The sequence below is a fragment of the Pedobacter sp. MC2016-15 genome (assembly GCF_026239695.1).
Lineage (GTDB): Bacteria > Bacteroidota > Bacteroidia > Sphingobacteriales > Sphingobacteriaceae > Pedobacter.
The window spans coordinates 346,029-461,371 of the sequence record NZ_JAPIVS010000003.1 but is presented as its reverse complement, the minus strand read 5'-3'; the positions used below and the strand labels follow the sequence as shown (position 1 = coordinate 461,371).

Sequence of the window (115,343 nt, the reverse complement as noted above, 5' to 3'; positions counted from 1 at the left end):
TGCATAGAGAAAAATCGAATCCAGCGTAAGCTGCTTTCTTGAGCCAGCTGTTGGAACCCCGGTTGTAGTCACCGGCGTGGTTGTCAGATCTTCGTGACTACTCTTTTTGCAGGACGCCATGATGCCCATCAAAACAATAAATACAAAGAAAATACTAAATCGATTTTTAGTAAAAAGGTCTTTCATAGGGTTGCAATATATACTTCTGGTAATTACGCAATTAAGTTACAGAAAGATTGTCTACAGAAACAAACCTCAAAGTGTTAAAATATGCTAAATCGGCACCTGCTTTCGTACCGCCTACAATGAGTATTTCATCACTATCCAGCTCATTCTCTATACAGATCCTATCAATTGCTCCTTCGTATCCGTTTTCCATTTCGTTAAGAAAATAGACCTTTAAATACCTTTCAAGACCGTTCCATTCCATTTGCCTGATTTTATTGAGCTGTTCTTCAGGCTTTCCATCCAGCAGTAAGAAGATCGGTTTACCTGCTTCCTGTACAGCTTTAAGGAAATCAAGTACTTGTGCAAAAAGCAATAGTTTTAATGGCAGCCGCGCATTTTGCTGCAGCAAATCAAAATTAATATGATATTTCTCTGGCAAATTAAATCGTGCAGCAGTTTTTTCAAAGATGCCTGCCCGACCTTCCTCGCGGTAAGTTTCTTCCATAAAATGAATGATTCCGGAGGCCTCAACCTGTTCGCCGTATTCTATGAACTGTGCAAACAGATAATAAACCTGCAACCAGTAATCCTTGGCCGGATAAAGTACGTCATCCAGTTCAAAAACAAAGCCCTTGTTCTCCTTTATATAATTCTCAGCAACCATTATGAAATTGTAAATAGGGTATATTTTAGACCTTCAGGTGTTTCTTCAATATAGAATACGCCGTTCAATTCTCCGGCATGATCATGTGCGATGGCAGGCGCTGAAGTATAAATCAGTTCACCCCTATCGTATACCGCCCAGTTCTGCATATTAGCAGCGCCTGTTAACGGATACTTCCCGAAGGTAAGCAGGTCCGGCAAAAGCACATGAATATTAAATTCTTCAAAAAGGACCGCCGATTTTACTACCGCCTCCAGCTCAAAAGCATGAAGTGGCAAAAGACGCTCTGCATTCTGATCCAGGCATGCGCTGAGCAAATTGTGGGCTGTGATTTCTTCATTTCTTTCACCAAGACTTACAAACTGGTATTGCGCGGATGAGAATGAAGGCGCTTCGCCGTAATCGGCCAGCAGAACCTGATCTCCGCTGAATGCTTTTAATAATTTTAGTGCCTGGGAAGATTTCCCCCCGGTGATTAGTGTCTTCAAATTTTATACGATTAGACCATCTTTCATGGTAACTACCCTGTCGCTGATTTCGGCAAGGTCTTCATTATGGGTAACGATTACAAAAGTCTGCTTAAAATTATCCCGCAGTGTGATAAAAAACTGGTGCAACGATTGTGCGTTCGCAGAATCGAGGTTACCAGAGGGCTCATCTGCCAGAATAATAGAGGGTTCATTGATGAGTGCCCTTGCCACGGCAATACGCTGCTGTTCCCCTCCGGAAAGTTCATTGGGCTTATGTGACGAACGGTCTTTTAAACCGAGCAGATCCATCAGTTCGAGTGCACGTGTCTCTGCATGTTTTTTGCTTTTTTTAGCAATAAAAGCTGGTATGCAAATATTTTCCAGGGCTGTAAACTCGGGAAGAAGGTGATGAAACTGAAATACAAAACCGATATTTTCATTTCTGAAAATACTCAGCAGTCCGCCTGACAACTTATTTACTTTGGTGCCGTTCAATTCCACAGTACCCTCATCAGGCTTATCCAGCGTGCCCAGGATATGCAATAGCGTACTCTTGCCGGCACCGGAAGCGCCTATGATACTTACAATCTCTCCCTTACTGACCTCAAAATCTACACCTTTGAGGATGGGAAGATTCCCGTAAGCTTTTTTAATACCTGTGGCTTTTAGCATCTAGCAAACTTACAAAAAGTTGAGATTAAATGTAGATAACGTTAATATTACACCTTTTAATGCGGGATAAAAGCCAGAATAAGTTTTTAAAACCAATCTGAAATTGTAGATTTGGATCAAATTTTTCAGCTAATGAATATACACGAATATCAAGGTAAAGAAATACTTAAAAGTTTTGGTGTTGCCGTACAAGAGGGCATAGTAGCCGAAACTGTTGAGCAGGCTGTTGAAGCTGCTAAAAAGATGAAAGCAGACTATAACTCTGACTGGGTAGTGATTAAAGCACAAATCCATGCCGGTGGCCGGGGAAAAGGTGGTGGTGTTAAATTAGCCAAAAACCTGGACGAGGTTAAACAAAGAGCTACCGACATTTTAGGTATGCAACTGGTTACTCCTCAAACCGGAGCTGAAGGTAAAAAAGTAAATAAAATTCTGGTAGCCCAGGATGTTTACTATCCAGGTGCTTCTGAAACAAAAGAATTCTATGTGAGCGTTTTATTAAACCGCGCTGCAGGAAGAAACATCATTATGTATTCTACTGAAGGCGGTATGGATATCGAAGAAGTAGCTGAGCATACTCCTCATTTGATTTTTAAAGAAGAAGTTGACCCTAAAGTTGGTCTTCAAGGTTTCCAGGCGCGTAAAATCGCTTTCAACCTTGGTTTAAGCGGCGCTGCATTCAAAGAAATGGTGAAATTTGTTACCGCTTTATACAAAGCTTATGACAACACTGATTCTGCCATGTTTGAAATCAACCCTGTTTTGAAAACTTCAGACGATAAAATCATTGCTGTTGATGCTAAAGTTGATTTAGATGAAAATGCTTTATTCCGTCATGCTGATTATGCAGCAATGCGTGATAAACTGGAAGAAGATCCTACAGATGTTGAAGCAAGTGAATCTAACCTTAACTATGTAAAGCTTGACGGAAACGTTGGCTGTATGGTTAATGGTGCTGGTTTAGCAATGGCTACAATGGATATCATTAAAATTGCCGGTGGTGAGCCTGCTAACTTCCTTGATGTAGGTGGTACTGCAAATGCACAAACGGTTAAAGCTGGTTTTAACATTATCCTTAAAGATCCGAATGTTAAAGCTATCCTGATTAACATTTTTGGTGGTATCGTTCGTTGTGACCGTGTTGCACAAGGTGTAATTGATGCTTACAATGAAATTGGTGATATCCCTGTTCCAATTATCTGCCGTTTACAAGGTACAAATGCTGAAGAAGCTAAAAAATTAATTGATGAATCAGGACTTAAAGTATACTCTGCAATCGCATTGAAAGATGCAGCTGCCCTGGTTACTGAAGTTTTAGCTTAGTTCCTGACTAAGGCATAATACCTATTATATTATACAATGCCAGTTGTTCATTCAATTGGCATTTTTTTTTGCCATTACATTTTGTAAAAATTCCCTGTAAACAAAAAAATCCTCCAACTTTTCAGTCGGAGGATTTTTTAAACCAAATATAAATTAAACGAGCAATACAAACATACGACTTTTCTAAACAAATGCAACATATATTTTGTTTTTTTCATCATAAAAATCAAAATACAACAACAAAACATCTATTTATATAGATAAATAACACATATCAATAGTTTTATCTAATTAAAATCACCAAAATGTTCCATATAAATTAGCAAAACAACCATAAAAGCTGCGTTAATTATAAAAATAATACCGAATTATCATTAATAAAACGACAAACACCTGCAATTTTTAAAAAAATCTTCTATAATTCATTCCAATTACCAATTTTAACTAAATAATACAGACATGAAACTTCCCCGCGATCTCAGTATAATTTCTAAATGGAAATCCTTATTTTTGAGCGCTCCACAAGAAAATCATGATTAAAAGAGAAAAAGTAAAAAGCCTGTTAGAAACAACGGATTTTAACAGAGATGTAACCGTAATGGGTTGGGTAAGAACCTTCCGCAACAATCAGTTTATTGCCATCAATGATGGATCATGTATGGGTAATATCCAGATCGTGGTGGATTTTGCAAATACTGCAGAAGATTTATTAAAAAGAATTACTACCGGAGCTGCAATCGCTGTTACAGGCACACTTATTGAATCTCTGGGTAAAGGACAAAAAGTAGAGGTGAAAGCCACCACGATAGAAATCCTTGGCGATAGTGATCCGGAAAAATTCCCTTTACAACCAAAGAAACACAGCCTGGAATTCCTCAGGGAGATTGCACACCTGCGTTTCCGCACCAATACCTTTAATGCCGTTTTTAAAGTGCGCCATGCGCTTTCATTTGCTATACACCAATTTTACAATGAAAGAGGTTTTGTATACATGCACACTCCAGTGATTACAGCTTCTGATGCTGAAGGCGCCGGCGAGATGTTTAAGGTAACGACACTGGATTTCGATAACACGCCAAGAACTGAAGATGGGAAGATAGACTTCTCTGAAGACTTTTTTGGTCGTGCTACAAACCTCACTGTTTCAGGACAGCTGGAAGGTGAACTCGCAGCAATGGCATTCGGACAGATTTACACCTTCGGTCCTACCTTCCGTGCAGAGAACTCCAACACTACGCGTCACCTTGCAGAATTCTGGATGATTGAACCTGAGGTTGCTTTTGCAGACCTGGAGGACAATATGCAACTGGCTGAGGACATGATGAAATATGTAATCAGCTATGCCCTGGAGAACTGTAAAGAAGAGATAGAATTTTTAAACAGCCGCCTGCTGGAAGATGAAAAAACAAAACCTCAGAACGAACGTTCAGAGCTTTCATTAATAGAAAAGTTGAATTTCTGCCTTAACAATGAATTCCAGCGTCTTACTTATACTGAAGCGATCGCGATATTAAGGTCATCAAAACCAAATCAGAAAAAGCAATTCAAATACCTCATTAATGAATGGGGAGCGGATCTGCAATCTGAGCATGAGCGTTTCCTGGTAGAGAAGCATTTTAAGAAACCGGTAATCTTAACGGATTATCCCGCAGATATCAAATCTTTCTACATGCGCCAGAATGAACCTGATGCTGAAGGAAGGAAAACCGTTGCTGCCATGGACATCCTTTTCCCTGGTATAGGTGAAATGATCGGTGGTTCTCAGCGTGAGGAACGTCTGGATAAACTGACGCAGCGTATGCAAGAGCTGAACATCCCGCAGGAAGAACTGTGGTGGTACCTTGATACCAGGAAATTCGGTTCTGCGCCACATGCGGGCTTCGGACTGGGTTTCGAGCGACTGGTGCTTTTCGTAACTGGTATGACCAATATCAGAGATGTAATCGCATTTCCGCGCTACCCTAAAAATGCTGAATTCTAAAATACAGAATATAAAAAAAGCTCCCTCTCCGGGGAGCTTTTTTTATGTCTTGCCATCCCGGAAGAATACACGATAGTTTTTTAGTAAATTTGCACATGCTTATCAAAATATATCCGGAGAATCCTAATCCCAAGGCCATCGAACAGGTAGTCGAGGTACTTAAAAAAGGAGGAATTATCATTTATCCTACAGATACCGTTTACGGATTAGGATGCGATATTACCAATCAAAGGGCTATAGAAAAGATTTGCCAGATCAGGGGAATCAAACCTGAAAAAGCAAATTTCTCTTTTATCTGTTCAGACCTGAGCCATATTTCAGATTTTGTAAAACCGATCGATACCACTGTGTTCCGCCTCTTGAAAAAGGCATTACCCGGGCCATTTACCTTTATCTTTAACGCAAACAACAACGTTCCGAAGCTGCTCAGCTCCAACAAGAAAACCGTCGGCATCAGGGTACCCGATAATGACATTGCACGCGAAATTGTAAAAGCTTTGGGAAATCCGATCTTGTCTACCTCCATCAAGGATGATGACGAACTGATAGAATATTCAACAGATCCGGAGCTGATCCATGAGAAATACGAAGATCTTGTAGACCTTGTAATTGACGGCGGTTATGGAGGAAACGAGCCTTCAACCGTAGTAGACTGCACCATGGGCGACTTTGAGATTATCCGTGAAGGAAAGGGTATACTGGAGAATTACCTCTAGAAAAAATGAAAATAGCCTGATAACGGCTTGACGTTCTTTTGCGTAGCAAACTAATGCAGCCGTTATCAGGCTATTTAATTTTTCCCATCAATTATCTGAAGTTTTTCATAAACCCATCAATGCTCTCCTTAAGATTGCCCTCAGCAATCGCCTTTACAAAGGCAGTACCGATGATTCCTCCATTGGCATATTTACAGGCCTTATCAAAAGTTTCCTTACTGCTGATCCCAAAACCGATCATCGTAGGATTACTCAGCTCCATAGCGGCAATCCTGGAAAAATAGGTTGTCGTAGCATCCGAAACATCCAAGTTTTTACCCGTAGTAGCCGAAGAGGAAAGCAGGTAAATGAATCCATTGCTCAGGGCATCTATTTTCCTGATACGCTCTTCAGAAGTTTGTGGCGTCACGAGAAATATATTACAAAGATCGTTATCCAAAAACACATCTTTATATAACTCTTCATACTCGTACATTGGCAGATCTGGTACAATACAGCCGTCAACGCCTACTTCCACACATGCTTTACAGAAATTTTCAACTCCATACTGCAATACAGGATTTACATATCCCATCAGTAAGACAGGAATACTTACCTTCTTACGCAGGTCCTTCAGCTGTTCGAATAAAAGATTGAGGTCCATCCCGCTGTCAAGCGACTGCTTACTGCTGGCCTGAATGACAGGACCATCAGCAACAGGGTCTGAGTAAGGGAAACCTATTTCCAGCATATCTGCACCTGCTTCCTGCAAAGCTTCGGCAATGGCAATGGTATCCCCTAAACCAGGATAACCTGCAGTATAGTAGATGGAAAGTATATTATTTTTTTTCTCTTTAAATAACTGGTTAATTCTGTTCATTTGATGTTAGTATAATAAAGTTGCCCCTCTTAAAGTCCGAAATGGTTCATGTATGTTTCCATATCCTTATCTCCCCTTCCCGACAGGCAAACTACTACATTCTCGTTTCCTGTAAATTTCATTTTCTCCAGATGTGCGAGTGCATGAGCACTCTCAATGGCAGGAATGATGCCTTCAAGTTTGGTAAGCAACAGGCCCGCGTCCAGAGATTCTTCATCTGTGATCGAAACATATTCCGCTCTGGTCGTTTTGAACAAATGTGCATGCTGTGGGCCAATACCAGGGTAATCCAGTCCGGCAGAAACCGAATGAGGTTCTACCACCTGACCATCCGCGGTCTGCATCAGGATACTTCTGCTTCCGTGTAAAACACCTTCCTTGCCCAGGTATGTTGTTGCAGCAGAAAAACCACTGCTCACCCCTTTACCTGCGGCTTCAATGGCTATCAGCTTCACCTTTTCATCTTCGATAAAGTGATAAAACATCCCCATTGCATTACTACCACCGCCAACGCAGGCCAGTACGTAATCAGGCTGATCGCTGCCGGTTTGTTCCAGCAGCTGCTTTTTTGTTTCTTCGGAGATTACCGACTGAAAAATAGCAACCATATCAGGGTATGGATGTGGACCAACCACTGAACCAATGATATAATGTGTATCTACCGGATTGTTGATCCAGTCGCGCATGGCCTCATTTGTCGCATCCTTCAGCGTCTTGCTTCCAGAGACCGCAGAAATCACCGTGGCACCCAGCATTTTCATCCTTGCAACATTTGGTGCCTGGCGTTTGATATCCACCTCTCCCATATAAATTACACACTCCAGTCCGCGCAGTGCACATACTGTAGCTGTAGCCACACCATGTTGCCCCGCACCCGTTTCTGCGATAATTCTCTTCTTGCCCAATTTCTCAGCCAGCAAAATCTGTCCGATAGTATTATTGATCTTATGGGCACCGGTATGGTTAAGGTCTTCCCTTTTCAGGAAGATATTGGCATTATATTTTTTTGATAAGCGCTTTGCAAGGTAAAGCGGTGAAGGGCGGCCGACATAATCTTTCAGCAGGGCACGAAATTCCTTTTGAAAATCTGCATCATTGATAATGTTGAGATAGTTTTGTCTCAGTTCTTCAACATTCGGATAAAGCATTTCAGGGATGTAAGCGCCCCCAAAATCTCCGTAGTAGCCTTTTTCGTTTACAAAATAGTTCATAATGATATCATTTAATCCGCTGCCATAGCTATGAGCAACTTAATAATTTTTTAAATTCGGTAAGCATTTCAATGTTCTTCATCGCCGGGGCTGTCTCAAACCTGCTGTTGACGTCAATTGCATAAAAACGGTCGTCGCTGATCTCCTGCAATTGCGGAACATTCTCTAAACCAATTCCACCGCTCAGAAAATAAGGCTTCTGCAATTGATAGCCTTCAAGCAGCTTCCAGTTAAAGCCCTTGCCGGAACCACCGTGTTCCGGGGTTTGTGTATCAAACAAAAAATAATCCACAACGTTTTCATAAGCTTTAAGAACACTGAAATCAAATGTCTCACTGATCCCAAAAGCCTTGATCACTTCGGCTTTCCCCCGCAGTTCGGTACAATATCCCGGGCTTTCATTTCCATGTAACTGTACCGCTTTCAGCTGATACTTTTCAATTGCCAGCAATACGTCTTCAAGTGTCGCATCCACAAAGACGCCTGTTGTTTTGATGTTCCCGGAAAGCCCTGTAACGATCGCCGGTTCCAGATCTCCTATGAATCTCTTTGATCCCGGATACATCAGAAAACCCATGTAATCTGGCTGCAAAGCAGCAACTGCCAGGATATTGTCAGGATCGCGCATGCCGCAGATCTTTAATTTTGCTCTCATCCGATCAAACTTTTAAAGCTTTTCAGTGCGGCACCACCAACCAGAGAACTTTCTGCTTCGTAGTAACAGTCCGCAAAAGACTGCTCCGGTTTAATCGTCCGGATGGCCATTGCGGCATTACACAACACCACATTATTCTGAGAATCCGTCCCGGTACCTTCGAGCACATGCATAAATATATCAGCTGAAGACTCCACTGTGTCGCCCCCGGCAATTTCGCTGACATCGATAGCTTCAAAACCGAGATCACTGACTGTAAGCAATGCTTCTCCGTTTTTACTGAACGTTTTCACATCACAGGTAAGAGAAATCTCATCAAAGCCATCCACAGCATGGATAATCGTATAGTTCTTATCTGTTTCCTGGTATAAATACGCATATAGCCTGGCCAGTTCAAGACTAAAAACACCTACAATCTGATTTTTAGGCTCTGCAGGATTCGCCATCGGACCCAGCATATTGAAAAACGTTTTAACACCAAGGTCCTTCCTGATCGGCGCCACTATTTTCATTGCCGGATTAAACAGCGGAGCATGGATGAAACAGATACCAGCTCTGTCAAGACTCCTTTTGAGTTCATCCTGATCAGCTGTAAACTTGTAGCCCAGGTATTCCATTACATTGGAAGAGCCACAACCGGAAGATACACCATAGTTACCATGTTTGGCCACATGATATCCCGCACCAGCGACTACAAATGAAGCCAGGGTAGAAATGTTAAAAGTATCCTTTCCATCACCTCCGGTTCCGCAAAGGTCGATCAGTTCATAGTCAGAGAGGTTCACCTTGATACAAAGGTCCAGCATCGCATCGCGGAAGCCCTGCAGTTCGGCAACAGTAATATTGCGCATTCCTACAGCAGTGATAAAAGCTGCAATCTGCGAAGTATTAAATTCACCATTGGCGATGGAGGTCAGTATTCTCTGGGATTCAGACCTGGTAAAAGATTTGTTTTCAAATAAGTGGTTCAGTATTTTCTTCATGGTTTTAAAACAAAAAAGGTTGCTATACAGCAACCCTCTTAAATATTTTTATATGGAAATAAAACGTACAGAATGGGGTTACACACGCTAAGCGCTGTGCCACCACCAGTTATTATGTCCGTTTGTTAGTATCATTGAAACAAATATGTAATTGTTTTTTAATATTTGCAAGCCATTTCTAAACATTTTGGAGCTTAATCCCATAATTTAAATGGATATCACAATTTAATGATAATTGTGCTTCGTAAGGGGATAAAAATGTGCAAAGTATTATGTGCATGCCAGGAATTCAAGAATAAAATCGTACAGCCTGTTGGTTCCGAATACCATCTGCGCTATCATGCCTACATGTTTCTTTCCTTTGATCACCTGTATTTCTGAAGGGATTTTTTCTGCGGTAAGCATCTCATGGAGCCGGGCCGACTGAATCTGTATGGCCGGATAAGTCTTTGCACCATAAAATATCAGATGCGGGTTCCTTATATTTTGCACATAAAGCAAGGGCGATGCTTCTGCCCAGGTTACCGGGTCGGTAGTAAACGTTCTGAGGAAATCTTCATAACTTTTATCTTTTTCTGCAGTGCTCATGTATTCCTTCATATCCAGGCCAAAAGGATCATCAAGGATCAGCCCCTTCACGGGATTTTTTATCCCTGCCTTTTTGAAATACTGAGGGTCAGCATTGATCAGTTCTGCAAGGTGACCACCGGCAGAATGCCCCATCAGGAAAATCCTTGAGGGATCACCACCATAATCTCCAATATGGCTTTGTACCCATTTGACTGCCTCTGCGCAGTCGTTGCCCATCTGCATGTACTTATTTTCAGGGGCAAGTCCATAATTGATCGTTACCGTTACTACGCCCTTTCTTGCCAGATTGCGCCCCAGCCACCAGTAAATATCCTTTTTACCGCTGCTCCAGGAGCCTCCATGGATAAAGATGATTACATCTTTTGGCTTTGACAGGTCTTTCTGGTAATACACATTCAGCTGCCTGCGTTCATCATTCTGACTGGTATAGTTTATATTTTTCTCCACTTTCACCTTTGCAGTTAAGACAGTGATCTGGGAGAGAAGGGCAAAGAGCATCAGCAGGCATTTTGAATTGATCATTATTATTCTTTGAGGGTACCTTCTTTTACATAGTGTTTGTACACCAGTTTATCAGTCAGTGAAGGAAACAGCTTATTCATCCATACTGCCAGTTTTCCCTGTCCGGTCATAATCAGGTCGCGCTTACGGCCGGCAATGCCATTTACAATCCTTTCAGCAACCTCCTCAGAAGACATCATCTTACCCTCTTCCATATTTGTGTCGCCATGCATATTGCCATCTTTGTCCAAAGCTGTTGCACGTATATTGGATGAAGTAAATCCCGGAGAAGCTACCATCACCAGCACATCTTTATGCAGCAATTCCGTCCTTAGAGACTCCATAAAGCCATTTAAAGCAAATTTCGAGGCCGTATAAGCCGTCCTTCCCGGTAATCCGCGGTATCCCGCAGCTGAGGAAACCCCAACGATAACACCCTTGCTTTTTAAGATTTCAGGCAAAGCGAATTTTGTGCAGTAGGCCGTGCCATAAAAGTTAACTTCCATTACCTTTCTGATAACCGACATATCCAGATCATTAAACAACGCACGCATGGAAATACCCGCACTGTTGATCAGCATATCCACTTTTCCAAAGGTAAGCACCGCCTGCGTGATCAGATGGCGGCAATCTTCTTCCATCGACACATCAGTCTGCACAGCAAGAGCTTTGATCCCGAATCTTTTTTCAAGATCAGCAGTAATCTCACACAGGGTAACAAACTGCCTTGCTGCAAGAACCACGGTCGCACCTCTTTTTGCAAACTCCTCAGCACATGCTTTACCTATTCCGGAAGAAGCACCGGTGATCACAACTACTTTATTCTTAAAATCCATACTACATTTTTATTGAACTGACATAAGGCACACGGGTGACGATAGAGCGACCCAATGTAATTTCATCTGCATATTCCAACTCACCACCAAAAGCGATCCCGCGGGCAATCGTGGTAATGGGCACCTGGAAATCTTTAAGTCTCTTGTAGAGATAGAAAAGCGTGGTGTCCCCTTCCATAGTTGCGCTCAGGGCCAGGATAATTTCCTTTACCGGAGTTGTGGCAACGCGTTGTACAAGAGAGTCTATAAAAAGATCTGAAGGACCAATACCATCCATTGGAGAGATGAGTCCGCCGAGCACGTGGTATGCTCCAAAATACTGAGACGTATTTTCTATCGCCATCACATCGCGGGTATCCTCTACCACGCAGATCACCTCCTTATCTCTTTTTGTAGAAGAGCAGATGCTGCAAACCGGTAAATCCGAGATATTATGACAGACTTGACAATGTTTGATATCCCTTTTCAACCTGATGATAGAATTGCCAAAAGTGTCAACTTCTTCCTGTTCCTTGCCAAGCAGGTGCAATACCAACCGCAATGCAGTTTTTTGTCCTACCCCTGGTAATTTAGAAAATTCATTGACAGCATCTTCGAGCAGCTTGGAAGAAAAGTTCATTTTACAAATTTAGATTTATCTTCTGTTATTTTGGTCTTTAAAATATGATTTTCTTACATTCGCTTTCAGCCCAAACGAACCATGACCCCTACTATACTCTTATCTTTCCTCTTAGGATACTTTGCGCTTTTAGTCGGTGTAGCCTATGTTACGTCAAGAAACTCCTCCGATAACGCTTCCTTTTTTATTGCAAACAGAAACTCAAAATGGTATCTGGTAGCTTTCGGAATGATCGGCACAGCGCTGTCCGGAGTCACTTTTATTTCTGTTCCCGGTGCGGTAGGGAAAAGTGAGTTTGGCTACTTCCAGTTTGTGCTGGGCAATGCCGTAGGCTTTATCATCATCGCAACGGTGCTGTTGCCACTGTATTACAGAATGAACCTGATCTCCATCTACACGTACCTGGAAAGGCGCCTGGGGCCACACAGTTATAAAACCGGGGCAGTGATTTTTCTGCTGTCCAGGACCATCGGCTCTTCGTTACGTCTGTTCCTCGTGGCGATCGTGTTGCAGCGCTTTATCTTTGACGCCTGGAATGTACCCTTCTGGCTAACCATTGTACTTTGCCTGGTGCTCATCTGGCTGTATACGCATAAAGGCGGATTAAAAACCATCATCATTACTGATACTTTGCAAACTGTATTTCTACTGCTTTCAGTGGTTTTATCAATCATATTTATCTCCAGGTCCTTAGACCTCGATGTTGCAGGAACCTTTGAGGCCGTTAAAAATAGCAGCTACTCCAAAATGTTCTTCTGGGAAGATTTTATGGGTACCAAATCCCACTTCCTGAAGCAATTCCTGGGTGGGATCTTCGTGACGATTGCCATGACAGGGCTTGATCAGGATCTGATGCAGAAAAACCTGAGTATGAAGACAATTGGCGAAGCGCAGAAGAACATGTTTACCTTCACCGGTGTATTTGTGGTGATGAATATCTTTTTCCTGAGCGTAGGTGCATTGCTCTACATCTTTGCCGAAAGAAACGGGATCGATGTTGCTGCTCTTAAAACACCAGATAACCTCTATCCTGAAATTGCCCTCAACCACCTGAATGTGATTCCCGGAATTATCTTTATGCTGGGTTTAACAGCAGCCACCTTTGCTACCACAGATTCAGCATTAACAGCATTAACAACGTCATTTTGTGTGGATTTCCTCCATTTTGACAAGAAGGCAGATCAGAATACTCCTGAGCTGGTACGAAAAAGGCATATGGTGCATATCGGCTTTTCCGTACTGATGGTGATTGTGATTCTGATATTTAAAGTGATCAATGATGATTCCGTTGTCAATTCCATGTTCATTGCAGCAACCTATACTTACGGCCCCCTGCTGGGACTATTTACCTTCGGGATGTTTACCAACCGGGCGGTAACAGACCAATTGGTGCCATATATCTGTGTAGCGTCACCTTTGCTGTCATTTTTTATCAAAAGCAACAGTCTGTTATGGTTTGGTTATGAAATAGGCTTTGAATTGATTATCTTGAATGCCCTCATTACATTTATCTTACTTTGGATAACAGGAAAGACTTCTGTTACCCAAACCAAATTCTAAAACCAAAAAATGACGACGATGAGCATGACGAGTGAAGAGAAAATAAGAAGCGCTTTTGAAAATAAAAACTGGCAGGAGATTAAAGTTACCGACTCCTGGCAGATCTTTAAAATAATGGCCGAGTTTGTAGACGGCTTTGAGAAGCTGGCTAAAATTGGCCCCTGCGTATCCATATTTGGTTCAGCCAGAACGGCAGAGACTAACAAGTATTATGAAATTGCCGTGGAATGCGGCAGACTATTAACTGAGCGGGGTTACGGTGTAATCACTGGCGGTGGTCCGGGAATTATGGAAGCCGGAAATAAAGGAGCACACATGAACGGAGGTAAATCTGTCGGACTCAATATCGACTTGCCTTTTGAACAATTCCATAACAAATATATCGACCACAATAAGCTCCTGGAATTTGATTATTTCTTTATCAGGAAAGTCATGTTTATGAAATACTCACAGGGTTTCATCGTCCTTCCCGGAGGAATGGGAACGATGGATGAGCTATTCGAGGCGATTACACTGATCCAGACCGGCAAGATTGCACGTTTCCCTATCGTACTGGTAGGCAAAGATTACTGGGGAGGACTCGTAGACTGGATCAAAAATACGATGCTCGAAAAAGAACACAACATTCATGCAGAAGACCTGAACCTGTTCAGAGTTGTAGATACTGCTGAAGAAGCTGCAGAACATATCTTCAGGTTCTACGACAAGTATGTACTGAAACCAAATTTCTAGAATTACAGTATCGGTGGGGTGATATGACTAACACCTCCCGATACTACCAATTTCATAGCATCGGCAGCACTGATATTCAACTCCTTAACCTTCTCTCTGTTCACTACACACACCTGCCCTGCAAAAGAATAGGAGAAAGGAAAATACACTACGCACTCCCCCGGCAAACCTATCATTGCCAGATCATTTTGTGTTAAAAATCCGATCCTTTTGATATCACTGGTCATTTCTACCAGTACAGGATGGTTAAATTTCTTTTCGTCACCAACAAACGCTTCGGTAAGGTCTTTGATTGAAGAGTAGATAAAGTTGAGCCCGGGCAGCCTGTTCATCCAGCGTGAAAACCAGTTGTACATCGGCTCTGTGACAAAGTTGGTCACGAAAATTCCGGCTACCAGGATCAGTGTTATTACCAGTGCAAGTCCCAGGCCCGGGATATTTCTGCTGGCTCCTGTTCTGGGATCAACTCCAAGAATATTGTTGACATTCAGCCAGCTATCTACTGTAGTAACCGCCCAGATGACGATATAAATACTGAGTGCGATCGGCAAAACAATCAATAGCCCCTTGATCAAATAATTTAATAATGCCCCTCCGATCTTGTTCATAGCACAAAATTACTCATAAAAATACACTCGTTTAACCCTTTGAGAAATATTTGTTAAAATCTCATAAGGGATTGTCCCAATCTGCTCAGCTAAATCTGCAATGGTCAGCTCATTGTTAAAAACGATGACCTCGTCTCCCGTTTTAGCATCTATACCTGTAATGTCCAGCATACACATATCCATGGCAATTGCTCCTATGGTAGGTGCCGGTTTTCCATTAACCAGCATCTTTCCAACTCCATTTCCAAAAGAACGACGGTAGCCATCAGCATAACCAATTTTTACAGTAGCAGTAGTACCTCCTTCAGGAAGGATACCCCTGCGGCCATAACCCACGGTTTCCAGCGGGCCTACATGTTTAATCTGTGTAATCGTAGTTTTCAGCACAGCCACGGTCTGAAGCCCTGATTTCCCATTGAGCCCGCTATCAAAACCATAAAGACCGATACCGATCCTGACCATATCCAGTTGTGCTTCCGGATGCCTTGTGATGGCTGAGGTGTTTGAAATGTGGCGGATAAAGTCGTAACCCAGTTCTGGTCTGATCTTTTCAGTCATCGCCAGCAGGCGTTCAATCTGGTAAGCAGTAAAATCATCATGTTTCTCATCTTCACTGGCGGCAAGATGAGAGAAAACAGAGATCACTCTGATCTTTTCTTCAAGCCTTAGTATTGGCAGCAGATCCGGGAGATCAAGCTCCTCAAATCCCAGCCGGTGCATTCCTGTATCAATCTTGAGGTGTACAGGATAAGAAAACTGCGTATCCGGAAGAAAATCTATGAAGGCCGTCAGAATATCCATGTTATACAGTTCGGGCTCCAGTTTGTATTTCACAATGGCTTCAAACGCAGAAGGCTCAGGGCTCATCACCATAACCGGCATCGTGATCCCTGCTTTACGCAGCGCAATACCTTCATCAGCGTAGGCTACCGCCAGGTAATCTACTTTTTGGTACTGCAGAAGATTGGCAATTTCGAAACTGCCACTGCCGTAGGAAAAAGCTTTCACCATTGCCATCACCTTAACGCCAGGTTTAACTTTTGATTTATAGAATCTCAGGTTATTTGCCAGCGCATTGAGATCAATTTCCATCACGGTATCATGGATCTTCTGTGTCAGCAGTTTGCTGATGCGTTCAAATTCAAATAGCCGCGCGCCCTTTACCAGGATAGTTTCATTGTTAAAATGTATCGCAGGGAAATCCTGAATAAAAGCCTGCGTATTTGGGTAGAAGGAACTCTCCAACTCAAATAAACCGGCATAGGCAGAGATATGTTCGCCAATCCCAATTAACCGGCTCACCTGCTTTTGTTTCAGCAGGGCCGCGATTTCTGTATACAAGTCCTTATCAGATTTACCTGTTTCGTAGAGGTCTGACAAAATCAGCGTCTTCATGACATGCTGATTCTGCAATCTCAGAAAATCAAGCGCTATGGCGAGTGAAGATATATCTGCGCTGTAGGAATCATCAATTACAGAGCATTGATTGATCCCATTTTTAAGCGTTAAGCGCATGTTCACTGCCGTGAGTTTTTCCAGTCGCAGATCAGCCTCTTCAGGGGTATATCCCATCGCGAGCAGCGTTGCCCAGCAGATGATACCATTCTCCACTGATGCCCCGTCACTGAAAGGGATCAGGCATTCTATTTCTTCATTTTTATAACGCGCACGAATATAGTTTCTGCCTTTGATAGGCTCTACAAAGAGGATTTCCAGATCAGCCTTCATCGTGGTACTCCAGGAAAACCTGCGCTCCCCTGGCAGTTCTCTTGTGGCTATGCCCGCCGTATAATCCGGAGAGTAAATAAATAATTTTACATCTTTGAACAACTTCAGTTTCTCCAGCAGCTTTTCTTTTGGAGATGAAAAACCCTCGGCATGTGCCTCCCTGATATTGGTTAAAATTCCTGTTCCGGGTTGAATAATTGCTGCCAGACCTGCCATCTCCTCTTTCTTTGAGATCCCGGCCTCAAAAATACCCAGAGTATGTTCTGTGCTGATCTGCCACACAGATAAGGGTACACCCAGTTGGGAATTAAAACTTTTGGGACTGCGAACGATATTATAATCTGCCGCCAGCAGCTGGTACAGCCATTCTTTAACGACCGTTTTTCCGTTACTTCCGGTAATAGCAATCACATCAAGGTTAAATTTGCTCCTGTGAATAGCAGCCAGTTGCTGCAGGGCGGCTTGCACATTGGGTACCAGCAGGAAGTTGGCATCGCTGTAAAGCGCAGCGTATGCGTTGTCACTGATGACAAAACTCCTGATCCCGTTTGCATAGGCATCTGCGATAAATTCGTGGCCGTTTCGCTGTGCGTTAATTGCAAAAAACAAAGAACTTTCCGGGCTCACCACACTCCTGCTATCGATCAGCAGCGTACTGATAAAAGTATCATAATTTACTTGAAAAGATTCGATGTTCAATTGCTCAGCGATCTGCTGAATGGTATAATTGCGCTCAGTCATTTATCATGAAAACTAGGTTGCTGGTAAAGTTAGTAAGTAAATGCAGATATTTGCTTACAGAAAGTATAAGCATTGGAAAAATCAAAACCTGTTTACGATAAAAAAGCGGCGCATGCCAAAGCAGAAAGCTATTGCGCTTACCAGGAGCGTTCCCAGCAGGAAGTACGTGATAAATTGTACGACTGGGGGCTCCACCACGACGAGGTGGAGGAGGTCATTACAGAACTCATTCTCACCAATTTCCTGAATGAAGAGCGTTTTGCCATGGCTTATGTATCCGGGAAGTTTAACATCAAACGCTGGGGAAAGATAAAGATCAAACAGGGCTTAAAACTGAAGAAGGTTCCTGAGAAAATGATCATCAAGGCTTTAAATTCGATAGATTACGACGATTATCTGGCGGTAATTCTGGCCGCAGCAGAAAAAAAAGCTCCCTTTATTTCTGAAAAAGATCCTTATAAAAAGAAATACAAACTGGTAAGCTACCTGATGGGAAAAGGTTTTGAAAGTAATTTGATTTCTGAGGTACTGAAGGCCAATAACTTAAGCTAGAACCCGGATTTATTATGAAAAATAACTTGACAGTAATATAAAAGTATTTATATTTGCATTCCCAAACGGAAAGAAGGTAAACAATTATTTACATCTGCCTAGAGGGTAAACATCGGATGATGTGAATAAAACCAATGCGAAAGTAGCTCAGTTGGTAGAGCACGACCTTGCCAAGGTCGGGGTCGCGAGTTCGAATCTCGTCTTTCGCTCTAAATGTTTTCCTTACCAGGAAGCGTTTAATTAAAAGGTTAACACCTGCTCAGATGGTGGAACTGGTAGACACGCAGGACTTAAAATCCTGTGACCTTAAAAGTCGTGCGGGTTCGATTCCCGCTCTGAGTACATTAATACCTGTATCGTTAAGATACAACACTAACATACCAATGCGAAAGTAGCTCAGTTGGTAGAGCACGACCTTGCCAAGGTCGGGGTCGCGAGTTCGAATCTCGTCTTTCGCTCTAAAGCCTTCTTTATTGAAGGCTTTTATTTTTAATAAGGTTTTACACCTGCTCAGATGGTGGAACTGGTAGACACGCAGGACTTAAAATCCTGTGACCTTAAAAGTCGTGCGGGTTCGATTCCCGCTCTGAGTACAGAAAAAGAAAGGCCTCTAATTATCTTAGAGGCCTTTCTTTTTTATGCTGGTTTATCTGAGTGACCCAGACTCTTATCAGGACTGACCACATCGCGAACCAGCTGTTTCAGCTCTTTAATCTCCGGGAAGCGCCCTTTCTCTTTTCTGTCGAATACAATTTCTCCATCAATACGGATGATATATGAACCGCCGAACTCACTTGGTTGCAGCAATACGCCATTTATTTCATCTGTAAAAGTCGAAAGTAGCTCCTGCGCCATATAGGCTGCTCTGAGCATCCATCCGCATTTCGGGCAATATTCAATACTAATCGTTGGTTTTAACGCTGACATCGGTTTAATTTTATTGTATTTTGAATGAGTAGATCAATCCCTTATTACCTGCAAGCAGTATCAGTCTGCCTTTCTTGGCTTTGCTGATGGCATTAAAGCTTTCATCAGAGATATGATACCAGTTTTGTCCTCCATTTCTGGAAACATCGGTTCCCGAAGTACCCGTGGCAAAACAGTTTTTTGCATCATACCAGATCACCCCCGAGCGGTAGCCAAAGACTGGCCTGGAGGGTTTGTCCCATGATTTCCCTCCATCTGTGGTTAGCAATACATTATTGGAATTTTCTTTGTCTTTCTGATAATCCCCTCCTACTACAATCCCCAGATTGGCATCATGGAAGTCCATGGAAAAAACACCTGTACTGTTCTTACCCTGCAGGATCGGCACTTCGTATCTACGCCAGTTCTGGCCATAATCATCAGAAGTGTAAATATTGGATTTTGTACCTCCTGTAGCAATCCATACTTTACCACCAGCCAAAGTTTTGATCGTGCTGCCACTTGCGGCAAAACCCGCTTCGCCATCGGCCATTTGAAATTTCAGGGACTCACTGGCGTCTTTCCAGGTAAGCCCACCGTCATTGGTGGCCAGGAGTTGCAACCGGCTTTTAATGGGATCACCAAAGATAATTCCCCTTTTTTCATCCCAGAAATCCATGCCGTCCAGAAATATTGCCGAATCAGCATTTTTATAGTGCTCTGTCCAGCTTTTACCACCATCCTCCGTACGCAGGATATAAGCCGGCGACCCTGCATTGACAATGATTGCCCGGTTTTCATCAAAAGCTTCGATATCGCGGAAGTCGAGTTTCTCATAACCCTTGGGTTTTGTCCACTTCCATCTTTTGCCCCCGTCAGTAGTGAGCCCAATAGTACCATTACTTCCGCTTACCCAGGCGACGCTGTCAGAAATCACAGAAATGCCACGTATGCTGGTATTGGCTGCTGTTGTCAGTGATCCCAGTTCATAAGTTTGTCCAAACCCGGAGAGGGGAATCAGCAGTAAAAATAAAAGGTATATCCTCATTATTTAACCCTTTTCCAAACTTCAGTTCTTCCAAGTAATGAAACACCGATATATCCTCTCATATTTAAATCTCCATTTTCTTTAATATTCATATTACAACTATAGGTCTTGCCCGATTTAGGGTCATATATTTTACCATCGGTCCATTTGCCATCATCATACACAAAATCCCTCAGCATTTCCATTCCTAAAATAGGCCTGCTGCGCAAAGCGGGATCAGGGTTCTTCAAATCCGTCTTCACAATCCCTTTTTCATCTTTCTGTGTCTTCAGCCATACAATTTTACCATTGTACTTGTCAGCCTTCTTAAAAATCTCTACATGTGCTTCGCCGGTAGAGTTAATCCATTTTCCCAGAATAGCATCTTTATTCTGTCCAAACCCTGTAAAGGAAATCGCTGTAAACAGCAATAACATCGAAATGTATTTCATAGATTTATATTTAGTTCAGGCTAATTTAAGAATAAAAATCTACCTTTTTAAGGCTGTAAGCTACTTCCTTTTTAGAACGGGCATTACCCTTAAATATTACAGGCAGTATGTAGAGGTACAAACTGCCTGTAAAAAATGACTTCTGGTTTAGTAGAACTCTGGCAATGGAACCAGCGTGGTATCCTGCCTTTGATGCCAGTATGGATACACCGGATCTGTAACACTTGCAGCATCCAGTTTTTTCACCTGATCTGTCGTCAGGTTCCAGCCTACGGCTTCCAGATTTTGCTTTAGCTGCTCTTCATTTCTTGCACCGATGATGATATTCGAGATGGTTGGCCGCTGTAATAACCAGTTGATGGATACCTGTGCAACAGATTTACCAGTTTCCTCTGCCACCTCATCCAGTGCATCAATGATGTTATATAAACGTTCTTCGTTCAGGTCGGGACCATGATGGCCGCCTTTCTGATCGCGGCTGTCTGCCGGACGTGGCTGGTTTCTCCTGTACTTACCAGACAATCTTCCCGAAGCCAGCGGGCTCCATACGATGGTGCCAATATGCTGATCAATACCCAGTGGCATCAGCTCCCATTCAAATTCCCTGTCCAGCAAGGAGTAGTAAGCCTGATGGGCGATGTATTTCGACCATCCATATTTTTCAGAGGTGGAGAGCGATTTCATCAGGTGCCATCCAGAGAAGTTTGAACAGGCAATATATCTTACCTTACCACTCTGGATCAGATTGTCCAGGGATTTCAAAGTTTCTTCTACAGGTGTATTCCCGTCGAAACCATGCATATGGTAGATATCAATATGATCGGTTTTTAATCTTTTCAGACTGTCTTCACATTGTTTGATCAGTTGCAAACGTGAAGAGCCATAATCATTGGGTCCATCGCCCATTTTGAACGTCGCTTTAGTGGAGATCAGCACCTGGTTTCGGATGCCTTCCAGCGCCTGGCCCAGGATCTCTTCTGATACCCCACGTGAGTACACGTTGGCTGTATCAAACAAAGTCACCCCTGCATCCAGACAAAGATTGATCAAATGTTTGGCTTCATCGAGCTGGGTTTCTCCCCAGGCTTTAAAAAATTCATTACCGCCACCAAAGGTCGCAGTACCAAAACTCAATACTGGTACTTTAAGACCCGATGCGCCTAATTGTCTGTATTCCATTCTATATAAATTTAGTAAGTTTTAATTTAGGGTTTAGTCCAGTACTGGTACATTTACTTTCTTCACCACGTCTGCAAACAGCTCGTAAGAGTGTAGCCGGGCCTGATGGTCGTAGATGTGAGATGTAACCATGAGCTCATCCACTTTCGTCTGGTCCATGAAAGACTGCAGATCTTCCCTTATCGTATCCGGACTGCCGATAAATGAACAGCCAAGCATCTGCCCAACGGCTTCTGCTTCCTGGGCAGTCCATATGTCTTCCATGCTGTCTACCGGAGGTTGTAATAACCGGCGTTTACCCGTAACCACTCCCATAAAGAATTGAAGTAATGAAGTAACCAGCCTGTTTGCCTCAGCATCCGTATCCGCAGCTACAACATTCACACAGGAGATCACGTAAGGTTTGTCCAGAAATTCTGAAGGCTTAAAATTCTGACGATAGATATTGATAGCGGTTAAGAACTGTGCCGGAGCAAAATGACTCGCGAAAGCATAGGGAAGACCTTTTGCTGCTGCCAGCCTTGCACTGTCTGTGCTCGATCCCAAAATCCAGATCGGGATATCAAGTCCCTCACCCGGGATTGCCCGTACCTGGCTGCTCACATTGTCGTCAGAGAAGTAAGTCTGCAGTTGCGCCACATCTTCAGGGAAATCATGAGCAGCATTAAAGCGGCTACCTCTGATTGCCATTGCCGTTACCTGGTCGGTACCCGGTGCCCTGCCCAATCCCAGATCTATCCTTCCGGGATAAAGTGATTCAAGTGTCCCAAACTGTTCCGCGATCACCAGGGGTGAGTGATTGGGCAGCATAATGCCCCCGGATCCAACCCTGATAGTTTTGGTTCCTCCTGCGATATATCCGATCAGTACAGAAGTTGCAGAACTTGCTACACTGATCATATTGTGATGTTCTGCGAGCCAAAATCTTTTATAACCCAGTGCTTCTGCATGTTGGGCAAGCTCCAGACTGAGGCGAAAGGTATCTACAGGGGTTTTACCAGCAACCACTGTAGCTAAATCTAATACTGAATAAGTAATTCCTGCCATTTTTTGATATTGATTTTATGTGATAACCAACAGCTCAAACCTGCGGTTTTTATAAAATTAGAGAATATCCAGGTGAAAGGATCACAGGAATCAAAGATTTGACTTTACATACAGAAGTATAGTAAAATCGGTTAAAGCTGATAGAAAGTAGAGAATTATCTACTTTAACTAATGACTGCTTTGCAACGACTATCATCTTTATTATTAACTAATAATATGTGTGATATTAATTTGTATGTACATTTGTTTTTATTGTACTTTACAAAAATGCACCACCAACCTGGATCGCTACTACGAAGAATAGTTCATATTATGCTGATTTTGTGATGGAAGTGATAATATTTAATTATAAATCAGAGAAATAACACTTATGAAAAAACAAATCTTAATCTTACTAATCTTAACCTTCTCAATTGTAGCCTGCAGCAAGAATTCAGAAAAAGCAACTCCAGAATTCTCAATAGTTGGAAGAGAATATGCGGCCCGATGGATAATTGATGCCGATAATCGACAACAATACATACATTTCGTATTCACTTCACCATCAGAAGTTACTCTTTCTACTAGTATCCAGAATGCTGCAAAGTATGGTGAGGAAAAACTGACCTATAAAAAGATTGGAGATAGTTACGTTGTAAACGGAACAATTAAGCAAGATTACTATCTGCCTAGTGGAACAAATGTTGATTTTACTATTACACCAACTAAGGAACCATCATACGAGGGCAGCACCATTAAATCAACGTTTGATCTTTTCGGCTTAAATTTTATCGATATAAGCCAGTAATCCGCAAGGCTTCTTTCCACCTCAATCAGCAGGGAATATAAGCGCTTACCGACACCGAAAAACAAAAAACCGTCTAACATATTGATTGTTAGACGGTTTAACGCAAATAACGTGCCCGAAGAGAGACTCGAACTCTCAAGGATCTTACTCCAACGGCTTCTGAGACCGCAACGTTTACCAATTTCGCCATCCGGGCATTGACAAACACTAAGAGCATCCTGTCGTGGCGACAAATGTAGCATTATTTATTAGATCGTGTAATCTTTTTTAGAAAAAAAAGCAATTCTTTTTCAGAACCTAAAAGACAGATTCCCGATGAACTGTGCAGGTGTAAACGGAGCCCCATTCATATCCCAGGCGCTTTTATTGGTCAGGTTATTAACTTTACAGGTCAGGCTCCATCTCGGTAAATCATAGAACAAGCTGGCATCCAGCATGGTATAATCAGGGAGGACAAATGTGTTCGCAGCATCAAAGAAAGATTTGCTCACGTAGTTCGCTCCAAAACCCACACCCAAACCGTTCGCGGACCCTTTGGATATTTTATAGCTGATCCATCCATTGGCAATATCCCGGGGACTTGCAGCAATATATTTCCCTGCATTCTGCGTCGCTCTGAGTATTTTATTCTCGTTGTGGCCATATCCAAGAACCAGATTCAATCCTGGAAGAGGATTAGCGATCACTTCAGCTTCATATCCCCTGCTGCGCAATTTACCATCCTGGAAACTATATGTGCCAGCCACCCCGTTCAGCACTGCCGGCGCTGTTCTGATGAAATTGAATACGTCAATGTGATAAAAGCTGAACGTTGTATGGAGTCTGTTTCTGAGCAATTCCAGTTTTGTGCCACCCTCCCATTGGTTGGCCTGCTGGGGTTCAAAGGAAGCTGGAGATCCATCCGGCTGTACTACTGGTGCCACATTCTGAAAGCCGTTCATATAATTGGCAAAAAGAGCGATCCGATCTTTAAGCGGCTGATAGACCAGTCCCAGTTTAGGCGACCACGAAGTCTGACTGTACCTGTCAGCAGCCGCAGCTCCATTAATTGTCGTCCCGCGGTTATTGAAGATATCTGCCCTTAAGCTGAGCATGGCAAGCAGTTGCTCAGTCAGGTTCAGCACATCTGAGATATATGAGGCATACTGCCCTTGTACTGCCCTGGCTGAGATACCGGGCGGCACAGATGTAATTCTGTTATAGACGCTCGTGAGCGACAAGGGAGGAGTACTGCTTTTCACATTTATTGTATCATAATTGAGCGCGTTATAGGCCTGGAATGAAGTAGCAAAAAGATAAACATCCAGTCCGGCTACCATCCTGTGTCTGATTTTTCCGGTCTTAAAGTCCCCTGTAAAGTTTTGCTGAATATTAATGGAGCTGAAATTTCTCGGGCGCTGCAGGTTTACAGATCTGCGTATGGTGGAGTCATTTAGCCAAAAGCCATTTACCGCACTGTAATTATCCCAGCGTCCGTTGCTGTAGGCCAGTTGTGTTACCGACTTCCATTTGTCTGTGATCCTGTAATCAGCTTTTGTAAAGATATTTGTGCTATTCTGACTGATCATCGTTTCATCTGTTGTTAAGGATTGATGGTAGTCGAGCTTCAGGTCTTTGAAATTTTTTATGCTCATCGATGGCGAAAAGACAGGGTATAGCGGTGTTACCCTGCGTACATTGTAGTATTCCGCATCAATCAAAAACGTAAGACGACTATTGACCCTGTACATGATTGAGGGAGTTATAGCTTCACTGCGTTCAAATCCATAGTCCTGAAAACTGTGTTCCTGGCTGGCAGCAGCATTTACCCTCAACAAAACAGATTTGTCTGTGCTGACCGGAGCATTCACATCTGAGGTGATACGGCTGAGCCCAAAATTGCCTGTCGCATAGCTGATCTCCGTTTTTGCATCCGCATATGGTTCTTTTGTTACCCTGTTCACCAATCCGCCAAAGCTGATCAGGCTTGATCCGAATAAGGTACCCGAAGGACCTTTGATGACTTCGATTCGCTCAATATTGATAGGGTCCAACCCCAGGTACTGCTGGGCGGCCATGCCATTACGCAAATAGCTTCCGGCATAGAATCCACGCAGCCTGATGTAGTTGCCTCCATTAGGGGCAGTAGTAGCAATCACTCCGGGAACATTTTTGAACGCATTTTTATAGCTGGTAACTACCTGTTCTTTCAATAACTCTTTGGAAATAACAGTAAAGGCTTGTGGGTTTTCGAGATCTTTGAGCGGTAAACGGGCTACGGATGTTGTATCCTTTTTTGCAAACCTGTTTGATTTACTGGCAACTACCTCGATTTCCTGTAATTGCTGTGTTTTACTGCGGTTTTGGGCCAAAATATCTGCAGATAAGAAACAGAACAGTAGTACTATCGCTAACGATATGTTCATATTGTTTATAAATGGTTAGACAGGAAATCTAAATAATAAATTTCAGTCCAAACCATCATGATTACAATAGTCGTTTAGCGAAGATAATATCTACAGCATTGTAGACAGTATGCTTATCCGGGCTAACTTTCGGTAATTGATCCCTGCTGAGCTTTCATTTTTCCCTGCAGTCCTTTTACAAACACCTTCGGAATCTCCCTCAACGTAAATGGTATATTGACAGCAAAGGCCCTGATCAGGAGTTTCAGCGAATGTTTTACGTTTAGTTCGCGGATCAGGTTATGTTTTGCAAATTCTACAAGCCCGGCCATATATCTTTCTTCAAGGATTTTTTTCTCTTTCGGCGTAAGCAGGTCCTTGAATTTGATGATTTTAGCTTTTGCATCAGCGATATATAAAAATTCTACCACCTCACTCCACTTGCGTCCGTCGTAGATATTGATCTCATCAATTCTTTTATGCCATAACTTATTGAGTGTAAATGACACTTTGCAGGGCTTAGTCAGGATGGCTTGCAGATACATGCACCAGTCGTCACCAATATTCATTTCCTCATCCCAGCCCTCAACAATCGATGTTCTCCTTATGACCAGAGACGAAGATGGTGAGGGGCATGAACGGATATAGAGTTCTCTAACTTCTTTCGAATTCAGGTCGATCCAGCCATTTTTTTCTTTACTCATAAAAGGCTTCAGGAAGGGATCATTATTGAGGAAGTCCCAGGTTTTACCACCCTTGCTATCCTGATCCCAGTTGGCAAACACGAAATCCAGTTCTTCCGTATCAAGCTTCTCCACACAATTCTTTAAAAAATCGGGATACCAGACATCATCAGAGTCCAATGACGCGATAAAGGTACCTTTGGCATGTTTAAGTCCTTCATTCCGTGCAGAAGCCTGACCGCCATTTTTCTTATAGTAATATTCTACCCGGGGATATTTTTTTACCAGATCAGCTGTACGGTCAATAGAACCATCATCGACAACGATCACTTGTATATTTTGATAAGTCTGATTTAAAGCACTTTCTATTGCATCTGGAAGTTTCATCTCTCTGTTAAAAGTTGGAATTATAATCGTAACTAATTTTTGAACGTCCATTAATTCTTTTTTTGATTGCAAGAGAACAGTACTGACTGCTTTCTTAAATTATACATATAAATATAGGTGGTTAAACTTGTATCCAAAAGTTCCTTGGTAAAATATCCTCTATTGTCCATAATTGTTACCCAGCTTCCGGAATATTTTTGTAAAAACAGCTGCTGTATAAACAACATAATCATAGAATGCCCTCCAGAGTATATACGGAAATAATAAAATATGGATGACCAGTGGGATCAGATTAAGACTGTTAAGGGATAAAGAGAAAAGTAATAAAGATATTGGAAATAACATTTGATAGTAATCTGCCATCAGAATCTGGAATGGTCTTTCATCTTTCTTCATCACGAGAATGACCTCACTTTTGTATCTTCTGTAGCGAATAAATACCAGAATAAAATATAAAAACAAAGCAATAAGAGTAATCGGAAGGCTGAGGATGTACAAAATAACAGCAAATGCCATGCCCTCCACAGCAAAGATCAAACGCACCTGCGGTTTGAAATGCTCAGGGTTGATTTTACTGGCGAAGGTATTAAGGTTTACCTTAATATCATTCTCGCGATCTGCAAACTGATGCCAGAGTATGCCCCTCAGCCCATAACACAATGCCCAGATACCAACTGCGCCGAACCATACCCAGTTCATGGATTGATGTGTTGAATACGTTACACTGGACACTATCAGCAAACTGGGAAAAACATGCGCCCCGCAACCATCAGCAAAGACACCGAGTATGCCCCTGTTTTTTAAGCGCACCGGTTTGATAGAATAGAGACTAAAAACGATCCATGAACAAAGATATAACAGACATGATAAAAGATCCGGATAGAGAAAATAGCCAAAAACAAAGCCAAGTAAGACGCAGACAGCCGGTATTAACCATCTGAACCTGGCAGGAACCTGTTGGATTCTGTTGCTCTTTCCGCTCGCGAGATCTTCATCCAGGTCGGTGATATCATTGATTACACTCACATACGTTGCCCCAACTACTAACGCAGCCAACAGAAACATCAGCCATAGGATCACTGTATACATAGGCACTTCAGCAACGATCGCAGTGGCATAACCTATGGCGAGCAAAGGCGAGAGCTTATAGGCCCACCATTCCTGCGCCCTGAGGATGTTTGCTATATTCATACCTGATCCGTATTAATATCTTGTTCAATTCTCACAACCTCTTTCTCATAAAGTGCCAGCGCTTCCAGGCAAAAGCCTGTGGTAATTTCTTCTGAGCCGTAACATAGCAGCTTTTTCGGACCACCATAATAGAGTGGGAATCTGGCCCATTCACCGTATTCACCCTGTTGAGTTGTCAGGTAATGGATAGCGTTTGCCAACACAGCAGATCGATAATCAAGTTTGATTAAAGATATGATCCCCAAAGCTGTATCAAGGACACTTCCTCCGATCGCACCATCGGCTTTAACTGTCATCAATATCCGTTCAACTATTGGCTTTCTGATCGGTTCCAGAGCAGTTTTACCGGAATGGAGATTACGGGAAAAAAAGTAGTAAATGGTAAAAGGATTTCTATACCAGTTGTCACAGTCATCCTCGCGGTTCTCAGCAATAATATCCAGCATAAAATTAATAATGGGCAGCGTTTCATCCCTCAAGCCGAGATAAAACAGAACATTAGCATTTACAGCACCATCCACATCATATTTACCAGCTTCAGTTTGTGTCCAGAAGAGAAATGTACTCATCGGATGTTTAAATCCTCTTAATAGCAGGCGCCAATAATCTTTATTGCCTTTAAAACTGTGTCTGACTGTAAACCAGGTATAAAACAGTTGATTTTTATTACGGTTATACAGCAATATTTTTTCGTTGTTCTGATAGTTCCTGTTGATCGCTTTCATCACAATGGAAGCACAAGCAGTATTGTCTACATCAGCTGGGCAAATTTTAAAATATGGGTGCGCCATCGTAAAATTATTCCATGCACCTCCATGCATTGATTGATACTCCAGGAAGTTTCCTGTAAGCTGTAACATTTCCTGCACTTTGGGATGGTCAGTTAGATTAAGAAGCGCATAACTTATTAATGATGTAGGAAACAGATTTGCCTCAGGAATAGGATGTTTCATACTGTCATCGTAGGCAATATAACAACAATATTCTCCGTTAGGAAATTGATTCTGGTGAAGGTAATTGATGCCTTTCAGAATTGAATTTTCTATTGTGCTCTTCAGAATATTCATATTCGTTATTTATTGACCACTGTTAATACCAGATTGGCGAAATCTGTTTCAGGTGATTTTGGGACATTATTTGCCACGAATGTGGCCGCGTTTTTCCCAATTTCTTCCCATTCAGACCTGCGTTGCCATGCCCTTTCCATTGCATCATCAAAAGAATCTTCATTGGCATATCCTATAAATCCTGTGTGTCCTTCTTCCACCAGTTCGGCATTACCCCCTGCATTGGAGATGATCACAGGCCTGCCGGCAGACATCGCCTCTACCATTGACAGTGGTAGTCCTTCACTTCTGGAGGGCAGCACCAGGGCATGATAGTCTTTCCACATGTTCTCAATATCATCTATCTGGCCAATAAACTCTACATTGGTCACATTCAGCAACGCAACCATATCCTTTAACGCGGCCTCATCTGTACCTTTTCCTACAAAAGAAACCATCAACGGGCGGTTGCGCCATTTCTGTGCAGACATAATCCTGATCAAAATGTCCTGACCTTTATCCAACAAAAACAACCTTCCTAGACAGGCAATTTTATATATCTCAGTAGATTTTGGGTAAGGAACAATTTTTCCTGACAGCTTCACTGGATTAAAAACCACCTGGCTATTCGGCAATCTCCGGCCAAACTGCTCTTCCGTAAGTCTTAAGTTATGATGAGATACGAAACAGTTTTGCTTTGCATTCAGCAAAGTTTCGAGCATAAAAGCACGGTCATCTTTGTATGGCCAGTAAAAGTCTACAGCTTTTTGCGCAATGATCAGATACGGAATTTTAAGTAAAAGACACTGATGGGCTATCTTAAGGCCATCGAAATTTATTCCCTGAGAAATAATCACTAGCTCAGGATTTTCATCCTTCATAATTTTTATAAAACTACTATAGTCTTCGACCTTTGGCTGCCCAAGATTTAGCACCATTGCTGCCTTTTTCACAATCTTTCCCACATTGCTTATAATCTTTGATGGGATTGAGCGCTTGGGAAAGATTTCAATCAAATCTACTTTCCGGTCTGCCAACTTTAAAAACTCCGGGTGCTGCTTATTGATCCAATATTTCACAACAGATATATCAAATCCAGCCTCCTGCAAGTTGGGAATACTCCTGCACCACAACTCCTCACTTCCGCCCCAATCATCTGCGCAAAAACTTACAATAACTATCTTTCGCATGAATTATTTTGTTGTTGCATTTTTATTGAATAAATTATAGTACACCCCTTTAAGCTGTATCAGCTCTTCATGAGTGCCTGATTCAGCTATCCTGCCTTCGGACAGGACATATATATAATCCGCATGTTTTACTGCTGACTGCCTATGGCTGATAATTAAGGCCGCCCGGTTACCAATTCTTTCTCTGAAAGAATCAAACAGTTCTTCTTCAGCAGTAGCATCCAAAGCGCTAGTGGCTTCATCAAGCACAACAAAACGCGATGTGCTGAAAAACGCTCTTGCTAAAGCTAACTTTTGCCACTGTCCGATACTTACTTCATGTCCATCCTCAAAGATCCGGCCCATAATGGTATCATATCCGGCAGGAAACCTATCAATAAATAAATTTGCTCCCGAATTATTAGCGGCTTCAACCACATCGCGATGAGATCGTTCATGGTGTATGTCACCAAATCTGATATTATCGGCTACACTGATATTATATTTACCAAAATCCTGAAAGACCGCACATATTTGTTGCTGATACTCGAAACTGCTGAAGTCCCTGATGTCTGATCCATTAAGCGTGATTTGTCCGGATGTTGGATCATATAACCTGCAAAGCAATTTAATCAAGGTAGATTTTCCTGCTCCATTGCTACCCACTACTGCAATTATCTTACCGGCAGGCATCTTAATATTAATATCTGTAAGCGTATTTTCCTCTGCATGCGGATAGATAAAGCTCACATTTTTCAATTCCAGGTCAATTTGAGAATCTTGAGGAATTGACCGGGGGGAAGGATTTTCTTTCAGGCTGCTTTCAAGGTCAAACAATTCGAATACGCTTTTCACAAAGATGTTGTTTTGATACAAAGTGGAAATTCCCGAAGATAAACTTTGCATTACATTGAATGACTGCGGCAGTGCAACCAGGAAAAGTGTAATATCACCAACGCTTGTCTTACCATGAAGACTGCCAATTGCAATGTAGGCGATACACGAAAAGAAACCCAGCGTAGCAATCATTGAAGTTAATAATTCTTTATGAGTACGTTCTTTGCTTAACTTGAGCCTGGCATTTAAAAGGTCGAGCCTGATCTTAACGTAGATTTTTCTGATATGGTGCCCCAGTCCAAAACTCCTGATTTCCTTGGCATGGATATCTGAAGTTAATAGGGAACTTAAATAAGTAGATCTTCTCTCGAGGCCAGTTTGTATAAGCCTCAGCGTATTCTGACTATCTGCAAAGCTGATTCGCACCCACATGGTAGGAATGACGAACAAAGCAAGAATAGGAAACAACCGCCAGTCAATTGCAATGAGCATCGAACCAATGAGTATCAAGCTCAATAAATTTTTAGCTATATCTACCATGGTGGAAACAATCAGATTGGGTTTATCATTCCCCATGTCTTTTGCCCGTTTTAAAATATCAAAATATTCCGGACTTTCGTAAAAAGAGAGATCAAGTCCTATGGCACTTCTGTGTATCTTATCATCCACATATTCTGAAACCTTGCCCGCTTGTTTTTCTGTGATGTAGACAGAGATCGCTTTTATGGCAGAATAAAAAATAGCAGATAATGTGGCATATATAACGGCTCTTATCACCTCCGGTTCATTCTTGATGTCAGTGACACCGTGTTTGGATAGCGTATCAAAGAGGGCTTTTAGAAGGTATAGTGATGAAAAAAACAGGCCGCTTTCAAGAATAATGAAGAATATCGATATACTTGTCCATTCTTTTGTGGCATCCCAAATTAACCTGATGATCCTTGAAATATTTAGATTGGTACTTACTTTCTGTAGTTTATGGGCAAACGATTTGATCATAGGATAGATTGTACTTGCTACTCATTATTGCTTCTAAGAGCAGCATTATAACAAAAGTAACATTTTGCTGCTGTATAAAAGTGCTAACTGGTTAAATAGCAGGATTTAGTTTTTTACTATGAAATAATCCTCCCAGTCGGTATCGGGTCAAATTTGCGAAAATAGATATAGGTTATTTCAGTACGATACTAATCAGAGAAGTTATAATAATATTGATCATAAAAACCAAAAACAACAGCACATCTGGTTGAATTTTGTTTCAAAAAAAACTATAGCAACAAAAGGAGTAAAGATCAAAGATTCAATGGATCAGCCAATTTTCCCTGCGACACGATAAATAAAAAACCTAATGATATATTAACGGGTAAGGATAGATAAATGTCTGGAAAATTTTACGACATATATCATCGTAATTTCTTACCTGATCGAGCTAATTTACCAGAAGATTACGTAGTAAATAATTCCCATCACTTATGAAAAATCAAGAATATACTGTAAAGAACAATGAAGCGGCCCTGCAGTTCGAAATCAACCTGGAAGGTGAAAAGGCATATCTGACTTATCGTTTTTACAAAAAAAACATCGCTTTCATGCATACAACCGTGCCAGAAGTTTTCGCTGGAAAGGGTGTAGCATCAGCTCTGGCTGTGTATGCTTTTGAATATGCAAAAACTCAAAAAAAGCTGGTGATGGTCTATTGTCCGTTTGTCGCAAAGTTCATTAAAAAACACACTGAATATCTCTCTCAGATAGATCAGACCTACCTTGGCAGATGACCATTACTGATCATTTGAGTTCAGGGATGTTCTCACACTGTGAATTCCGGATTCGACTGAGCGTTTCCTTCTGAATACCAATAAATGAGGCGAGGATGTGAGAGGGAAAACGCCTGAATAACAATGGATAACGTTCTTCAAAAGCTATATACCGTTCCTCTGCACTTAGACAATTATACGCTTTAAGCATAAATTGAGCAGAAATTGCATTTCGTTCTTCCATAATGCGTAAGGTTTGAGCGAAAGCAGGCGACGCAAGGATGAGTCTGTCTGCCTCCGCCCTGGTAATAATATTTAACTCTGTATTTTCCCGTGCCTCGATGTTATAGACTGATGGCTTCTGGGATGAAAAACTGCCCAGGTCACCTACCCAATAATTTTCGATTGCCAGCTTAACCACATGTTCTGCACCTTTTTCGCATACGGTGTACGTACGCAATGAACCATTAACAACAAATCCACAATACCGGCTGACTTCCCCGGCACGCAAAAAAAGTTGTTTTTTCCTGATTTTTTTTACCCGGAAAGACGATCTGATCAATTCAACCTCCATGGGGCTCATGACCGCCCCCGAATATTCCTCTATATAATTTAACAATACATCAAACATGAGCTAAAGTTCCATGATAAAACTCATATCAAAGATGACATATGCCGGCAATAAACGTAGACTTTTGTCTACCTTCTTTTTAGACATAGATTATCTTAAGATACTGGTGCGATGTTGAAATTTGTGATAAGGTTGCAGCAAATAGCAGCGACCAGTATTATCTAAAAAAATGTGAGTCTCTATGATGGTTACAAATTACAGTTGCCCCAACTGGTTGAACGCTTCAATAACGAAGGTTTCCAATCAGCCAAATTATCATTTTCAGATCCATTCTTCGCTGCAGATTGATGTGAATAAAGATTTTGTTCTCTCGCCGGCGCTTAACTCCCGCTTGGGTGATTTTTCAAACCTGATAGCTGTTTATCTCAAAAAGGGACAATATAAAAAGGAGCGCCTCAGATCTTATCAATCAGAACGTAAATACCTCGAGTTGAAGAGCTGCGATATATCCACGCAAGTGATATGCAAGATCAAGCTGATCTCTAATCCTGATGTCTTTGACCGGCGCTGTGAGCAAGCCATGGGGCTGACATTGGGAATCATATCAAGGGTACAAAAGAACGGATTTTTCAAAATGAATATCATTAGCGAACGATATTACGATGAATTTAAAACGAAATTTGAATCCTATGAAAGTTACGAGCTTGTACATCTGATCACCATGAAAAGTGCTAAGCCGGAAAAACCCTGAGCTTATCGCTGTAGGAGCTGCCGTTTGATACGGCTCAATGTATCTTGTGCCATACCGAGGTAGGAAGCAATGATATGCTGGGGAAATCTCCTGATAAGTTCAGGATAAGAGGCAACAAAATCGCGATACCGCTCTTCTGCAGTAAAGCTGATTGATGAGGTGATCCGTTTTTGGTTAGCAGCATTATTTTTATCATTCAGACGATGAACCATTTCTGAAAAAGCCCTCACTTTCATGAGTTCAAGATTTTCAGACCTGCTCATGATCAGCATCTCGGTATCTTGCCATGCTTCAATGTGATAGATGCTCGGAGTAGACATGACAAAACTTTCACGGTCACACACCCACCAGTTCTCAATACAAAGGCCTGCAGTATGCTCAACACCACTATCATCCACAGTATACTGCCTCGTTGCACCTTTGATAATGAAGCCAAGATTTTTGCAGTGATTGCCAGCCTGCACAAAATGTTGTCTTTTTCTTAATTTAAATGGCGAAAAGGACTTTAGGATTAAAGCCTTTTCCTCTTCTGAAAGTGGAACAGAACTATTCTTTTTTAAATAGTCAAAAAATAACTCGTGCATAACTCCTCCCTCTGTGACATGAATAACAAAATTATACTATATCTCGCTAAATAAAAAAAGGACTGCTCTTTTAGGAGCAATCCTTTCTGATTTAAATGAAGTACCCGAGAGCAGATTCGAACTGCCACGCCGTTGCCAGCACCAGCCCCTCAAGCTGGCGCGTCTACCAATTTCGCCACCCGGGTATATTTCTGTGCTGCAAATATATATTTATTCACCATAGATTTAACACCTATTTTAAAAAAACTATAACTCAATTTTTAATCCGTCATATGCCAGCCTGATATTTGGAGGCAATATCGCCTCGATATCAGCATGTTTACCCAGATTATGGCTCATATGCGTAAAATACGTCATCTCTGCCCCTATCAGCGCAGCAAATTCCAGCGCCTCATCCAGGGTGAAGTGAGAAATATGATATTCCTTTTGTAAAGCATTAACCACAAGCACTTTCGTACCCCTGATCTTTTCTATAGACGCAGCAGAGATCGTTTTGGCATCAGTGATATACGTAAAATTGTTAATCCTGTAGCCCAGTATCGGCAGCTTATAGTGCATGATATCCAGAGGGATAAACTCAGTTTTACCGATAAAGAAATTCTCACCTGTTACCGTATGCATATTGATCTGCGGCACACCCGGATAAACCTTGTCAGCAAAAATGTAGGAAAACTCCCTTTTCAAAGCATCCTGAACACGATCTGTGGCATAAACATCAATATTTTTCTGCAGCAGATAATTGAAAGGCCTGATGTCATCAAGACCTGCAATATGGTCTTTATGCTCATGTGTGTAGACAATTGCGTCCAGGTCCTTCACCTTTGCCCGCAGCATCTGGTACCTGAAATCAGGACCACTGTCTATGGCAATAGTTTTATCTTCAGTCTCTATCAGAACAGAAACCCGCAAACGTTTGTCCCTCGCATCTTCTGACCGGCAGACTTCACATTCGCAGGTGATCACAGGAATCCCCTGTGAAGTACCAGTACCCAGAAATGTAATCTTCAAAATGCGAAAGTTAAAGTCATATTTTCAAAATTAACAAAAAAAGAATAGATTATCGTAAGTCTACCACTTCAACACCGGGGTACTTTTTCGCATCGAAGCCAAAAGTACCGGCAGGAACTTTTACGTTGGGCACAAAAGTTTTTACGACATACGTATACCTGTTCCCGTTTTTGTCAAAGATCACCACATTGGCAATCTGGTGGGCCGACTTATCGATCCCCAGCCTGATTTTGAAATATGATTTCTTCGTATCTAATGGCGACAAATCTATCATTTGATAGGTCTTGCTTCCCTCTTTCTTTTCACCCGTATACAGGTACTTGAAACCCTGTTCATATAACGTGAATATTCCTGCAGGATTCAAAGCATCCCCACTGTTGTCAACCGCAGACACCTGCACCTCCTTATCCTTTTTCAGGTAAGTCCACTGGCTCTTGCCGTCACTGATCATATCCTGATCAGTCATCACCACCTTATATTTGTTGGCAGCAGATTGCACGATCAGTGTCCCCTGCTGTGTATCCTTCTGCTTATTTTGCGGGTTCTCCAGTGTAAAGGTAAAGGTAGCCTTCACTACATCGTAAGTTTTATATTTTTTACTGGCTTCAGCTAATATAGTTTTTGCTTTTGCATCAGTCTGGCTATATCCGGAAATATACATTCCAGACAATAGCAGCAATGATAAGATCTTCTTCATTTGGTCTGTTATTTCTTCAGATCATTCAAGAACTGTTCCAAAGCATAATCATCAGGCAGCAACACTTCCCTCGCTTTACTACCTTCAAATGGCCCTACAACCCCTGCTGCTTCCAGCTGATCAATGATCCTTCCGGCACGGTTATAACCCAGTTTCAGCTTACGCTGGATCAGTGAAGTAGATCCCTGCTGGTGCATAACAATCAGTCGTGCAGCATCTTCGAACATCGAATCCCTGTCGTCAGGATCAAAATCCAGCTTAGCGGATTCTGCAGCCTCATCAAGGTACTCCGGTAACTGGTAAGCTTCAGGATAACCGCGCTGGTTTCCGATAAACTCCGAGATGCGGTCCACCTCAGGTGTATCCACAAAAGCACACTGCAACCTGATCAGATCGTTTCCTGTAGACAGTAACATATCCCCGCGACCAATCAGCTGATCGGCACCGCCGCTGTCAAGGATCGTCCTGGAGTCAATTTTTGATAATACCCTGAAGGCTAACCTGGCCGGGAAGTTGGCCTTAATAGTACCGGTAATGATGTTTACTGAAGGACGCTGAGTGGCGAGTACCAGGTGGATACCTACCGCACGTGCCAGCTGTGCCAGGCGGGCAATCGGTGTTTCTACCTCCTTGCCTGCCGTCATCATCAGGTCGGCAAACTCATCCACGACCAGCACAATATAGGGTAGCCAGCGGTGTGAATTGTTCGGGTTCAGCTTCCTCTTGATAAACTTCTCATTGTATTCACGAAGGTTCCGCACCTGCGCATCCTTCAACAGGTCGTAGCGCTGATCCATCTCAATACAAAGTGAGTTTAGCGTATTGATTACTTTTTTTGTATCCGTAATAATCGCATCTGCCTCTCCCGGAAGTTTGGCCAGAAAATGGCGCTCAATTTTATTAAAGAGCGTAAGCTCCACCTTTTTAGGATCTACCAGCACAAATTTGAGTTGTGAAGGATGTTTTTTATACAGAAGAGATACCAGAATCGCATTGATACCTACTGATTTACCCTGCCCCGTTGCCCCGGCAACAAGCAGATGGGGCATCTTCGCCAGGTCGGCAATGTACACTTCGTTAGATATCGTCTTACCCAGTGCAATCGGCAGGTCCATATCCGTTTTCTGGAATTTCTCCGTCGCCAGAATACTCCGCATAGAAACCATTTCAGGATGCATATTTGGCACCTCAATACCAATGGTACCTTTACCAGGCATCGGAGCAATGATCCTGATCCCCAAAGCGGCTAAACTAAGCGCGATATCATCTTCCAGGTTCTTGATTTTTGAGATCCGCACCCCCGGGGCGGGGATAATTTCATACAGCGTCACCGTTGGGCCTATCGTAGCTTTAATCTTGTCGATCTCGATATTGTAATGGTTAAGCGTTTCAACGATCTTATTCTTGTTAGCTTCCAGCTCGTCTGCGTTTACAGAGATCTTGTTGGAGCCATAATCTTCAAGCAATTCTATTGACGGGTATTTATAGCTTGCCAGATCCAGCGTAGGATCATAATTCCCAAACTGTTCTACCAGCTCCTCCGATTTTTTATCTTCTTCGCTCTTCTCAATCGTCAGCTGCGGTTCAGGCTTTACATCTTCGTAAACAATTTCTGAAATGGGTTCTACCACCGGCGAAAGGATAATCGGCGCGTTGTTCAGCACGTTCAGCGCAGGTGGCACCGGCGGAACCAGATCCTCCTCCTCAAGCGGAGCATTTTCAAAGCGGCTAGGCGTTAAAACAATATTCTGCTGTGTTTTTTTACGCTGCGCACCAAGGCGGTCGTTGAGCGTAAATTCTACTTCTCCCGGGTTTTTCTCCAGTTCAACATTTTCTGCCATGGCAGTATGTCCCCTCACTACGTTATTCGCCAGGGCGGCCTCCTCTTCCCTTTCTGCCCGTTTCTCTGCAAAACGTTCTGCAACAGCCTCAGCCGGAGAAGGAAAATGATTGCCAACCTCAGCCACGTCAATATCTTCTTCTTCTGTACGCGGTTTACGTTCAGGAAGTTTAAAGTCTATGTTATAGGCAATGATCAGGATGGTAAGCCCTAAAAAGGCGAGCAGACCTCCTACTCCCGTAATACCAATCTGGGCAACTAAAAGCTTGTTGCTCCAGTACCCTATCTCACCTTCCAGATAATGAGGAGCATCTGAGAAGAAAGAGTGGAAAAATCCGAATGTAAGGGATAAAAACAGCAGTGAAAACAAGCTATAGCCCAGAGTTTTCTCCATCGCAAAGATCTTAACCTTAAATAACAGGCGGTAGCCGATTACAAAAAAGATAAAAACAAAGACAAAAGATGCTACCCCAAACCACTCGTAAATAAACTGGTGAGACAGCAAAGCACCAAATTTGCCCAGCCAGTTCTGTACTGCTACAGGAATATTATTCTGCTGCAGCTCTTCCATGGTTTTGAACAGATTCCCCCAGCCCCCGTTGGCATCGATCACATAGCTGTAATCTTCCTGCCATGTGAAAAGGTAGGAGGTGAAGGCAACCAGGAAGTAGATCGCGAGAATCAGAAAAAACAGGCCGGCAATCTTCAGCACACGTTCATTCTGAAAGTTCAGTGTGGGTACCCGATCAAACAGTTCTCTGGGTTGTTTGGCCGATCCTCTTGAACCTTGCTTGTCTCCGTATTCGTTTTTGAATGAATTAGATTTAAATTGGTTTCCCCTTACCGACATCTTTTATTTACTAGTATTAGACAACAAATATAAAATATATAGTTGTATGTGTCATGTTATTCTAAATTGCAGAAGAAGAATATCTATCGGAAATATCAGTATAATGGTTATAAATCCCAAATCCGCAGCCTGATTCTTTTGATATAATGACGCACATCCAGGATGAGCGCTGCCATCACATAAAATACAATAGGAAAACCTACGGCCAGAAATGAGGAATAAATAAAGAAAAGCCTGATTTTGCTGATCGACATATTAAACCGCTCTGCGATATAAGTACATACCCCAAAACTTTGTTTCTCAAAATAAGTGACGATGGTCTGAAACATGATATTTTCAATTATGTAGTTCGGGGTGTCTATTCTTGTTCAATTTAGATATTTTTTATCTAAAAGCAAAAACAATACCTTAAATACTCACAGGCTTTGTCACAATATCCATTCCAATCGGACAGCTAAGGCATTTTTTTAGCATACAACATTTGTGATGCAGCTGCAGAACACCCTGTGAATCCCATGCGCTTTGTATGGTCAGTCCTGATTTTTTGTATAACTGAGTGACAGCATTGTGCTCTGCGGGTATTTTTTGCAGAAAGCTCAATGCACGCTGCTGCATGGCCGGCAGTCCAAAATACCAGCCATAGTGATACAAAATGACGCATACAGCATTGATAATTAGTAGTTCTACAGACCTTTTGCCCAACATCAGCGACAAGGGCTTACACTGTTGATCAAACTGATCGTGGTCTGTCCAGTAGGGATGAACAGCAACCGGAACGAATAAACTGAGCAGGTCAGAGAGCTCTCCGGCAGCAAGTACATCAGCAATTGCAGGCGTATTTCCTGACAGCATTCCCGCCAGTTGCGCGATCCTTAACAAGGGAAAATTCTGCGGGCGCATCCTCAGGAATTTCCATAATGAGGAATCAAGTGGTTGCAGCTGATACTTTTTCCTGAGGAAAATATACTCAGCCTGTAGCTGTCGCGGATAAAGATCTGTAAATTCTCCTTCCAGAAAACCTGACTGCCCAAACAGCAGCGCTTCTATCTGCAGGGGCTGATGCCTGTGTTTAGCAAACAGTGTAGCCGGTAAACCTGCGGCCATCATCTCAAAAGGGATATTGTTTACCTTAAAGCCAAAGTTCCTGATCAGCAGCTGATGAAATGTTTCATTCCAGTTGTACTTGTTTTTTAGCATCAGCGATTCCAGCTCCGCAGATTTTTCTGCCAGCCGGGCTGCAGCCATAGTAGCGAGAACTTTTGTGCTGACTGCCGGGTCTGTCTGAGGCATGTGATGCTCACAGGGAAAGGCATTCCGGTTATCGAGGAGCGACCTGTACCGCTGCAGCAGGGATTCCGGGATGAGCTCTTTGACCAACAGAACAGGAATTACACTGCCGTCTGTACGGCATATTTCTGCATCATCCTCATAAACCACATGCAGGATCACGGTATCGTATAAACGATCCTCCTGATGATCGTGTAATAACCAGTCGGAAGCCCTGAGGTGGATCTCCACATTCCCCGCCCATAACGTTCCGCCGATCCGCAGTTTTGCAGTGCTGAAATCAGGGCCGGCATGTGTATTGAATGCGCCGGGATCAATGATCTCCAGTTTCGATCCGTTGGTACAATACAGATCAAGGCTGGTCAGCAGTCTGTATTGCCAGATATAATGTAAAAAATCTTCGTTAAGCCGCATGAAGCAAACTTAATTCAAAGAGGATATTTCCTGTTAGCTATATATTCAGCAACTTAGATTAACTCAGCTTTTTCAAGGATAGACTGCATCTCCAGCTGTAATTTCGAAGCTTCTTCTCTGGCCTTCTCTGCAAAATCTTTTCCCTTGCTGGCATAAATGATACCCCTTGCAGAGTTTACCAGTAAGCCACAATGATCGTTCAATCCGAATTCACAAACGTCAGCGAGGCTTCCACCCTGAGCACCAACTCCGGGAACAAGCAGAAAACTATCTGGTGCCAGACGCCTGATATTGGCAAATTCAGATCCCCTGGTGGCACCCACAACGTACATCAGCCGCTCGCTGTCTGCCCAGCCCGAGGACACCCGGATCACTTCTTCATATAACTTACCACCCGGTGTTTGCAGGGTCTGGAAGTCATGATGCCCCTCATTTGAGGTCGCTGCCAGCAGGATCACCCATTTATCTTCATATTTCAGGAATGGGCTCACAGAATCTTTGCCCATATAAGGTGCAACGGTCACAGAGTCGAAACTGAAACCTGATTTTTCTTCATTGAAAAACGCGTCTGCATACATGGCAGAGGTATTTCCGATATCTCCCCTCTTGGCATCAGCAATGGTAAAAATCTCTTTTGGGATATACGACCAGGTTTTCAGCAAACTCTCCCAGCCTTTCAGGCCACGTGACTCATAAAAAGCAGTATTTGGTTTATAAGCAACACACAGGTCTTCTGTCGCATCTATAATTTGCTTATTAAACTCAAAAATTGGATCTTCATAATCTAAAAGATGCTCTGGGATATTTTCGGGCGCGGAGTCCAGTCCGACACACAAAAATGATTTTTTAGACTTGATTTGTTCAAATAGTTGCTTTTTATTCATTTGGGCTTGGATTATGCGCAAATATGCCAAAATTTCTATAGTTTTATGATTGTGCCTTAAGTAAAATATTTCTAACATTTTTAAATTTTACTTGGAGTTTCAGATACAAATACATACAATTGCAACATAATTCTCAAAAGTTTATCTGATCAGTCCAGAAAATCTCACAAAATTTTGTACTATTTTTCAAATCCTGATTGCATTTTTTGCTCTGATATGTCGATAAATACGTTTATAAAAATTTCTCTACACCCACATAATGTTTAACAAAACAGAATTAAATGAAAAGCTCACGGCTGAACTGCGTGAGTTAGCAAAATCAAAGGGGATCTTAAATGCCGATGAAATGCGCAAAGCCGAGCTGGTTGAAGTGATTCGCCAGATCAGCGAACAGCAGGGGGAGCCAGATATTGTTATTCCAACAACTGAATCCACCATTGCCGAGATCATCACCACGAATGATGCTGCCACTGAGGCCCCGGTAAAAGCTGCTAAAGCAAAAACAACAAAAACCAATACCGCAGAAAAACCACTCAGAAAAAGGACGCGCATCGCTAAAGACGAACCTGAAACCTCTTCTGCTTCCAACAATAACTTCAACAGAGCTTCTTTATTTGACAATCCTGCGGCAGCAGAGCAACAGGAAACTGCAGCACAGCCGGCAGAAAAAGAAGCTGATCAGGCTATACCTCAACCTAAGAGAGATGATAATTTTACTGCACCTGCAGCCAATCCAAACGGCGAACAGAAAAAAGTAAAACCCCTGAGAGAAGACAACAGATCTAAAGGCAACAATACAGGCAATAACAGTAATCAGAAATCTAACGAAAACAGCTATTCAAATCTGGATTTCGACAATACCATCACCAACGAAGGTGTATTGGAGATCATGCCCGATGGTTATGGCTTCCTGAGGTCAGCAGATTACAATTACCTGTCTTCGCCTGATGATATTTATGTATCACAGTCACAAATCAAATTATTTGGTTTAAAAACAGGAGATACCGTTAAAGGCAGCATCCGCCCGCCAAAAGAAGGCGAAAAATATTTCCCGCTGGTACGTGTTGAAACGATCAACGGACGTCTTCCGGCAGATGTAAGAGACAGGGTTCCTTTTGACTACCTGACGCCCTTATTCCCAACAGAAAGATTAAACCTGTTTACGGAAACAAATAACTACTCTACACGGATCATCGACCTGTTTACCCCGATTGGTAAAGGACAGCGTGGTCTGATCGTGGCACAGCCAAAAACAGGTAAAACAAACCTGCTGAAAGAAGTAGCTAACGCCATTGCTAAAAACCACCCTGAAGTTTACCTGATCATCCTGTTGATCGACGAACGTCCGGAAGAGGTGACTGACATGGCCAGAAGCGTACGCGCTGAGGTGATTGCATCCACATTTGATGAGCCTGCAGACCGTCACGTAAAAATTGCCAATATTGTTCTTGAAAAAGCAAAACGCCTTGTAGAGTGCGGCCATGATGTAGTGATCCTGCTGGATTCTATCACCCGCCTTGCCCGTGCTTATAATACAACAGCGCCTGCATCAGGTAAAATCCTGTCAGGTGGTGTGGATGCGAACGCATTACACAAACCGAAACGTTTCTTCGGAGCAGCAAGAAATATCGAAAAAGGTGGTTCACTGACTATCCTTGCAACGGCCCTTACAGATACTGGTTCTAAAATGGACGAAGTGATCTTTGAAGAATTCAAAGGTACGGGTAACATGGAGCTGCAGTTAGACCGTAAACTATCTAACAAACGTATCTTCCCTGCGATCGATATTACTGCATCAAGTACCCGCCGTGATGACCTCCTGCATGACAGAGACACCTTACAAAGAGTATGGATACTGCGTAACCACCTGGCCGATATGAACGCACAGGAAGCTATGGAATTTGTTCAGGCACAAATCAAGAATACCAAGTCTAACGAGGAGTTCTTAATTTCAATGAACAGCTAATCCAAAATGAAGAAACACATTCCTAATGCATTAACTTGCGCCAATCTGCTCTCAGGCTGCTTTGGTGTGGTTTCTGCATTTAAAGGTAACCTGGATGTAGCAGCATACGCTGTGCTTGCCTCTGGTATATTCGACTTTTTTGATGGTTTTGTAGCCCGCTTTCTGGGTGTAAAATCGGCTATCGGGAAAGAACTGGATTCACTGGCGGATATGGTGAGCTTTGGCTTATTGCCGGGAGTGGTGATGTTTCAAATGCTTTCACAAAGCGATTTCAATTCGCCCTATCTTCCCTATGCAGGTTTCATGATCACCATGTTCTCTGCACTGCGCCTCGCTAAGTTTAATATCGATGAACGCCAGACAGAGGATTTTATAGGGTTGAATACACCGATGAATACGCTGTTTATAGTGTCTCTCCCTTTTATTCAGCGCGATTACCCGGCACTGGGAAGTTCTACCTTGCTGCTGGTAGCTATTACGGTGGTGATGAGCTTTCTGCTGACCAGTGAGATCCGGATTTTCTCTTTGAAATTTGGCTCTCAGGACTGGGCACAAAACAAGATCAAGTATATTTTCCTGATCCTGTCGGCAATTCTGATTGCCTTCCTGAAATTTGCTGCTATACCGTTTGTGCTGGTACTCTATATCGCTTTGTCCGTACTGCATTTCAGACGGATAGCGAAATAATAAAAATTAAGCTGAATTAGAGACGTTTCTCTAGTTCAGCTTTTGCTTCGTCCAGCTGCCTGTACAACACCTGTACAAAATCACTAAACTCCTGAAAATTCTTTGGCATATCTGCAAGATCTTTCTGGTCACGTGCACTGTTCTCAATCAGCTGAAGATGTCCGCGCGCGTCCTCTCTGCCTACATAGGATAGCGTAGGCTTGATCTTATGTGCAAATCCTGCTGCCTTTTCCCATTCCTGCGCAATGATGGACTGCTCCAGATCCGCAATGTATAATGGCGTTTGTAATTTGAACATGTCGATCATCTCGATCATAAACTCTGCACTGTCGCCAGACATATCCCTTAAATAAGACAGGTCAAGAGGGCTGTTGTTTTTTTCTGCGTCTATCATTTGCGACAAAACTATATAAAATTATGAGATTTTTGAAACCACTAAGTTATCCTTTAATATGGACAATAAGGCTGAAATATTTTGTTGCAGCAAAGGATGTTCCGCTTCTGCTGCGATTTCGGCCATCGGCACCAGCACAAACTTCCTGTCCTGCATCCGGGGATGCGGAATCTGCAACCTTTCACCATCATCAATGACCTCGCGGCCATATAAAATGATATCGATATCTATCACCCTGGCGCCCCACTTTTCAGCCCTGATCCGTCCCAGTTCCTTCTCAATGGAGAGCGTACGTTCCAGCAGTTCATGCGGGCTCAGAGAGGTGATAACGGCTGCAGCCAGGTTTAAAAATGCAGGCTGGTCTTCAACACCCCATGCAGCAGTTTCATAGTAAGATGATAAATCAGTAATTTGTCCGATACACTCTCCTATCCTCTGCACAGCCAGCTCTAACACGGCCCTTCTGTCCCCTAAATTACTACCGAGTAACAAATAAACTGTTTTGGCCTCTAAGTCCATATAAAACCCTGATTCATTTAATATCTTTACAAATTAAATATTAATCATCCACATGAGAGAATTTTTCAAATATGTTTTTGCTACCGTTGTAGGTATCATTATTTCTACATTCCTTATTTTTCTGGTTATCATTCTTCTTGTGGTAGGCATTGTATCTTCGATTGATGAAGACAAGAGTGTTACTGTGCTCAGCAACAGCGTACTTTTTCTGAATCTTGATCAGAACATCCGGGAACGTACTCCCAATAAAAAACTGGAGAATCTCCCGATCGTTGGTTCAGGCGGAGGAAAAAGCATCGGCTTCAATGATCTGATCCTGGCACTGAAAAGAGCTAAAACAGATGAAAATATCAAATGTATTTACCTGAATGTAAGCTCTCCTGGCGCAGGTAAAGCCACCCTGAAAGAAATCCGGGATGCCCTGATCGATTTCAAAAAGAGCAAAAAGAAAATCATCGCATACAGTGAAGTGTATACACAAGACGCCTATTACCTGGCATCTGTAGCGGATAAAGTATACTTAAATCCTGAAGGAGCACTTGAATTTAAAGGATTCAGCTCTCAGCTTACCTTTTTTAAAGGGGCGATGGAAAAGATCGGTGTGGAAGCACAGATCATCCGTGTAGGAAATTATAAAAGCGCTGTAGAGCCTTTTATCAATGATCACATGAGCGACTATAACCGTAAACAGGTAACGGCATATGTGGGTGGCCTGTACAATACTTTCCTTGAAGGTATCGCTGCTGCGAGAAAGATTCCGCAGGACAGCCTCTTTGTTTATGCCAATACTTACAGAATCCAGCAACCTAAAGATGCATTGCAATACAAAATGGTTGACGGACTAAAATATAAGGACGAAGTGCTGAACGAACTGAAAACGCTCAGCGATACCGGAATAAAAGAAACGCTTTCTACGGTTACCATCAACGAGTATGCGCAGAACCAGAAAGCTGAAAACAGCGACAGTAAAAACAAAATTGCCGTGATCTATGCCAATGGCGATATTACCGGTGGAGAAGGTACAGATGAGTCTATCGGTTCTGAACGCATCTCCCGGGCCATCAGAAAAGCGAGAATGGACGATAAAGTCAAAGCTATTGTGCTCCGCGTAAATTCTGGCGGTGGAAGTGCACTGGCCTCGGATGTGATCTGGAGAGAAATTGTACTGAGCAAAAAGGTTAAACCTGTAGTTGCTTCATTTGGTGACGTAGCGGCTTCCGGCGGTTACTATATCGGCTGCGCTGCCGATTCCATCTTTGTACAGCCAAATACGATCACTGGCTCAATTGGTGTATTCGGGATCATTCCCAACTTCCAGAACCTCTTCAATACCAAACTGGGCATCACTTTCGATGGCGTTAAAACCGGGGAATATGCAGACATCATGAGTGTGAACCGCCCGCTTACGGCAGGGGAAAGATTGATCATCCAGACAGATGTGAACCATGTATATGATACTTTTATCTCCCGCGTGGCGGAAGGTCGTAAGAAATCAAAATCTTATATCGACTCGATCGGTGGCGGACATGTTTGGGTAGGTACTGACGCCGTTAAAATAGGCCTGGCAGACAGACTGGGGAACTTTAACGATGCAGTGGCTGCTGCCGGCAAAAAGGCAAAGCTGAAAGACTACCGCATCGTAGAATATCCTGAGCAGATCAGCACACTGAAATCACTGCTGGACGATGGGGCTGATAACATTAAAATGTACTACGCCAAACAGGAATTTGGTGAAAACTTTTTGATCTATCAGCAGATGAAAAAAGCAATCCTTAACGCAGGTATTCAGGCCCGCATGCCGGTTAATATCTCAGTCCATTAATCAGATAAATTTTCCATTTGAAATAAACAGGCCGGTAAATCACATTTACCGGCCTGTTCTTTAGGGGTTAAATACATTGTTGGCGAAAAACGCTTGTTTTTTATTTATTTTAGCGCCCAATGGAAAACAAGACCATAGCCCGCAGTTTGCGGCTCCTGTCACAGCTGATGGAGTTGCATAATGAGAATCCCTTTAAAATCAAAAGTGTAGCAAATGCTGCCTTCAAGGTAGATAAACTGCCTTTTGCAATCAGTACCAAAAATCTGGAAGAAATTGAACAGATTGACGGACTGGGTAAAAGTACGGCTTCCAAAGTCTGGGAATTGCTGCAGACAGGCACCATGACCGACCTCCAGAACATCCTCGCCAATACCCCGGAAGGAATTGTGGAGATGCTGGGCATTAAGGGGATCGGCCCCAAGAAGATCGTTGTGATCTGGAAAGAACTGGGCATTGAAACCATTGGTGAGCTATACTATGCCTGCAATGAGAACCGACTGATCGAAGCTAAGGGTTTCGGCCTGAAAACCCAGGAGGAGATCAAAAAGGTCATTGAATTTAAGATGGCTGCACAGGGCAAGTTCCTCTACGCGCAGTCAGAAACTTTAGTGCAGAACTTATCTGCTGAACTCCTGCTGTGGTTAACACAGCTGGAACCATCGCCGCTGCTAAGCATTGCCGGTGGCTTTCGCCGTTACAATGAGATCATCGAAGAACTTGATTTCGTGATCGGTGCCGATAATGATCTTGCGGTGATGGAGAACTTACACCTGTTTGCCTCACTCCCTTTTGAGCCTGCAAGTGCGGGTGTGTTTACGGCAATGAGTCCGTTCGGCTTAAAAATACAATTGCATATTTTTCCAAAATCAGCGTTTTATCTCCAGCTGTTTAAACTAACCGGAAGCGAATCTCATGTCAGCCAGGTCCTGGAGCTTGCCGGCGAAGGCCCTTTTACAGATGAACAGGATATCTATGCCAAGGCGGGTTTACAGTTCGTAGAACCGGAACTTCGTGAAGGTTTGAATGAAATTGAACTGGCGAAATCAGGTACATTGCCAACACTGATTAACTATGAAGATCTGAAGGGCAGCCTGCACAATCACTCTACATGGAGCGATGGGGTGCATACGCTGGAAGAGATGGCTACTTACTGTAAAGAGGAGCTCAAACTGGAATACCTGGGCATATGCGACCACTCAAAATCAGCCTTCTACGCCAAAGGATTGAATGAACAGCGCGTTTATGCGCAACACCAGGAAATTGAGGCTTTAAATCAGAAACTTGCTCCTTTTAAAATATTTAAGGGTATTGAAAGTGATATTCTCAATGATGGCTCCCTGGATTACAGTGATGATATCCTGAAGACCTTCGATTTTGTGGTGGCCTCAGTTCACAGCAACCTGAGAATGGACGAGGAAAAAGCTACTGCCCGACTGATCAAAGCGATTGAAAACCCATATACTACGATCTTAGGCCATCCTACGGGAAGGCTACTGCTTAGCCGCAAAGGTTATCCGATCGACTACCATAAGATCATTGACGCCTGTGCTGCCAACAAGGTGGTGATAGAAATCAATGCGAACCCACTGCGACTAGACCTCGACTGGCGGTACCATCGCTATGCGCTGGAAAAAGGCGTACTCTTGTCGGTCAATCCCGATGCGCACCGCATGGAGGGCTTCAGGGATATGCATTATGGCGTGTACGTGGGTAGAAAAGGTGGGCTTGAAGCAAGTTCATGCCTCAACACATTTAGCCTGGCGCAGATCAGTGAATATTTCAGCTCCCGAAAACAGTAGTCCATTTTTCTACCTATATTTGAAAATTAATCCCTTAGCATGCTTGGAGAAAAACTGTACAATGCACATCATAACCATCCAAAACCGAATATCCTGGTTATAGGTGACGTGATGCTGGACCATTATATCTTTGGAAGTGCCTCCAGACTTTCGCCCGAAGCTCCGGTGCCGATTGTAAATGTTAAAAACGAAAATAAGATCATCGGCGGTGCAGCCAACGTGGCCTGTAACCTGATCGACCTCGGTGCTGTGGTATCTCTTGCCGGAATTACCGGCGATGATAGCTTTGGTGCAGAAATCAAAGAAATCCTGCAATCCAAAAACATTGGTGCAGAACTGATCCTGAAGGACAGTACGCGTACTAGCACTGTTAAAACACGGGTAATTGCGTCAAATCACCAGATCGTCCGGATCGACCAGGAAGATACACATGATATCTCTTCAGACCTGGAAAACACTTTTTACCAGGCACTGCTTGCCGCAATCGAAAAGAGTGACATCGTGATCCTTTCTGATTACAATAAAGGCTTGCTCACTCCCTCCCTGTCACTGAGGGTGATTGAGGCCTGCCATAAGTTAAACAAAAAGGTAATCGTAGATCCCAAAGGTCTGGATTACACCAAATACAGAGGTGCCTTCATGATCAAGCCTAACCGCAAGGAACTGGCAGAGGCTGCAAAAACAGAGAAGATCCATACACAGGAAGATCTCGAAGCTGCAGCAAAGGTGATCTTTGAAGCTACAGGCACTGATTACCTGATCGTGACGCTATCCGAAAATGGCATAGCCATTATTACTCCGGAGAACTGTACGATTCTGCCGGTGGTAGCCAACCAGGTGTATGACGTAACAGGAGCCGGTGATACCGTAATTGCTACACTGGCATATTGTGTAGGTCTTGGTTTCTCAATCGAAGAAGCCTGCACTATCGCCAACTATGCCGCTTCCATCGTGATCAAACATATCGGCAGTGCCACCACAACGATAGAAGAAATACTTACTGAATTAACATCAAAATAATGGTTTTAGAAGAACTGAATAATCATAAGCAGACGATAGACAGGGTCATTGCCGAACTTGTGCCGGCAATAGAGGAGGGATGCGAAATGGTGACCAGCGTTCTTGCTGCCGGTGGAAAAATTCTCCTTGCCGGAAATGGTGGCAGTGCCGCCGATGCCCAGCATATTGCTGCTGAACTGGCAGGCAGATACGTAAAAGAACGGAAGGCCTTGCCAGGCATTGCCTTAACGGTAGATACCTCGGCCATGACTGCCATCAGTAATGATTATGGTTTCGACTTTGTATTTTCAAGGCAGTTACATGCCCTGGCACGTGAAAACGACCTCTTTATCGCGATCTCTACCAGCGGAAGCAGCAAAAATATCATCCATGCTTTGCACACTGCAAAAGAACTGGGCTGCAAAACGATTGGTTTATCAGGCAGGGATGGGGGACAAATGAATGAGCTGTGCGACCTGAATATTGTTGTACCGGATGAAACTACTGCCAGGATTCAGGAAATGCATATCCTGATCGGGCATATATTTTGTAACGCAGTAGACTTGAACTACTAAGAGTAAACAGCATGAACAACCAGGATACACTCAACAAGAAGATAGTTTCCCTTAGTCAGTTGAAGAATTTAGCTGACTCCTGGAAAGCGGAAGGCAAGAAAATAGTTTTTACCAATGGCTGTTTCGATCTGTTGCACGCCGGGCATATCGCTTATCTTTCTGAAGCTGCCGACCTGGGCGACAAGCTCATTGTTGGTCTCAACAGTGATGAATCGGTATCCTGTATCAAAGGCCCGCAGCGCCCGGTAAATAATGAAAATACGCGGTCAGCTGTACTGGCGTCAATGTTTTTTATTGATGCCGTAGTGTTCTTTGGTGATGACACCCCACTGGAACTGATTAAAACAGTTTTACCCGATGTGCTGGTAAAAGGTGGCGATTACACGATTGATACAATTGTTGGTGCTACAGAGACGATCGCCAATGGTGGTAAAGTTGAAGTGCTCAGCTTTCTTCCCGGTTATTCCTCTACCTCAATTATCGAAAAAATAAAACGCTCAGATTGAAAAGCCCGAAGAAAATATTGGTGATCAGGTTCAGTTCAATGGGTGATATTATTTACACCACTCCCGTTGTGCGCTGCCTCAAGGAACAAATCCCCGGCTGTGAAGTGCATTTCCTGACCAAAGAGCAATTTAAATACATTTATGAGGGTAATCCCTACCTCAGTAAACTACACCTCTTAAAACCACGCTTAAGAGATACTATCAGGGAGATGAAAGAGGAAGGCTTTGATATGATCATTGATCTCCACAATAACCTGCGTACCTCGCTCATCAAGTTGTCGCTGCAGATTCCTGCTTCTACCTATAAAAAAGACAGGATCAGGAAATGGCTGGCACTGAAGTTTAAATGGACTTCCCTGTTTTCCAAAGACCACCTGGTGGACAGGTATATGGAAACCGTAAAAGTGCTGGGTGTCAGAAATGACAACCGCCCGATCGACTACTACGTGCGTAACCAGTACCAGATTGCAGATTTCCTCCCTCCTTCCCATCAGGGTAAATTCATTGCATTCATAATCGGGGCCACGCACTTTACCAAGAGGATGCCCAATGAGAAAATCATTGAGATCTGTAAGGATATCGATCTGCCGGTGGTGCTGCTGGGGGGTAATGATGTAAAAGATAACGCTACGGAGATCAGCGCTGCTGTAGGTGCAAATGTGTACTCCACTTGTGGCCTGACCAACCTTGACCAATCTGTTTTCATCGTCTCACAGGCGCATAAGATCATCGGTTTTGATACTGGTTTAACGCATATCGCTGAGGCCTTCGACCGGCCTATAGCTTCTGTATGGGGAGGAACTACTCCTGAACTGCTTGGGGTTTATCCTTATCAGGTAAAGGATTCTGTAATCGTAGGTATCGACCTCGATTGCCGCCCCTGTTCCAAGTTTGGCCTGGAGCAATGCCCTCTCGGACATTTTAAGTGTATGAAAAACATTCCCGCCGAAGATATTGTTAGTTTCTCAAATACCTATTAACTAACCTTATGGCAAAACAACTCATCGTCGTGCGACACGGCAAATCGGATCAGGGAACACATGGAATGTCTGATTTTGAAAGAACACTGAACCACCGCGGCAACAAGAATGCGCATGAAATGGCGGAGAGAATATCCCATAAAGGTATCGTACCCGAACAGATTGTAAGTAGTCCCGCAGTGAGGGCCTTAAGCACAGCCAGACATTTTTCAGACGTACTCAAGTTCTCCTACAGTGATATACAGCTGGAGCCGACGATTTATGAAGCAAATACAACGGCCTTGCTGAAGGTGATCAACCAGCTAAACAACGACTTTGAACGTATTGCTATTTTCGGACACAATCCCGGATTTACCGAACTGGTAAACTACCTCGCTGATGCAAAAATCTATAATTTGCCTACAGCGGGAGTAGTAGTGATAGATTTCCCGTTTGATGACTGGTCATTGGTCAGCCAGCATACAGGAAGTCTGTTTTTATTTGATTCCCCCAAGGGTCAGGAGGACTAGAAGTGGAGGTGTTTAACGGTCAGCCCGTTGTTGATCAGCTGTTTCAGTGAGTCAATACCAATTCGCAGGTGTACTTCAACATAATTTGTCGTTACTGTGCTGTCGCTTTCTGCAGTTTTCACTCCCTCAGGGATCATCGGCTGATCAGATACCAGCAAGAGTGCACCTGTAGGAATTTTATTGGCGAAACCGGTGGTGAAGATGGTAGCGGTTTCCATATCTACAGCCATAGCCCTTAAACTTTTGAGATACTTCTTAAATTCTCTGTCATGCTCCCAAACCCTGCGGTTGGTGGTATAGCAGGTACCGGTGAAATAATCACGTGAGTAATCACGGATGGTGGTGGATATCGCTTTCTGCAAGGCAAATGATGGCAATGCAGGCACCTCTGCAGGCATGTAATCATTGGATGTTCCTTCTCCCCTGATGGCCGCAATCGGCAGGATCAGATCTCCCAGCTGGTTTTTCTTTTTCAGTCCGCCACATTTACCAAGAAACAGTACTGCTTTCGGCATAATTGCACTCAGCAAGTCCATCATCGTAGCTGCCATCGGGCTTCCCATACCAAAGTTGATAATGGTAATACCATTGGCGGTTACGCTCTGCATAGGCTTATCAAGCCCCATGATCGGCGCATTGTCATTCCATTCCGAGAACATCTGCACGTACTTGCTGAAGTTGGTCAGCAGGATATATTGACCGAACTCTTCCAGAGGCCTTCCTGTATAACGTGGCAACCAGTTTTTCACAATATCTGCTTTTGACTTCAATCCGGGCTTAACCGGAGATTCTACTTCTTTTACTTTTTTTGCTTTTTCTACGATGACCTCATCTTTCTTAATTTCTTTTTCTTCGTTCATATCTATTCATTTTTATTGTAAAAAAAATCCCCGTGGTTAGACGGGGATTAAATTTTTAAGCAGCTTTTAACTTTTTAAAGTCGGCCTTTTCAAATTTCTCAACCGCATAATCGAGCGAGATGACCAGCTCCTTTATACTTGAATCCGAGGGGATGTCAAACATAGCATCCAGCATGATTGCCTCGCAAATGGATCGTAATCCCCTTGCACCGAGTTTGTATTCCATTGCCTTGTCTACAATGAAGTCCAGAACTTCATCTTCGAACACGAGCTTCACTCCTTCATATTCAAACAACTTCACATACTGGCGGAACAATGAGTTTTTAGGCTCCGTCAGGATATTACGCAATGCCTGTTTATCCAGAGGATTCAGGTGCGTCAACACAGGAACACGTCCAATCAATTCAGGAATCAGTCCGAAAGATTTTAAATCCTGCGGAGTGATATACTTGTACAGATTGTTCAGATCCAGTTCTGCATCTTCTTTTTTCACTTTGTAACCTACAGCCTGCGTACGCAACCTATTAGCGATCTTACGTTCAATTCCATCAAATGCTCCTCCGCAGATAAACAGGATGTTGTTGGTGTTTACAGGGATCATTTTCTGATCAGGATGTTTACGTCCGCCCTGAGGTGGAACATTTACAATTGTACCTTCCAGGATCTTTAACAATGCCTGTTGTACACCTTCACCGGATACATCTCTGGTGATCGAAGGGTTATCACTTTTACGTGCTACCTTATCTACCTCATCAATGTACACGATTCCGCGTTCTGCAGAAGCTACATCATAATCCGCAGCCTGCAGCAGGCGGGTCAGGATGCTTTCCACATCTTCACCCACATATCCTGCCTCCGTCAATACGGTAGCATCACAGATACAAAAAGGAACATGCAATATTTTGGCGATCGTTTTTGCCAGCAGGGTTTTACCTGTACCGGTTTCTCCAACGAGCATGATGTTGGATTTCTCAATCTCAACCTCATCGCCTTTATCTACTTTCTGCCCTAACCTCTTATAGTGGTTGTATACAGCTACCGAAAGTACTTTTTTGGCATCATCCTGACCAATAACATACTGGTCAATGTGAGCCTTAATCTCCATTGGTTTAAGCAGGGTAACTGAAGCATCCAGGCCTTTCGACTGTTTATTGCCGAATTCCTGCAGCACCAGCTGATGGGCCTGGGTAACGCATTTATCACAAATGTATGCATCAAGCCCTTCAATAAGCATTAAAGTATCCTGCTTACTTGAACCGCAAAAAGAGCAACGGGATTCTTTTGTTTGTTTAGCCATTATCTATTTTTTATCCGAATTGGAACCTAATACTTCGTCAATCATTCCAAAGCTTTTGGCTTCATCAGCTTTCATCCAGTAATCACGGTCTGAAGCTTTTTCTACCCATTCATAAGTTTGGCCTGAATGATCTGAAATAATATCATATAATTCTTTTTTCAATTTCAGCATCTCTCTCAGGTTAATCTCCATATCTGAAGCTACGCCCTGAGCACCACCTGAAGGCTGGTGGATCATCACACGTGAGTGAGGTAATGCTGCACGTTTTCCTTTAGCACCTGCAACTAACAATACTGCACCCATTGAAGCCGCCATACCTGTACAGATAGTAGCCACATCAGGGGTAATATACTGCATTGTATCATAAATACCTAATCCTGCATACACAGAACCACCTGGTGAGTTGATATAAATCTGGATATCCCTGTTGTTGTCTGTAGACTGCAGAAACAGCAACTGAGCCTGAATAATGTTTGCGTTGCCATCATGAATTGCATCACCCAGGAAGATGATCCTGTCCATCATCAGACGGGAGAATACATCCATTTGTGCTACATTCAGCTGACGCTCTTCAATGATGTAGGGCGTCATGCTTTTTGGAGACATGTTTGTTTGGCCAATATAACGATCAACGTTTAAGCCGTTAATACGGTGATGTTTAACTGCGTACTTTCTAAATTCGTCTTTATCTATATTCATTTTTATAAAAATATATATTAATTTATTTGTCGTTTGTTATTGCCAAAGTAATCAAACTAAGTTGGCAATTTATTTGGGTATTGTAAAATTTAAATCAGCGGATATAAATAAGGCGGCCTCCAAAAAAGCCGCCTTATGATAAATTAAGAAGTGTTAATCTCTGACAGATTAGGTCATCTCTATGAATTTATTATAAGCTATTTCTTTTTGGTCTAAAGTAGCAACCGATTGAATGTATTCAAAAACTTTGAGTGCTTTCACTTCTTCAAAAATGCGGTTAGCGTTGTCTTTTTCCTGCAGGAACGTGGCAGTATATTGCGCCAGTTGATCTTCAGGTAGCGGAGCAGGGCTATACATTTTGAACTGTGCATCTAAACGTTGTTTAGCTGTAGCGAATACATCTTCGTATTTAATTTCGATGCTGTTGTCTTTGATGATCTTGTTCTCAATTAAAGTCCATTTCAGGTTTTTAGCGAAATCATCATATCCTTCAGCCAGTTCAGCATCAGATAGTTTTTCATTTGTAGCTTTCAACCATTTGCGTAAGAACTTATCCGGCAAGTCCATTTTCACATTTTCAGTTAACTGAGTGTACATGTCGTTCTGCAGTTTGCGGTCGGCATCCTGTTTGAACATGCTCTCAATTTCTTCTGTGATCTTTGCAGTGAAACCAGCTTCGTCAGTTACTACACCTTCACCAAATATTTTATCAAAGAACTCCTGGTTTAAATCAGACTCCTCTAAACGGTTTACATTTTTAACCGTTACCTGGAATTTAGCATCCAACGCTTTGGCAGCCTCCTCTTCGATATTCAGCAATTTCGCAATTACTGTTTCATTGTTATCGAAAGCTTTCTTAACATCCAGTTCAAATACATCGTCTTTTTTCTTGCCAATCAGCGTTTTTAAAATCGATTTATCTGTAACCAGGTCTAAACGTATAGAACCAGTACTGTTGATACCACCTTCAAAAACTGAACCATCAGCAGAAAGTTGTGCTAATTCGGCATAAAGGACGTCTTCTTCTGCCGAAACTTCCGGGTTTGTCATTTTGCCATAGCTGCGGCGGATATTTTTGATACGTGAAGCCAGTGTTTCTTCATCCGCTTTCACATTGTATTGCACGAATTTATCTTTTGATGTGATGCTTACGTCAACAGCCGGAGCAAGACCAATTTCATAGTCGAACTCAAATGCATCGGTACCATCCCATTTAAAATCCTTTGAATCATCCATCACAGGCACAGGCTGTCCAAGGATCTCTACTTTGTTATCTGTAAGATATTTATTAAGGTTTTCACTTAATAAGTTATTGATAGTTTCAACAAGAATGCTTCTGCCGTACATCTTTTTGATGTGCGCTGCAGGTACCATTCCTTTACGGAAACCTGGAAGATTAGATTTCTTGGCTTGTTCTTTTATAGATTTGTCGACCTTCTCAGTATAATCTTCAGGCGAAATGTTAATTTTTACAACTGCGTTTAAGTCGTCAATTTTTTCCTGTGTAATATTCATCTTTCTGAATCAATGTTTTAAAATGTCTTTTTGATCAAAAATCCAGCCGATATACCGCCGGATGCTTGTAGGGTGCCAAAAGTATTATTTTTTCTTGAATTGAGCACAGTTAAATGTCAATTTGTCTGCCCTGCAACAGATTACCTGCAATTTTAACTGCCAGATGTGATTACAGGAATACATGTAAAGGTATTGTCGCCCATACATTGCTTTGTGAGGGTTTTTCCTGTGTTCAGCGACTGGTCGCTGAGAGGTCGGTTTGAGTTTACCACAGGCATAGCTCCAACTTACCTTTTCCTTACCTAGGGTTTACCTTTTAGGTAAGGCTGAGGTAAGGCCGGGGTATGTTCAGGGTATGCCCGGGGTATGGCTGTTGGGATCTCTCCAGGAACTCTCGGCGAGCACAGGGAGAGCTCACTTTAAAGGAGGTATGGGCATAGATTAATTGAAGTGAAAATGAGATGAAACAAAAAAAGCAGTCGGTTAAGACTGCTTTTTGCATTGGTTGTGCGGATGAAGGGACTCGAACCCCCACGCTGTGAAGCGCCAGATCCTAAGTCTGGTGCGGCTACCAATTACGCCACATCCGCATCTAGGAGTTGTTTAGGACTGCAAAGATAGAGATTGTTATCAAATCTCAAAAACCTTTCATGTTTATTTTGACCCAGGAAGCCTAAACCATTCATTTTAAGGACTATTATTTTAGTTTAGGCTGCAGTTGGAAATGATACTGCACCGCTTTTATCAGTCTGCTGCCATACCAGGAGAACATTTCGCCATCCACGAGCATGATTTCTACACCCGGAAGAGCCTGTTGTAACTCATCCATATGTTTTTCTCTGAAAGGGAAAGGTTCAGAAGACAGGAGAACCAGGTCAGGCTTCATCAGCGCAAGCTCCTCCAGACCGGTTACAGGATACCTGCTTTCAGTACTGATATTGCTGAGGCCGATTTTCATAAGGATATCGTTGATAAATGTCTCCCGCCCCGCAAGCATGTAGGGCTCTTTCCACATCAGATACGCTACTTTTTTATCAATTCCATGCTGCAGAGCCAGCGTCTGGAGGTCAGTAAAACCCGCCTTGATCAGATGATTCAGATAGGCCGCTTCAGGCTGCCTGTCTACGAGCTCTGCAATCTGGCTGATCATCTCCATCGCCTCTTCAAGGGTGCTCACGTCACTTAGCCATACCGGGAATTCCGCGCTCAGCAGCTCAATATTTTCCCGGGTATTTTCTTCCTTATTGCCGATGATCAAATCTGGTTTCAGACTCCTGATCAAGTCTATATCAAGCTTCTTTGTGCCCCCTATCTTTTGTTTAACCTTACACTGTGCTGCCGGATGGATACAAAATTTTGTGATCCCTATGATCTCTTCCGATAATCCAAGTTCAAACAACAGCTCCGTTTGTGAAGGTACCAGAGAAATGATCCGTCTTGGCGGATAGTTGATGATAACTTCCCTGTTGAGCTGATCAGTAAAAGTTTTGCGCATGACACAAAGATAAGTATCTGTTGTGATCATAATGTTATCAAATGAATTGTCAGCTCAGTACGCTCACATCTTCTTTGATCACTCCATCCAGTAAATGCAGGATACGCGATCCATAGCTTGCGTTCAGCTCTGAATGTGTCACTTGTATCACAGTAATGTTTTCTTCCTCATTGAGTTTTTTGAAGAGATCCATGATCTGCAGTGCCTGTGCCGACTGCAGATTCCCTGTGGGCTCATCCGCCAGAATAATGGATGGCTGGGCAGCCAGGGCACGTGCAATACCCACGAGTTGCTGCTGACCTCCGGAAAGCTGGTTGGGAAAGAGATCTTTTTTCCCGACGATATTGAACCTGTCAAGCATATCTGCCACACGGCTTTTCCTTTCTGAACTTCCTATCTTTTTATACAACAACGGAGCTTCAATATTCTCTGCGACGGTCATCTCATCTATCAAATGATAAGCCTGGAACACAAAGCCAATATGGTTACGGTAGAGCTCTATTCTTTTTCTTTCGTTCATGGATGTTACATCCTCTCCCATAAACTCATACGTACCATAAGTAGGTTCTTCCAGCATCCCCAGAATATTTAACAAAGTAGACTTCCCTGCACCTGAAGGCCCCATTATGGATACAAATTCCCCCTGATTGATGGTCGTGGTTACGTGTCTGAGGATATAACTTTTCAAGCCTTTGGCAGCGTAATATTTTTCTATATTTTGTAATGTGATCATTGGATCTGAGTTTGAATTTAAGGTATATATTTATTCGTATTTTAAAGCATCTACCGGATTTGTTTTTGCGGCTCTGTATGACCTCAGACTTACAGTTAACAAAGTAACGAGCATGGAGATCAGCATCGCGAGAACAAAAGGCCAGATATTCAGTTCAATTCTGTATGTATAACGTGACAGCCATTTGGATATAAAAATATAAGCTACGGGCCATGCCACCAGGTTAGCAATAAAGACCATGATGATAAATGAGGTATTCAGCATCCTGACAAGCTCAAATGTAGTTGCACCCAGCACTTTCCTGATGGCCATTTCCCTGGTCCGCTGTGTTGCAACAAAGGATACCAGTCCAAATAATCCAATAAAAGCGATGAAGATGATTACCGAAGCAAACACTTTGAACAAGGTACCCATCACCTGTTCACTTTCATAATAATGGTTGATATCTTCTTCCATAAAAGTAGAACTGAAAACATGGTTGGGAAATGTAGCATTCCACATCTTTTCTATATTTTTCATGACTGCGGGGATCTGCCGTGTATCCATCTTTACGGCAAGCATCTGTGAGCTCTTTTTACTGGAATACAGGATTACCGGCGAGATGGCTTCCCTAAGATTCATATTGTTAAAATCCTTCACTACACCTACAATCGGAGCCTTATATCTGCCACTGACTCTGATGATCTTGCCGATAGCCTCCTGCGGGTTGACGATGTTGAGTTTCTTCAGCACGGTCTCATTGACCAAAAATTCTTTGACCGTATCACTTTTGGAGAGCACCCTTCCTGCTACCATCTGCAGTTTGAAAGTCTTTACATAATCTTCATCAGCAGACTTTGAGTTAATTTGGAAATCCTCATCCTTGCTACTATTGTAGGCAAAGTTGGTTAGGTTATTGTCTCCGGATGAGGGTGCAGCGCTACAGAAGCTTGCAGACAATACACCTGGTATTCTAAGTATTCTAGCCTTCAGAATATCATGTTTGAGTATACTCAAACTGTCACCAGGAATTGAAGGCAGAGCGATCGCGGAGGCATTGAAGCCCAGCGGCTTCTCGCGCATAAATTGCATTTGTTTGAGCACGACGAGGGTTCCTGTGATCAGGATAATCGTGATGGCAAACTGCAGGACGACCAGTATTTTGCGCAGGGCTCCGCTACCGGCGTTGCCCATACTGACCTTGTTTTTAATGGCCAGAACAGGACTCAGACCAGAAATGATCAATGCCGGATAGAAGCCTGCCAAAAGCCCGACAAAGATCACGAGGCCAGTCATAAAGACCATAATCAGCGGTTGATCAATCAGGCTGAAAGATAACTTTTCTTTGAATAAGCCTGCTAAACTTGGCAAGGCTGCTTCGGTAATCACACAAGCCAGCAGTAAGGCGAAAAAGGTGAGCGTCAGTGTTTCTGTAAGAAACTGTAACACGAGGTCGCTGCGCCTGCTGCCCATCACCTTCCGTACACCAACTTCCTTGGAGCGGCTAACGGCTTGTGCCGTAGCGAGATTTACAAAGTTAATGCAGGCGGTAAGCATCAGAAACACACCGATAATTGCCAAACCCCAGATCTCTTTCATCCCCGTTGTTTTGTTCGAAAAGTTTCCGAAATTTTCATCCCGGTGAATCTCTGCCAGCGGCTGAAAGAATAAGTCTGATTTTGTTGTGCCCGAATCCTGATAATATTTTTTAAGGAAGGCTGTTTTTGGTGCATCAAGATCAGCAATACCCTGCCCCTCTTTCAACAGGATATAACATTCTGTACCGTCATTCACATTATTCCATTCCTTTAAGTTTCTGCTTTCAAAACCTGCGTATGAGATAGCGATTTTGATAGGATTGCTGGTGTTTTGCGGAATATCAGCAAATACCCCGGTTACTCTGAGATCGGTTTTATTATTGTAGTTGATGGTTTGCCCGACAGCCCGGTGCCAGTCGCCAAACAGCTTTACTGCCATCTCCTCACTCAATGCAACAGTATAGGGTTCTACCAGATCCTTTTGCGGATCTCCCTGCAGCCAGGGGTAATCAAAAAGTCTGAAGAACTCTGGTCCTACATAAAATGTACGTTCCTGGATTTTCAGTCGCTCTTTTCCCTGCGGGTCCTTCACTTTGATCACTCCCCCGCCCCGCTGCAGAATGGCGACATCCTCCAGCATGGCAAAGTCATTCCGCATGGCGGGCACCAGAGGCATAGGTACTCCTTTTGAAAACTCTTCTCCATCGGGATACTTCCAGTAAGACACCACACGGTAGATCCTGTCCTTTTTGGCAAACTGCTGGTTGTAACTCAGCTGGTACCTGATAAAAATAAATATCAGGATACAGCTTGCCATCCCTATGGAGAGACCTGCAATATTGATCAAAGTATAACCTCTGTTTTTCCAAAGGTTGCGCAGCGCGATTTTGAGATTGAGTTTAAACATAGTTTATTCGTATTTTAGAGCATCAACGGGATTTGCTTTGGCAACTTTGACAGACTGCACGCTTACGGTAATGATAGCGATGATCAACGAAAGCAACAGGGCAACAGCAAAGGGCAATACTGAAATGGAGACCCTGAAGCTGTAGGCGGATAACCACTTGTTGATGATCAGATAAGCAATTGGAAAAGCAATCAGGTCGGCAATTAATACCAGCTTGATAAAATCTTTGTTAAGCAGGGTCAGGATATTCATATTGCTTGCACCAAGCACTTTGCGAATGCTGATTTCCTTTTTTCTTTGTTCCGCCATAAAGAGCGCCAGCCCCAGTAAACCCAGGCAGGAAATGAAAATCGCAAATCCGCCAAACCAGTTGGCGATCGTGCCGAGTAGCTTTTCGGTCTGGAACTTCTGCTCAAAAGTATCATCCACAAATTTGCTGTCTAAAGGAAATCCGGGATTGATCTTCTCCGTCACCTCCTTTATGGTAGCCATTGAAGAGCTGATGTTCTGCTCAGTATTTAACCTTGCAATCAGCACTTCAACATCATCCATATTGTGATATACAATCATGGGTGCGGTCACAGCATAAGGATTCTCCATCACAATATCCCTCATGACACCAACGATAGTCACGGGCTTTCCCCAGAACTGGATAACGGTGCCCACAGGCTGTTTAAGCCCCATTGTTTTCACGGCAGATTCATTCACCATCACTGTCGAAGTATCCTTATATAAAGGTGAAAAATCTCTTCCGCTGATCATACCTGTGCCGATAGTTTTTGCGAAATCGTAACCAGCACTTCTGTGATTGAAAAGCACTTCCTCCTTCGCACTTTTTCCTGGCCAGCTTATACCAAAACTATTGTTCCCTCCTTCACTGATACTTCTGCTGAAGAAGGTAACATCACTCACTGCACCAGATTTCAGCAGCTCATCTTTGAGCAGCTGTCTCTTATGTTCACTCTTTCTGAGGTTACCCTGAAGCGGGAACTCCACCAGATTATTTTTGTTGTACCCGATCGACTTGCCCTTGATAAAGTTCAGCTGCTGATAGATCACGGCAGTACATACAATCAGGCATGCAGCAAATACAAATTGAAAAACTACGAGCACCTGTCGTACAGATAGGGTAGCCTTCCCTGTCATTTTAAATCCTTTTAAAACCTGTAAAGGCTCAAAGGAGGAAAGATAAAATGCCGGATAGCTTCCTGCAATAAAACCGGTGACCAACGTGAGACCTACAAAGACAGACCAGAATTTCCAGTCGGCATAATCGATAACCAAATCTGTTTGAAGCAAGTTATTAAAGTATCCCAGGGAGAGCTCAATCAGCACAAAAGCGACTACCATACCCAGTATTGAAAGAATAAAAGATTCCAGCATAAACTGGCCGATCAATGCATTACGCGAAGAACCAATTGCTTTGCGCACCCCTACTTCTTTCGCCCTTTTTTCTGAACGTGCGGTAGAAAGGTTCATAAAGTTCACACAGGCGATCAGGAGCAGACAGAACGCGAGCAGAAAAAAAATCCTGATCTGATCAATTTTACCACCCACGGATTTACCATTTATAAACTCACTGTATAAGTGCCATTTAGATAAGGGATGTAAAGTATAAAATCCAGTCGCACCTTTATCATGATTGGCTAAAAATGGCCTTACCAAAGCTTCAGCCTGACGATAATCTTGCCCCTTTTGTAGTTGAACAATGGTAAGACAAAAATTATTGCCCCATCCTGATTCCTTTACATATGGCATTTGGTTTTCCCAAAGAGCCCAAGTCAGCATATAATCAAACAGAATAGTACTGTTTTTTGGAAGGTCTGCTATCACAGCATCAACCTTCAGTTCTTCTTTATTATCCAGCTTTACAATTTTATTGATAGGGTCCTCATCTCCAAAAAGATTCTTTGCCATCGTTTCAGTGAGTATGATGGAATTGACCTCTTGTAAAGCCTTGGCGGGATTGCCTTTCAGAAATTTATAGGCCATAATCTTCAAAAACTGAGGATCGCTGTAAACTGCCTGTTTTCTGAAAGTATTTTGATTATAAGACAGCACCGCGGCCTGCGGGTAACTTGAATGGGAAGCCCGAACTACGCCTGATACCTTCGCCTCAATTTCAGGCGCCAGAACTCCCGGAGTCCATGCCCAGCTCATCGTACCAGAACTTGCCTTTTGATGCTGGTAAAGCACATAAGTATCTTCATAGTGCTTCGATTCTTTATCGTAGCTCCACTCATACGCCACATAGAGCAGCAGTATCATGCAGCTCGCCAGGCCAATCGCCAGTCCGCCGACATTTATCAAAGTATAACCTTTGTTCTTCCAAAGGTTCCTGAGCGCTATTTTTAAATTCAGTTTAAACATATCATTCGTATTTTAAGGCATCAACGGGATTAGCTTTTGCAGCTTTGTACGCCTGATAACTAACCGTTATCATTGCAATAGCAATAGTTGCAAGTGCAGCCAGGATAATCATTACCCAACTGATAGTGGTATGAAATACAAAGGTTTTCAGCCAGTTGTTCATCACATAATTAGCAACAGGAATGGCGATAATGATCGCCAAAGCCACCATCTTCAGGAAATTGAGCGACAATAATTGCATCAGACTCGACAACGAGGCACCCAGCACTTTGCGTACACCAATTTCTTTTGTCCTCTGCTCTGCGCTGTAAGCAGCAAGACCAAATAAACCCAGGCAGGAGATAAATATTGCCAGTCCACCAAAAACATTTGATAGCAAACCTAATATCTTCTGCGATTTGATTTTCTCTCCATACAGCTGATCAATGAATTTAAATTCTACGGGATAAGCCGGATTGATATCTTTAATAATCTTTTCCATCACCGCGAGATTTTCTGACATCGGATGAGCAGGATTAGGCCTCATTGTGACATAGCCACTCCAGTACTTGTTAAATGCCACGATTAAAGGTTCTTCCTTTTCAAAAGGAGCACCCCAGATAAAGTCCTCAAACACGCCGACGACAGTACAATCATTTCCCTGGTATTTTACAATAGTGCCAATCGGATGAACCAGATTCATCACTTTCACGGCCGACTGACTCAGCATCACTGCTGCTGTATCCGAAGGAAACTGACGGGAAAAATCCCTTCCTTCAACTACTTTGATACCGGTAGTTTTTGCAAAGTCGTAAGTAGTGGAAAGTTGATTAAACACCATATGCCTGTCTGTTTCCGTTGAACCCGGCCATTCCAGACCCCAGAAATTGGAATTATTATTAGACATAGTCCCCGATAGCTGACAGATGCTGGATACGGCGCCCGATTGCAGTAAACGTTGTTTCAAAAGTTCGAACTTACCTTCCAGCTGCCCGTCCTGAGCCAATTCCACCAGATCATTTACTTCATATCCAACCGGTCTGTCTTTCAGGTACTGTATCTGTTTGTAGATCACGGCTGTGGATATGATCAGGATCACCGCAAAACTAAACTGTACGACTACCAATACCTGACGCAGACTTACTGACCAGAACTTCCGACCAGGATTTCGCTTTTTCAGTACCTGTAGCGGGTTGAAAGAAGACAGGTAAAATGCCGGATAACTTCCTGCAATAATGCCTGTTGAAATGACTATCGCGATCAGGCTGATCCAGAGGTAAGGATTGGCATAGTTAATCCCCATCTTTATGCCCAGCAAGTTATTGAACAGTGGAAGGAATACCTCTACGAGAACAATTGCCATTACTGCACTACCTAGAGTTAAAACCAGCGATTCTATTAGGAACTGGCTAATGAGACTACCCCGCGTAGCACCAATAGTTTTTTTGATCCCTACTTCTTTTGCCCGTTTCTCAGACTTCGCGGTAGCCATATTCATAAAGTTGATACAGGCAATCAGCAGGATACCTATTGCAAGGCCCATAAAGAGGCGCAATTGCTCAATCCTGCCACCCGTGTTTTCTCCGCCGGTGAATTTACCATACAGATGCAACTTGCTGAACTGATACAGAAAGGGAGACGAAGTAGCGTCAGAAACGTGTTCCTTAATTATTCCCTTTATCCTATGATTCAGCGATTCGATATCGGAAGAAGGTGCCATTTTAACGAAGGTACTCCAGTTATTATTGGTCCACATTGGTCTTTTGACCCATTCGTACATACCCTCGAACAACGTCCATGGCATCAGATAGTCCAGTTTTATAGAAGTGTTTTCCGGAAGATCTTCGATTACCCCGGTAATTTTCAGGTTTACCTTATCTTCAAAGCGGACAGATTTATTGAGAACATCTGTTGTACCAAAGAGCATTTTGGCCATCGATGCAGTAAGTATGACATTATTTGGTGCATCGAGTGCCGTTTTCTGATCGCCGGCTATAAAATGATAATCAAATATTTTAAGGATATCAGCATCGGCGAAACGGCCTGTTTTTTTAAAGCTTTTTCTTCCGTTAGCAATAAGTCTCGGTTGTTCATCATCAAGGCGGCTCATGGCCTTCACGCTACTATACGTTTCTTTTAATGCGGGCCCAATTGTATTTGGTGTACTGTAGCCCACGCCGCGAATTTCACCATTGGTACCGTCAAACTTCACCAACACCCTATAAATATCCTTTGCGTCCTTTGCCTGTTTATCAAAGTTCCATTCATAAGACACATACAGCAACAGCAGTAAGCATGATGCCAGCCCGATGGCGAGGCCCGAAATATTGATCAGGGAAGCAGTTTTATTCTTCCACAAATTCCGCAGGGCGATTATAAAATTCAGTTTAAACATATCATTCGTATTTTAAGGCATCAACGGGATTAGCTTTTGCAGCTTTGTACGCCTGGTAGCTCACAGTGAGCAGGGCAATTGCGAGCGTGCCAAAGGCAGTGGCGATAATCACTACCCAGCTCACATTGGTATGGTAATCAAAGTCCTTCAGCCAGTTGTTCATCATATAGGTGGCCAGGGGTATCGAAATGATGATTGCAAATCCAACCATCTTTAAAAAGCTGACTGAGAGTAGCTGCAATAAACTGGCAACTGATGCTCCTAGTACTTTGCGCACACCAATCTCTTTTGTTCTTTGCTCTGCGCTGTAAGCAGCAAGTCCAAACAATCCCAGACAGGAAATAAAGATGGCAAGGCCTCCAAACATGTTCGAAAGCGTGCCCAGTACCTCTTGTGATTTCAATTTTTCGGCATACAGCTGATCCACAAAGCTGAGCTCCAGAGGATAGGCAGGATTGATGTCTTTCACCACTTTTTCTATTGTGGCCAGATTTTCAGCAACTGTATTGGCAGTATTTAAGCGCATCGTTACTACACCACTCCAGCCTTTCATAAAAGCTACCACCAGCGGGGTTTCCTTAGTTCCGGGAGCATCCTGTATAAAGTCTTCGAAGACGCCTACTACTGTAAACTTATTGCCATGGTACATCACTTGTTGTCCTATCGGGTCAGGCAAGTTCATCAATTTTGCTGCCGTACTGTTCAGCATTAAGGCAGCAGAGTCTGATGCGAAGTTTTCTGAGAAATCCCTGCCCGCAATCAATTTGATACCGTTAGTTTTTACAAAGTCATAGGTAGTGGCTATTTGTGAAAAATTGATACTTTTATCCGCTTCCGTAGAACCTTCCCACTCCATGTTGGAGAAAGAGGATGTGTGATGGGCAATTGTTCCAGAGGACTGATACAATGAAGTTACAGCACCTGATTTTACCAGGCGATCTTTGAGTAAATCAAATTTCCCATAGAGCTCTCCCTCCTGCGGCATTTGCACCAGTGTATTGATGTCATAGCCAACAGGGCGGTTTTTGATATACTGGATCTGTCTATATATCACCATAGTAGCAATGATCAGGACAATGGCAAAGCAGAACTGAGTTACCACCAGCACCTGGCGGAGATTAATGGTAAGCAATCCAGACCTGAAAGTACGTTTTCTCAGGATCTGAACAGGGTTAAACGCAGAGAGGTAAAAGGCAGGATAACTTCCGGAAATGAGACCTGTCAGTACAACAACACTAACAAGACCTGCCCAGATGGATACATTCGAGTAATCGAGGTTTAAACTGGTATCCAGCAGGTTATTGAAAACCGGAATACACAGCTCGATGAGCACAATAGCCAGCACCGAGCTCAGCACCGTCAGCACCAGAGATTCCATCAAAAACTGACTGATCAGGCTGCTGCGCGTGGCACCGATAGTTTTTTTGATGCCCACCTCTTTTGCCCTTTTCTCAGATTTTGCAGTAGCCATATTCATAAAGTTGATACAGGCAATCAGCAGAATCCCTATCGCCAGCCCCATAAACAAGCGCAGCTGCTCTATCTTCCCGCCTATACTCAGACCGTTTTGGAAGGTATCATACAGGTGTAGCCTGCTTAAAGGAAATATCAGTAGCTGCGCGTTTGCATTGGGGTTATGCCGGTGCATGAAATCTTTGATGCCTTGATTGAACTTATCCATATCAGTTCCCGGAACCATCCTCACGATGGTGTTGTAGTTAAAATTACCCCATGAAGGTTCTTTTATCCAGTTGTTCAGTGCTTCATCCAAAGACCAGGGCATCAGGAAATCAAAGGCCACAGAAGTATTCTTTGGAAGATCATTGATCACACCTGTTACTTTGAGGTCGATTTGATCATCGTAATGAACAGTTTTGTTAAGGACATCTGTACTTCCAAAAAGTTCAAGCGCAGTAGATGCGGTCAGAATAATACTATTGGGTGCAGCCATGGCGCTGCTGGCATCGCCCGCGGTAAAGCTGTACTCAAAAATGTTCAGGATATCAGGATCGGCATAACAGGCAGCTCTTTTCAGACTCTTCCGGCCATTCGCAATCAGCTTTTTTCCGGCCGCATCAATCCTTGCTGCAGCTTGGACCTCAGGATATTCCAGCTTGAACAAAGGAGCAATTGCATTTGTAGAGGCAAGCCAGGTGCCCGTGATTTTTCCGTTTGCATCTACATTGTTGACGATTACTTTATACGTATTGGAGGGATCTGCCGTCTGCCTGTCAAAGTTCCATTCATAGGCGACATAAAGCAGCAGCAACAGACAGGCAGCCAAACCAATAGCTAATCCGCTGATATTGATCAGAGAAGAAGTCTTATTCTTCCAGATGTTTCTTAACGCGATTTTGAAGTTTAGTTTAAACATATCATTCGTATTTTAATGCATCAACAGGATTCGCTTTTGCAGTTTTGTAAGCCTGAAAACTAACGGTGAATAAGGCGATCCCTATCGTACCAGCCGCCGCCAGCAGGATGACCACCCAATTCACCGAAGTATGAAACTCAAAACTCTGCAGCCAGTGGGACATGATATAATTTGCCACTGGTATGGAAATAATGATGGCAATCCCCACCATTTTTAAAAAGCTGAAGGACAAGAGCCTCATCAGGCTGCTTACCGACGCACCGAGGACTTTTCTGACGCCGATTTCTTTGGTGCGCTGCTCCGCGCTGTAAGATGCAAGACCAAAAAGCCCCAGGCATGAAATAAAGATCGCCAGTCCGCCAAAAAGGTTGGACAGGATACCCAGAACCCTTTGCTCTGTCAACTTCTTCGCATATAGCTCATCTACAAACGTGATATTTACAGGGTATGCAGGATTGATCTGCTTCACAATTTCTTCAATTAAAGCCAGGTTTTGAGCAGCCGGGCGTACCGGATTTAATCTCATGGTAACCACTCCGCTCCAGTCTTTATTGAAGTGCAGAATCAAAGGTTTTTCAGTGCTGAAAGGAGAGCCCAGTATAAAATCTTCAAAAACCCCAACAATCACATTCTTTTCCCCATGGTGACTTACAATCTGTCCTACAGGATTTTTCAGGTTCATTACTTTCATGGCTGAATGACTGATCAGTATGGCATTGGAATCAGAAGCAAATTTTGCTGAGAAATCTCGTCCATACAGCAATTTAACACCTGTCGTTTTTACAAATCCATAAGTGGTGGCAATCGTGTTAAAGCTGATGAGCTTATCATTTTCTGAGGAGCCCGGCCATTCGCAGCCGGCGGCACTTGAAAGCTCTTTTGTAATAGTTGTGGAGGACTGCAATACAGCTGTCACTGCACCTGATTCCAGCAGCCTGGATTTAAGCAGATCAAACTTGCCGTGCAATTCACCATCCTGCTCCAGCTCCACCAGATGATCAATCTGATAGCCTACCGGACGGTTTTTTATAAACTGGATTTGCTGATAGATTACCGTAGTGGCAATGATCAGAATAACCGCAAAAGCAAACTGCCCAACCACCAGTACCTGCCGCAGCGTGATGGCATATACGCCTTTGTGATTTCGCTTTCTGAAAATCTGAATAGGATTAAAGGAAGACAGATAAAATGCGGGGTAACTCCCGGCTATCAAGCCCGTGATGAGCACAACAGCAATTAACCCCAGCCATATCGATGCACTGGAATAGTTGATGTGCAAGTCGGTCCCCAACAGCGTATTGAAAAAAGGAATACACATTTCCATCAGGCCCATCGCCATCACGGCACTTAATACTGTCAATACCACAGACTCCATCAGGAACTGACTCACTAAACTGCTTCTCGTAGCACCGATCGTCTTCTTGATCCCTACCTCTTTAGCGCGCTTTTCAGATTTCGCTGTAGCCATGTTCATGAAATTGATACAGGCAATCAGCAAAATACCTATGGCCAGTCCCATGAACAGACGCAACTGTTCGATGCTGCCGCCAGTACTTATACCATTCTTAAACTCACCATACAGATGTAGTTTGCTGTAAGGATAGAAGAATGGAATCTTTAAACCAAACTGGTTCTTCTGATAAATATTTTTGATGGATGCATTCAGCTGCTCAACATTCGCTGAGGGGTCTGTCCTTACTAAGGTGGTGAAGCTGAAATTCTCCCAGTTCGACTCCTTTACCCAGGCAAACTGAGATTCGTAAACTGACCAGGGCATCAGGTAATCAAAGGACCTGGATAGATTTGCCGGCAAGTCTTTGATCACACCGGTAATTCTGAGATCCAGCTGGTTCTGAAAACGTACTGATCTGTTCAGCGCGTCAGTGGTACCAAATAAGAGTCGCGCAGTCTTTTCAGTAACGATCACACTATTTGGTGCATCCAGCGCTGTATTTTCATCGCCATGGATAAAGTTATATTTGAAAATGTGCAGGATGTCAGGATCAGCAAACATTCCATTTTTCTTAAAGCTGGTGTGATTGCCCGACAATAAAAAAGATGCTCCCCAGCTCAGCCTCGCTGCTGCTTTTACCCAACTGTATTTCTCTTTAAACATCGGCACCAGCATGTTGGAGGAACTCTGCCCGGTAGCTGTTACCTGACCATCCGAACCGATGTAGTTCATCATCACCTGGTAGGTATGAGCATCATCTTTTGTCTGCTTATCAAAGTTCCATTCGTAAGACACATACAGCAGCAGCAGTAGACAGGCTGCCAGGCCAATAGCGAGCCCACTGATATTGATCAGCGAGGAAGTCTTGTTCTTCCAGATGTTTCTAAGCGCGATTTTAAAATTCAGTTTAAACATAATGAAACGTTTTACCATCAGGGGCCGCCGGTGCTTTGAAGAACCCCAGACGAAACTTCAAAGGCACCAGCTACCTGAATGGCTATTTTCTAAATCAATTCCTCGGTGCGGCTTTTATTTATTTTTTCGGAGATCACATGTCCGTCCTTCAGGTTAATAATCCTGTTGGAAAAACTCGCGTCGTGCGAAGAGTGCGTAACCATTACGATCGTTGTCCCCTGTTCGTTCAGCTCACAAAGCAGCTCCATCACTTCATTTCCATGTGAGCTGTCCAGGTTTCCCGTAGGCTCATCCGCCAGTACCAGCTTTGGTTTGGTGACCAGCGCCCGTGCTACTGCAACACGTTGCTGCTGACCCCCTGATAATTGCTGAGGAAAGTGTCCGCTGCGGTTGACGATGTTCATCCTTTCGATAATCTCGTTGACCAGACGCTTGCGCTCCGTTGCCGGCACTTTGTTATAAATCAGGGGCAGTTCTATATTTTCAAATACTGTCAGTTCATCGATGAGGTTGAAGTTCTGGAACACAAAGCCCATATGCTGTTTACGGAAATTTGAACGCTGCTTGTCGTTCATCGTCAGCAGTTCTGTTTCCAGAAATTTGTAGCTTCCACTTTCAGGCTTATCCAGTAAACCCATCACATTGAGCAGCGTGGATTTACCACAACCTGAGGGTCCCATAATGGAGACAAATTCACCGGCTTTGACATGCAAGTTTATTCCGTTCAGTGCAGTAGTTTCTATTTCTTCCGTCTTGTATACTTTCTCCAGATTCTCAATTTTTATCATGATGATCTTATTTATAATTTTTTCTTATTTATTGACTTCAATTACATCGTATTGGTTGAACTGGTCGTAGGACGAGGTAATCACTTCCTCATTCTTCTGCAGTCCTTCCATAATTTCATAGTACTGGTAGTTTTTACGTCCGATCTTCACATTTCTCTTCTGTGCCTTACCGTCTTTCAGCACAAATACCCATGCGCCGCCGGTACTCTGAAAGAATTGTCCCTGAGCGAGCAGCAGCGATTTGCTGTTGTCAGACAGGGTGAGCTTTACCTGTAAAGATAAGCCCCTGCGGAGTTCTTCGGGAGATTTTCCCTGGAAAACCATCTCTACCTGAAACTGTCCTGCAGTAACTTCAGGAATCACCTTGCTCACCCGCAGTTCATAGGTCTTACCATTGAACTCACAGTTGGCAGTCTGCCCCTCTTTCACCCTGTTTACATAGTATTCATCCACCCCTGCCTGAAGTTTATAACCCTGCAATACATCGATCTTGCCGAGCATCTCATTCGCCGTATACGATTTCCCTACAACCGGATCGTAAGATGACAACCGCCCTGAAACAGGAGCCTTGATCGTCATGTTTTCAATGTTCTCGCGGATAGATTCCAGGCTTTCATTCATGCGGCCTACAGAGAAATCAATTTGTTTCAGCTGCATGATCCGGCTCTGGTTCTCCTGTTTTACCGCCTGTTTCATGATCTCTTTACGGCCTTTGTTATACTCATAATCCTGAGTCGAGGTGTTAAACTCTTCTCTGGTAATCACCTTTTTGGCAAAGAGCGCACTGTCAATTCTGTACTTCCGTTTTGCCGTCCGCAGCGCATCTTCGATGACCATCATGTCTTGGGTCATGACCCTTTGGTTCTGCTCCAGGTCCAGGCGTACCTTGCGCAGCTGGTTCTGCTGCTCAATGATACCCGTTTCGCTGGTAGTATATCCTGAAAGTGCATGCGGGTTGGCGATCCTGAGCAATGGAGTGCCCTTGGTTACACTGGCTCCGTTTTCTACAAAGATCTCTGCAACAGTCCCTCCTTCTGAAGAACTCACGATGACAGAAGTTAAGGGTACTACACTGGCATTTAACAGTACTACGTCTTCAAAATCACCGTACTGAACTTTGCTGATGGTTAGCTTACCGGCATCAGCCCTGTATACTTTGCTCAGGGATAATTTATAACCGTAGGCTACCAGCGTAACCAGCAATATACCTCCGATGGTCATCAGCACCATCTTTTTACTAAACCTCTTTTTCTCTATGATCTTATCCATTGCCTAATTCGTTCTGCTTCCCTTGTGCCAAGGATATGCCAAAGAAAAATAAAGCACTTAAGACACTATAATTCAATACATTAATAAATTATCATAAAAAATAGCGTTCGTTATCGGACAGTTAATGTACAACATCGGACATTTCAATTATTTTTGGATAAATCTTATAAAATGACAGAAGCAAACGTTTTAGTGATTGATGACGATGATGACATCCTACTGAGTGCAAAACTATTTCTGAAACAGCACTTTAACCAGGTTGTCACCTGCAAATCCCCCAAAGAGATCAATGTGCTGTTGAGCCACAATGAGATTGATATTATCCTGCTGGACATGAACTATCAAAAAGGTGCCAGTGACGGTCGCGAGGGTTTGTACTGGCTTGAACATATCTTATCAATTGATAAAGACTATGTAGTGATACTCATGACCGCCTATGGAAATGTAGAGCTTGCTGTGCAGGCCATCAAAAAAGGAGCTGTAGATTTTATCCTGAAACCCTGGGAGAACGATAAGCTGTATGCTACCCTTTCGGCAGCTTCCAAACTCCGTCAGTCTACCAAGAAGGTAAAAAAACTGGAGAAGATCCATTCCTCCCTGCAAAACGATATCGCAAGGAAGTTCGAAAATATTATCGGCAGCTCAGCGCCCATCAAACAGCTGCAGCACACCCTGGTTAAAGTTGCCCCTACCGATGCTAATGTGCTGATCCTCGGAGAAAATGGAACCGGAAAACAGGTTTTTGCTTATGAGCTGCATAAACACTCTTTGCGAAAAAACCATATCTTCATGCATGTCGATCTTGGATCGCTGAATGAAAACCTGTTTGAAAGTGAACTCTTTGGCTATGCAAAAGGTGCTTTTACCGATGCAAGAGATGACCGCCCGGGAAGGTTTGAGCTGGCCGACAATGGTACAATTTTCCTGGATGAAATCGGCAATCTCTCCCTGCCGCTGCAATCGAAATTGCTGACGGTACTGCAAAACCGTACAGTCACCAGGATTGGAGAAAGCAAAGAACGTAAAGTCAACGTACGACTGATTACCGCTACCAACATGCCACTTAATGAAATGGTAGGAAAAGGAACCTTCAGACAAGATCTGCTGTTCAGGATCAATACCGTTGAGCTGATGCTGCCGCCGCTGCATGAGCGCGCTGAAGATGTCCTGCTGCTGGCTAACCATTTTCTGCAGACTTTTAGCGTTAAATACCATAAGGGCATCAGCCGGATAGATGATAAGGCCGGCAAAACCTTGCTGAATTACCACTGGCCCGGCAATGTAAGGGAGCTGCAGCATGTCATAGAAAGGGCTGTGATTATGGCTGACGGGCATGAGATCACCGAGACTGACCTGCAGCTAAGTCCGCAGCGTTTTGGCAGTGCAACACCTGTAACCGCAAACATGGACCTGGAAGAGATGGAGAGAATGATGGTGCAAAAGGCCATAGATACACATAAGGGAAATATATCGCGTGCAGCAGCAGAACTTGGGCTTACCAGGGCCGCTTTATACCGCAGGATAGAAAAATTTGGACTATAGCCTATGTTTTACGAGCGTTTTACTTTCAGGCTGATTGTTAAGCTACTCTTCATCAATTTACTGGGAGGGCTACTGCTTTACCTGGTGTTGAAAACACGACTTTGGTTTACCATTGCCGGGCTATCACTCCTGATGGTGATGGCTATTTTTTCCCTGTATAGTTATATCAACCAGATCAGGTCTGATATCAAACGCTTTATTCTGGCGATCAAAACGCGCGACCATACGCTGAATTTTAAAAACAAAAGCACCAGGGGAAGTTTCCCCGACCTCTATAGTTCTTTTGATGAGATCATCAAAACTCACAGAGATATCCAGCTGGAGCAGGATGCCATGTTTCAGCTGATTAAAACCATCCTGCAGCAGGTTCCTGTAGGGGTAATTGTGGTCAAGGAAACCAAGAACAGTGCCGGACAGATAGAAATCGCTTTTTTTAACGAGGCGGCAACGCTACTGCTCAATGTGCCTGCCTACAAGTACTGGCACAGGCTCAAGGAACACCTGCCGGTATTTACAGCAGAAATTGAGCATATCCGCAGAGGAGGAAAAAGATTTCTGGAATTAAAGATACAGGAGAAACTGATCCAGTTGTCTACAGAGGTAATCCCACTGAACCTGTATGGGGCAGATTACACCATTATCTCCTTTCAGAATATTAAGGATGAGATTGAGCAAAAGGAGATTGAGGCATGGAACAGGCTCATCGGGGTGATCTCTCATGAGATACTCAATTCTATTACCCCAATCAGTTCACTTTCCGACACCATCAACAGCATGGTGATCAATAAAGAATTCCTGAGCAAGGAGGATCTCGAAGACCTCAAGCCGGCGATACAGACGATCAAAAGAAGATCAGAAGGTCTTCTGGGCTTTGTGAAGGACTACAGGTTGATTGCTGAGCTGCCTACTCCGGAACTAGAGTTCCACAGTATCGGCGGGATACTGCAGCATATACAAGTGCTGATGCAACCTTTCGCTGCGGCAAAGAACATCAGGCTGCAGGTGGGACAAACCTCATCAAAGATCAGCGTGAATGTAGACCTCAAGCTGGTGGAGCAGGCATTGATCAACCTCGTAACGAACAGTATCCATTCTCTGGAAGGAATTGAACAGCCACTGATCGCGATTGACTACCGGCTGGAACAAAATAAGCTGTTTATCGATGTGGAAGATAACGGCAAAGGTATAGATCCTGACCTGCTGGAGAAGATATTTGTGCCCTTCTTTACCACCCGGAAAAATGGATCCGGCATCGGGCTGACCATCACCAGGAACATTATGAAAATGCATTATGGGAGTCTGGAAGTGAGTTCAGTGCCAGGTGAAAAGACAATCTTCTCGCTGGTGTTCAATTATGTTTAAAGGAAATCAATAGATTTGTGCAATGACCACAATACAGTTACGTATCACAGAAATTTCCCAGCAGCCCGGTGACAATGTTTTTATTCAGTTAGCCACTATTGATGGTCTCATGCCTGTTTATGAGGCGGGGCAATTTCTTACTGTTCTGTTTAAGGTCAATGGAAAAGAAATCAGACGCTCCTATTCCATCTGTAGTTCTCCCGATGTGGAAGAGCCGTTGAGTATTGCGGTGAAGCTGGTTGAAAATGGAGAAATTTCCAAACACCTGCATCATAAAACTGCTGTCGGCGATATCCTTACCGCTTTGCTTCCCAACGGGGAATTTACCTATCATCCTGTTGAGGAGATCAAACGCACTGTATTTCTTTTTGCAGCGGGCGTAGGCATCACTCCGGTATTTTCTATTTTAAAAACAGCACTGGTTAAAGAGCATCAGTCCAGGATAGTACTGATCTATAGTAATAAATCACAGTCCGGCACCTTATTCTTTGACGAGCTCAACGACTGGCAGCAACGTTATCCTGAAAGATTCAAGCTGATCTTCCTGTTTAGCGATGCCAAAAGATTACAGTTTGCCAGGTTAAATGGCTTTCTGATACAGGATCTTGTTGCTGCCAATCTTGAATACGACCAGTCGGACGCCCTTTGTTATACTTGTGGCCCCATCGATTACATGGTGATGTGCCGTATTTCATTACTGGCCATGGGTTACCGTCTGGACCAGATTAAAAAGGAAACTTACTTTATTCCTGAGGATGAAGCAGACGACGACGACATGACCGAAAAAGAAGTAAGAGATAAAAACACGTATACGGTGGTGCTCGACTTTGAGGACAATATCTATCAGCTTGAGGTTCCTTACTACAAGAGAATTCTGCAGGTAGCGCTGGAGCATCACATCAATGTACCTTACAGCTGCCGGGCAGGTATCTGCAGTTCTTGTGTAGCCACCTGTACTTCCGGCAATGTAAGAATGGATTATAATGAGATACTGACTGATGAGGAAATTGCGAACGGAAGGGTACTGATCTGTACCGGACATCCCACAGTAAACAACACACGAATAAAAATATAATTAAACTATCAAAACATAATAACGGTAAATTTTAAATATTTGTTAATTTTAAAATAAATTAATTTGCCTTTAATAAATAAACGGAATTACTTTTGGCATCTAATTTTAAAACTATGTCAGAAAAAACCAACCGTTACATTGACCCACTATCAGATTTTGGGTTTAGCTATTTTTTCGGCACCGAGCTGAATAAAAAGATCCTGCTTAAATTTCTAAATGCAGTTTTTGAAGGAAAAAAAGAGATTGCAGATCTGGTCTTTAACCATTTTGAAAATGACAATGACGAGGATACAATATCCAATTTGCTGTGCACGGAAAAGAATGGGCAACAATTTACTGTTATGCTCTGCAAAGTGGAGCAAAAATCCTTTCGCAAAAGCTCCCGGGAGTTTATCTCCAGGTATTTCAGAAAACTGGCAGACAAACACTCAACATTTGGCCAGCCGGTAAATCAGCACTATATGATCGGATTGCTGGACTTTAGTTTTGGCGACTGTGAGCCGACATACTACAGGGAAATCAGTTTTAGTAAAGTGGATAAGAAACTGGAGCCTGCAGGCCAGATAGGTTTCAGATTCCTCGAAATTCCTGAATTTTACAAACCCGGAAAAGAGCTGCAGACAGATCTTGATAAATGGTTCTACCTGCTGAAACATCTGCACCGCTGGAGTAAAGTACCTCAGTGGATTGAGGATGAACAGTTCAAAGATGTATTTATCGCCGCAGAACTTTCTGGCCTGACACCTGACCAACGTACAACTTACGCTACTGAACTGAAAAATAAGAGAAACAGTTTTGAGCTGTACCATCCGGAGGAGGCTGCAAATGATGCTATGCGGAAAGAACTGGAAGAGGGCAATCTTGATATTGAATCAAAAGAATATTTTCTTGAGGTATTCAGAATGGGTTACGAAGAGGGATTTGATGACGGTATGATGGAAATTACCCACGAATTAGGCAGCATGTTCAGCCGATAAAGACGCATAAAAAAAGGGATGTTTATGATAAACATCCCTTTTTTAATCAGCTTTAGGATTAACCTATTACTGTACCGTTTGAAATGATCGCACCTTTTTTCACGACCACAATTCCATCCTTAACAGCATAGGAAGGGAAATCCCCGTCTGCCATATGCTCACCACCGGTTATTTGTACATCGTTACCTATCCTGGCATTCTTATCAACGATCGCATTGATAATTCTGCAGCGGTCGCCAATTCCGATCAGCGGGTTCCCTTTTGAATTTTCTTCCGCTATTTCTCCAAGCGTCTGATAGCGGTCGCTACCCATGATATAGGCATTTTCAATGGTCGTACCGTTACCAATCCGCGAACGGATACCAATTACAGAATGTTTGATGTAATCTGCATTGAGAATACAGCCTTCAGCAATCACAGCCTTATCCAGTGAGGAACTTAAGATCTTTGTTGGCGGCAACATACGCGGACGCGTAAAGATGCTCTGATGACTGTCAAAAAGGTTAAACTTCGGAATATCATCAGTCAGCCCGAGGTTAGCCTCAAAGAACGAACAGATGTTTCCTATATCTGTCCAGTAACCTTCGTACTGGAAGCTCAGCACCTTCTGCTCCTTCAGCATTCTCGGAATAATTTCTTTGCCGAAATCCTTTTCATCAGGATTTTCTGCGAAGATCCTCAGCAGCAAGTCACGGTTAAAAATATAGATACCCATCGAGGCCAGGTAATTTCTGCCTTCAGCCTGCATTTCGGGTCCTGTATCGGATGCCCAATCTACCAGTAGCTCTGAACTTGGCTTCTCTATAAATGAAGTGATAATATTGTTTTCATCAGCTTTCAGGATACCAAAACTTGTAGCATCTTTTGCCGTACTGGGAATTGTTGCCAGCGTAACTGCAGCACCACTTTCTTCATGGGCAAGCAACATCTCATTGAAATCCATCTGATACAGCTGGTCACCCGACAGGATCAGCACATATTCAAACTCGTGCTGCAACAAATGGTGCATTGTCTGTCTTACAGCATCGGCCGTTCCCTGAAACCAGGTAGGGTTATCAGGTGTCTGCTCCGCAGCAAGAATATCCACAAACGCATCACTGAAATGACTGAAGTAATAGGTGTTCTTAATGTGTTTGTTTAATGATGCAGAGTTAAACTGCGTAAGCACGAACATACGGTGTATACCAGAGTTCAGGCAGTTGGAAATAGGGATATCTACTAAACGGTATTTCCCTGCGATAGGAACTGCCGGCTTTGAACGTGTTTGGGTCAATGGTGACAACCTGGAGCCCTGACCACCGCCAAGAATAACTCCTAATACTTTTTCAGTCATATAATTATTAAATTTACATTTGGTATGTATCTATATATTGTTGGGCTGCCTTATCCCAGGAATGATCCAGTTGCATACTATATTTAAGGATACCCTTCATTCTTTTTTTATCCTTGTAAAGCTCATAAGCCCTTCCCATTGCCTGACCAACATCCCAAACGCTGGTTTGGTCATGACAAATTCCAAATCCCCCGTCTCCGATATCTGTTACGGTATCTCTCAATCCACCGATCCTCCTCACGATTGGAACAGTTCCATATCTTAAGGCGTACATCTGGTTAAGTCCGCAGGGCTCAACCCTCGATGGCATCAGCAGGAAATCTGCTCCCGCATAAATCTGATGAGACAACTTTTCATTGTACCCGATGTAAGCATTATAATTACCTGAAAACCACTGATGAAGTTCTGATAATTTCCTTTCCACCACCGGGTCACCTGACCCCAAAACAAGAATATTGATATTTCCCCTGCTATGCGCAAGTGCATTGTGAAAAATATCCGGTAACAAATCCGCCCCCTTCTCACCTACAAGTCTGCCGATAAAAGTAAACAGTGGTTTTGAGGGGTCCAGGTTAAAAACAGCACATAAGGCCGCTTTGTTTGCTTTCTTGCCACTATCTACTGTCCTAAGATTGTAAGTTTTTTCCAGCATAGGATCTTTTGCAGGATCCCAGACCTCATTATCTATGCCATTGAGGATGCCAGAAGATTTGCCACGTTCCCACCTGAGCAGGCTTTCGAGGCCATTGGCTTGCTGACTTAATTCATCGAGATAACTTGGGGAGACGGTAGTTACCCGCCACGCACATTTTATAGCTGAAGCGAGCGGATTGATGGCATTTCTCCATTCCAGTAAACCCGACTTCCAGAGATCAAAAGCAGGCAGATAATGTAATTTATCCCATCCAAATTGTCCCTGATACTGGGCGTTGTGGATAGTGAGTATCGTTGGTATCTGGTTCAGATCTTTATAACGCTCACAATTTGCGGTCATGAATGGTACCAGGCCAGTATGGTGGTCGTGGCAGTGGATGACATCAGGACGGTGTTCCCACTGATTGATCCAGTCGAGCACTGCAATCTGGTAAGCCAGGAAACGCTCGGTATCATCACCGTATCCATACACGCCTTCCCTATCCATTAATCCTGTAATCTGAACGAGATACAGGTCAAACCCCAGTTTATTGGTTTTTTCCCTGAGGATACGTACAGGAAATGCCTGACGTCCCAGATTAACCCAGGCATCATAGACCACTTCAAACTCGTTGTCCCATAGAAAACGGTTGTTGTAAGCCGGCATGACCACTTTAGCAAAGTGTCCGAGTTTATTCTGATATTTTGGCAGAGCACCAACAACATCGCCCAGTCCGCCAACCTTGGCGACCGGATAACATTCTGCACTCAAGTGAATTATTTCCATAATAATTTTAAAGATGGGGGGCAAAGAAACTGAACAAAATTTGAGATCAAAATATGAGTTATAACCGGATAAAACGACATTTTGTTTGATTATTTTAAAATAAACCTGCACGGAATAAAAGAATATGAGGGACGATTTTTTTTAAATAAATAACCAACATTCATACAAACGGGATTAAGTTAGAAATCAATTAACTTAACTATTACGAATATGAAAATTTATCTAAAAATTCTTTCGGTATTCCTCGCTGCAGGATGCCTCCTGCCAATAGCATGTAAAAAAGATGTTCAGCAATCTGAGCAGATTCCCGGTGCAGCAAACCCCGTCATTGTCCAACCTCAAAACAGGTTAGTTCCGACCAGCATGGGTACAGGATCAGCAAAAATGACATTTAGTTACACCACGGATTTTTCCCTTAACAAGATTGAGTACGGAGATGGCAGCAGTACAATATTAGAACTTAGTGCCTCTGGTCAGCCTGAAATGTTCCATTATTATACCGGGGCGAAGGAAACCGCTTTCACCCAATATAAAGTAGATGATAAGGGGCGGATTATCAGGGGCACAAAATACAAACCCTCGCCTGCCGGCGCCACCATGCTAAGCAAATTTGAAATATCCTATCAGAGCGATTCCAAAATCGCTACAATCAGTTACTACGTGACGGAAAATGAACGCGAAAAATTCAAAGGTACCGAGAAGAGAGTTTATGCTGACAATGGGAACCTCTTAAGTGAACAGAGCGATAGTGGGATTGTGCGGGCAAATTACAGTTATGATGATAAAAACGGGCTGTTCAAAAACGTGAGGTATAGCTGGCTATTTGCCATTGAAGCACAGAACAACCTATTTCATTCTTCGGTGAATAATATCAGCGCCAGTACTTATCCCCTGGCCCCTTCGGGTGATCAGTTCTTTGCCTATACCTACAACGCAGATCAGTACCCCGAGACCATCAGTTCACAGATCAGCGGCACAAAGCTGAGCTACAAAGTATCCTACAAAACCCTTAAGTAAGTCTGATTGGTATTGCCTGCAGAGGCAATACCAATTTTTAGAAGTTAAATCCAACAGAAATATAAGGCAGAGTACTTTCTTTGGATATTCCAACCGCAGCCTGAATCAGGATCAGTTCAGCGGGCACAATGTATATACCACCGCCATAAGCGTAATGCCATTTATCCGAAGACTGGCCCGGATACCATACCCTGCCTACGTCATTGAATGCCAGTACTCCCAGTGACCCCGGAACAATGTAGGAAGCAAAATCAAACAGTTTCATCCGCAGATCAAGACTTTCATAAGCCATAGTCCTGCCGGAAAAACGGTTGCTGTGATAGCCGCGGAGATTGTGAACACCACCTAGCTGCATAAGCTGAAAGTATTCTGGGTTGCCAAATGTAGTGCCACCACCTACACGGTTTGCGATGACAAAACCACCTTTGCCGGGATTAAAATACGCACGGAACTCCGTCTGCAGCTTACCATAGCGGTCGTAGTCGCCATTGAGCTGCTGACTTCCTGAAATCCTGGTGTTCCAGTACAGCCCTTTTTTAGGAATTGCCGCATTATCTCTCGAATCGTAATTAATCTGAGTAACAAGGCCCAGGTAAGACTGGTCATTAAAAACAGCTTCTTCAGGATTAGTGAGATCAAAATCTTTAAGGAACCTTTCATCATTTGCAGCTCTGCTGCTGGTATAGTATTCTGTTGTTAAACCTGCGCCAATGGTCCATTTATTCAGATTTTTGTACAACTGAAAATCGGCAGTAAAATAATCATAGCGGTTCCTGTAATAAGAAATCCCCCTGTCGATCTCATCATCTTCACCTGGTCCTTCGATGTCGTGCTGAATAAATGCCGTTTCATTACCCAGTCCGAAGAAGTTACTCAGGTTATGGGGTCCCAGCAATTGCGCATTGATTTTAAAATTATAGTCGCCGACTACCTTTTTAAAATCTCCGTTATAGCTGAGGATAAATGCCTTTCTACCGGTGGAGTAATCTACCCAGAACTCCTGTTTGGAGCCATATGGATATTTTCTGAAACCCTGCTTTTGTATAATCAGGCCTACTCCAGGCTGAATACCGCGGTCGACACTGTAATTGAGATGAAACAGTGGACCAAACTGGTCATAGATATAATTGAATTTATGCTGGTTGACAGCCGTGTCTTTAGACAAACGCAGTTTTGCCACTGAGGAGGCAGGCAGTACATTCTCCTCATCTATGCGGTCGTAAACATAGGTTTTTGCCCTGGCATCAAGGTCTGGATTTACCTTAAAAGTATCTTTATCATCTCCCCCTACCAGTCGCACGGTAATCGGGGATTTTGTTTTCCCTTTCACATCAAATACATCCTCACCCGCCATGCCATACAGCCTGATTTCTTGTGTAAGTCTATGGTCGAAAGTACGGTGATAGACTTTCCTACCCTTATCACCATCCTTTTTGATATTGTTGATTGTTACTTCAATATCTCCATCTTTCTGATGTTTGATTTCAAAGTACTCCTTTTTGCCGGAAGTAGTAATCTCTACAGTTTTTGATAAAAAGCGGTAGTAGTCGAGCGCCGTTTTATTAAGGTTATCCTTTCTGGCAATCATGATTTTGAGTGTTTCCTCACCTCCCTGGGCAAATATATCAGCAGGAATTTTCTTCATTGCCTTACGTAATTCCTCATTCGTGATTTTACCCTGCACATATTTCAGCTCCTCTCTCCAGTCCTTTTCTGATAGTGCATTCAGGAAATACCGGTCAAAGTTCTGCTGATTGAAATTGTACTGATCAATCGCTCTGATTTCAGCCTGATAAGGCTGTAAGTTAGCTTTGAGCCATTGATGTGAAAGCACCCATGGCAATACGCCTGAGGTACTGTAAAATACCTTATCACGATCTTTGGGGACAGGGATATAAACCTTATCTCCTTTTTTATCTTCTTCCTTTAACCAGCGCCAGTTATCTTCATGCCGGTCCCAGTCGCCAATAATAAAATCCAGCAGTCTGGCCCTGAGCAGAAGTTTCTGATCTACATAGTGATCATTATCTTCCTCGAGCTTGCGCTCAACCTTCAGCGTATTATCACTTTCCTCCCGGCCTATTGGCGACCGTTCCTCAATGAGATATACAGCATTGGCAAAATCTTTTCTATATTCCTCCAGGCCGGGGTCATCCCCCACATAGACCACTTCCGGATGCGCATGGGGAATGTCCAGCAGGTCTGCCAGTGGCGGCACGATCAATGATCCAAAAGGATGATTGGTAGCAATCTGGTCCTGTACAATATCTTTGGCAATTGTTGCCCTCAGGTTTTCCGGCAAGCCTCGCTCGGGGTATTTCTGAACAGTCCTCAGTGCCCATTCGGTGCCCGAGGCATCCTTCAGTTGCAGGGAACGCGTTTGATTTCCGCCACCCAGTTTCAGGATCTTCATCCCTCCTCTTTCTTTCTGGAGATCTATGATCCTTATTTTGACAGGCGTTGCCCAGAGTTTTCGGTAGCTCTCACCAAAAAAAAAGCGGTGTGCCTTACTTACAGAGTCGTAAACGGGAGAGATAGCAATGGTGATCGAGTCCCTGCTCTGAAACTGCTGGGCTACAGCCATACAGGGCAAGCCTGTATAAAAGACAATCGCCAATAAACTAATCTTAATCTTCCTGAAAACCATGTATATCTTATTATGCCCTATTGTTCATTGCTACTTCAACACGTAATGCCTTCAAGCCTTCTACTCCCTGTAATTCTTCTACATCGATGTATTCTACCAGGCTGGTTAGCAAGTTTTGATCCTGCAAACGGTGAATATAACCTAAATATTCCTGAGCTTCAGCAGGATTGAAATAAACAATCGCAATTTTCCCCGGTTGAGTAATCCGTTCGGTACTTTCTATCAGGTGTGCCTTGTCTATTCTTTTCTTTACCATCTGGTACCGGATGTTATAGCTGCCCTCCACATCAAAGCGTTGTTCATCCAGGCGGAAACCGATATCTATCAACTTATCATAAACAAAGATCAGCTGTGTCGTTTCCAGCGGTATAGGTAAATGAGGCGTCAGGTTTCCCGTTACCTGTGTAATTTCGGCAATGGCTTTCAGTTGTCTGTAGCGGAAATCCGTTAGGTAGTGACGGTCGAATTGCTGATCGGGAGTGATCGACTGGCCCAGATAAATATCAAATTCAACACCATCGGTTCTGAACTTTTCAAAGTAGCAGGGATAGAGCTCCTGAAGCTCAGCATTAAATTCATCCAGCTGCCGGTTCAGTGCATGATTGATCATTTGCATGCTCAGTTCATAGTTGTCGCGGTTTTCATAGATCTTGCTTCCCGGCTTTGTCTGGTTAAAATATTCGTCGATCAGATCCGAAGCTTGAGGATGCTGATCTTTCAGCATATTGAAATATGAAGGAAGCTGCCGCTGCAGGTAATCGTCAGTTTTCATGATCTCGCGGTCAGACATTTCATCGAAACTTCTGTGGTCCCATACCGACTTCTGCTTTGGAAAGTCCTCTGTAAAATCCTGCGGAATTTTCGTTTTGAGGTGTTCCAGGGTAACTTCCAGAACTTCAAAATGAGCATACAGGTCTCTTCTGATCATCAGGTTACGTTCGATGCTGGAATTGCGGATATCAATCGCTCCGTAAAAAGGATGAACATCTTTAAACAAAACCGGATCTACAGGAAGATTCTTTTCAGCGCCACCGGATTTCATGTACTGATAGGCCACCTGAATAAAACGCCATTGCACCGAGGGCTGCAGTGCCGTAAATTTATCGGTGATGATCGCATTGATTTCGTTGTTGAAATCGACGATAATATTTTGATACAACTGGGCAAGCAATGGAAATGCGGCTTCAATGTTAGAAAGAATGCTACCATTAAAGGCAAGGGATTCATAGGAATATAATTCAAGGCATCCCACCAGCTTTGCGTTATAGTACAATGGAAAGAGTCCGTACGATTGAATGCCACTATCTTTGAGGAGTCTCAGCAATGGAAATTCTTCGGTATCGACCTTCGACATGTCAGTAAAGACCAGTCTCCGCGGGTGTGCTACAAAATTATCAGCAAGAAAAGTGTATTCACTTTCAGGCAGTCCGTTGCGCTTTGCCTGTTTGATAATGATGCTTTCAAAACCTTCATGGCTGTACAGCAAGGTCTTTTGGTTCAGCTTCATATAAGGCAGCAGGCTAAATTCTATCGTTGGCGTACCTACGAGCGACTTCAGTGCCGTTACAATTGTTGAGTTATTCCAACCTTCAAGACATTGATTGTGTTCAATGATCGTATTCTTGATAGCTTCCAATGCATATTCAGCAGTGACATCTACCAGACTCACAATGGAAAGCCCTTCAAATCGGAACATCGAGGGAGGCAGAAGCCTGGCCAGCATATCCAGACTTGAACTTTCATCATCGAGGTATTCTTTCACCCGCTCTACTGATAATTCCGGCAGATCGGTATTAGCTGTGATTTCAAGGAAGCGGTTATCGATATTCATCCGGTAATACCTCACGAGATGTGTATCCTGATCAACGACTGATTTAATCGTATCCTGATGTCCCCCAAGGGTAAAGTCGTAGAACTTCCTGAGGATCAGGTTGTAAAAATTCCTGAGTTTACTTTGTTCCATTACCTCTTTTGAAGGCAATGCAATATTATGTTTCAACGCACCATCCTTACCCAGCAATACGGCGTAAAAGGCATTGGTACCGTAATAGAAACAGGGCGAAACCGGTCTTCCCAGTGCCCACAGCTGCTCTTCCTCATCATTGATGATAGGAGATAATGCAGTATATATCAACTCATACAAGTGATTGTATTTTGCAGTATCGCCAGTTGGTACAGGAAACTGCAATTCAGGATATACTGAAAACTGTTCCAGTAAATAATTGTAAAAATTGACCTTTGCTGTTTTTTCCTCCCTGCGTTTTTCTTTGAGAAAATCTATGAAAGGACGTAATGAAAACTGAATATCAGTTCCAATTGCCTCTTCGCCGGCACCGCAAATGGATTTATTCAAGTCTAAAATTATCGCCTGCATCTGATTAGGGTTTACGTTTAAACTTCAGGATATTTCCGGCCGACAACTCGTCGCCCTCATTTGATATATATAAATTCATTTCGTTGTCAAATGCCAGCCCTTCAGGTTGATTGAACTGGGAGGAATTTAAACGGTGAACACTTTTCACTTTCCAGTCGGGAGTGGCCACTACCAATACTTTATTTACTGAAGAAAGGATATACCACTCGCCTGAATGCGGGTCTCTGGTCAATGCAGAAGCTTTCAAACCTGTTTTGAGTATCTCTTCCTTTTTGATCATGCCGGAAAGGTCCATTGAAAATTCACCTGAAGGAATGAGCTCTTTCTTTGCGGGGTTATATGTGAAGATGGAGCCTGACATGGACTTATCTTTTTTATCATCCTTACAGTTCTTGCAAAGCAGATATACCTGGTTGGTTTGGTTATCGGCGTAGATACTCTCATACTCTCCTTTAGGAATTATTTTTTTAAAGATTTTGATGTCTTGTACTTTCTCTTTTGTGGCGTCAGCAAAAGGAAAAACATAAAGCGTACCATCACTTTCCAGCACCATTACGGTCTCGTTTAAAATAGCCAGATCCTCATAGTCACCTTTCTTTCCGAAGACCACATGTTTCTGCTTTTTGTTCATCCAGGCCTGCCTGAACAACCGGCCATCCTCATCCTGTATAGAGTAAACGGTATCGCTTTTGTCTTTGTAAAATGCAATGCCTGATATCTCCAATAAACTTTCAGGCATATTAAATTTTTCAGGATGATTCAGGTCGTAACCCGGCGGACTGGTAAATGCGGGCTTTGATGGTTTGCAGGCATAAAATCCAATGAGCATGATTACAGGTAATATATATAGTATCAGTTTGTTGAAAATTCCTTTCATATCGTATTCAATTTTTGTGTGGTACTCGCTTCCCTTAAGAGATTATACAAGGCCTGCTGTGAACTGATTCCAGCTTCATCGCTGAGGTAGTTATTCTGTAATTCTGCATTCAGCTCCACAGCTTGTACAGTATCGTTTAACTGTATAGTAAGCATTTCTATCAGTCTGGCTTTCAAAGGGGTATCATATACAGGAAAACAAACCTCTATTCTGCTGTAGATATTCCTGTTCATCCAGTCGGCCGAACCCATAAATACTTCCTTATTCCCGTTATTATGGAATACAAATATCCGTCCATGTTCCAGATACCTGTCAACAATACGTCTTATCGTGATATTTTCGCTTTGCCCGGCAATCCCGGGAATGAGGCAGCATACGCTGCGTACGATCATTTCAATCTTAACGCCGGCATTAGAGGCCTCATACAATTTTGAGATCAGCACTTTCTCCTCGAGGTTATTCATTTTGATAATCATTCCGGCGGGCAGGCCCTTTCTGGCGTTGTCAATTTCGCGGTCTATCAGACTCAGGAATTTCTGCTGGAGATTAAACTGGGCTACCAGCAAATGTTCAAAGTTAATGGCATCCTCAAGCAGCGGTTTCTTTTTCTTTTTGCGCAGGAAACCAAATAGCTGCTGCAGCTCGGAAAGCATGTCCTGGTTTGCGGTCATGAGAATATGGTCGGTGTAGAACCGGGCCGTAGATTCATTCAGATTACCCGTAGCCAGCAAGCCAATATAATGGCTTTCATCCCTGACAGTTCTTTTTACCAGTGCGACCTTCGCATGCACCTTCATGTCGGCACTACTGTAGATCAGCTTCACACCTGCAGCTTTCATTCTTGCGGCCCATTTGATATTATTAGCTTCATCAAACCGTGCCTTCAATTCAACCATTACAGACACTTTTTTGCCGTTTTTTGCCGCAGTGATCAGCGCATGTGCAATCCGTGAGTTATCTGCCACCCGGTACAGGGTTACATAAATCTCTTCTACGAAAATATCGTTTGCTGCCTCATTGAAGAATCTGAGCACAGGATCATAGTTCTGATAAGGGACATGTACCATCAGGTCTTGCTTCAGGATCTGCTCAAACAGCGTATTATCCTTTTTGAGGAAGAGCGACTGATGTGCGGGCCATCTGGTATAGCTCAGATGCGCATCCTGCAAGGGAAAGCCACTCAGATCTTTCATGTTATGGTAATATCCGCCCTGCACCACTGATGCCTTTGCCAGATCGAGCGTATAGATGATTCTGTACAGATGTCTCAGAGGAATTCCAGGCTGACACAGAAACCGCGTCGCAAAGCCCAGGTCACGTTTCTTCAATTCTTTTTCCAGGGCTGCAGTAATGTCCTCATCAATTTCGTCCTGAAGGTTGAGCTCTGCGTTTCTGGTGATCTTTATGTTGTATACGCCGGTGATTGATTCTCCGGGAAAGAGATAAGCGAGGTTACTTTTGATAATATCATCAAGAAAAACTACATACTTGACATCTCCGCTGCTAAGTACAAAAAACCTGGGCAACACATCAGAAGGAACGGTGATCAGCTCCAGACGTTCTGTGCCAGCCCCATCGCTGAGCATGACCGCCTGGTAGAGTTTGTTATTTTCTGCAAAAAAACCATCATCCTCCTTTTCTACAGAGAACAATCTGATATAAGCCAGTACTTCATTGAAGAAGACACCAGCTGCCTGGTCCTCTAAAAACGGTGGTAGATCCTCATGATACAGCCAATGGATCTGTTCCTGCTGCAGAGCCGGCAGAATGTAATTGGCCAACAGGTGACCGAATCTTTCCTGCTGCTGGTTGATCAAAAATTCGGCTTTAAAATATGAATTGTAAAGACCCGTTCTGTCGTCAAAATTATCAATAGCCATCAGTACAGGCATCCTCACCCGATAAAATTCATCAAGATTGGAAGAGTAGATAGACAAAAACTTAATGCGTTCCAGGAGCGGAACCCTTTCATTTTCGGCTTCCATCAAAACCCTTTCATTAAAGCTGAGCCAGCTGAGATCGCGGTTATAGAACGTGTATTCTTTCATAAAAACGATTAAAGTGCAACCCAGGCGGCGGCAATTACAAATGCAAGCACTGAACCGATGATCCCGAACATAAAGACATTATAGGCAATTCTCAATAAACGGTATTTGCGTCCGAGTACTACACCCTGAGAATATACGTCCTTAATGAGGGTACCGTATAAAAATTCACGGTCCTCCATAATCTTCTCCATGCCTGCTGCATACTGAGGGAGGTCCATGCGGTAGAAGTTCCCGAAAAACAGGAGGTTCACTTTCTTCTGCCTGATATCCTCATCAGTAAACGTTCCTTCCGGCACGGCGGGTCTGGTAGCAAGAATAGAGAACACCATCGTGACCACGCAAATAACCAATAAAATCAGCGTAGGAATAATGAGATGTGGATTGTCTTCAAGTTTACGCAGCAGGATACTGAGGATAACGGACAGAATGATAGAATTTGTGGAAATCATGATATGGGCTTTGTTATCAGCCATATCACTTAGTCGCTGGTTATTTCCGGATGTGATACGGAACATCGTTTCTATCCCCTTATCAGGACGGTCACTTTTTTTCTTTTTCTTATCTTTTTCTTTTTCTTTTTCTTTTTTCATGATTTCCACACTGTCGGTCAATTTTAGATCACTATCAGGATTTAGTTTTGTAACAACGTTCTGCTGCTTCTGCGGCTTTTGTTCTTTTTTATCATCCCCACCGGACTGCTTCATAGCTTTTTCCCTGAGCTCCTGCAGGTTCAGTTCTTTTTTTGCATTGAGCAGGTCCTGTGCATATTCTGTATGATAGTGGTGTGCTTCAAAAAGGGAGATCGTTTTTAACCGCCAGTCACTTTTGTCGATATCTTTATCAAAAAATGCCTCAGCCTCTCTGCGCATGAGTTTGTTTCTTTCCTTAAAGTTGTCGCCCCCCAGGTGAAACAGGTCGGCATCACAAATAATCTGTTCGAGTAAGCCCACAGGATGCTGCGGCATTTTTGTAGCCAGTATACAATTGACTACTTCTTCTGTCACTTCTGGCTCCGCTCCCCTCTCGGTGAGGAATTTCCGTGCGGACTCCGCTCCCCTGGCTTCATGGTGCTCGAAGCTGGTCAGGTATCCGATATCGTGGAACCATGCTGCAGCATTGACTACAAAAAAATCACGGTCAGAGAGCTGATAATGATTGGCAATTTTAACGACAGACTTAACTACCTGTTCTGTATGGATAAGGTCATGGTAAATCAGTTTATCATCTTTTTTGGCGTGAAAAAGGCTGGCTACATGTGCCCTCACCTGATCTAATAACCCAAGGTAATTCATCATATAAATATGGCAGTTTTATTGTTAATTCCCAATTCCTTCGATAAGCATATCTATGAGTGCATCGAAGTACTGATGGGGTTGTATTTCACCAGGATTAATGGAGAGGGGAAAATGTAATCCCCTGAAGGCAATAATCAGGATTAAAGATAATTTGTTAATATGTATATCAGACATATATTTGAACTCAGCCGAGGCTATTCCTCCCTGAATGATTCCGCTGATCATTTCAATCTGAGAGTTTTCGTACCTGACGCGCAAAGGCATTAACATCTTGCGGGATTCAATCATATCCTCGAACAACACTTTATAAAGGCTACGCAATTCAATAATTGCAGCGCTCTGACAGGTGAGATAACCTTTGAGTTTATTTTTTGCAGTAGGCGCTGCATCAATTGTTTCCTGTAATTTTCTGATCACGGTCTGCATCTCATCCTTTATTACAGCCTCGAAAATCTCATTTTTTCCCGGGAAGTAATTGTACAGTGTGCTCTTCCCTTTTCCTGAGGCGGCAGAGATATCATCTATAGTTGTCTTTTTCAGTCCGAATTTACCAAATAAGGATTTGGCTGCTGCCAATATCTCGCTAATCACATTTTCGTCTTTTTCCATAAGGAAATCTCTATCAGGTTAGAACTGTACTTATGCTTTCAAAAGTATCGAATATAATTCTGTAAAATAATAAGACATATACTAAAATAGTATAGATTTTGTTTACTGAAACTCATAATAAAGTGATTATTGTTTTGGGATGAACAATTGCATTCATAATACTGTTATTAAACATTACACTTACTACAAATCATATTAATATCAAATGGCCTTGCCGCATGTTTAGTAGAATGTGTACTTTAGTAGGGTAGAAAATATAACAAATACGATTATTTAAATGGCAACGCAACTCATAAAAAAAATGCTGGGTATTCATCCCCAGTCCAATGTAAAATCGTTGAAAAATTTGAGCTATTTTGGTTCAGAAAGACATGGATATCTTGTTCCTGATGATTTTCTTAATTCGGAATCTATCATTTATTGCGTAGGCGCAGGTGAAGATATATCATTTGATACTGAGCTCAAGATGAAATATGATTCGCGGGTTTATATTTTCGATCCTTCGCCCTATGGCATTAATCACTTTGATGAAGTGAAGGCCTTTGTCAACAAGGGAACGCCGCTGACGCTGGACCCAAAACTGTTCTCGTATCACTACAAAATCAGCCCCAAACAGTTCAATGAGATTGAATTTGTTCCCGTAGGACTCTGGGATAAGAAAGATATTCTTAAATTCTATGATCCTGAAAGGGAAAATTATTCATCGCACTCAGCCTATCTTTTTACAGACTCCAAAAGTTTTATTGAAGCACCGGTAGATCGTCTGGGCAACCTCATGAAACAATTGGGTCATTCCCATATCGATCTTCTTAAGATTGAAATCGAGGGTGCCGAATATAAAGTTATCGATACCATCGTAGAAGACCAGCTTGATGTGACGGCAATACTTGTTGAATTTGATGAAATATATAATACAACGGACAAGGCTTTCCATTTCAGGATTAAAAACAGCTGTGACAAGTTGAGAAAAGCGGGCTATGTGCTGGTACATTCTACTGTTGCGTTGAAGCGTCTGTTCGTTAAAAAAGAAGTCTACGACCGGTTAAAAAAATTGGAGTTCAATGGAAAACAAAAATAAGCAAGGCCTTGACGACTCAGACCAACTTCCACTTATTTACAGCCTTTTTGAAAACACCGTAAAAGATTTCCCAGCGCATACTGCAGTTTCTTTTGGGGCTGAGCATGTGAGCTATTCATCCCTGCAGGAAAAAGTGCAGATCCTTCGTGACCGTATTTTGAGATCTGCAGCAGAGGAAGAGCTCATCGGCCTGAGTACAAGCCGCTCCATTGAGATGATCGTTGCCGTGCTGGCTGTGCTGGCTGCAGGTAAAGCGTATCTGCCGCTGGACCCCTCCTACCCTGTACAACGACTTCAGCAGATCATCACTGATTCGGGGATTAAGACCTGCCTATCTTCCTCACAGGAAGAAGATTATTTTGCACATCTGGGTCTGAACGTGGCATCCGGCCTCTCAGCCGAGGGCGAAATCCCGGCTGCAACACAGAATCCCAATATCTACGTACTTTATACCTCTGGTTCTACAGGAACTCCCAAAGGAGTTTATATGACGCAGAAGGCGATGTCAAATTTAATGCTGTGGCAGCATCAGCATTCAATTGCCGGCCCGGATAGCAGGACCTTGCAATTTGCTCCGCTGAGTTTTGACGTGTCTTTCCAGGAGATTTTTGCTACTCTGACTACCGGTGCAACTCTGGTGCTGGTGAGCGATGACCTGCGCCTGGACCCTGTGAACCTGCTACAATATATTAGTGACAATAAAGTTGACCGCATTTTCCTTCCTTTTGTTGCCCTTCAGTTTCTGGCTGAGGCAGCAAGCAGTACCCGACAGTTTCCGCAGAGCCTGAAAGAGGTGATGACTGCCGGCGAACAACTGAAGATCACACCACAGGTGAAGGATTTCTTTGATGGGCTGGACAATTGTGTGTTATATAACCAGTACGGACCAACGGAATGTCATGTCGTCACACAACTCGCACTGGAAGGACCTGCAGCACAATGGCCCCTGTTGCCAAATATTGGTACGCCGGTTTCCAATACGGAAATATACATTATCGATGAGGACAAAAATCTGCTCCCAGCGGGTACCACCGGAGAGCTGGCCATTGCAGGCATCAGTCTTGCCGCAGGTTACCTAAACAGGCCGGAGCTAACGGCAGAAAAATTCGTCCACATCACCGTAAATGGTGAAGCCCAAAGGGCATACCTGACAGGTGACCTTGCCTCTATCCTCGAAGATGGAAGCATTAATTTCCTCGGAAGAAGAGACGATCAGGTAAAGATCAGAGGCTACAGGATTGAACTTGGAGAAATTGAAGTGCAGCTCAATAACATTGAGGGCATTAAACAGGCGATAGTGATATCCAAAAATGATACTGCGGGACAAAGCCGGTTACTGGCGTACCTCGTATCTGCTAACGGCACTGAAAATACTGTAGAGGTGCGAAAGTACCTGGAGGAACAATTACCGGATTACATGATCCCCTCCGCTTTTGTATGGATGCAGGACCTGCCCAAAACCAGCAGTGGAAAAGTAGATAAAAAAGCACTGCCCGCTCCCGAGCGTAAACGTCCGGAATTATCTGTCCTGTATCTGGCGCCTAAAACTCCTGACGAAAAGAAGATTGCTGCGGCATGGGCTTCAGTCCTGGAGCTGGATACCGTAGGTATCAATGATAATTTCTTTGAACTGGGCGGAAACTCGCTGCTGGCTTTGAAAACGGTATCTCTCCTGCGCTCGGCGCATCATATGGAACTGCCGATTACGAAGCTGTATCAGTTTCCAAGTATCAGTCAGATCACAAAATATTTCAATGCTGCTTCTTCTGATCAAAAAACCAGAAGGCAGCTTACACAGTCTGCGGACTCCGCAGAGCCGATAGCGATTATCGGCATGGCGGGAAGATTTCCCGGCGCCGCCACGATTGAAGAACTGTGGGATGTACTTCGCAACGGGAAGGAAACAACCAGCTTTTTCAGCAAAGAAGAACTGGACAAGTCCATACCGGATGAAGTAAAGAATGACCCTGATTACATCCGGGCAAGGGGAATTATCAAAGACACGGGGTTGTTTGATGCCTCATTTTTTGGCATAAACCCAAGGCTGGCTGAAGTAATGGACCCTCAGCAGCGAATATTCCTTGAGATCAGCAGGGATGTACTTGAAAAATCTGGACATCTCCCTTCGAAATATGACGGACTGATCGGGGTTTTTGCCGGATCAGGCAACAATAGTTATTACCAGCACAATGTTGCAGCAAATACCGGTCTCATCAGCCAGGTTGGTGCTTTTCAGGTGATGACGGTAAATGAAAAGGATTATATTTCATCAAGGACTGCTTATGAACTGGATCTGAAAGGACCTGCAGTAAGTGTTTTTTCTGCATGCTCCACTTCGCTTCTGGCAGTGTCACAAGCGGTGGAAAGTCTGCGCAAAAATCAATGTGATGTTGCCATCGCCGGTGGTGCAAGTGTAACTTCTCCGGTTAAAAGCGGACATTTTTACCAGGAAGGTGCCATGTTAAGCAAAGACGGACATTGCAGGTCATTTGATGAAAGTTCTACAGGTACTGTCTTCAGCGACGGTGCGGGTGTGGTTTTGTTAAAAACACTTACAGCAGCAAAACAGGATGGTGATACCATTTACGGTATCATCAGGGGTACAGGAGTAAATAATGATGGCAGTAATAAAGGTAGTTTTACAGCCCCGAGTACAGAGGGACAAGCCGCAGCCATTGCCATGGCGATCAGTGATGCTGACATTGATCCTGCAACGCTCTCGTATATTGAGGCCCATGGTACAGGAACACCTATTGGTGATCCTATCGAGATTGAAGGATTAAGACAGGCTTTTGGGGAACAAAGCAAACGACAGTATTGTGCCATAGGTTCTATCAAAAGTAATATGGGACATATGACGGCTGCAGCAGGAGTTGCGGGCCTGATTAAAACTACCCTGGCCTTATATCATAAAGAAATTCCGCCCTCAATCAATTTTGATCAGCCAAACCCAAATATTGATTTTGCTTCATCACCATTTTATGTGAATCAAAAACTGCAATCCTGGGATACGGAATCAGTCAGACGTGCGGGTATCAGTTCCTTTGGTGTGGGCGGTACAAATGTCCACGTAGTAGTGGAAGAACATGATCATCCGGAAGTGCCAAATAATGATACCGGAAGAAAAAAACAAATGATCAGCTGGTCGGCAAAATCTCCTGAAAGTCTGCAAGGCTACAGGTCTGTTTTGGCGAAACATGTAGCTGTACTGCCAAACATAAACCTGGCGGATACTGCCTATACCTTACAAACGACGCGGGAAGACTTCAACTACCGCAGTTTTGTGGTTGCCGGATCAGCAGATGACCTGGTAGCGGGACTGGAAAAAACTGCTCCTGAGCCTCAGCAATTGAAAAGCCTTCCGGGAGAAACGGTTTTTTTATTCCCCGGCCAAGGGGCGCAGTACCTGAATATGGCTGCAGAGCTTTATGAGGAAGAAGGAATATTCAGAGCGGCAATTGATGAATGTGCTGGCATCTTATCGGCGTATCTTGATACGGACATACGTGAGATCATCTATACAGAAAGCAGCGCTGAGGCGCAAGCCAGAATCAATAACACTAAATATACGCAACCTGCTCTTTTTGTCATCTCCTATGCGCTGGCAAAATTATGGATGAGCTGGGGCATACAGCCCTCTATTCTCTGCGGACATAGTATCGGTGAATATGTGGCGGCACATTTAGCGGGCATTTTCTCTCTGGAAGATGGTATCAAACTTATTGCGACACGCGGCGAACTCGTGAGTAAACTGCCGGAAGGAAGTATGCTGAGTGTGCGCACTGACGCTGAGACGGTCAAAAATTTACTCCCCTCTACACTATCTGTTGCTGCAATTAACAGCCCTAAACTATGTGTGATTGCGGGTACTGATGAAGATATCGAAGCTTTTCAGGCTGTACTTGACGAGCAGCAGATTCTGCATAAAAAGCTGCATACCAGTCATGCTTTCCATTCATGGATGATGGACCCTGTACTTGATACCTTTGCAAAGGTTGTGGCTCAGACTACCTTAAAGCGACCGCAAAAACCTATTGTCTCTACCGTGACCGGCGATTTCCTGACGGACGCGGAAGCGCAGGATCCTGCTTACTGGACCAATCACCTGCGGAAAACGGTCCTTTTCTCTCCGGCTATAGAAACCATACTGAAGCTGGACAACCCATTGCTCATTGAATCAGGCCCGGGAAATACCTGTACCACGCTTGCCTGGCAACATGGCAACAAAAATAATTTCAATGCGGTTGCTACACTGGATAAGAAGGAAGCGACAGGCGCTACTGATTCTATTTTAAACGCCCTGGGAAAAGTATGGCAGCTGGGACTGGAGCCCGACTGGAAAACATTTTACCAACATCAAAAAAGAGAGGTCATTGACCTGCCAACCTATAGTTACCATAAGAAAAGATTTTGGGCCGACCCAAAACTTTTAACACATACGATTAACGAACCGATAACAGCACTACCTACTGCCATGAGGAAAGACACATTAACAGAAAAAATAAAAGAGATCCTCGAAGATGCTTCAGGGATTGAAATGGACGGTGTGACCCCCGATATGAGTTTTATCGAAATCGGCCTGGATTCACTGCTGCTTACGCAGGTAGCTCTTATCTTTAAAAAGGAATTTTCATTACCCATAACTTTCAGACAACTGAATGAGGAATATGCTACCATCGACGCACTTGCGGGATTCGTAGACCAGAGTCTTCCTGCAGAAAAGGTTGCTGTCGCAGCCCCCTCAGCTGCAACGGCTCCAGTACAGAACTTCAGCCCTCAGAGCAGCCATACATTTACCCCTTCAGACTCTGCATTGGGCCTCATTGCCCAACAATTGCAACTGCTTTCCAAACAGGTAGAACTGATGCAGGGCGGAGCCCCACAGCCAAGTGCTGAGACCATTACCGCCAACAATTATTCTGAAAGCACTATTCCTGCACCGGTGAAATTTGCACCTTCATTTTTATCCTCCAACTCTGCAACACAGGACCTGACTTTATCAGGCATATCACCTGAAGAACTTGCAGAGATTAAAAAACCTTTTGGTGCGGTAGCCCGCATTGAGAAACAGGCTACTTCACTGGAGCCGGCACAAAAGGAATTTCTGGACAAGCTCACACAGCGATACAATCAAAAAACAGCAGGCAGCAAAGCTTTTGCGCAACAAAACAGGGCGCACATGGCCGATCCGCGGGTGGTATCGGGATTTAAGCCATACACTAAAGAGATTGTCTATTCTATCGTAACCAATAAATCCCAGGGAAGTCATTTATGGGATATCGATGGCAATGAATACATAGATGCATTAAATGGATTTGGTTCCAATCTGCTGGGTTACCAGCATCCTGTTCTGAAAGCCGCGGTACTGGATCAGGTAGAAAAAGGGTATGAAATCGGCCCTCAGCATGAGTTAGCGGGTGAAGTAAGTGCCCTCATATGTGAATTTACGGGTTTTGACCGCGCAGCCTTGTGTAATACAGGGTCAGAAGCAGTTCTGGGAGCAATCAGGATTGCCAGAACAGTAACAGGCCGCTCGCTGATCGTGGCCTTCTCAGGCTCTTATCACGGGATCAATGATGAAGTGATCATCAGAGGGACGAAAAAACTAAAAAGTTTTCCTGCAGCTCCCGGCATTATGCCCGAAGCTGTTCAGAATATGCTCATTCTGGATTATGGAACAGATGAGAGTTTACAGATCATCAGGGAACGGGCAAATGAAATCGCTGCCGTACTGGTGGAACCTGTTCAAAGCAGAAGACCAGAATTTCAGCCTGTAGCTTTCCTGAAAGAAGTTCGGGAGATTACCCTGCAATCTGAAAGCGTGCTGATCTTCGATGAGGTGATCACAGGCTTCAGGGCACACCAGGGTGGAACACAGGCTATCTTTGGAATTCAGGCCGATCTGGGCACCTACGGAAAGGTGATCGGTGGCGGAATGCCCATCGGTGCCATCGCCGGAAAAAAACAATTTATGGATGCCCTGGACGGTGGCTTCTGGCAGTACGGGGATGATTCTTTCCCGGAAATTGGAGTAACGTACTTTGCCGGAACTTTTGTGAGACATCCTCTTGCCCTGGCCGCAGGCAGAGCATCGCTGCTGTTTATGAAGGAAAAAGGAACTGAATTGCAAACTGTCCTGAATGAGAACACCAGTTATTTGGCCGGTTTATTGAATAGTACAGCAGAGGAGTTTCATCTACCTATGTATGCTGCTTATTTCGGTTCTTTGTGGAAAATCAAATTCAAAGAAGAGTATCCTTATAGTGAATTGCTATTTACGCTGATGCGTGAAAAGGGCATTCATATCTGGGATGGTTTTCCATGTTTTCTTACCGTCTCGCATACAATGGAGGAAATTGACCTCATCGCCGCAAAATTCAGGGAGAGTATCCTGGAATTGATGAGTGTGAATTTAATTCCCCTAACCGAGGAGTCTCCGGCAAAAAAAGCTGATATGCAAGAAGCTCCGGTAGCGGGTGCCAGGCTCGGCAGGGATCAGGCAGGAAACCCCGCCTGGTTTATTGCAGACCCCGAAAACCCAAGTAAATACCTCCAGGTGGAGGCCAAGATTTAAAAAATGATAAACAGTAAAGATAATTTTACATTCAAAAAAGTTGATTTTGATCCTTTTGCTTCCGGAGAAGTGCTTCATACCGCTCCTGCCACGGAACCACAAAAGGAGATCTGGACTTCCTGCATGCTGGGAGGCAAGGATGCCAGCAGAGGATACAATGAATCGGTATCTCTCCGGCTAAAAGGCACTATTAACGTTGACTATCTGAGAACAGCGCTTGAAAATCTCATTGAGAGACATGAAGCCCTGCGTTCGGCATTCAGTCAGGATGGCTCTACGATTATCATTCTTGACCGGGTGAGTGATTATCTTACAATTACTGATCTTTCTAAATTATCTGCAGCAGATCAGGAACGGGCACTAAAAGATTATGTTCTTGAAGACGCCTTGTTTCTCTTCAACCTGCTGGATGGTCCATTGTTTAAAGCAGGTATCCATAAACTTTCCGAGCAGGAATATCATTTTACCTTCACAGGTCATCATATCGTTTGCGATGGCTGGTCGCTGGGCATCATCCTGCAGGATCTGAGCAAGTTTTATTCTGCACTGGCAGTTCATCGCCTACCGGCTTTGCCTGAAGCCAAGCTGCTCACTGAATTTGCAAGGGAACAACTTGTTTTTGCAGACAGTAAAGAACGCGAAACGATAGAAAAATACTGGCTCGGTCAGTACAATAAGGAGATCCCGGTGCTGGATATGCCTACCAGCAATCCCCGTCCCGCAGCGCGTACCTATAAGAGTAAAAGATTGGATTTCCAGCTTGATGCCGATCTTCTACAAGGTTTGAAAGCTACAGGAAAAGCCGAAGGTTCAAGTCTTGTGCTCACACTTTTGTCTTCTTTCGAGATTTTCCTGCATCTCATTACCGGACAAAAGGATATTGTGGTCGGCTTACCTGCTTCAGGTCAGTCGATCACCGGCAATTATAACCTGGTGGGTCATTGTGTAAATCTGCTGCCCCTACGAAGCCGTCCAAGCAAAAATTATACTTTTAAGGAGTACCTGAAACTCCGGAAACCAGGAATCCTGGATGCGTTTGATCATCAGCAAATTACCTGGGGAAATCTGCTTCGGAAACTGAAAGTAGCCAGAGATCCATCGAGAATTCCGCTTGTTCCCGTAGTATTTAATGTAGATATGGGACTGGATGATGGTGTAGCCTTTGAAGGTCTCGAGTATGAACTGATCAGTAACCCGAGGGAATACGAAAGTTTTGAACTGTTTATCAATGCAAGCGGCTCAGAAAAGTCTTTTACCCTGGAATGGTCCTTCAATACACAGTTGTTTGATGAGCAGATGATCCGCCAGATGATGGATGGATATGAGCACATCCTGAGATTCATCGTTGCGCATCCTGCCAGTAAGATCAGTGACCTGCTTGTACCGGGCACCTCAGATTACCTGAGACAGCCAGTGTTTAAAAGAACGACAACGATCTCCAATGTTAGACAGATCAGCAGTTCAGGAGAGAAAACGGACCTGGGCAACCTGACTATCCAGCAGTTATTTGAAAATGCTGCCCAGATCTTTAAAGATAAACCTGCGATCAGTTTTAAAGATGAAATTATTAGTTACAGCAATCTCAACATCCGGGCAGATAACCTGAGCAGGGCGATTTTACATTATGCCCCTGATGAAGAAATTATTGGGATCAGTACCACCAGGGAACTCAACATGGTTGTTGCTGTGATTGCCATCCTCAAGGCCGGAAAAGCATACCTGCCGCTGGATCCTACCTATCCTGAGGACAGGCTCAACCAGATTATCGATGATTCCGGCCTGAATTTCTGTGTAGCAAGTGCCATAGAAAACAAATTTTTTAATAAACTGGATCTTGAAACTATAGACTTTGACCGTACCTATAGTCTTCCTGAACAGCCCTTACCTTTCGAGAATTCCAATGCCTATGTATTATACACCTCAGGATCTACAGGAAAACCTAAGGGTGTGTACCTTACCCAGCGTGCGCTGGTCAATCTGATTATCTGGCAGAATACGCATTCCATTGCCAATTCTGAAAGTAAAACTTTACAATTCGCCCCGCTTACTTTTGACGTATCCTTCCAGGAGATTTTTGCTACCCTTACCACCGGGGGACAATTGATCCTGATCGATGATGTGATGCGCCTTAACCCTGATAACTTGCTGGCAAAGATCGAAAGGAACAAAATCAACAGGATCTACCTTCCTTTTGTTGCCCTCCAGTTTTTATCAGAAACAGCCGTAAGTATTGGTAAATTCCCTGCTACTCTGCAGGAAGTGATGACTGCCGGAGAGCAACTAAAGATTACGCCTCAGGTGGAGAGCTTTTTTAAAGGTATTCCGGGATGCGTGCTGTACAATCAGTATGGCCCCACAGAATGCCACGTGGTAACGCAATTGAAACTTAGTGGTAATCCCTCCCGCTGGCCGGGTTTGCCGAACATCGGAACACCTATCGCGAATACAGATATCTATATCACTGATGAAAACCTGGAGATTCTGGGTGATGGTGAAATTGGGGAGTTGTGTATTGCCGGTGCAAGTCTTGCCTCAGGTTATTTAAATAAACCTGAACTCACAGGGCAGAAGTTTTTACCACTCAATCTGCAGAACAATACGCAGACCCGTATCTATCGTACGGGTGACCTGGCCCGGATCTTAACGGATGGCAATATAGAATTTATCGGGCGTAACGATGATCAGGTTAAAATCAGGGGTTACAGGATTGAAATCGGTGAAATCGAAGTGATGCTCAACCGTGTTCCCGGTATTGCACAAGCTGTAGTTACGGCAAGGGAAGATCATAATGGCCAGAAAAGACTGGTAGCATATCTTCTCTCTTCCAACGGACAGGAAGATACCAGTTATGTCAGAACAGAAATACAGCATCGGTTACCGGTCTATATGATTCCTTCGGTATTTGTATGGATGAAGGAATTTCCGCGTACAAGCAGTGGCAAGATCGATAAGCTGGCTTTACCGGCACCTGATCAGCTACACTTTGCCAACCAGACCACCTATACGGCACCACAAACAGAAACAGAAAAACAGATTGTTGCCATCTGGGAGGAATTACTGAATGTAAAAGACATCGGAATAGATGATAACTTCTTTGAGTTGGGTGGGCACTCCCTAATTGCCATCCAGTTTATGATCCAGATCGAAAAGGCAAATAGTCATGGTTTACCACTGGCAACGCTTTTTGAATATCCGACCATCAGAACTCTGGCAAGATTGTTTGACGGACAAAACAAGCCCACAGCGTATACATCACTGGTGCCTATCAAACCTACAGGATCAAAAACGCCAATCTACATCGTTCATGGTGGTGGATATAATGTACTCAACTTTAGCGGTATAGGGTTACACGTAGATACAGAGCAGCCTGTATTTGGAATTCAGGCCCAGGGGCTGGATGGTGTGGAAGAACCGATGGATAATATGGAAGATATAGCAAGGTACTATATTGAGAGTATCCTGGTACAAAATCCTACAGGTCCTTATGCCCTGGCGGGATATTCATTTGGTGGCTATGTTGTGATTGAAATGGCAAGGCAGCTGAGGCTGATGGGCCATGACATCAAACTACTCGCTATTTTTGATACCAATGCTAAAAACCTTGATTTCCACGGAACGGGAATGGGTGTGTATATGGAGAAAGTGAAAAAACAATTACCAAAATTCTGGTGGATTGTCAAGTCTCTGGTACGCAATCCAAAAAAGACCCTCAGCTATCAGAAATTTCTGCTGATGAAAAAGGTGAATTCTGTACTGGGAGTGAAAGATGTGATAGAGGAGCGCCAGGGAGCTATTTATGAGATCATGCGCAGAATTGACGAGAAATATGAGATCGCTTACCAGGCTTATAAACTTGCGCCATTCAATGAAAAGGTTCATCTCTTCAGGGCAACAGATAATGTTTACTTTGTAGAAGACTGGAAGTCTCTTGGATGGCAAAAGTATGCCATGAAAGGAGTTGAGGTCTATGATGTTCCGGGGGATCACAAAACAATGCTGCTGGCACCATTTGATAAGTCTTTTGCAAGGAAATTGCAGGAGGTATTGGATAATGTATCCTAAAGAGCTGAGATGCCGGGCTATCGTTTATATTGCGGGAATATTAAACCGGATGCTCATACCGGCACTTATGAAGGATCTGAAGGCGTGATCAATATCTGGCTGATAGATATCAGGAAGCAGATACCTTTTCTGGCACAGCTGGAGCAGGTACTCAGTCCGGCAGAAAGAATGCGTGCTGCGCGTTTTCATCAGCAAAAAGACGCGCAGCAGTTTATCATCACCCGTGCAATTCTGAGAATACTGCTGTCAGATACTTTGATGGAAAAGCCGGGGGAAATTACTATTCTCAGCTCAGACAATAAAAAACCTGTGCTTGCCTATCGCTCCGAAGTTCAGTTCAATGTATCACATGCTGAAAACTATGCGGTTATTGCCATCTCAAAACAGCCTGTAGGAATAGACATAGAATTTATCAAACCCGGTTTTGATTATCATTCTGTAGCTGAATATGCATTTTCTACTGCTGAATCAGATTACCTGAAAGGTAGCAGCATCCCTGATACTGACTTTTACCGGATCTGGACACGGAAAGAAGCATTTCTTAAAGGCCTGGGATCAGGGCTTGTCAACGATTTGAAACAGATCAGTTGTTTAGATGCCGCAAATGATATTTCATCCACTATTGAAGGAGTAAGCAGTGATTGGGAACTGAAAACTATCGATCTCAGTCCCGCTTATATCATGAGTATTGCCTACGAGCGCACTGCAATCCTGAATCAGATTTTTCTTTTCGATTTCTCCCAGGCAGCACTCTGATTTTTTTGATAATATCTGATGATTCCTGCCAGTACTGCATAGTTCATCACACAAAAATAGTAGGGAATAAAAAGAGCTTTGATACGGATATTTCTGCTTTCAAAGTAGTACCCGGTTAAACTGAGTGCGTAAAATAAGATTTGTAACACAAAGAACACCTGGTAGAACGCGCTTTGCGTATTTACGGCAATAATAGCGTTGAGAATAAAAACCAGAAATAACAGAAATGGCGTGATCGTCCATCGCAATACGCGGTGACTGATATACTGGAATGTAAAGACAGGATTATGAAAGGGATTGGCGGCTTTTTTTAAACGTAGGATAGACTGAATTCCTCCCGCAGCAATTCTGATTTTTCTCTTCAGTTCCTCTTTCACATCTGCCGAAGCCGTTTCCATAGCATATGCCCCCGGCTCGTAAGCGATAATATATCCGTTCTCAGCAATACGCATGGCGATCATATGATCGTCAATAATCGTATCACTCTCTACCGGCTGGTACAGTGCAGTACGGATAGTGAAAAGCTCTCCTGCAGCACCTACATTGGAATACAGTTCATAATCCCATTTCTTCAGCTTGGATTCATATTTCCAGTAGAAACCCTCTCCGGCCGAGCTGGCATCCGCAACTTCTTCCACAAGTATTCTTTTTTCCCCTGCTACAGCTCCTACTTTAGGATTCTGGTAATGCTTCACCAATTCCAGCAGGGCATCTTTGTTCAGGAAAGTATTGGCATCTGTAAAGACGGTGATCTCACCCTGAATAAAGGGAATAGCCCTTTTAATAGCTGCCATTTTCCCTGCCCTCGTATCTTCATGCAAAAGAGTTACGTCATTAAATCCGCGTACTTTTTCAGCAGTACTGTCAGAAGATCCGTCGGTGATAAAGATCACCTGCATTTTATCTTTTGGATAATTCAGTGTGAGGGTATTTTCTATTTTTTCTTCAATGATATCTTCTTCATTGTACGCAGCGATGAGCACAGTCACGGTTGGAAGTACCGCCTCTTTTTTAAATGAAAACGGTTTATTAAAAATGGCTTTAATCTTTACCAGAATATAAAGTACAAAGCCGTAACCAACAAATGTGTAAACGATCAGGAAAATGCTGATCCAGAAAATTATAATCATCAATATCTATATTTTAAAACCAAGTTCGGTACTATCTTTTGAATGGCTAAAGTTCCATCCTATTCCACGATAAACCCATTTCACCAAGTCGTTACGCCCCTTTTTCAGATAAATCAGTATCTGTTTCGGACAAGCAAGGCCGATATAGTATATACAGAATAGTATGGTATTTAGCAGACCGGTATTTCTCCTGATAAACAGGATCCTGTTGCGGGTCATAAAGTATGTTTTGATCATACTCTCCTTTCCAACACTCATGGATTCCTTATGGTAAACTGTCGCGTTGCCGGTAAACCAGATCTTCTTCCCTGCCCTTTTAAATTTCTCACACCAGTCGAGCTCTTCATAGTACAGAAAAAACTGTTCTTCCATCATGCCTACAGTTTGCAGATCGGCAGTTCTGCACATCATTGCTGCCCCATGGCAAAATCCTGTTTCCCTGCTCTGTCCATCATACTGGCCTTTGTTCAGTTCCATTCCGCCAATTACGCTGTTCCTGCAGGTTAGATAGTTCATTTCTGTAAAGCCCGCATACTGGATCACTTCAGGGGCATCATAGTATAAAAGCAAGGGCGATATGAGTCCTATTTCAGGATTATTATCCAGCTCAGCTGTCAGTGTTTCTATCAATCCTGCAGTGATTTCGGTATCATTATTTAACAATAGCAGGTAATCGCCGCTGGCCTTTCGGATGCCGAGGTTGTTTCCTCCGGCAAAACCGAGGTTCTGTTCTGACCGGATGTAAATCAGGTCTGGATATTCCGCTAAAAAACCTGCCTGATGATCTTCCCTGCTTCCGTTGTCAACTATGATCACTTCCAGGGCTGAGAGATTTGCATGGAGCTTGATAGATTTAAGAAAGTCTATCGTTACTTCAGGCTGGTTAAAATTAACACTGATGATGGAGGTGCGCTTCATGTGAAGTAAAAGTACTTAAATTCATGAGTATAAAAATCATTTTTTAATCCTTAAGCGAGTATAATGGGTCATTTACTCCAATAAGTTATAATCATCGACATTTTAATCAAAATATAATTTTGGTTACTTACCTTGCACCATTGTTTTTATCTAACCAATATAAGCACGTAGGAAAATAATTAACTGAGCTTCTAAAAATGCGCGTCGCACATCTCATATTGACTTACACCAATCCCGGGCAAACCGAGAGGATGATCCGTAAATTATATCATGATAATTTCGATTTTTACATACATGTAGATAAGAAATTTGACATCACCCCACATTTGTATCTGAGTGCATTACCTAATGTTTATTTTGTACGTAAACGGACGGATGTCACATGGGCGGGCTTCAGTACAATCATTGCAACATTTGAGTGTATCAAAGAAATTGTGGCGACCGGAATTACCTACGATTTTATCAATTTTCTCAGTGGACAGGATTATCCGATCAAGAGTGCGGATTATATCCATGATTTTTTTGAAGAAAATAAGGGAAAAGAATTCCTGAGTTTCCGGGATTTCAGGAATGACTGGAAGGAAGGTTTGCTCAGAATGGAACGGTATTATCTTTCTGCATACAACTTCAAAGGGAAATACAGAATTGAACAATTGATCAATTTTATCATGCCCAAAAGAAAAATGCCCCGCAACCTTCATCCTTTCGGAAAATCTATGTTCTGGATGCTGAGTCCTGAGGCGGCAATGTATGTGGTGAATACAGTTGAAAATGACAAAAAACTACGGAATTTCTTCTGGCTTTGCTGGGCAAGTGATGAATTTGTATTCCAGACCATTCTGATGAATTCAGTTTGGAAAGATAAAGTCATCAATAATAATTACAGGTATATCGACTGGAGCGCAGGCGGGCCAAATCCTAAAATACTTAACGAGAGTGACGCCCCGCAACTGGCAGCAACCGACGATCTCTTTGCAAGGAAATTTGACGTGGTCAATAGTCCGGAGATACTCGATTATATAGATAACTACATCTTAACGCATGGCGCACATAATTAACATACAAACCTTTAAAGACAGCCGCGGAATACTTACGGTACTCGACAATATTGTCCCTTTTGATATCAAGCGCTTATTTTATATCTATTCCGTAGACGATACCGACCGGGGTGGACACCGTCACCATGAGACTCATCAGGCTGCCATTTGTATACAGGGATCCTGCGAGATCACTAATAACAATGGTTCAACAACCGAAATTTTTAAGCTCGACAGCCCGGAAAAATGCTTAATATTACTACCCGAAGACTGGCATGTGATGCACAACTTCAGTGCTGATGCCATACTTCTGGTATTGGCATCTACTGCATTTGATCCAAAAGATTACATCTATGAGCCGTATGATACCGTATGAAAGCCTGCAAATATTAAACAAGCCTTTCGAAGAGAAATTTAAGAGCAAATTTTCAGATTTCCTTGAAAAGGGATGGTACATTCTTGGGGGAGAAGTCAGTGCGTTTGAAGCTGAGTTTGGGGCTTATCATGGGCAGCAATCTGCAGTTGGTGTAGCCAACGGACTGGATGCATTAATTCTGGCACTAAAGTGTTGTGGTTTTAAAAGTGGTGATGAGGTAATCGTTCCCTCCAACACCTATATTGCTACAATCTTATCGATTATACACTGTGGTCTGACACCAGTTCTGGTTGAACCGGATATCAGGACTTATAATATTGATCCATCTGCTATCGAAGATGCGGTAACCTCCAGAACCGTAGCGATCATGGTCGTCCATTTGTATGGCCAGTGCTGCGACATGGACCCTATCCTGACGATTGCCAGGGATCGTGGACTTAAGGTTATTGAAGACTGCGCACAGGCTCATGGTGCAAAGTACAAAGGCAAACTTGCCGGTACATTCGGTGATTTCGGGGCCTTTAGTTTCTACCCTACCAAAAACCTTGGTGCCCTGGGGGATGCCGGAGCTATCCTCTGCAAATCTCCGGAGGACGAGCAAAAACTGAGACAGCTAAGAAATTATGGTTCCGAAAAAAAGTATCATAATGGGGTGATCGGTTACAACTCGAGACTTGACGAATTACAAGCGGCTTTTCTGAGAATTAAACTTCCACATCTGGACGAGATTAATCAGCACAAGAGAAAACTTGCTTCGATTTATTTTGATTTGCTGAATGACACCTTTATCAAGCCCCGGATTGATGCGGATTATTACAATGTATATCACATCTTTAATATCCTGCATCCGAAAAGAGATCAGCTGAAAGCTTACCTGGCAGAACACCATATCATCACGGAAATCCATTATCCCGTTGCACCACAGGATCAGGTAGCACTCCAGGAATATCTGCTGCATTTCGACTATCCGGTATCGGCACAGATCCATGAGACAACCTTAAGCCTGCCCTGCTCTTTTGCACATACCGAAGAAGAAATACGCCAGGTAGCCGAAGTCATGAACAGGTTTAGCGCGTGATCAACTATATAACTATCAAATGATACACTATTTACTGAAGGAATTAGCGCCACCCATAGCACAAAGTTTAAGATGGTACAGTTTTAAATATGGATGGAAAGGCTCCTACAAAAATTTTAAAGAGGCAGAAAGCCAGTGTGAAGGATACGACCAGGAACATATTCTCAACCGCATTATTGAAAGCACTTTAAAAGTCAAAAACGGCGAGATAGCCTACGAACGTGACGGGATTGCCTACGACGAAGTGCAGATGAATTTCCCCTTGCTGAAAACGCTTTTGTACATTGCTTCTTTAAATGATAACGAGCTTACTGTGATAGATTTTGGGGGCTCTTTAGGTACAACATACTATCAGAACTATCCTTACCTGAAACATCTCAAAAAACTAAGATGGTGTATCATTGAACAGCCAAAATTTGTAGAGGCTGGTAAGGCGCAGTTTGAGAATGAGCATGTCCGTTTCTATCCTACCATTACTGAATGCATGAAAGAAAATGACCCGCAGCTTTTTCTGATCTGCAACGTACTGCAATACCTTGATGAGCCTTATCAGCTGCTGGATGACATCAAACAAACTAGAATACCCTATCTCATGCTGGATTTTATGCATTACAATGATAAAAATGCAGACCGGATCACCATCCAGCACGTACCTCCGGTTTTTTATGGTATAAAAGCCTCCTACCCATGCCGCTTTTTCAGCAGGATAAAAATCGAGGATAAATTGTGTGAAAGTTATGAGAAAAGATATGATTTCATATCCTCTCCTGAAAAATACTACATCCAGTTAAAGCCCTTCCGGTACGAAGGTGCTTTATGGGAACTGCGCAAATAGTTGATCAGGGTTCTGTGATGTCGGCAGCAGGCCAGATGATAAAAGAGTAAGGGTTTGGGATTGCGCTTGTATAGGGTGAATATAATCCTACATAATGCACAAGCTTACTCTCATCTGTTTTATTGATAAAAAAGTCTGAGGATAATAAGAAGTATTTAATCAAATCCCTGACACGGTCAGACTTTTCATAATTCAATTGAAGATAGTAAGTGGTTTTCCATTTTAAAGTCGACAAGGTATCGTTTCCAAGTCTGTTAAAATAATCCACTACATATTTCTCCATGCTACCAGGAGCAATCTTTAAGTAGTTTAGCTCCTTTTTGAGTACTTTCAATGCATATTCCTGTGTACCCGGAGCGATATAGTAGAGAGCCGGAGGCACAATACACAACCCTGCGCCTAGTCCGGCTAATGTGATGAATGTTCTTCTTTTCATTTAAAACGATTTGTCGGCTGTAAATAAAGACAATGCAGAAACAGTTAATGTAGGATTTGACGGCCCGAACGTAGAAAAAGCTCCTGCCCCCAGAACAAAGAGATTGCGGTACTGGTGATGAATTAGATGTTTATCTACCACCCCTTGTTCTTTGTTGTTGCTCATCCTGGTACCTCCAATGATATGTCCTTCATGCGAAGCGGGATCCAGATAAATCAATTTTTCTACCGGCAGGCATGATAAGAGTTCCGGCATCTTTTGTTTCATCTGCTCAACTGCTTTCAATGTATACTGTGACCTTTCAGCAAAATGAACCGCCGGAAGAAACTGATTTTCTGAAGTAGTAATGTAATTGGACTCCAGGGGAAGATCTTCAAAAACTAACCTGAAACTGGCAACATTTAAATGTTTGCCGCGCTCCAATCTGATATCATAAGGTGCATTATTAGCTTCAATCAAACACGCGGCATAGTCTTTCCGGTGATCGCCATCATACAGCATGTATCCATTGGCATTCACCCAGGTACTACCCCCTGCGTTGGTCATATTTTCCAGATAGATCAGTACCTGCATTCCGAGCTGCTCCCCGAAACCTTTTCCCGTCAATGGATTTTTATCACCCGACTGCAGGAGGATATTACTGTTAAAAAATGGGTTCGCACCCAGCACAATTACTTCTCCACTGGCTGACTGCTCTTTCCCATTTTGCCGGAAAAGTACTTTTTTAACTACATCATTTGCCGTTTCCAGCTGGTGTACTTCTGCACCATAAAGCAGTTCGACACGTGTATCTCCATAAACGCCGAGGTTCGAATTTTCAATAGTAAACTTTGCATTCACAGGGCAGGTTTCGCAGGTGCTGAATGCCATACAGCCATTTCTATGCGCTGTGGCCCGGCTTGCGCGTGCACCCGGTTGACTCACATATTGATTCCCGTAGGTTTTATGCATGATTTTATCCACCAGGCTAAAGGCATGTGGCGGCAGCGGATATTTTCCTTTGCGGGGAAAAGGTGTACCCTCAGGGCCGGATATATTCATGAGTTCTTCAGCCTCGTAGTAATACGGATCAAGATCATTGTAATCCAGGGGCCAGTCCTGCGCTACCCCATATTTTGATTTCATTTTGAAGTCGTTGGGCATAAACCTTGGGGTACATCCCCACCAGCAATTGGAGGAGCCACCATATCCTAATGAAAACGGCCATTCCTTGGTCTTGCTTTTGTTTATAAAGGCCTGTTCATAAGGCAAATCATACTTCTGATACGCTGTTGGGATACCCCTTTTCACTTTTACACGTTCTGCCTGGGGAAAAAAATATCCCTTCTCCAGCACCAGTATTTTTTTATCTGTTTTTACTTTTGATAAGTACTTCTTTAAAAAGAAACTGGACGCAAATCCAGTACCTACAATTACCAAATCGTAATGATCGTATTTCATCAAATCGTTTTTTATCGTATCAGCTTAGTAGTTATTTGCATTCTTGAGGAACCAGTACAGCCAGGGGATCTTTACAAACATGAGCACACAGAGCATGATTGTAAACAAAACCAGATATAGCATAAACCATTTTCTGGTGTATAATTTTTCTGAGCCCTGAACCGGAGAATCATTGAGTAACCCAATTTTGAGATACCATGAGAACAACAATGCAAAGAAAGGAAAACTGACCAGTAGCTCTATCCTGTCTTTAATCAAAAATATGCCGAGGAAAAATGCAGAGGTAATGGCGTAGAAGAACATAGAAACCAGCAGGCTGTTCTCCGAATAAAATTTGAATGATCTGCGGTACTGCCCTGCGATCTGAGGATCTCCGATCAGCCGGTATTCTGCAAATCTTTTGGTAGCCATCAGAAATGCGCCGCCCATCCAGTAAGCGATAATAATACTTACCGGTGGAAAGGTATTAATCCAATCCAGATCCCATTTACTACCCGGAATACCCAAGGCCGGCGTAAAAATAAACCAGCCCGCGGCAAAGCGGATCGGGTTATTGATAGACTCGCTTAAAACATCTAAAAACACCCTGTCTTTACTCCTGGAAGGTCTCACATTATAGATGACACCCATTACCAGTAAAAAGAGCGCCATCGATAAAAACTTGATAGACACCAGATAAGCCAGACTTAATCCAACTACACCCAGAATAGCGTATTCTACATAAACGATTACCGGATTGATCACTGTAACTACAGCAGAGCGCTTATTTTTTAAGGGATGGAATTTATCAAAACCTTTATCAAGATATTCATTGATCACATAGTTGGCGGAAGCAATTAAACAAATACTAATCAGCCCCATGATAATCTTTCCTATCAGGGCACTATCAAATGGTGTTTGAAAAATTGATAAGGCGAAGAGCATACCGGGGATCATGAAAGCGTTCTTAACCCAATTATCCGGTCGCGCAATGGCAATATATTCTTTCAGCTTCGCAGGCTGCTGCTGTACAGTTTTATCAGTCATTATAGCTATAAAATTATCAATTATTTCGATATTGCGATAATTAAAATACTAAAAATGAATAATTTAATCAGGAAGAACATTTATGATAATATTGTACAATATAATGTAATGTTATTTACCATCATGGTGCTTGGAATTGCGCTTAGATTATTTCATTATTTCTATGGCCGGTCATTATGGATGGACGAAATTTACCTGTGTTCAAGTTTCAGCCACCTGAGTTATGCTGATCTTGCGTCTAAGATCCTGGATTATGACCAGAAAGCTCCAATAGGATTTCTGTGGCTCGTTAAATGGGCTGTAAATACTTTTGGCTATCATGAAATGGCCTTAAGGTTGATCCCTCTGGTTGCAGGGTTGATATCGATGTTTCTGTTTATCAAAGTCTGCCGGTATTTTCTTCAACCCTGGGCTCAACTCCTGGCCATGGGCATATTTGCGTTATCTCCTGCCCTAATTTATCACAGCGTAGAGATCAAACAATATGCGATGGAATGTCTCGCTACGGTTGTTGCGCTCTATCTTTTGATCAAGTATAAAGACAGTCATTCATGGAAAGATAAGATTTGCTGGGGGATTCTGGGAGCGGCGACGCTCTGGTTCTCCTTTTCAGTCATATTTGTGCTGGCTGGGATTGCCTGCGGAATCAGTCTGAATTATCTGATCAAAAGAGATTGGAAATCATTCTTTATGAACGCTGTTCCTTTTCTCTTGTGGCTGATAAGTTTTATCATTAATTATCTGCTGTTCACCTATAAACATGCAGATTCGGGATGGGTGGTTTACTTTTTCAAACTGTATGATAATTTCATGCCCTTTCCACCGAGATCTGTTCAGCAATTGAAATGGTTTAGCAGGAATTTCTACGACATGATGGATTACCCTTTGGGAATGATTTTCAACTTTAAAGATTTCAGCAACGGTACGCTGGCTAAAATATTGAGTATCCCTGTCGTGGCAATTGTCTTCTTATTGAGCGGGATTTATGCAATCTTTCAAAGGAACAAAACAGATTTTCATGTGCTGATCTTCCCCATCCTATTTATGCTCATCGCTTCAGGACTTTACCTGTATCCCCTGTTGGAGAGATTTTGGGTTTTTATAGCGCCAGTTTTCATTCTGTTTATTGCATCCGGATTTGAATACTTTCAAAAGAAAATCCATTCTGATAAATTAATCTGGCTTCTATTTATCCTCGTTATTGCCGCACCTTTATTTCAATCCGGATATTATATTTTACAGCCTCAAAAATTCTACAAACACAAGAAGTCTTTCGAAAAAGAGCTGTTGGTATATGTTGACAAGAATTTCAGGGATGGGGATGTAGTTTATAACTACTGGAATAATGCACCTGGCTACGGAGTTTACAGGAACATCTTCCATTTCAGGTACAATGCCATACAGGGTCAGGACTGGAGAAAAAAATCAGCGAACCTGAGTGATTATAATGAGAAGTTGAAGAACGACTTCAGGAATTTTGCTGGCAAAAAGAGAGTATGGCTGATATTTAACACCCAGTTTTTAACTGATATCGGAGATTTTGCTGATGACCCGAGGTGGTACTATAAGACAAACATTACACCTGCGGAAAACCTTCTTTTGCAGTTTAAAAAGCTAGGAAATCCGGTGCAAAAAGTGATCAGGAAAGATGTTAGTTTGTACCTGTTCGAGCTCAAAGCTCCTTGATCTTATCTTTTAATGGTTATTTTAAAGAATTTGAGAAAGAACAATTGTATGGCTTTTTTTGCGGCATAAGTAAAGTTACGTTGATGAACCGCTATGTTTCTTTGTTCCTCAAGCAAATCGCACTCAACTAAATGTTTCATTTTAACGGTAGATGATCGCATAAACTCCTTATTTCTAAGTTCAGATTCAGAATGAGTACTGAGCAATGTGCTGATCACATTGTCTACCACGAGTTTTTGGTGTGCACCCCAGTAATGTAATAGTATATCTTCCGTAGAAACGATGTTTGTGGTACGTTGAAGAATTAACGAAAAAGCCATCTGTTCACTCACAAACCATTTAGAATGTGCATAGAAGGCATCCGTAAGATTAAATATATCCTTCATATAGCTTGCGAAACTCTTTGTCAGGCCAACTACGCCTGAATTATGACTATAATCATCACCATTAAATACCATCGACCGGCCCCGGATCAAAAATTCTCTGCCGGATATATAGTTGATAAAGGCTTCAGGATATTGTCCCTGCCCAAACGACCGGAAAAGCTCAAGACCTTCGTTTAATTTATACTCCCTTTTATGCATCAGACTTTGTCCCTCCTGAATCGGAAGAAAGAGGAGATCTGGTTCATTCGTAAAAAATGTATCCGAATCTATAAATACCAGATCTTCATCAGGGTAATTTTTGAAAGTCAGATCGATCACTGCTACCTTTCTCCTGTGTACAAACCCAGTTGAGGCAAGCATATCCATTAACATTTCCGGACTCAGAGTTACATATATTACTGTAAAACCACTCAAATAAGTTCTAAAAAATCCGGGTTGATCAGTATAAATGATCAAACGGAAGTTTTCGATTTTCTGTTCTGCCCAGGCTGAAAGACTTAAGACACAATAAATTGCTCTAAAATACTCGGAGGAACTACCGTACGATAGAAAGACTAAATTTTTATTGATCACTTTGTCGATTATTTGGTAGTTATCTTAAAAAAGTTGATTTTGTACAAGTATTTTAACCATACATATATAACGCCTAAGGTATTAGGAATTTTTTGAAAGAAACAGTACCTTCGGAAAGTAAATTATAAAATCCACACTAATTTCATCTT

General features: G+C 43.1%; 94 protein-coding genes and 7 tRNA genes (1 of these 101 only partly in view). 37 read left to right on the top strand and 64 right to left on the bottom strand.

Annotation, left to right across the window (positions count from 1 at the left end; all coding sequences use genetic code 11):
* The 4 genes in view from OQY15_RS10960 to OQY15_RS10945 are tightly spaced (at most 34 nt apart) and all read right to left on the bottom strand, a layout consistent with a single transcriptional unit that may run on beyond the window.
* Positions 1–186, bottom strand: partial view of a S41 family peptidase gene (locus tag OQY15_RS10960; protein ID WP_265791481.1) — the beginning only. It extends 1,467 nt beyond the left edge of the window; only the first 186 of its 1,653 coding nucleotides appear in the window; the start codon lies at positions 184–186; its stop codon lies beyond the left edge, outside the window.
* Positions 187–220: 34 nt separating this feature from the next.
* Complete coding sequence (locus OQY15_RS10955) at positions 221–832, bottom strand: haloacid dehalogenase (RefSeq protein ID WP_265791479.1); 612 nt, start codon at positions 830–832, stop codon at positions 221–223.
* A complete protein-coding gene (locus OQY15_RS10950; RefSeq protein ID WP_265791477.1) occupies positions 832–1,320 on the bottom strand; it encodes a hypothetical protein in 489 nt (162 codons plus the stop codon). Before OQY15_RS10950 ends, OQY15_RS10955 begins: the two co-directional genes overlap by 1 nt.
* Before the next feature lie 3 nt (positions 1,321–1,323).
* Complete coding sequence (locus OQY15_RS10945) at positions 1,324–1,974, bottom strand: ABC transporter ATP-binding protein (RefSeq protein WP_265791475.1); 651 nt, start codon at positions 1,972–1,974, stop codon at positions 1,324–1,326.
* 132 nt (positions 1,975–2,106) lie between these two features.
* Between OQY15_RS10945 and sucC the strand changes: the two genes are divergently transcribed.
* The 3 genes from sucC (at position 2,107) to OQY15_RS10930 (ending at position 5,994) form a co-directional block, all read left to right on the top strand.
* Positions 2,107–3,297, top strand: coding sequence for an ADP-forming succinate--CoA ligase subunit beta (sucC, locus tag OQY15_RS10940; protein WP_265791473.1), 1,191 nt, complete (start codon positions 2,107–2,109; stop codon positions 3,295–3,297).
* Between the two features lie 532 nt (positions 3,298–3,829).
* Positions 3,830–5,278 (top strand): asparagine--tRNA ligase, encoded by a 1,449-nt coding sequence (gene asnS / locus OQY15_RS10935; RefSeq protein WP_265791471.1) that lies wholly within the window; start codon positions 3,830–3,832, stop codon positions 5,276–5,278.
* Between the two features lie 95 nt (positions 5,279–5,373).
* The gene (locus tag OQY15_RS10930) at positions 5,374–5,994 is read left to right on the top strand and encodes an L-threonylcarbamoyladenylate synthase (protein ID WP_265791469.1); all 621 of its coding nucleotides are present in this window, start codon (positions 5,374–5,376) and stop codon (positions 5,992–5,994) included.
* A 91-nt stretch (positions 5,995–6,085) separates the two neighbouring features.
* Here the strand turns inward: OQY15_RS10930 and trpA are convergent, their stop codons facing one another.
* From trpA to recR, 7 genes are all read right to left on the bottom strand, one after another.
* On the bottom strand, positions 6,086–6,853 hold the full coding sequence (gene trpA, locus OQY15_RS10925) for a tryptophan synthase subunit alpha (RefSeq protein ID WP_265791466.1): 768 nt from the start codon (positions 6,851–6,853) through the stop codon (positions 6,086–6,088).
* Between the two features lie 29 nt (positions 6,854–6,882).
* On the bottom strand, positions 6,883–8,064 hold the full coding sequence (trpB, locus tag OQY15_RS10920) for a tryptophan synthase subunit beta (RefSeq protein WP_265791464.1): 1,182 nt from the start codon (positions 8,062–8,064) through the stop codon (positions 6,883–6,885).
* A gap of 28 nt (positions 8,065–8,092) precedes the next feature.
* Entirely contained in the window at positions 8,093–8,719 is a 627-nt protein-coding gene (locus tag OQY15_RS10915) for a phosphoribosylanthranilate isomerase (RefSeq protein WP_265791461.1), read from the bottom strand.
* Positions 8,716–9,702, bottom strand: a complete 987-nt coding sequence (gene trpD / locus OQY15_RS10910; RefSeq protein ID WP_265791459.1) for an anthranilate phosphoribosyltransferase — start codon at positions 9,700–9,702, stop codon at positions 8,716–8,718. Before trpD ends, OQY15_RS10915 begins: the two co-directional genes overlap by 4 nt.
* A 270-nt stretch (positions 9,703–9,972) precedes the next feature.
* Positions 9,973–10,815, bottom strand: coding sequence for an alpha/beta hydrolase (locus OQY15_RS10905; RefSeq protein WP_265791457.1), 843 nt, complete (start codon positions 10,813–10,815; stop codon positions 9,973–9,975).
* A 2-nt stretch (positions 10,816–10,817) separates the two neighbouring features.
* The gene (locus OQY15_RS10900; protein WP_265791455.1) at positions 10,818–11,630 is read right to left on the bottom strand and encodes an SDR family oxidoreductase; all 813 of its coding nucleotides are present in this window, start codon (positions 11,628–11,630) and stop codon (positions 10,818–10,820) included.
* Between the two features lies 1 nt (position 11,631).
* The gene (recR, locus tag OQY15_RS10895; RefSeq protein ID WP_265791453.1) at positions 11,632–12,249 is read right to left on the bottom strand and encodes a recombination mediator RecR; all 618 of its coding nucleotides are present in this window, start codon (positions 12,247–12,249) and stop codon (positions 11,632–11,634) included.
* 81 nt (positions 12,250–12,330) lie between these two features.
* Here recR and OQY15_RS10890 point away from each other — a divergent pair, with 81 nt between their 5' ends.
* Positions 12,331–13,809: a sodium:solute symporter gene (locus tag OQY15_RS10890; RefSeq protein ID WP_265791451.1), complete on the top strand. Its 1,479-nt coding sequence runs from the start codon at positions 12,331–12,333 to the stop codon at positions 13,807–13,809.
* A 24-nt stretch (positions 13,810–13,833) separates the two neighbouring features.
* Positions 13,834–14,541 (top strand): TIGR00730 family Rossman fold protein, encoded by a 708-nt coding sequence (locus OQY15_RS10885; protein WP_265792117.1) that lies wholly within the window; start codon positions 13,834–13,836, stop codon positions 14,539–14,541.
* A gap of 2 nt (positions 14,542–14,543) precedes the next feature.
* Here the strand turns inward: OQY15_RS10885 and OQY15_RS10880 are convergent, their stop codons facing one another.
* Together OQY15_RS10880 and OQY15_RS10875 are read right to left on the bottom strand one after the other, a co-directional pair.
* Entirely contained in the window at positions 14,544–15,149 is a 606-nt protein-coding gene (locus tag OQY15_RS10880) for a DUF502 domain-containing protein (RefSeq protein ID WP_265791449.1), read from the bottom strand.
* A 9-nt stretch (positions 15,150–15,158) separates the two neighbouring features.
* Entirely contained in the window at positions 15,159–17,618 is a 2,460-nt protein-coding gene (locus tag OQY15_RS10875) for a bifunctional UDP-N-acetylmuramoyl-tripeptide:D-alanyl-D-alanine ligase/alanine racemase (RefSeq protein WP_265791447.1), read from the bottom strand.
* A 72-nt stretch (positions 17,619–17,690) separates the two neighbouring features.
* Here OQY15_RS10875 and OQY15_RS10870 point away from each other — a divergent pair, with 72 nt between their 5' ends.
* From OQY15_RS10870 to OQY15_RS10850, 5 genes are all read left to right on the top strand, one after another.
* Positions 17,691–18,170 (top strand): regulatory protein RecX, encoded by a 480-nt coding sequence (locus tag OQY15_RS10870; protein WP_265791445.1) that lies wholly within the window; start codon positions 17,691–17,693, stop codon positions 18,168–18,170.
* A 136-nt stretch (positions 18,171–18,306) separates the two neighbouring features.
* Positions 18,307–18,379: transfer RNA gene (locus OQY15_RS10865), tRNA-Gly, on the top strand.
* 48 nt (positions 18,380–18,427) lie between these two features.
* Positions 18,428–18,512, top strand: a tRNA-Leu gene (locus OQY15_RS10860).
* Between the two features lie 43 nt (positions 18,513–18,555).
* Positions 18,556–18,628: transfer RNA gene (locus OQY15_RS10855), tRNA-Gly, on the top strand.
* 50 nt (positions 18,629–18,678) lie between these two features.
* Positions 18,679–18,763, top strand: a tRNA-Leu gene (locus OQY15_RS10850).
* 43 nt (positions 18,764–18,806) lie between these two features.
* Here the strand turns inward: OQY15_RS10850 and OQY15_RS10845 are convergent.
* From OQY15_RS10845 to OQY15_RS10825, 5 genes are all read right to left on the bottom strand, one after another.
* Positions 18,807–19,097 carry a SelT/SelW/SelH family protein gene (locus OQY15_RS10845; protein WP_265791443.1) on the bottom strand — a complete coding sequence of 97 codons (291 nt, stop codon included), beginning with the start codon at positions 19,095–19,097 and terminating at the stop codon, positions 18,807–18,809.
* Positions 19,098–19,107: 10 nt separating this feature from the next.
* Positions 19,108–20,124, bottom strand: coding sequence for a YCF48-related protein (locus OQY15_RS10840; protein WP_265791441.1), 1,017 nt, complete (start codon positions 20,122–20,124; stop codon positions 19,108–19,110).
* Positions 20,124–20,555: a DUF2147 domain-containing protein gene (locus OQY15_RS10835; protein WP_265791440.1), complete on the bottom strand. Its 432-nt coding sequence runs from the start codon at positions 20,553–20,555 to the stop codon at positions 20,124–20,126. The genes OQY15_RS10840 and OQY15_RS10835 overlap by 1 nt, the downstream gene beginning before the upstream one ends.
* Before the next feature lie 147 nt (positions 20,556–20,702).
* Positions 20,703–21,734: an aldo/keto reductase gene (locus OQY15_RS10830; RefSeq protein WP_265791439.1), complete on the bottom strand. Its 1,032-nt coding sequence runs from the start codon at positions 21,732–21,734 to the stop codon at positions 20,703–20,705.
* Positions 21,735–21,767: 33 nt separating this feature from the next.
* Complete coding sequence (locus OQY15_RS10825; RefSeq protein ID WP_265791438.1) at positions 21,768–22,781, bottom strand: LLM class flavin-dependent oxidoreductase; 1,014 nt, start codon at positions 22,779–22,781, stop codon at positions 21,768–21,770.
* A gap of 370 nt (positions 22,782–23,151) precedes the next feature.
* Between OQY15_RS10825 and OQY15_RS10820 the strand changes: the two genes are divergently transcribed.
* Positions 23,152–23,568, top strand: a complete 417-nt coding sequence (locus OQY15_RS10820) for a hypothetical protein (protein WP_265791437.1) — start codon at positions 23,152–23,154, stop codon at positions 23,566–23,568.
* Between the two features lie 112 nt (positions 23,569–23,680).
* On the opposite strand, the gene OQY15_RS10815 is transcribed toward OQY15_RS10820, so the two are convergent.
* From OQY15_RS10815 to OQY15_RS10785, 7 genes are all read right to left on the bottom strand, one after another.
* A tRNA-Leu gene (locus tag OQY15_RS10815) sits at positions 23,681–23,764 on the bottom strand.
* A gap of 94 nt (positions 23,765–23,858) precedes the next feature.
* The gene (locus OQY15_RS10810; RefSeq protein ID WP_265791434.1) at positions 23,859–25,973 is read right to left on the bottom strand and encodes a TonB-dependent siderophore receptor; all 2,115 of its coding nucleotides are present in this window, start codon (positions 25,971–25,973) and stop codon (positions 23,859–23,861) included.
* 122 nt (positions 25,974–26,095) lie between these two features.
* On the bottom strand, positions 26,096–27,073 hold the full coding sequence (locus OQY15_RS10805; RefSeq protein ID WP_265791432.1) for a glycosyltransferase family 2 protein: 978 nt from the start codon (positions 27,071–27,073) through the stop codon (positions 26,096–26,098).
* A gap of 108 nt (positions 27,074–27,181) precedes the next feature.
* Positions 27,182–28,213: a UbiA family prenyltransferase gene (locus OQY15_RS10800; protein ID WP_265791430.1), complete on the bottom strand. Its 1,032-nt coding sequence runs from the start codon at positions 28,211–28,213 to the stop codon at positions 27,182–27,184.
* On the bottom strand, positions 28,210–29,280 hold the full coding sequence (locus OQY15_RS10795; protein WP_265791428.1) for a hypothetical protein: 1,071 nt from the start codon (positions 29,278–29,280) through the stop codon (positions 28,210–28,212). The genes OQY15_RS10800 and OQY15_RS10795 overlap by 4 nt, the downstream gene beginning before the upstream one ends.
* Before the next feature lie 5 nt (positions 29,281–29,285).
* Positions 29,286–30,449: a glycosyltransferase family 4 protein gene (locus tag OQY15_RS10790; protein ID WP_265791426.1), complete on the bottom strand. Its 1,164-nt coding sequence runs from the start codon at positions 30,447–30,449 to the stop codon at positions 29,286–29,288.
* A gap of 3 nt (positions 30,450–30,452) precedes the next feature.
* Positions 30,453–32,264 (bottom strand): ABC transporter ATP-binding protein, encoded by a 1,812-nt coding sequence (locus tag OQY15_RS10785; protein WP_265791424.1) that lies wholly within the window; start codon positions 32,262–32,264, stop codon positions 30,453–30,455.
* 473 nt (positions 32,265–32,737) lie between these two features.
* Between OQY15_RS10785 and OQY15_RS10780 the strand changes: the two genes are divergently transcribed.
* On the top strand, positions 32,738–33,040 hold the full coding sequence (locus OQY15_RS10780) for a GNAT family N-acetyltransferase (protein ID WP_265791423.1): 303 nt from the start codon (positions 32,738–32,740) through the stop codon (positions 33,038–33,040).
* A gap of 10 nt (positions 33,041–33,050) precedes the next feature.
* On the opposite strand, the gene OQY15_RS10775 is transcribed toward OQY15_RS10780, so the two are convergent.
* A complete protein-coding gene (locus OQY15_RS10775; RefSeq protein WP_265791422.1) occupies positions 33,051–33,650 on the bottom strand; it encodes a Crp/Fnr family transcriptional regulator in 600 nt (199 codons plus the stop codon).
* A 181-nt stretch (positions 33,651–33,831) separates the two neighbouring features.
* On the opposite strand from OQY15_RS10775, the gene OQY15_RS10770 reads away from it, so the two are divergent.
* A complete protein-coding gene (locus OQY15_RS10770) occupies positions 33,832–34,341 on the top strand; it encodes a hypothetical protein (protein WP_265791420.1) in 510 nt (169 codons plus the stop codon).
* Between the two features lie 2 nt (positions 34,342–34,343).
* Here the strand turns inward: OQY15_RS10770 and OQY15_RS10765 are convergent, their stop codons facing one another.
* From OQY15_RS10765 to pyrF, 8 genes are all read right to left on the bottom strand, one after another.
* Positions 34,344–34,925 (bottom strand): Crp/Fnr family transcriptional regulator, encoded by a 582-nt coding sequence (locus OQY15_RS10765; RefSeq protein ID WP_265791418.1) that lies wholly within the window; start codon positions 34,923–34,925, stop codon positions 34,344–34,346.
* A gap of 101 nt (positions 34,926–35,026) precedes the next feature.
* Positions 35,027–35,110: transfer RNA gene (locus tag OQY15_RS10760), tRNA-Leu, on the bottom strand.
* Positions 35,111–35,171: 61 nt separating this feature from the next.
* Positions 35,172–35,933 carry an MBL fold metallo-hydrolase gene (locus OQY15_RS10755; protein ID WP_265791416.1) on the bottom strand — a complete coding sequence of 254 codons (762 nt, stop codon included), beginning with the start codon at positions 35,931–35,933 and terminating at the stop codon, positions 35,172–35,174.
* A gap of 49 nt (positions 35,934–35,982) precedes the next feature.
* Positions 35,983–36,630 (bottom strand): outer membrane lipoprotein carrier protein LolA, encoded by a 648-nt coding sequence (locus OQY15_RS10750; protein ID WP_265791414.1) that lies wholly within the window; start codon positions 36,628–36,630, stop codon positions 35,983–35,985.
* 8 nt (positions 36,631–36,638) lie between these two features.
* Complete coding sequence (locus OQY15_RS10745) at positions 36,639–39,320, bottom strand: DNA translocase FtsK (RefSeq protein WP_265791412.1); 2,682 nt, start codon at positions 39,318–39,320, stop codon at positions 36,639–36,641.
* Positions 39,321–39,427: 107 nt separating this feature from the next.
* Positions 39,428–39,649, bottom strand: a complete 222-nt coding sequence (locus tag OQY15_RS10740; protein WP_265791409.1) for a PspC domain-containing protein — start codon at positions 39,647–39,649, stop codon at positions 39,428–39,430.
* A gap of 79 nt (positions 39,650–39,728) precedes the next feature.
* Complete coding sequence (locus OQY15_RS10735) at positions 39,729–41,021, bottom strand: DUF2851 family protein (protein ID WP_265791407.1); 1,293 nt, start codon at positions 41,019–41,021, stop codon at positions 39,729–39,731.
* A 53-nt stretch (positions 41,022–41,074) separates the two neighbouring features.
* Positions 41,075–41,905, bottom strand: a complete 831-nt coding sequence (gene pyrF / locus OQY15_RS10730) for an orotidine-5'-phosphate decarboxylase (protein WP_265791405.1) — start codon at positions 41,903–41,905, stop codon at positions 41,075–41,077.
* Between the two features lie 259 nt (positions 41,906–42,164).
* Between pyrF and rho the strand changes: the two genes are divergently transcribed.
* Together rho and pssA are read left to right on the top strand one after the other, a co-directional pair.
* Positions 42,165–43,871: a transcription termination factor Rho gene (gene rho, locus OQY15_RS10725; RefSeq protein ID WP_265791403.1), complete on the top strand. Its 1,707-nt coding sequence runs from the start codon at positions 42,165–42,167 to the stop codon at positions 43,869–43,871.
* A gap of 6 nt (positions 43,872–43,877) precedes the next feature.
* On the top strand, positions 43,878–44,558 hold the full coding sequence (gene pssA / locus OQY15_RS10720; RefSeq protein ID WP_265791401.1) for a CDP-diacylglycerol--serine O-phosphatidyltransferase: 681 nt from the start codon (positions 43,878–43,880) through the stop codon (positions 44,556–44,558).
* Between the two features lie 16 nt (positions 44,559–44,574).
* Here pssA and OQY15_RS10715 read toward each other — a convergent pair whose 3' ends face one another.
* Together OQY15_RS10715 and folK are read right to left on the bottom strand one after the other, a co-directional pair.
* The gene (locus OQY15_RS10715) at positions 44,575–44,952 is read right to left on the bottom strand and encodes an Hpt domain-containing protein (RefSeq protein WP_265791399.1); all 378 of its coding nucleotides are present in this window, start codon (positions 44,950–44,952) and stop codon (positions 44,575–44,577) included.
* A gap of 21 nt (positions 44,953–44,973) precedes the next feature.
* Positions 44,974–45,471 (bottom strand): 2-amino-4-hydroxy-6-hydroxymethyldihydropteridine diphosphokinase, encoded by a 498-nt coding sequence (gene folK / locus OQY15_RS10710; RefSeq protein ID WP_265791397.1) that lies wholly within the window; start codon positions 45,469–45,471, stop codon positions 44,974–44,976.
* A gap of 52 nt (positions 45,472–45,523) precedes the next feature.
* Between folK and sppA the strand changes: the two genes are divergently transcribed.
* The 7 genes from sppA (at position 45,524) to OQY15_RS10675 (ending at position 52,661) form a co-directional block, all read left to right on the top strand.
* Positions 45,524–47,293 carry a signal peptide peptidase SppA gene (sppA, locus tag OQY15_RS10705; protein ID WP_265791394.1) on the top strand — a complete coding sequence of 590 codons (1,770 nt, stop codon included), beginning with the start codon at positions 45,524–45,526 and terminating at the stop codon, positions 47,291–47,293.
* Between the two features lie 119 nt (positions 47,294–47,412).
* Positions 47,413–49,092: a DNA polymerase/3'-5' exonuclease PolX gene (locus tag OQY15_RS10700; protein ID WP_265791392.1), complete on the top strand. Its 1,680-nt coding sequence runs from the start codon at positions 47,413–47,415 to the stop codon at positions 49,090–49,092.
* A gap of 39 nt (positions 49,093–49,131) precedes the next feature.
* Positions 49,132–50,112 (top strand): D-glycero-beta-D-manno-heptose-7-phosphate kinase, encoded by a 981-nt coding sequence (gene rfaE1, locus OQY15_RS10695; protein WP_265791389.1) that lies wholly within the window; start codon positions 49,132–49,134, stop codon positions 50,110–50,112.
* Entirely contained in the window at positions 50,112–50,666 is a 555-nt protein-coding gene (locus OQY15_RS10690) for a D-sedoheptulose 7-phosphate isomerase (protein ID WP_265791387.1), read from the top strand. The genes rfaE1 and OQY15_RS10690 overlap by 1 nt, the downstream gene beginning before the upstream one ends.
* Positions 50,667–50,677: 11 nt before the next feature.
* Complete coding sequence (gene rfaE2, locus OQY15_RS10685; RefSeq protein ID WP_265791385.1) at positions 50,678–51,172, top strand: D-glycero-beta-D-manno-heptose 1-phosphate adenylyltransferase; 495 nt, start codon at positions 50,678–50,680, stop codon at positions 51,170–51,172.
* Entirely contained in the window at positions 51,169–52,152 is a 984-nt protein-coding gene (locus OQY15_RS10680) for a glycosyltransferase family 9 protein (RefSeq protein ID WP_265791380.1), read from the top strand. Before rfaE2 ends, OQY15_RS10680 begins: the two co-directional genes overlap by 4 nt.
* Before the next feature lie 8 nt (positions 52,153–52,160).
* A complete protein-coding gene (locus OQY15_RS10675; RefSeq protein WP_265791374.1) occupies positions 52,161–52,661 on the top strand; it encodes a histidine phosphatase family protein in 501 nt (166 codons plus the stop codon).
* On the opposite strand, the gene OQY15_RS10670 is transcribed toward OQY15_RS10675, so the two are convergent.
* From OQY15_RS10670 to tig, 4 genes are all read right to left on the bottom strand, one after another.
* A complete protein-coding gene (locus tag OQY15_RS10670) occupies positions 52,658–53,521 on the bottom strand; it encodes an AMP nucleosidase (protein ID WP_265791371.1) in 864 nt (287 codons plus the stop codon). The two genes, OQY15_RS10675 and OQY15_RS10670, sit on opposite strands and share 4 nt — an antisense overlap.
* A gap of 55 nt (positions 53,522–53,576) precedes the next feature.
* Positions 53,577–54,818, bottom strand: coding sequence for an ATP-dependent Clp protease ATP-binding subunit ClpX (gene clpX / locus OQY15_RS10665; RefSeq protein WP_265791369.1), 1,242 nt, complete (start codon positions 54,816–54,818; stop codon positions 53,577–53,579).
* Positions 54,819–54,821: 3 nt separating this feature from the next.
* Positions 54,822–55,517, bottom strand: a complete 696-nt coding sequence (gene clpP / locus OQY15_RS10660; RefSeq protein WP_265791366.1) for an ATP-dependent Clp endopeptidase proteolytic subunit ClpP — start codon at positions 55,515–55,517, stop codon at positions 54,822–54,824.
* Between the two features lie 168 nt (positions 55,518–55,685).
* Positions 55,686–57,032, bottom strand: a complete 1,347-nt coding sequence (gene tig, locus OQY15_RS10655; RefSeq protein WP_265791363.1) for a trigger factor — start codon at positions 57,030–57,032, stop codon at positions 55,686–55,688.
* Positions 57,033–57,197: 165 nt separating this feature from the next.
* Here tig and OQY15_RS10650 point away from each other — a divergent pair, with 165 nt between their 5' ends.
* Entirely contained in the window at positions 57,198–57,338 is a 141-nt protein-coding gene (locus OQY15_RS10650; RefSeq protein WP_265791360.1) for a hypothetical protein, read from the top strand.
* Positions 57,339–57,540: 202 nt separating this feature from the next.
* On the opposite strand, the gene OQY15_RS10645 is transcribed toward OQY15_RS10650, so the two are convergent.
* The 10 genes from OQY15_RS10645 to OQY15_RS10600 all read right to left on the bottom strand — a co-directional run bounded on the left by OQY15_RS10645 (position 57,541) and on the right by OQY15_RS10600 (position 73,227).
* Positions 57,541–57,622: transfer RNA gene (locus tag OQY15_RS10645), tRNA-Leu, on the bottom strand.
* 107 nt (positions 57,623–57,729) lie between these two features.
* On the bottom strand, positions 57,730–58,557 hold the full coding sequence (locus OQY15_RS10640; protein WP_265791358.1) for a helical backbone metal receptor: 828 nt from the start codon (positions 58,555–58,557) through the stop codon (positions 57,730–57,732).
* A 19-nt stretch (positions 58,558–58,576) separates the two neighbouring features.
* Entirely contained in the window at positions 58,577–59,260 is a 684-nt protein-coding gene (locus tag OQY15_RS10635) for an ABC transporter ATP-binding protein (protein WP_265791356.1), read from the bottom strand.
* 30 nt (positions 59,261–59,290) lie between these two features.
* Positions 59,291–61,684: an ABC transporter permease gene (locus OQY15_RS10630; RefSeq protein WP_265791353.1), complete on the bottom strand. Its 2,394-nt coding sequence runs from the start codon at positions 61,682–61,684 to the stop codon at positions 59,291–59,293.
* A gap of 3 nt (positions 61,685–61,687) precedes the next feature.
* Positions 61,688–64,054 carry an ABC transporter permease gene (locus tag OQY15_RS10625; protein WP_265791351.1) on the bottom strand — a complete coding sequence of 789 codons (2,367 nt, stop codon included), beginning with the start codon at positions 64,052–64,054 and terminating at the stop codon, positions 61,688–61,690.
* A gap of 1 nt (position 64,055) precedes the next feature.
* Positions 64,056–66,428, bottom strand: a complete 2,373-nt coding sequence (locus OQY15_RS10620) for an ABC transporter permease (protein WP_265791346.1) — start codon at positions 66,426–66,428, stop codon at positions 64,056–64,058.
* Position 66,429: 1 nt separating this feature from the next.
* Positions 66,430–68,802, bottom strand: a complete 2,373-nt coding sequence (locus OQY15_RS10615; RefSeq protein WP_265791344.1) for an ABC transporter permease — start codon at positions 68,800–68,802, stop codon at positions 66,430–66,432.
* A 1-nt stretch (position 68,803) separates the two neighbouring features.
* On the bottom strand, positions 68,804–71,170 hold the full coding sequence (locus OQY15_RS10610) for an ABC transporter permease (RefSeq protein WP_265791341.1): 2,367 nt from the start codon (positions 71,168–71,170) through the stop codon (positions 68,804–68,806).
* An 89-nt stretch (positions 71,171–71,259) separates the two neighbouring features.
* A complete protein-coding gene (locus OQY15_RS10605) occupies positions 71,260–71,958 on the bottom strand; it encodes an ABC transporter ATP-binding protein (RefSeq protein WP_265791339.1) in 699 nt (232 codons plus the stop codon).
* A 24-nt stretch (positions 71,959–71,982) separates the two neighbouring features.
* Positions 71,983–73,227, bottom strand: a complete 1,245-nt coding sequence (locus OQY15_RS10600; protein WP_265791337.1) for an HlyD family efflux transporter periplasmic adaptor subunit — start codon at positions 73,225–73,227, stop codon at positions 71,983–71,985.
* Between the two features lie 171 nt (positions 73,228–73,398).
* On the opposite strand from OQY15_RS10600, the gene OQY15_RS10595 reads away from it, so the two are divergent.
* The 4 genes from OQY15_RS10595 (at position 73,399) to OQY15_RS10580 (ending at position 78,183) form a co-directional block, all read left to right on the top strand.
* Positions 73,399–74,769, top strand: a complete 1,371-nt coding sequence (locus OQY15_RS10595) for a sigma-54 dependent transcriptional regulator (RefSeq protein WP_265791335.1) — start codon at positions 73,399–73,401, stop codon at positions 74,767–74,769.
* Positions 74,770–74,772: 3 nt separating this feature from the next.
* Entirely contained in the window at positions 74,773–76,131 is a 1,359-nt protein-coding gene (locus tag OQY15_RS10590; protein WP_265791332.1) for a HAMP domain-containing sensor histidine kinase, read from the top strand.
* Between the two features lie 22 nt (positions 76,132–76,153).
* Positions 76,154–77,206 carry a ferredoxin--NADP reductase gene (locus OQY15_RS10585; RefSeq protein WP_265791330.1) on the top strand — a complete coding sequence of 351 codons (1,053 nt, stop codon included), beginning with the start codon at positions 76,154–76,156 and terminating at the stop codon, positions 77,204–77,206.
* A gap of 113 nt (positions 77,207–77,319) precedes the next feature.
* Entirely contained in the window at positions 77,320–78,183 is an 864-nt protein-coding gene (locus tag OQY15_RS10580) for a PD-(D/E)XK nuclease family transposase (protein ID WP_265791324.1), read from the top strand.
* A 58-nt stretch (positions 78,184–78,241) separates the two neighbouring features.
* On the opposite strand, the gene OQY15_RS10575 is transcribed toward OQY15_RS10580, so the two are convergent.
* Both OQY15_RS10575 and OQY15_RS10570 read right to left on the bottom strand, forming a co-directional pair.
* Positions 78,242–79,516 carry a glucose-1-phosphate adenylyltransferase gene (locus tag OQY15_RS10575; RefSeq protein WP_265791320.1) on the bottom strand — a complete coding sequence of 425 codons (1,275 nt, stop codon included), beginning with the start codon at positions 79,514–79,516 and terminating at the stop codon, positions 78,242–78,244.
* Positions 79,517–79,529: 13 nt separating this feature from the next.
* Positions 79,530–80,936: a glycogen synthase gene (locus OQY15_RS10570; RefSeq protein ID WP_265791317.1), complete on the bottom strand. Its 1,407-nt coding sequence runs from the start codon at positions 80,934–80,936 to the stop codon at positions 79,530–79,532.
* A 210-nt stretch (positions 80,937–81,146) separates the two neighbouring features.
* On the opposite strand from OQY15_RS10570, the gene OQY15_RS10565 reads away from it, so the two are divergent.
* Positions 81,147–81,953 (top strand): hypothetical protein, encoded by an 807-nt coding sequence (locus OQY15_RS10565; protein WP_265791312.1) that lies wholly within the window; start codon positions 81,147–81,149, stop codon positions 81,951–81,953.
* Between the two features lie 37 nt (positions 81,954–81,990).
* Here OQY15_RS10565 and OQY15_RS10560 read toward each other — a convergent pair whose 3' ends face one another.
* The 6 genes from OQY15_RS10560 to OQY15_RS10535 form a co-directional block, all read right to left on the bottom strand.
* Positions 81,991–84,537, bottom strand: coding sequence for a BamA/TamA family outer membrane protein (locus OQY15_RS10560; protein WP_265791310.1), 2,547 nt, complete (start codon positions 84,535–84,537; stop codon positions 81,991–81,993).
* Positions 84,538–84,610: 73 nt separating this feature from the next.
* The gene (locus tag OQY15_RS10555; RefSeq protein WP_265791307.1) at positions 84,611–86,974 is read right to left on the bottom strand and encodes a GAF domain-containing protein; all 2,364 of its coding nucleotides are present in this window, start codon (positions 86,972–86,974) and stop codon (positions 84,611–84,613) included.
* Positions 86,975–86,978: 4 nt separating this feature from the next.
* Positions 86,979–87,851, bottom strand: coding sequence for an SdiA-regulated domain-containing protein (locus OQY15_RS10550; RefSeq protein ID WP_265791305.1), 873 nt, complete (start codon positions 87,849–87,851; stop codon positions 86,979–86,981).
* Positions 87,848–89,899, bottom strand: coding sequence for a polyphosphate kinase 1 (gene ppk1, locus OQY15_RS10545; protein WP_265791303.1), 2,052 nt, complete (start codon positions 89,897–89,899; stop codon positions 87,848–87,850). Before ppk1 ends, OQY15_RS10550 begins: the two co-directional genes overlap by 4 nt.
* Positions 89,900–89,907: 8 nt before the next feature.
* Complete coding sequence (locus tag OQY15_RS10540; RefSeq protein WP_322973338.1) at positions 89,908–91,194, bottom strand: Pycsar system effector family protein; 1,287 nt, start codon at positions 91,192–91,194, stop codon at positions 89,908–89,910.
* Positions 91,195–91,215: 21 nt separating this feature from the next.
* Complete coding sequence (locus OQY15_RS10535) at positions 91,216–91,803, bottom strand: TetR/AcrR family transcriptional regulator (protein ID WP_265791301.1); 588 nt, start codon at positions 91,801–91,803, stop codon at positions 91,216–91,218.
* Positions 91,804–92,080: 277 nt separating this feature from the next.
* Between OQY15_RS10535 and OQY15_RS10530 the strand changes: the two genes are divergently transcribed.
* From OQY15_RS10530 to OQY15_RS10515, 4 genes are read left to right on the top strand one after another with little or no spacing between them, the layout of a single operon-like run.
* Positions 92,081–92,881 (top strand): FkbM family methyltransferase, encoded by an 801-nt coding sequence (locus tag OQY15_RS10530; RefSeq protein WP_265791298.1) that lies wholly within the window; start codon positions 92,081–92,083, stop codon positions 92,879–92,881.
* Positions 92,865–99,455, top strand: a complete 6,591-nt coding sequence (locus tag OQY15_RS10525) for a polyketide synthase (protein WP_265791296.1) — start codon at positions 92,865–92,867, stop codon at positions 99,453–99,455. Before OQY15_RS10530 ends, OQY15_RS10525 begins: the two co-directional genes overlap by 17 nt.
* 3 nt (positions 99,456–99,458) lie before the next feature.
* Positions 99,459–103,517: an amino acid adenylation domain-containing protein gene (locus OQY15_RS10520; RefSeq protein WP_265791292.1), complete on the top strand. Its 4,059-nt coding sequence runs from the start codon at positions 99,459–99,461 to the stop codon at positions 103,515–103,517.
* 9 nt (positions 103,518–103,526) lie between these two features.
* Positions 103,527–104,273 (top strand): 4'-phosphopantetheinyl transferase superfamily protein, encoded by a 747-nt coding sequence (locus tag OQY15_RS10515; protein ID WP_265791290.1) that lies wholly within the window; start codon positions 103,527–103,529, stop codon positions 104,271–104,273.
* Here the strand turns inward: OQY15_RS10515 and OQY15_RS10510 are convergent.
* Both OQY15_RS10510 and OQY15_RS10505 read right to left on the bottom strand, forming a co-directional pair.
* The gene (locus OQY15_RS10510; protein WP_265791287.1) at positions 104,234–105,403 is read right to left on the bottom strand and encodes a glycosyltransferase family 2 protein; all 1,170 of its coding nucleotides are present in this window, start codon (positions 105,401–105,403) and stop codon (positions 104,234–104,236) included. The genes OQY15_RS10515 and OQY15_RS10510 overlap by 40 nt on opposite strands.
* A gap of 6 nt (positions 105,404–105,409) precedes the next feature.
* Positions 105,410–106,321: a glycosyltransferase family 2 protein gene (locus OQY15_RS10505; RefSeq protein WP_265791285.1), complete on the bottom strand. Its 912-nt coding sequence runs from the start codon at positions 106,319–106,321 to the stop codon at positions 105,410–105,412.
* A gap of 197 nt (positions 106,322–106,518) precedes the next feature.
* On the opposite strand from OQY15_RS10505, the gene OQY15_RS10500 reads away from it, so the two are divergent.
* Genes OQY15_RS10500 through OQY15_RS10485 form a run of 4 tightly spaced genes read left to right on the top strand, consistent with a single transcriptional unit; the run spans position 106,519 to position 109,647 of the window.
* Positions 106,519–107,379: a beta-1,6-N-acetylglucosaminyltransferase gene (locus tag OQY15_RS10500; RefSeq protein ID WP_265791283.1), complete on the top strand. Its 861-nt coding sequence runs from the start codon at positions 106,519–106,521 to the stop codon at positions 107,377–107,379.
* Positions 107,363–107,734, top strand: coding sequence for an FdtA/QdtA family cupin domain-containing protein (locus OQY15_RS10495; protein ID WP_265791281.1), 372 nt, complete (start codon positions 107,363–107,365; stop codon positions 107,732–107,734). The genes OQY15_RS10500 and OQY15_RS10495 overlap by 17 nt, the downstream gene beginning before the upstream one ends.
* The gene (locus OQY15_RS10490) at positions 107,712–108,812 is read left to right on the top strand and encodes a DegT/DnrJ/EryC1/StrS family aminotransferase (protein WP_265791279.1); all 1,101 of its coding nucleotides are present in this window, start codon (positions 107,712–107,714) and stop codon (positions 108,810–108,812) included. The genes OQY15_RS10495 and OQY15_RS10490 overlap by 23 nt, the downstream gene beginning before the upstream one ends.
* 19 nt (positions 108,813–108,831) lie before the next feature.
* On the top strand, positions 108,832–109,647 hold the full coding sequence (locus OQY15_RS10485) for a methyltransferase, TIGR04325 family (RefSeq protein ID WP_265791277.1): 816 nt from the start codon (positions 108,832–108,834) through the stop codon (positions 109,645–109,647).
* A 4-nt stretch (positions 109,648–109,651) separates the two neighbouring features.
* Here OQY15_RS10485 and OQY15_RS10480 read toward each other — a convergent pair whose 3' ends face one another.
* Genes OQY15_RS10480 through OQY15_RS10470 form a run of 3 tightly spaced genes read right to left on the bottom strand, consistent with a single transcriptional unit; the run spans position 109,652 to position 112,549 of the window.
* On the bottom strand, positions 109,652–110,083 hold the full coding sequence (locus OQY15_RS10480) for a hypothetical protein (RefSeq protein ID WP_265791270.1): 432 nt from the start codon (positions 110,081–110,083) through the stop codon (positions 109,652–109,654).
* Positions 110,084–111,523 carry a GMC oxidoreductase gene (locus OQY15_RS10475; RefSeq protein ID WP_265791268.1) on the bottom strand — a complete coding sequence of 480 codons (1,440 nt, stop codon included), beginning with the start codon at positions 111,521–111,523 and terminating at the stop codon, positions 110,084–110,086. It abuts the gene before it with no gap.
* A gap of 24 nt (positions 111,524–111,547) precedes the next feature.
* Positions 111,548–112,549 carry a UbiA prenyltransferase family protein gene (locus OQY15_RS10470; RefSeq protein WP_265791265.1) on the bottom strand — a complete coding sequence of 334 codons (1,002 nt, stop codon included), beginning with the start codon at positions 112,547–112,549 and terminating at the stop codon, positions 111,548–111,550.
* Between the two features lie 54 nt (positions 112,550–112,603).
* Between OQY15_RS10470 and OQY15_RS10465 the strand changes: the two genes are divergently transcribed.
* Positions 112,604–114,235, top strand: a complete 1,632-nt coding sequence (locus tag OQY15_RS10465) for a glycosyltransferase family 39 protein (RefSeq protein ID WP_265791263.1) — start codon at positions 112,604–112,606, stop codon at positions 114,233–114,235.
* Positions 114,236–114,237: 2 nt separating this feature from the next.
* Here OQY15_RS10465 and OQY15_RS10460 read toward each other — a convergent pair whose 3' ends face one another.
* Positions 114,238–114,981 (bottom strand): hypothetical protein, encoded by a 744-nt coding sequence (locus OQY15_RS10460; RefSeq protein WP_265791261.1) that lies wholly within the window; start codon positions 114,979–114,981, stop codon positions 114,238–114,240.
* Positions 114,982–115,343 lie beyond the last annotated feature (362 nt).

What these genes read in the sequence shown, in the direction of transcription:
- asnS (WP_265791471.1), top strand. Translation starts at nt 3,830, where the DNA reads ATGATTAAAAGAGAAAAAGTAAAAAGCCTGTTAGAAACAACGGATTTT.
- OQY15_RS10945 (WP_265791475.1), bottom strand. Translation starts at nt 1,974, where the DNA reads ATGCTAAAAGCCACAGGTATTAAAAAAGCTTACGGGAATCTTCCCATC.
- OQY15_RS10560 (WP_265791310.1), bottom strand. Translation starts at nt 84,537, where the DNA reads ATGGCTGTAGCCCAGCAGTTTCAGAGCAGGGACTCGATCACCATTGCT.
- OQY15_RS10570 (WP_265791317.1), bottom strand. Translation starts at nt 80,936, where the DNA reads ATGGAAATAATTCACTTGAGTGCAGAATGTTATCCGGTCGCCAAGGTT.
- OQY15_RS10900 (WP_265791455.1), bottom strand. Translation starts at nt 11,630, where the DNA reads ATGGATTTTAAGAATAAAGTAGTTGTGATCACCGGTGCTTCTTCCGGA.
- OQY15_RS10470 (WP_265791265.1), bottom strand. Translation starts at nt 112,549, where the DNA reads ATGACTGATAAAACTGTACAGCAGCAGCCTGCGAAGCTGAAAGAATAT.
- OQY15_RS10765 (WP_265791418.1), bottom strand. Translation starts at nt 34,925, where the DNA reads ATGCACGAGTTATTTTTTGACTATTTAAAAAAGAATAGTTCTGTTCCA.
- OQY15_RS10805 (WP_265791432.1), bottom strand. Translation starts at nt 27,073, where the DNA reads ATGGACGTTCAAAAATTAGTTACGATTATAATTCCAACTTTTAACAGA.
- OQY15_RS10515 (WP_265791290.1), top strand. Translation starts at nt 103,527, where the DNA reads ATGCCGGGCTATCGTTTATATTGCGGGAATATTAAACCGGATGCTCAT.
- OQY15_RS10735 (WP_265791407.1), bottom strand. Translation starts at nt 41,021, where the DNA reads ATGCGGCTTAACGAAGATTTTTTACATTATATCTGGCAATACAGACTG.
- OQY15_RS10600 (WP_265791337.1), bottom strand. Translation starts at nt 73,227, where the DNA reads ATGGATAAGATCATAGAGAAAAAGAGGTTTAGTAAAAAGATGGTGCTG.
- OQY15_RS10510 (WP_265791287.1), bottom strand. Translation starts at nt 105,403, where the DNA reads ATGATTATAATTTTCTGGATCAGCATTTTCCTGATCGTTTACACATTT.
- OQY15_RS10740 (WP_265791409.1), bottom strand. Translation starts at nt 39,649, where the DNA reads ATGTTTCAGACCATCGTCACTTATTTTGAGAAACAAAGTTTTGGGGTA.
- OQY15_RS10745 (WP_265791412.1), bottom strand. Translation starts at nt 39,320, where the DNA reads ATGTCGGTAAGGGGAAACCAATTTAAATCTAATTCATTCAAAAACGAA.
- OQY15_RS10625 (WP_265791351.1), bottom strand. Translation starts at nt 64,054, where the DNA reads ATGTTTAAACTGAATTTAAAAATAGCGCTCAGGAACCTTTGGAAGAAC.
- OQY15_RS10890 (WP_265791451.1), top strand. Translation starts at nt 12,331, where the DNA reads ATGACCCCTACTATACTCTTATCTTTCCTCTTAGGATACTTTGCGCTT.
- OQY15_RS10880 (WP_265791449.1), bottom strand. Translation starts at nt 15,149, where the DNA reads ATGAACAAGATCGGAGGGGCATTATTAAATTATTTGATCAAGGGGCTA.
- rfaE1 (WP_265791389.1), top strand. Translation starts at nt 49,132, where the DNA reads ATGCTTGGAGAAAAACTGTACAATGCACATCATAACCATCCAAAACCG.
- trpA (WP_265791466.1), bottom strand. Translation starts at nt 6,853, where the DNA reads ATGAACAGAATTAACCAGTTATTTAAAGAGAAAAAAAATAATATACTT.
- OQY15_RS10820 (WP_265791437.1), top strand. Translation starts at nt 23,152, where the DNA reads ATGAAAAAACAAATCTTAATCTTACTAATCTTAACCTTCTCAATTGTA.
- OQY15_RS10775 (WP_265791422.1), bottom strand. Translation starts at nt 33,650, where the DNA reads ATGTTTGATGTATTGTTAAATTATATAGAGGAATATTCGGGGGCGGTC.
- OQY15_RS10905 (WP_265791457.1), bottom strand. Translation starts at nt 10,815, where the DNA reads ATGATCAATTCAAAATGCCTGCTGATGCTCTTTGCCCTTCTCTCCCAG.
- trpD (WP_265791459.1), bottom strand. Translation starts at nt 9,702, where the DNA reads ATGAAGAAAATACTGAACCACTTATTTGAAAACAAATCTTTTACCAGG.
- OQY15_RS10610 (WP_265791341.1), bottom strand. Translation starts at nt 71,170, where the DNA reads ATGTTTAAACTGAATTTTAAAATCGCGCTTAGAAACATCTGGAAGAAC.
- OQY15_RS10475 (WP_265791268.1), bottom strand. Translation starts at nt 111,523, where the DNA reads ATGAAATACGATCATTACGATTTGGTAATTGTAGGTACTGGATTTGCG.
- OQY15_RS10605 (WP_265791339.1), bottom strand. Translation starts at nt 71,958, where the DNA reads ATGATAAAAATTGAGAATCTGGAGAAAGTATACAAGACGGAAGAAATA.
- OQY15_RS10785 (WP_265791424.1), bottom strand. Translation starts at nt 32,264, where the DNA reads ATGATCAAATCGTTTGCCCATAAACTACAGAAAGTAAGTACCAATCTA.
- OQY15_RS10480 (WP_265791270.1), bottom strand. Translation starts at nt 110,083, where the DNA reads ATGAAAAGAAGAACATTCATCACATTAGCCGGACTAGGCGCAGGGTTG.
- ppk1 (WP_265791303.1), bottom strand. Translation starts at nt 89,899, where the DNA reads ATGAAAGAATACACGTTCTATAACCGCGATCTCAGCTGGCTCAGCTTT.
- recR (WP_265791453.1), bottom strand. Translation starts at nt 12,249, where the DNA reads ATGAACTTTTCTTCCAAGCTGCTCGAAGATGCTGTCAATGAATTTTCT.
- OQY15_RS10535 (WP_265791301.1), bottom strand. Translation starts at nt 91,803, where the DNA reads ATGGAAAAAGACGAAAATGTGATTAGCGAGATATTGGCAGCAGCCAAA.
- OQY15_RS10635 (WP_265791356.1), bottom strand. Translation starts at nt 59,260, where the DNA reads ATGATCACATTACAAAATATAGAAAAATATTACGCTGCCAAAGGCTTG.
- pyrF (WP_265791405.1), bottom strand. Translation starts at nt 41,905, where the DNA reads ATGAATAAAAAGCAACTATTTGAACAAATCAAGTCTAAAAAATCATTT.
- clpX (WP_265791369.1), bottom strand. Translation starts at nt 54,818, where the DNA reads ATGGCTAAACAAACAAAAGAATCCCGTTGCTCTTTTTGCGGTTCAAGT.
- rho (WP_265791403.1), top strand. Translation starts at nt 42,165, where the DNA reads ATGTTTAACAAAACAGAATTAAATGAAAAGCTCACGGCTGAACTGCGT.
- OQY15_RS10750 (WP_265791414.1), bottom strand. Translation starts at nt 36,630, where the DNA reads ATGAAGAAGATCTTATCATTGCTGCTATTGTCTGGAATGTATATTTCC.
- sucC (WP_265791473.1), top strand. Translation starts at nt 2,107, where the DNA reads ATGAATATACACGAATATCAAGGTAAAGAAATACTTAAAAGTTTTGGT.
- OQY15_RS10460 (WP_265791261.1), bottom strand. Translation starts at nt 114,981, where the DNA reads ATGCTTGCCTCAACTGGGTTTGTACACAGGAGAAAGGTAGCAGTGATC.
- OQY15_RS10795 (WP_265791428.1), bottom strand. Translation starts at nt 29,280, where the DNA reads ATGAATATTCTGAAGAGCACAATAGAAAATTCAATTCTGAAAGGCATC.
- OQY15_RS10930 (WP_265791469.1), top strand. Translation starts at nt 5,374, where the DNA reads ATGCTTATCAAAATATATCCGGAGAATCCTAATCCCAAGGCCATCGAA.
- folK (WP_265791397.1), bottom strand. Translation starts at nt 45,471, where the DNA reads ATGGACTTAGAGGCCAAAACAGTTTATTTGTTACTCGGTAGTAATTTA.
- OQY15_RS10500 (WP_265791283.1), top strand. Translation starts at nt 106,519, where the DNA reads ATGCGCGTCGCACATCTCATATTGACTTACACCAATCCCGGGCAAACC.
- OQY15_RS10915 (WP_265791461.1), bottom strand. Translation starts at nt 8,719, where the DNA reads ATGAGAGCAAAATTAAAGATCTGCGGCATGCGCGATCCTGACAATATC.
- OQY15_RS10620 (WP_265791346.1), bottom strand. Translation starts at nt 66,428, where the DNA reads ATGTTTAAACTGAATTTTATAATCGCCCTGCGGAATTTGTGGAAGAAT.
- OQY15_RS10520 (WP_265791292.1), top strand. Translation starts at nt 99,459, where the DNA reads ATGATAAACAGTAAAGATAATTTTACATTCAAAAAAGTTGATTTTGAT.
- OQY15_RS10640 (WP_265791358.1), bottom strand. Translation starts at nt 58,557, where the DNA reads ATGATCACAACAGATACTTATCTTTGTGTCATGCGCAAAACTTTTACT.
- OQY15_RS10525 (WP_265791296.1), top strand. Translation starts at nt 92,865, where the DNA reads ATGGAAAACAAAAATAAGCAAGGCCTTGACGACTCAGACCAACTTCCA.
- OQY15_RS10490 (WP_265791279.1), top strand. Translation starts at nt 107,712, where the DNA reads ATGAGCCGTATGATACCGTATGAAAGCCTGCAAATATTAAACAAGCCT.
- OQY15_RS10700 (WP_265791392.1), top strand. Translation starts at nt 47,413, where the DNA reads ATGGAAAACAAGACCATAGCCCGCAGTTTGCGGCTCCTGTCACAGCTG.
- OQY15_RS10955 (WP_265791479.1), bottom strand. Translation starts at nt 832, where the DNA reads ATGGTTGCTGAGAATTATATAAAGGAGAACAAGGGCTTTGTTTTTGAA.
- OQY15_RS10485 (WP_265791277.1), top strand. Translation starts at nt 108,832, where the DNA reads ATGATACACTATTTACTGAAGGAATTAGCGCCACCCATAGCACAAAGT.
- OQY15_RS10840 (WP_265791441.1), bottom strand. Translation starts at nt 20,124, where the DNA reads ATGAGGATATACCTTTTATTTTTACTGCTGATTCCCCTCTCCGGGTTT.
- OQY15_RS10800 (WP_265791430.1), bottom strand. Translation starts at nt 28,213, where the DNA reads ATGAATATAGCAAACATCCTCAGGGCGCAGGAATGGTGGGCCTATAAG.
- OQY15_RS10790 (WP_265791426.1), bottom strand. Translation starts at nt 30,449, where the DNA reads ATGCGAAAGATAGTTATTGTAAGTTTTTGCGCAGATGATTGGGGCGGA.
- OQY15_RS10875 (WP_265791447.1), bottom strand. Translation starts at nt 17,618, where the DNA reads ATGACTGAGCGCAATTATACCATTCAGCAGATCGCTGAGCAATTGAAC.
- OQY15_RS10465 (WP_265791263.1), top strand. Translation starts at nt 112,604, where the DNA reads ATGAATAATTTAATCAGGAAGAACATTTATGATAATATTGTACAATAT.
- OQY15_RS10540 (WP_322973338.1), bottom strand. Translation starts at nt 91,194, where the DNA reads ATGATGAATTACCTTGGGTTATTAGATCAGGTGAGGGCACATGTAGCC.
- OQY15_RS10580 (WP_265791324.1), top strand. Translation starts at nt 77,320, where the DNA reads ATGTCAGAAAAAACCAACCGTTACATTGACCCACTATCAGATTTTGGG.
- OQY15_RS10845 (WP_265791443.1), bottom strand. Translation starts at nt 19,097, where the DNA reads ATGTCAGCGTTAAAACCAACGATTAGTATTGAATATTGCCCGAAATGC.
- OQY15_RS10575 (WP_265791320.1), bottom strand. Translation starts at nt 79,516, where the DNA reads ATGACTGAAAAAGTATTAGGAGTTATTCTTGGCGGTGGTCAGGGCTCC.
- OQY15_RS10565 (WP_265791312.1), top strand. Translation starts at nt 81,147, where the DNA reads ATGAAAATTTATCTAAAAATTCTTTCGGTATTCCTCGCTGCAGGATGC.
- OQY15_RS10835 (WP_265791440.1), bottom strand. Translation starts at nt 20,555, where the DNA reads ATGAAATACATTTCGATGTTATTGCTGTTTACAGCGATTTCCTTTACA.
- rfaE2 (WP_265791385.1), top strand. Translation starts at nt 50,678, where the DNA reads ATGAACAACCAGGATACACTCAACAAGAAGATAGTTTCCCTTAGTCAG.
- OQY15_RS10770 (WP_265791420.1), top strand. Translation starts at nt 33,832, where the DNA reads ATGATGGTTACAAATTACAGTTGCCCCAACTGGTTGAACGCTTCAATA.
- OQY15_RS10555 (WP_265791307.1), bottom strand. Translation starts at nt 86,974, where the DNA reads ATGCAGGCGATAATTTTAGACTTGAATAAATCCATTTGCGGTGCCGGC.
- OQY15_RS10715 (WP_265791399.1), bottom strand. Translation starts at nt 44,952, where the DNA reads ATGATAGACGCAGAAAAAAACAACAGCCCTCTTGACCTGTCTTATTTA.
- OQY15_RS10505 (WP_265791285.1), bottom strand. Translation starts at nt 106,321, where the DNA reads ATGAAGCGCACCTCCATCATCAGTGTTAATTTTAACCAGCCTGAAGTA.
- OQY15_RS10495 (WP_265791281.1), top strand. Translation starts at nt 107,363, where the DNA reads ATGGCGCACATAATTAACATACAAACCTTTAAAGACAGCCGCGGAATA.
- OQY15_RS10585 (WP_265791330.1), top strand. Translation starts at nt 76,154, where the DNA reads ATGACCACAATACAGTTACGTATCACAGAAATTTCCCAGCAGCCCGGT.
- pssA (WP_265791401.1), top strand. Translation starts at nt 43,878, where the DNA reads ATGAAGAAACACATTCCTAATGCATTAACTTGCGCCAATCTGCTCTCA.
- clpP (WP_265791366.1), bottom strand. Translation starts at nt 55,517, where the DNA reads ATGAATATAGATAAAGACGAATTTAGAAAGTACGCAGTTAAACATCAC.
- OQY15_RS10550 (WP_265791305.1), bottom strand. Translation starts at nt 87,851, where the DNA reads ATGAAAGGAATTTTCAACAAACTGATACTATATATATTACCTGTAATC.
- OQY15_RS10885 (WP_265792117.1), top strand. Translation starts at nt 13,834, where the DNA reads ATGACGAGTGAAGAGAAAATAAGAAGCGCTTTTGAAAATAAAAACTGG.
- OQY15_RS10595 (WP_265791335.1), top strand. Translation starts at nt 73,399, where the DNA reads ATGACAGAAGCAAACGTTTTAGTGATTGATGACGATGATGACATCCTA.
- OQY15_RS10530 (WP_265791298.1), top strand. Translation starts at nt 92,081, where the DNA reads ATGGCAACGCAACTCATAAAAAAAATGCTGGGTATTCATCCCCAGTCC.
- OQY15_RS10675 (WP_265791374.1), top strand. Translation starts at nt 52,161, where the DNA reads ATGGCAAAACAACTCATCGTCGTGCGACACGGCAAATCGGATCAGGGA.
- OQY15_RS10590 (WP_265791332.1), top strand. Translation starts at nt 74,773, where the DNA reads ATGTTTTACGAGCGTTTTACTTTCAGGCTGATTGTTAAGCTACTCTTC.
- OQY15_RS10825 (WP_265791438.1), bottom strand. Translation starts at nt 22,781, where the DNA reads ATGGCAGGAATTACTTATTCAGTATTAGATTTAGCTACAGTGGTTGCT.
- OQY15_RS10670 (WP_265791371.1), bottom strand. Translation starts at nt 53,521, where the DNA reads ATGAACGAAGAAAAAGAAATTAAGAAAGATGAGGTCATCGTAGAAAAA.
- OQY15_RS10780 (WP_265791423.1), top strand. Translation starts at nt 32,738, where the DNA reads ATGAAAAATCAAGAATATACTGTAAAGAACAATGAAGCGGCCCTGCAG.
- sppA (WP_265791394.1), top strand. Translation starts at nt 45,524, where the DNA reads ATGAGAGAATTTTTCAAATATGTTTTTGCTACCGTTGTAGGTATCATT.
- trpB (WP_265791464.1), bottom strand. Translation starts at nt 8,064, where the DNA reads ATGAACTATTTTGTAAACGAAAAAGGCTACTACGGAGATTTTGGGGGC.
- OQY15_RS10830 (WP_265791439.1), bottom strand. Translation starts at nt 21,734, where the DNA reads ATGGAATACAGACAATTAGGCGCATCGGGTCTTAAAGTACCAGTATTG.
- OQY15_RS10615 (WP_265791344.1), bottom strand. Translation starts at nt 68,802, where the DNA reads ATGTTTAAACTAAACTTCAAAATCGCGTTAAGAAACATCTGGAAGAAT.
- tig (WP_265791363.1), bottom strand. Translation starts at nt 57,032, where the DNA reads ATGAATATTACACAGGAAAAAATTGACGACTTAAACGCAGTTGTAAAA.
- OQY15_RS10630 (WP_265791353.1), bottom strand. Translation starts at nt 61,684, where the DNA reads ATGTTTAAACTCAATCTCAAAATCGCGCTGCGCAACCTTTGGAAAAAC.
- OQY15_RS10810 (WP_265791434.1), bottom strand. Translation starts at nt 25,973, where the DNA reads ATGAACATATCGTTAGCGATAGTACTACTGTTCTGTTTCTTATCTGCA.
- OQY15_RS10690 (WP_265791387.1), top strand. Translation starts at nt 50,112, where the DNA reads ATGGTTTTAGAAGAACTGAATAATCATAAGCAGACGATAGACAGGGTC.